The organism is Helicobacter saguini (assembly GCF_000762875.2).
GTDB classification, from domain to species: Bacteria; Campylobacterota; Campylobacteria; order Campylobacterales; family Helicobacteraceae; genus Helicobacter_A; species Helicobacter_A saguini.
In genome coordinates this window covers 173,015-258,210 of sequence record NZ_JRMP02000001.1, presented here as the reverse complement: position 1 = coordinate 258,210, position 85,196 = coordinate 173,015, and the positions used below count along the sequence as shown (strand labels likewise).

Annotated in this window: 67 protein-coding genes and 6 tRNA genes (1 of these 73 cut by a window edge); 36 read left to right on the top strand and 37 right to left on the bottom strand. The window is 36.6% G+C overall.

The features are described 5' to 3' along the window. Window positions 1-185: 185 nt before the first annotated feature. From LS64_RS01140 to ffh, 3 genes are all read right to left on the bottom strand, one after another. The gene (locus LS64_RS01140; RefSeq protein ID WP_034570418.1) at window positions 186-551 is read right to left on the bottom strand and encodes a methionine-R-sulfoxide reductase; all 366 of its coding nucleotides are present in this window, start codon (window positions 549-551) and stop codon (window positions 186-188) included. Between the two features lie 71 nt (window positions 552-622). Further along, on the bottom strand, window positions 623-4,108 hold the full coding sequence (gene polA, locus LS64_RS01135) for a DNA polymerase I (protein ID WP_052062348.1): 3,486 nt from the start codon (window positions 4,106-4,108) through the stop codon (window positions 623-625). 86 nt (window positions 4,109-4,194) lie between these two features. Next, window positions 4,195-5,526 carry a signal recognition particle protein gene (gene ffh, locus LS64_RS01130; protein ID WP_034570420.1) on the bottom strand — a complete coding sequence of 444 codons (1,332 nt, stop codon included), beginning with the start codon at window positions 5,524-5,526 and terminating at the stop codon, window positions 4,195-4,197. A gap of 138 nt (window positions 5,527-5,664) precedes the next feature. Between ffh and LS64_RS01125 the strand changes: the two genes are divergently transcribed. From LS64_RS01125 to LS64_RS01110, 4 genes are all read left to right on the top strand, one after another. Next, window positions 5,665-6,552, top strand: coding sequence for a DUF815 domain-containing protein (locus LS64_RS01125; RefSeq protein ID WP_052062349.1), 888 nt, complete (start codon window positions 5,665-5,667; stop codon window positions 6,550-6,552). An 18-nt stretch (window positions 6,553-6,570) separates the two neighbouring features. After that, window positions 6,571-9,294 (top strand): AAA family ATPase, encoded by a 2,724-nt coding sequence (locus LS64_RS01120; RefSeq protein WP_034570423.1) that lies wholly within the window; start codon window positions 6,571-6,573, stop codon window positions 9,292-9,294. A 75-nt stretch (window positions 9,295-9,369) separates the two neighbouring features. Further along, window positions 9,370-11,352, top strand: a complete 1,983-nt coding sequence (locus LS64_RS01115) for an AAA family ATPase (RefSeq protein WP_034570426.1) — start codon at window positions 9,370-9,372, stop codon at window positions 11,350-11,352. After that, on the top strand, window positions 11,346-12,227 hold the full coding sequence (locus tag LS64_RS01110; protein WP_052062350.1) for an ATP-binding protein: 882 nt from the start codon (window positions 11,346-11,348) through the stop codon (window positions 12,225-12,227). The genes LS64_RS01115 and LS64_RS01110 overlap by 7 nt, the downstream gene beginning before the upstream one ends. A 103-nt stretch (window positions 12,228-12,330) precedes the next feature. Here LS64_RS01110 and LS64_RS01105 read toward each other — a convergent pair whose 3' ends face one another. Next, window positions 12,331-12,543: a hypothetical protein gene (locus LS64_RS01105; RefSeq protein WP_138127224.1), complete on the bottom strand. Its 213-nt coding sequence runs from the start codon at window positions 12,541-12,543 to the stop codon at window positions 12,331-12,333. A gap of 142 nt (window positions 12,544-12,685) precedes the next feature. Between LS64_RS01105 and LS64_RS01100 the strand changes: the two genes are divergently transcribed. From LS64_RS01100 to LS64_RS01045, 12 genes are all read left to right on the top strand, one after another. Beyond that, window positions 12,686-12,761, top strand: a tRNA-Thr gene (locus LS64_RS01100). A 343-nt stretch (window positions 12,762-13,104) separates the two neighbouring features. Further along, window positions 13,105-13,189: transfer RNA gene (locus LS64_RS01095), tRNA-Tyr, on the top strand. Between the two features lie 22 nt (window positions 13,190-13,211). After that, a tRNA-Gly gene (locus LS64_RS01090) sits at window positions 13,212-13,288 on the top strand. 128 nt (window positions 13,289-13,416) lie between these two features. After that, a tRNA-Thr gene (locus LS64_RS01085) sits at window positions 13,417-13,491 on the top strand. Window positions 13,492-13,531: 40 nt separating this feature from the next. After that, window positions 13,532-14,731 carry an elongation factor Tu gene (gene tuf, locus LS64_RS01080; protein WP_034570428.1) on the top strand — a complete coding sequence of 400 codons (1,200 nt, stop codon included), beginning with the start codon at window positions 13,532-13,534 and terminating at the stop codon, window positions 14,729-14,731. A gap of 9 nt (window positions 14,732-14,740) precedes the next feature. Further along, window positions 14,741-14,914 carry a 50S ribosomal protein L33 gene (gene rpmG / locus LS64_RS01075; RefSeq protein ID WP_034570431.1) on the top strand — a complete coding sequence of 58 codons (174 nt, stop codon included), beginning with the start codon at window positions 14,741-14,743 and terminating at the stop codon, window positions 14,912-14,914. Between the two features lie 59 nt (window positions 14,915-14,973). Further along, window positions 14,974-15,050 (top strand) — tRNA-Trp (locus LS64_RS01070). 268 nt (window positions 15,051-15,318) lie between these two features. Then, entirely contained in the window at window positions 15,319-15,498 is a 180-nt protein-coding gene (gene secE, locus LS64_RS01065; protein ID WP_034570434.1) for a preprotein translocase subunit SecE, read from the top strand. A gap of 135 nt (window positions 15,499-15,633) precedes the next feature. Next, on the top strand, window positions 15,634-16,188 hold the full coding sequence (gene nusG / locus LS64_RS01060; protein ID WP_052062351.1) for a transcription termination/antitermination protein NusG: 555 nt from the start codon (window positions 15,634-15,636) through the stop codon (window positions 16,186-16,188). Between the two features lie 392 nt (window positions 16,189-16,580). Further along, complete coding sequence (gene rplK / locus LS64_RS01055; protein ID WP_034570437.1) at window positions 16,581-17,006, top strand: 50S ribosomal protein L11; 426 nt, start codon at window positions 16,581-16,583, stop codon at window positions 17,004-17,006. A 329-nt stretch (window positions 17,007-17,335) separates the two neighbouring features. After that, window positions 17,336-18,040 (top strand): 50S ribosomal protein L1, encoded by a 705-nt coding sequence (rplA, locus tag LS64_RS01050; protein ID WP_034570439.1) that lies wholly within the window; start codon window positions 17,336-17,338, stop codon window positions 18,038-18,040. Window positions 18,041-18,136: 96 nt separating this feature from the next. Further along, entirely contained in the window at window positions 18,137-18,673 is a 537-nt protein-coding gene (locus tag LS64_RS01045) for a TylF/MycF/NovP-related O-methyltransferase (RefSeq protein ID WP_237416206.1), read from the top strand. A gap of 153 nt (window positions 18,674-18,826) precedes the next feature. Here LS64_RS01045 and LS64_RS01040 read toward each other — a convergent pair whose 3' ends face one another. The 4 genes from LS64_RS01040 to LS64_RS01025 all read right to left on the bottom strand — a co-directional run bounded on the left by LS64_RS01040 (window position 18,827) and on the right by LS64_RS01025 (window position 21,370). After that, window positions 18,827-19,321 carry a ferritin gene (locus LS64_RS01040; RefSeq protein ID WP_118949016.1) on the bottom strand — a complete coding sequence of 165 codons (495 nt, stop codon included), beginning with the start codon at window positions 19,319-19,321 and terminating at the stop codon, window positions 18,827-18,829. 175 nt (window positions 19,322-19,496) lie between these two features. Then, window positions 19,497-19,697: an NAD(P)H-binding protein gene (locus LS64_RS13505; protein ID WP_052062284.1), complete on the bottom strand. Its 201-nt coding sequence runs from the start codon at window positions 19,695-19,697 to the stop codon at window positions 19,497-19,499. A 19-nt stretch (window positions 19,698-19,716) separates the two neighbouring features. Next, window positions 19,717-20,202 carry an NAD(P)H-binding protein gene (locus LS64_RS01030; protein WP_052062285.1) on the bottom strand — a complete coding sequence of 162 codons (486 nt, stop codon included), beginning with the start codon at window positions 20,200-20,202 and terminating at the stop codon, window positions 19,717-19,719. Between the two features lie 160 nt (window positions 20,203-20,362). Continuing rightward, on the bottom strand, window positions 20,363-21,370 hold the full coding sequence (locus LS64_RS01025) for a hypothetical protein (protein ID WP_034569327.1): 1,008 nt from the start codon (window positions 21,368-21,370) through the stop codon (window positions 20,363-20,365). A gap of 392 nt (window positions 21,371-21,762) precedes the next feature. Here LS64_RS01025 and LS64_RS01020 point away from each other — a divergent pair, with 392 nt between their 5' ends. Beyond that, on the top strand, window positions 21,763-22,095 hold the full coding sequence (locus LS64_RS01020; protein WP_034569383.1) for a DUF485 domain-containing protein: 333 nt from the start codon (window positions 21,763-21,765) through the stop codon (window positions 22,093-22,095). A 263-nt stretch (window positions 22,096-22,358) separates the two neighbouring features. Here the strand turns inward: LS64_RS01020 and LS64_RS01015 are convergent, their stop codons facing one another. After that, the gene (locus tag LS64_RS01015; protein ID WP_034569385.1) at window positions 22,359-24,287 is read right to left on the bottom strand and encodes a hypothetical protein; all 1,929 of its coding nucleotides are present in this window, start codon (window positions 24,285-24,287) and stop codon (window positions 22,359-22,361) included. Between the two features lie 421 nt (window positions 24,288-24,708). Between LS64_RS01015 and LS64_RS01010 the strand changes: the two genes are divergently transcribed. Beyond that, window positions 24,709-26,535, top strand: coding sequence for a cation acetate symporter (locus LS64_RS01010; protein ID WP_237416207.1), 1,827 nt, complete (start codon window positions 24,709-24,711; stop codon window positions 26,533-26,535). Window positions 26,536-26,616: 81 nt separating this feature from the next. Here LS64_RS01010 and LS64_RS01005 read toward each other — a convergent pair whose 3' ends face one another. Beyond that, window positions 26,617-28,152 carry a 2-isopropylmalate synthase gene (locus LS64_RS01005; RefSeq protein ID WP_034570798.1) on the bottom strand — a complete coding sequence of 512 codons (1,536 nt, stop codon included), beginning with the start codon at window positions 28,150-28,152 and terminating at the stop codon, window positions 26,617-26,619. A 205-nt stretch (window positions 28,153-28,357) separates the two neighbouring features. Between LS64_RS01005 and LS64_RS01000 the strand changes: the two genes are divergently transcribed. Continuing rightward, window positions 28,358-28,433: transfer RNA gene (locus LS64_RS01000), tRNA-Glu, on the top strand. A gap of 171 nt (window positions 28,434-28,604) precedes the next feature. Here the strand turns inward: LS64_RS01000 and LS64_RS00995 are convergent. Further along, window positions 28,605-29,255 carry an outer membrane beta-barrel protein gene (locus LS64_RS00995; protein ID WP_034570801.1) on the bottom strand — a complete coding sequence of 217 codons (651 nt, stop codon included), beginning with the start codon at window positions 29,253-29,255 and terminating at the stop codon, window positions 28,605-28,607. Between the two features lie 289 nt (window positions 29,256-29,544). Between LS64_RS00995 and lon the strand changes: the two genes are divergently transcribed. Beyond that, window positions 29,545-32,373: an endopeptidase La gene (gene lon, locus LS64_RS00990; RefSeq protein ID WP_034570803.1), complete on the top strand. Its 2,829-nt coding sequence runs from the start codon at window positions 29,545-29,547 to the stop codon at window positions 32,371-32,373. Window positions 32,374-32,577: 204 nt separating this feature from the next. Here lon and LS64_RS00985 read toward each other — a convergent pair whose 3' ends face one another. The 3 genes from LS64_RS00985 to mnmA all read right to left on the bottom strand — a co-directional run bounded on the left by LS64_RS00985 (window position 32,578) and on the right by mnmA (window position 35,149). Continuing rightward, the gene (locus tag LS64_RS00985) at window positions 32,578-33,228 is read right to left on the bottom strand and encodes an outer membrane beta-barrel protein (RefSeq protein WP_034570806.1); all 651 of its coding nucleotides are present in this window, start codon (window positions 33,226-33,228) and stop codon (window positions 32,578-32,580) included. A gap of 339 nt (window positions 33,229-33,567) precedes the next feature. Then, complete coding sequence (locus LS64_RS00980; protein WP_034570810.1) at window positions 33,568-34,044, bottom strand: hypothetical protein; 477 nt, start codon at window positions 34,042-34,044, stop codon at window positions 33,568-33,570. 58 nt (window positions 34,045-34,102) lie between these two features. Continuing rightward, on the bottom strand, window positions 34,103-35,149 hold the full coding sequence (mnmA, locus tag LS64_RS00975) for a tRNA 2-thiouridine(34) synthase MnmA (RefSeq protein WP_034570813.1): 1,047 nt from the start codon (window positions 35,147-35,149) through the stop codon (window positions 34,103-34,105). Window positions 35,150-35,734: 585 nt separating this feature from the next. On the opposite strand from mnmA, the gene LS64_RS00970 reads away from it, so the two are divergent. After that, window positions 35,735-44,392, top strand: a complete 8,658-nt coding sequence (locus LS64_RS00970; protein ID WP_034570816.1) for a DNA-directed RNA polymerase subunit beta/beta' — start codon at window positions 35,735-35,737, stop codon at window positions 44,390-44,392. A gap of 152 nt (window positions 44,393-44,544) precedes the next feature. Here LS64_RS00970 and LS64_RS00965 read toward each other — a convergent pair whose 3' ends face one another. Both LS64_RS00965 and LS64_RS00960 read right to left on the bottom strand, forming a co-directional pair. Continuing rightward, a complete protein-coding gene (locus LS64_RS00965) occupies window positions 44,545-45,216 on the bottom strand; it encodes a winged helix-turn-helix domain-containing protein (RefSeq protein WP_034570819.1) in 672 nt (223 codons plus the stop codon). 211 nt (window positions 45,217-45,427) lie between these two features. Then, window positions 45,428-46,096, bottom strand: coding sequence for a tetratricopeptide repeat protein (locus LS64_RS00960; RefSeq protein WP_052062378.1), 669 nt, complete (start codon window positions 46,094-46,096; stop codon window positions 45,428-45,430). 175 nt (window positions 46,097-46,271) lie between these two features. Here LS64_RS00960 and LS64_RS00955 point away from each other — a divergent pair, with 175 nt between their 5' ends. Together LS64_RS00955 and flgB are read left to right on the top strand one after the other, a co-directional pair. Then, window positions 46,272-47,369, top strand: a complete 1,098-nt coding sequence (locus LS64_RS00955) for an NAD(P)-dependent alcohol dehydrogenase (RefSeq protein ID WP_034570821.1) — start codon at window positions 46,272-46,274, stop codon at window positions 47,367-47,369. A gap of 159 nt (window positions 47,370-47,528) precedes the next feature. Beyond that, window positions 47,529-47,987 (top strand): flagellar basal body rod protein FlgB, encoded by a 459-nt coding sequence (gene flgB, locus LS64_RS00950; RefSeq protein WP_052062379.1) that lies wholly within the window; start codon window positions 47,529-47,531, stop codon window positions 47,985-47,987. Between the two features lie 173 nt (window positions 47,988-48,160). Here the strand turns inward: flgB and LS64_RS00945 are convergent, their stop codons facing one another. The 9 genes from LS64_RS00945 to LS64_RS00910 all read right to left on the bottom strand — a co-directional run bounded on the left by LS64_RS00945 (window position 48,161) and on the right by LS64_RS00910 (window position 56,207). After that, window positions 48,161-50,908, bottom strand: a complete 2,748-nt coding sequence (locus LS64_RS00945) for a beta strand repeat-containing protein (protein WP_118988421.1) — start codon at window positions 50,906-50,908, stop codon at window positions 48,161-48,163. 413 nt (window positions 50,909-51,321) lie between these two features. Then, on the bottom strand, window positions 51,322-51,477 hold the full coding sequence (locus LS64_RS12240) for a hypothetical protein (RefSeq protein ID WP_160662216.1): 156 nt from the start codon (window positions 51,475-51,477) through the stop codon (window positions 51,322-51,324). Window positions 51,478-51,578: 101 nt separating this feature from the next. After that, on the bottom strand, window positions 51,579-52,544 hold the full coding sequence (locus LS64_RS00940) for a metallophosphoesterase (protein WP_052062380.1): 966 nt from the start codon (window positions 52,542-52,544) through the stop codon (window positions 51,579-51,581). A gap of 282 nt (window positions 52,545-52,826) precedes the next feature. Beyond that, on the bottom strand, window positions 52,827-53,162 hold the full coding sequence (locus LS64_RS00935; RefSeq protein WP_034570827.1) for a hypothetical protein: 336 nt from the start codon (window positions 53,160-53,162) through the stop codon (window positions 52,827-52,829). A gap of 342 nt (window positions 53,163-53,504) precedes the next feature. Beyond that, window positions 53,505-53,894: a hypothetical protein gene (locus LS64_RS00930; RefSeq protein WP_034569734.1), complete on the bottom strand. Its 390-nt coding sequence runs from the start codon at window positions 53,892-53,894 to the stop codon at window positions 53,505-53,507. Between the two features lie 184 nt (window positions 53,895-54,078). Next, window positions 54,079-54,513 (bottom strand): hypothetical protein, encoded by a 435-nt coding sequence (locus LS64_RS00925; RefSeq protein ID WP_034570830.1) that lies wholly within the window; start codon window positions 54,511-54,513, stop codon window positions 54,079-54,081. Window positions 54,514-54,552: 39 nt separating this feature from the next. Continuing rightward, window positions 54,553-54,903 (bottom strand): TM2 domain-containing protein, encoded by a 351-nt coding sequence (locus LS64_RS00920; RefSeq protein ID WP_034570833.1) that lies wholly within the window; start codon window positions 54,901-54,903, stop codon window positions 54,553-54,555. Between the two features lie 10 nt (window positions 54,904-54,913). After that, the gene (locus LS64_RS12705) at window positions 54,914-55,369 is read right to left on the bottom strand and encodes a hypothetical protein (RefSeq protein ID WP_034570836.1); all 456 of its coding nucleotides are present in this window, start codon (window positions 55,367-55,369) and stop codon (window positions 54,914-54,916) included. A gap of 238 nt (window positions 55,370-55,607) precedes the next feature. After that, window positions 55,608-56,207 (bottom strand): hypothetical protein, encoded by a 600-nt coding sequence (locus LS64_RS00910; protein ID WP_034570852.1) that lies wholly within the window; start codon window positions 56,205-56,207, stop codon window positions 55,608-55,610. 620 nt (window positions 56,208-56,827) lie between these two features. On the opposite strand from LS64_RS00910, the gene LS64_RS00905 reads away from it, so the two are divergent. From LS64_RS00905 to LS64_RS00895, 3 genes are all read left to right on the top strand, one after another. Beyond that, window positions 56,828-57,088, top strand: coding sequence for a hypothetical protein (locus LS64_RS00905; RefSeq protein ID WP_034569269.1), 261 nt, complete (start codon window positions 56,828-56,830; stop codon window positions 57,086-57,088). Between the two features lie 104 nt (window positions 57,089-57,192). Then, on the top strand, window positions 57,193-57,483 hold the full coding sequence (locus LS64_RS00900; protein WP_034569267.1) for an SEL1-like repeat protein: 291 nt from the start codon (window positions 57,193-57,195) through the stop codon (window positions 57,481-57,483). A gap of 146 nt (window positions 57,484-57,629) precedes the next feature. Further along, window positions 57,630-58,292 (top strand): RipA family octameric membrane protein, encoded by a 663-nt coding sequence (locus tag LS64_RS00895; protein ID WP_034569264.1) that lies wholly within the window; start codon window positions 57,630-57,632, stop codon window positions 58,290-58,292. A 1,088-nt stretch (window positions 58,293-59,380) separates the two neighbouring features. Here LS64_RS00895 and LS64_RS00890 read toward each other — a convergent pair. Further along, on the bottom strand, window positions 59,381-60,931 hold the full coding sequence (locus LS64_RS00890) for a flagellin A (protein WP_118949020.1): 1,551 nt from the start codon (window positions 60,929-60,931) through the stop codon (window positions 59,381-59,383). 254 nt (window positions 60,932-61,185) lie between these two features. Between LS64_RS00890 and LS64_RS00885 the strand changes: the two genes are divergently transcribed. Both LS64_RS00885 and miaB read left to right on the top strand, forming a co-directional pair. Then, window positions 61,186-61,743 (top strand): methylated-DNA--[protein]-cysteine S-methyltransferase, encoded by a 558-nt coding sequence (locus LS64_RS00885; RefSeq protein WP_052062376.1) that lies wholly within the window; start codon window positions 61,186-61,188, stop codon window positions 61,741-61,743. Then, window positions 61,740-63,044 (top strand): tRNA (N6-isopentenyl adenosine(37)-C2)-methylthiotransferase MiaB, encoded by a 1,305-nt coding sequence (miaB, locus tag LS64_RS00880; protein ID WP_081948274.1) that lies wholly within the window; start codon window positions 61,740-61,742, stop codon window positions 63,042-63,044. The genes LS64_RS00885 and miaB overlap by 4 nt, the downstream gene beginning before the upstream one ends. A 3-nt stretch (window positions 63,045-63,047) precedes the next feature. Here the strand turns inward: miaB and LS64_RS00875 are convergent, their stop codons facing one another. The 5 genes from LS64_RS00875 to LS64_RS00855 all read right to left on the bottom strand — a co-directional run bounded on the left by LS64_RS00875 (window position 63,048) and on the right by LS64_RS00855 (window position 70,708). Then, window positions 63,048-65,582 (bottom strand): TonB-dependent receptor, encoded by a 2,535-nt coding sequence (locus LS64_RS00875; protein WP_238699458.1) that lies wholly within the window; start codon window positions 65,580-65,582, stop codon window positions 63,048-63,050. A 391-nt stretch (window positions 65,583-65,973) separates the two neighbouring features. Further along, the gene (locus LS64_RS00870; RefSeq protein WP_064773696.1) at window positions 65,974-68,823 is read right to left on the bottom strand and encodes a peptidoglycan D,D-transpeptidase FtsI family protein; all 2,850 of its coding nucleotides are present in this window, start codon (window positions 68,821-68,823) and stop codon (window positions 65,974-65,976) included. A gap of 149 nt (window positions 68,824-68,972) precedes the next feature. Further along, a complete protein-coding gene (gene fliE / locus LS64_RS00865; RefSeq protein WP_034570778.1) occupies window positions 68,973-69,299 on the bottom strand; it encodes a flagellar hook-basal body complex protein FliE in 327 nt (108 codons plus the stop codon). Window positions 69,300-69,368: 69 nt separating this feature from the next. Then, complete coding sequence (gene flgC, locus LS64_RS00860) at window positions 69,369-69,860, bottom strand: flagellar basal body rod protein FlgC (protein ID WP_034570776.1); 492 nt, start codon at window positions 69,858-69,860, stop codon at window positions 69,369-69,371. A 104-nt stretch (window positions 69,861-69,964) separates the two neighbouring features. Further along, window positions 69,965-70,708: a hypothetical protein gene (locus LS64_RS00855; protein ID WP_034570775.1), complete on the bottom strand. Its 744-nt coding sequence runs from the start codon at window positions 70,706-70,708 to the stop codon at window positions 69,965-69,967. Window positions 70,709-70,905: 197 nt separating this feature from the next. On the opposite strand from LS64_RS00855, the gene LS64_RS00850 reads away from it, so the two are divergent. From LS64_RS00850 to LS64_RS00835, 4 genes are all read left to right on the top strand, one after another. Continuing rightward, window positions 70,906-71,850, top strand: coding sequence for a chemotaxis protein (locus LS64_RS00850; RefSeq protein WP_034570773.1), 945 nt, complete (start codon window positions 70,906-70,908; stop codon window positions 71,848-71,850). A gap of 78 nt (window positions 71,851-71,928) precedes the next feature. After that, a complete protein-coding gene (locus LS64_RS00845) occupies window positions 71,929-74,439 on the top strand; it encodes a hybrid sensor histidine kinase/response regulator (RefSeq protein ID WP_034570771.1) in 2,511 nt (836 codons plus the stop codon). Further along, a complete protein-coding gene (locus tag LS64_RS00840; protein WP_034570768.1) occupies window positions 74,439-74,945 on the top strand; it encodes a chemotaxis protein CheW in 507 nt (168 codons plus the stop codon). Before LS64_RS00845 ends, LS64_RS00840 begins: the two co-directional genes overlap by 1 nt. A 5-nt stretch (window positions 74,946-74,950) precedes the next feature. Then, entirely contained in the window at window positions 74,951-76,252 is a 1,302-nt protein-coding gene (locus tag LS64_RS00835; RefSeq protein WP_034570764.1) for a hypothetical protein, read from the top strand. 35 nt (window positions 76,253-76,287) lie between these two features. On the opposite strand, the gene LS64_RS00830 is transcribed toward LS64_RS00835, so the two are convergent. From LS64_RS00830 to LS64_RS00810, 5 genes are all read right to left on the bottom strand, one after another. Beyond that, complete coding sequence (locus tag LS64_RS00830) at window positions 76,288-76,929, bottom strand: outer membrane protein assembly factor BamD (RefSeq protein WP_034570761.1); 642 nt, start codon at window positions 76,927-76,929, stop codon at window positions 76,288-76,290. A gap of 561 nt (window positions 76,930-77,490) precedes the next feature. Then, window positions 77,491-77,997, bottom strand: a complete 507-nt coding sequence (locus LS64_RS00825) for a hypothetical protein (RefSeq protein WP_034570758.1) — start codon at window positions 77,995-77,997, stop codon at window positions 77,491-77,493. A gap of 32 nt (window positions 77,998-78,029) precedes the next feature. Next, entirely contained in the window at window positions 78,030-78,443 is a 414-nt protein-coding gene (locus LS64_RS00820; protein ID WP_034570755.1) for a hypothetical protein, read from the bottom strand. 10 nt (window positions 78,444-78,453) lie between these two features. Then, complete coding sequence (locus tag LS64_RS00815) at window positions 78,454-78,798, bottom strand: hypothetical protein (RefSeq protein WP_034570752.1); 345 nt, start codon at window positions 78,796-78,798, stop codon at window positions 78,454-78,456. Between the two features lie 46 nt (window positions 78,799-78,844). Further along, window positions 78,845-79,144, bottom strand: a complete 300-nt coding sequence (locus LS64_RS00810) for a hypothetical protein (RefSeq protein ID WP_034570749.1) — start codon at window positions 79,142-79,144, stop codon at window positions 78,845-78,847. Between the two features lie 373 nt (window positions 79,145-79,517). Between LS64_RS00810 and LS64_RS00805 the strand changes: the two genes are divergently transcribed. After that, window positions 79,518-80,051 (top strand): hypothetical protein, encoded by a 534-nt coding sequence (locus LS64_RS00805; protein WP_034570747.1) that lies wholly within the window; start codon window positions 79,518-79,520, stop codon window positions 80,049-80,051. A 15-nt stretch (window positions 80,052-80,066) separates the two neighbouring features. Further along, the gene (locus LS64_RS00800; RefSeq protein ID WP_034570744.1) at window positions 80,067-80,618 is read left to right on the top strand and encodes a hypothetical protein; all 552 of its coding nucleotides are present in this window, start codon (window positions 80,067-80,069) and stop codon (window positions 80,616-80,618) included. A 33-nt stretch (window positions 80,619-80,651) separates the two neighbouring features. Here LS64_RS00800 and LS64_RS00795 read toward each other — a convergent pair whose 3' ends face one another. Next, window positions 80,652-82,433 (bottom strand): inorganic phosphate transporter, encoded by a 1,782-nt coding sequence (locus LS64_RS00795; RefSeq protein ID WP_034570741.1) that lies wholly within the window; start codon window positions 82,431-82,433, stop codon window positions 80,652-80,654. Between the two features lie 281 nt (window positions 82,434-82,714). Between LS64_RS00795 and LS64_RS00790 the strand changes: the two genes are divergently transcribed. Then, window positions 82,715-84,859: an acyl-CoA dehydratase activase gene (locus LS64_RS00790; protein WP_052062374.1), complete on the top strand. Its 2,145-nt coding sequence runs from the start codon at window positions 82,715-82,717 to the stop codon at window positions 84,857-84,859. Beyond that, window positions 84,835-85,196: the beginning of an acyl-CoA dehydratase activase-related protein gene (locus LS64_RS12890; protein WP_052062373.1), read on the top strand. The gene runs 718 nt beyond the window's last position; only the first 362 of its 1,080 coding nucleotides appear in the window; it begins with the start codon at window positions 84,835-84,837; its stop codon lies off the right edge, out of view. Before LS64_RS00790 ends, LS64_RS12890 begins: the two co-directional genes overlap by 25 nt.

Below are 85,196 nucleotides of genomic sequence, written 5' to 3'. Positions count from 1 at the left end.
GTAAAGATTCTAAACTCTCAGTAATACTAGCCTTTGTAATAATAAATTCTAAATTATCTATCTTTAGGGTAATAAATGAGTTCATGGGTTTTTCCTTTTTGGTGGTTTTGTGTGAAATTATAACTTGTTTTTTAAAGATACGATAGATTTTATTTATGAATTTTTTTAGCAATTTTGTTGTGTTATCACTCTTTCACAAACTTAATTGAGGCTGAATTAACACAATGCCTTGTATTTTTGGGCGTAAAACCCTCACCATAAAAAATATGCCCCAAATGCCCACCACAAGCCTCACACACAATCTCAGTTCTTACGCCATCTTTATCACGCTCTTTACGCACCGCACCCGCCACCTCACAATCAAAGCTAGGCCACCCACAATGGCTCTTAAACTTAGAATCTGAACTATAAAGCTTCGCCCCACAATTTTTACACACATAAATCCCGCTCTCAAAACAGCTCTCATACTCGCCACTAAAAGGCGTCTCCGTACCTTTATCAATCAAAATATGCTTTTCAAAATCACTCAAATTCTCATTTATTATTTTCATTTTTTACCTTTAGATTTTATAATTTTTCACTCAGATGGAATTTTATCTTAAAAAGTTAAAGTAAATGGCTTTTATTTTAGTGCTGCCCAGTTTGAAGCGATGGCGATGTTGCATATTAGTGGGACTTTTAGCTTGTAAGTAGATTCCATAATTTGCTTTATTTTTTGTGTGTAATTTTGTGCCAAATCTTGCTTTATTTCAAAGATTAGCTCGTCATGCACTTGCAAAAGGAGTTTTATTTTGTAGTCGCTATTTTCACTCTTAAAAGGGTGGTGGGTGGGCATTTGGTCTTTACAAATAGGGTGGTGGATGGGCGATAGGATTTCTTTAGAATCTTTAGAATTTAGGCTATTAGATTCTATAAAATCTTTAGAATCTATATTTGAAAAAAGCCCTTTAGATTCTATAGAATCTGTTTTATTAAAAGGGTGGTGGGCGGGCATTTGGCTTTTAGATTCTATAGAATCTATATTTGAAAAAAGTCCTTTAGATTCTATATTTTTAGAGTTTGTAGAATCTTGCAATGATAGCCCAAAAGTATCGCAAATCTCAATCATACTTTTTTTAATCAAATCCGCCGCAGAGCCTTGAAAAATCGTATTGACACCTTCGCGTAAAAAGCCCTGCCGCACGCCCTCATTTGCGATAGAAAAATCAAAATAACGCCGCCTTTTAAATAGCGTTTCAGCATAGCCTAAATTCTCAATCTCAACGCGTTTAGATTCTAAAAAATCGCGGATATGCGGGAGCTTTGCGAAATATTTATCGATATATTCTTTTGCTTTAAATTGCGTGATTTGCAGGGTTTGAGCGAGTTTGCGTGCGCCCATTCCATAGATTAAGCCAAAGTTTATCGACTTTGCGATGTTACGAAAAGTAGCAAAATCGCCGCTAGATTCTATATTTTCACCAAAAATCATCTTCGCAGTTTGCGCGTGGATATCCGCATTATTATGAAAGGCAGAAATAAGCGTTTTATCACCGCTAAAATGCGCTAAAAGCCGCAGCTCAATTTGTGAATAATCAAGGCTTGCTAGCACATAACCACTGCGCGCAATGAAGCCAGCGCGAATGCTTTTACCCAAATCGCTACGCACAGAGATATTTTGCAAATTTGGCGATTTAGAGCTAAGACGCCCTGTGGCAGTGCCTGTTTGCAAAAACTGCGTGTAGATTCTATTTTTAGATTCTATAGAATCTTTAGAATCTAAAGTGTTAAAAAGTCCCTTATTTTCGGCGTTTTCAGCCCCTTTTGTAAGTCGCAAAATCGGCTCAATATAACTTGAAAATAGCTTAAAAACTTCGCGATATTCAAGCAAAGTTTCCACCACCGGATGCTCACTTATAATAGCTTCTAAATATATTTCATTTGTGCTTTTTTTAGGATTACCTTTAGTAGATAATTTTAACTCATTAAATAAAACTTCACTTACTTGTTTAGGAGAATTAACATTAAATTTGGATTTATTTAATCCATGATAACCGCTTTGTGTATGAATTTTATTAGCAAGAGCATTTAGCATAATTTCAAATTTTGGTTTAAGTTTTATAAAATATTGTCTATCGACACAAATACCATTATTTTCCATATTTATAAGTATAGGAATTAGCGGAGTCTCAATATTTTTTAATTCCTGCTTTAAATCAATTCCCAGCATAGATTCTAACTTATGATACAAAACATAAGCAGCTATAGAGTCCAATGCACCATAATCCTTTGCTTGTTCTAAAGAAACAAAATCAAATGTAGGTTTTTGTGTTAGTTTTTTTTTAGGATATATTTTTTCCATAAGCTTATCAAAATCTTCTGTTTCATATTTGAAATATTTATATAGTAATTCCTTTAAACCTATTTTTGAACCGGGATTAAGTAGCCAAGCTAAAATCATAGAATCTTTTATATCATTTTGTGGATAAATTCCAAAGTTATGCAAAGCAACTTGTATATCAAATTTTATATTATGAGCAATTAATGGATGTGTAAAAATTTGTTGTAAAGCTAATTTTGCATCCGCTATAGAAATTTGTTTTACAGAATCTATTTTTGAATTTAATATTATAGATTCTATTTCTTTTTTAGATAGTTCATTGTAATTTGAAATAGGTGGTTTATGCAAAAACGGCACATAATAGCCATTAAATCCATCAAAGCAAAAGCTAAAACCTACCATTTTTTCACTGCGATAATCTAAGCCGGTTGTTTCGCAGTCAAAGGCGATTGTGGTATCTTTTGGGATAGAATCAAGGAGCGTGAAAAGCTTATCTTTATCATTAATCAAATGGGCTTTAAAGGTGAATTTATTAGAATCTTTTTTAGAATCTAGATTCTGCGAAACATTAGAATCTTTTTTAGAATCTTGTAAGTTTCCAAGATTAGATTCTATAAAATCTTTAGAATCTTCTTTAATATTTTGCGACTTAGATTCTATAAAATCTTGTGCGTTAGATTCTATATAATCGTGTGGAGTGGAAAGCCCCCCTCCCTTGTCGTTTGGCTCTTTATAGCCCCCCTCCCTTGCGGAGGGGGGTTGGGGGGTGGGTTTATTGTGCGTATTGTATGTTATAGAATTTGTATTATGAGATTCTATAGAATCTATTTGTGTAGTTTGGTGTTTTGGATTATCGGGGTTTTTTACCCACCCCCCAACCCCCCTCCGCAAGGGAGGGGGGCTTTCAAGTTGCAATCTATCCGCCCCGATAGTGCTTAGAATCTTCTGCATTTCTAGCTCTTTTAATTCAGGCGCGATTTTAAGCAAGGGCGAGTTTTCAAACTCATTTTTAGATTCTAAAAAATCATAATTTTCTAGCAAATGCGAATTTAGCGTCACTAACTCGCGGCTTAAAAACGCATTATCTTTACTAGCCAAAATCAAAGCCACAGCGCGTTTCCCAAGCAAAGACTCAACATTTGAAGTATCCGCCGTGATAGAATCATACAAACTTTCCAAAGACTTAAAATGCTCCAAAATCTTTACCGCACCCTTCGCCCCGATGCCCTTAATGCCAGGAATATTATCGCTACTATCGCCAACGATGCTTTGATATGTGATAAAATCACGCGGCGACACACCAAACTTCTCAACGCACTCCGCCGCGGTAATCACGCGTTTTTTCCCATAATCATAAATGATAACATTCTCATTTATAAGCTGATAAAGGTCTTTATCGTGGCTAATTATTCGCACTTGAAAGCCTTGAGCCTGCGCTAAATGCGATAAAGTCGCAATGCAGTCATCGGCTTCATACCCATTAATTTGCAAGGTTTTTAGCCCCATTTTTTGTAGCCACTCAACAGCCACAGGCAGCTGCAAAAGCAAGTCAGCAGGGGCTTCACTGCGATTTGCCTTATAATCTTTGTAGATTTCTTTTCGCTTGTTATCATGCCCTTCAAGCGTGAAAATTATGCAGCAGCCCTTATTTTTCTTAAAAATCTCAAAAATCAAATTCGCAAAGCCAGTCAAAAGCGAAGTAGGAAAGCCCTTTGAATTAAAAAGCGGCGGCAGGGCATAAAAACTACGAAAAAAAAACCCAAATGTATCAATCAAAATCACTTGCATTTCAAACCTTAACATAAATATAGAATCTAGATTCTAATAAAACATTTTAAAGTTTAGAATCACACAAATTTTTTAGGTGTTTTAAACTATCTAGGAATATTCTGCTGGCTCATCATCGCTAAAAAGTTTTGCATACCGCCTTTTTGGCTTAGTTTTTTGGCGATTTTACTTGCCTGGTCAAATTGCTTTAGGGCACGATTTATATCGCTAACTTGCAATCCAGCGCCATTTGCGATGCGTTTTCGTCGCGAACCATTCAATATATCAGGGTTTTCACGCTCCTTTTTTGTCATCGAATTTACCATCGCGCGAATGATTTTCACTTCCTCAGTGTTGTCAATATCCACGCCTTTGAGTGATTTCGCCATATTGCCAAGCCCTGGAATCATCGATAAAATCGAGCTTACAGAGCCCATTTTTTTCACATTTTCAATTTGATTTAAAAAGTCAATGAATGTAAAATTGCCCTTTTTTATTTTTTTATGGATGTCCTTTGCTTCCTTTGGATTTATCGCAGCAGCGGTCTTTTCAGCCAAGCTCTCCAAATCCCCAGCGCCCATAAGCCTTGAAATAATCCTATCAGGCATAAATAAATCAAGGTCGGCAATCTTTTCGCCCACGCCCATAAAACGCAGCGGAATGCCGAGCTGAAAAGCAATCGAGAGTGCAATCCCGCCCTTAGAATCACTATCAAACTTGCTTAAAATCACGCCGCTTACGCCGATTTGCTCATTAAAACTCGCCGCAGAGCGAATGCCATCTTGCCCACTTAACGCATCCGCGACATAGAAAGTATCGTGTGGCTGGACTATTTTTTTTATTTCTTTTAGCTCGTTCATTAACGCAGAATCTATTGCAAGTCGCCCCGCGCTATCAAAAATAATCACATCAAAATGCTCTTTTGTGCCGTATTCTAGGGCATCTTTTGCTACTTTTAAAGGGTCATTTGAGCTAGATTCAAACACAGGCACTTCAATTTGCGCGCCCAAAGTCTTTAATTGCGTTACAGCCGCAAGACGTTGCAAATCGCAAGGCACAAGCAGGACTTTTTTATTTTTTGTCTTTAGATAGTTTGCCAGCTTCGCACACGTCGTGGTTTTACCACTTCCTTGTAAGCCCACCATTAGCACATTTGTCGGCGGCTTATTCGCAAAGGTAAAGCCATAACTCCCGCTAGTGCTTAGAATCTCTTTTAGGCTTTCACTCAACGCATTTAAAAAATTATCGCGCCCAATGCCCTGCTTTAGCGTGATTTCCTTAGTTTTTGATAGAATCTCTTTTGTGGTTTTATGATAGACATCACTTTTCAAAAGCACTTTTTTTAGCTCATCTAATGCCTTATCTAACGCCTTAGAATCATCGCTAAAACGCAGTTTATTCATCGCAGATTTAAAGCCATTGCTTAGAGATTCAAACATTTTTGTGTCCTTATTTTATTCTAATTTAAAGATAGAATCTTAGCTTAGAATCTTTTAGATTCTGTAACCACGCATTTGTTTATATGGAATCTTTAAACTTTTAGTATAAAATCTGTTTAAAAAATACAGGATAAAACTATGCACAACTTTTCATTTTTTTGTAAGCATTTGGATAATACTTTTGTGAATGGGCATGAGATTGAGTGGGATAATCGCGATTCGCGCATTGATTGGGATACTGCTAAGGTAGCGATTTTCCGCAATATCGCGGGGTTTGTGTATTTTCACAAGGTTACAAATTTCAATTATGTTAAGGTTAATGAGCTGGTTGGGCTAAAAGAGCAAATAAAGCTTTTAGATTCTAACACTAAGGCGTTTTTGCAGGGCAAAGATGCGTCAAATGCGCTGCTTTGGGGGGCGCGTGGCTGTGGGAAAAGCTCTGTTATAAAGGCTGTTTTATCGCAGTATTTGTTTGAAAAGCACGGATTTTTACGCGTGATTGAAGTGGATACGAAAGATTTTAATTTTATGCCGCTTTTGTTTGATTATTTACGCGAGATTCCGCAGTATAAATTTGTGATTTTTAGTGATGATTTAAGCTTTGATAATGGGCGGTATAAAAGCCTTAAAAGCACGCTGGAAGGCTCATTTGAAGCGCATCCGCACAATGTGCTTTTATATGCGACTTCAAACCTGCGACATTTGGTGCAAGAAAGCAGCCAAGATAACGCCCTGCAAGCACAAGATAACATTAATGAAAGTATGGCATTTAGCGATAGATTCCCGCTTAGTATCGGCTTTTACTCACTAGGGCAGGATGAATATTTAGATGTGCTACGCGCGATTATAAAGCGGCATGTAGCGCACACGCACACACGCGGAGAGAGCGTAAATATCGATGTCAAGGCAAATGAGATTTTAGAATCTGTGAAATTAAAAGCGATAAATTTTGCCACAAAAATAGGGAATAGAAGCCCACGTAGTGCAAAGGATTTTTTTAATTTGTATTTAAATCATTCGATATAGTTTTTATTAGGTAGGAAAATGAGAAAAGTTTTTTTATTTTTTATATTGTTATTTGTGGGGATTTTAGATTCTGGGGAATCTAGTAGTGTGGATTTAAGTGGCAAGGAATTTTTGCAGTTTTTAAATAGTGAGAGTGCGGAAAATTTTGGCTTTGGCTATGGCGATTTTACGCAACGGCTGAATAATAAGGGCTTTCAAAAATATATAGAATCTAAGATTATTTTAAATCAAATGCAAGAAATTGTTTTTAGCAAACAGGATAAAAGCGACACTCAAACATATCAAAAACGCGATAAAAATTTGCTAGATTCTATGGAATCTAATAAGGATGTCATTTTGAGTGAAGCGAATCTAACTAAAAACAAAATAGATTCTATAGAATCTAACAGGGCAGATTCTAAAAATTCTAATAAAAATATAGAATCTAAAAGTAAAATAGATTCTATAGAATCTAGTAAAAATATAGAATCTAATTTGCAAGATTCTAAAATAGATTCTAAGAATTTGAATATAGAATCTAGTATAAAAGATTCTAAAAACCTATCGCCCACCCACCACCCTATTAATGAGATAGATTCTAAAAATTTTATTGAATCTAAAAGTAAAAAAGATTCTATAGAATCTAGTAAAAATATAGAATCTAATTTGCAAGATTTAAAAATAGATTCTAAAGATTCTATAAATTCTAAAAACCTAAACGCCGCTCACCGCCCTATTAATAATAAAGAAGATGACCATAATAAGATTTTATCTAATATCAAATCTAATAAGAAAAAACTTCAAGCATTGCAGGAAAAAGCCTTGATTTTGAGTAAGCAATCGTGTGATTTAGGCTTAAGTAATGGATGTGTGAATTTTGCTTTTATAATGGAAGAGCCGCCTGTGCCGCTTGATAAACAGACTATTGATAAAATAGAATCTAATTTGCAAGATTCCATAAATTCTAATAAAAATATAGAATCTAATTTGCAAGATTCTAAAATAGATTCTAAAGATTCTACAAATTCCAAAAACCTATCGCCCACCCACCACCCTATTAATGGAATAGATTCTAAAATCCAAAAGCCCACCCACCGCCCTATTAATGGAACAGATTCTAAAATCCAAAACGCCGCTCACCACCCTACTTTAAATGAAATGCCCGCCCAACGCCCTATTAATAACAGAAATCACAGATTTAAAACCCCCACCAAAAGCCATAAAAATAAGCAAGACACAGACCCCACAAAGCAAACTATCCGCGACATTATCACCGCTTTTTACCAAAAAAATCAGCAAAAAAATTATCTACCTTTTATCAACACGCTGCTTGATGGCTGCTTTACTAATCTAGCTGCTGCTTGCTATCGGCTATCGTTTTTAGTGTATTATGACACGATGAATTTAAATTTTAAAACACAAATCCCGCTACTTGATTCCACATTATATCTTGCCAAAAAAGCGTGTGCTTTAGGCAATTATCAAGGCTGTGATAAGGTTGGCTTAATCGCGCTTTTTAAGGCATGGGAGAGTAGGCAGCAGCAAGAACAACGCAAAAATAAGTTTTATTTGCGAGATTTAGAGTTTAAGCCTATTGATTTTTTGGCGTTATCGCCACAAGATTTGGCATTTGTGCGGTATGGGTGCTATCATCTTGGTGAATTTAAATCATGTGATACCTTGCTTTCGCTAAATCTTGCTAAAGAAAATGCGGAATCTGCGGCAATTTTGGCAAATTATCTAAGCTTAAATAATAAGTGCAATAAAACTTGCCAAAGTGCGACAAATAGCCTAAATATCGCACTACATTCGCTTAAAAAAGAGCCTATTTCGTATGCTTTTGCCTATAATACGAGTATGAGTTCTGCTAAGATTTCTAAGCAGCGTTCATACATACAACAGGCGCAAAATGCCTGCCTTAGCGGCGTGCGTTATGCGTGTGATGTTTTGGGTGGTATGTATGCGTTTGTGACGTGGTTTTCTTTGGATGCGGATTATAAAGACTATTTTGAAGTGCCGCAAAATGCGGATAATTCCTTTTATTTGGACGGGGCGAAGTATTTGGATTTTGGGTGTTTTGGGGATTTGGAGTCTTTAGATTCTAAAGGGGCTTTTAAGTCGCAAAATGCTATGGATTCTAAGTCGCAAGATTCTAAAGGGGGTTTTAAGTCGCAAGATTCTATAGAATCTAAAACATCTGTCATGTTGAGCGATAGCGAAACATCTACTTTTTTGATATTAGATTCTATGAAAGATTTGCAAAGCCCAAAGTCTTGCTTTTATCGTGGCGTTTTGGACTTGGAAGTGTTGCGTTTAAAAGCGAATGATTTGCTACCTTTAATTGATTTAAATGCGATGTTTAATGTGTATAAACAGGGCTGTTTTGTGGCTAATGGCAATGATTTTGATATATCTTTTATAGTGCAAAATTGCAGGAATTTGATAGATTTAGCGGAGTTTGTTGGCGTTTCTAATCTAGCAGATTCTATAGAATCTAATGGGTTTAAAGATTCTAAAAATTCGCAAGATTCTAAAATAGATTCTAAGCCGCAAGATTCTAACTCGCAAGATTCTATTTTAAAAGATTCTAATTTGCAAAGCAATAAAAACTCAACTTTCATTGATATTTTAGAATCTAGCAATATAGATTCTAAAACATTTAAACTAGATAAAAAACAAACGCAAATATTAGCCAAAAAAGCCGCCTTACACGCCTGCGACTTAGGCGACACACACTCCTGCCTTAAACTCTTAGCTAAATAGATTCTAAAATCTAGACAAGTTTTGTCCATTTTTATTAGTATAATTTTATTTGAAATTTGTTGTAAGGAGAAAGTTATGAGAAGGAATAGACACGCAAGAAATTATCATCGTAGCATAGATGAGGGTGAAAACTATATCACATTAGATTCTATAAAAAAAGCCTTAGAACAAGAAGCAATGAATGCGTCTAAGCAGAATCTAGATTCTACAAACACGCAGCTAAACCCCAACGCAGATTCTAATAATTTGCAGAATCCAAATTTAAACGCAGATTCTAATAAAACACAGAATCTAGATTCTATAAACGGCGTGGGAGATTTTCCAAACATAGAATCTAATAATTCACAGAATCTAAACGCAAATTCTAAAAATGACGTGAATGATTTTCCAAACGCAGATTCTATAAACGTGGCAAAAGATTCTAATAATTTACAGAATCTAAATAATACAGATTCTAATAATTTACAGAATCTAGATTCTATAAGTGGGGATGGAGATTTTCACAACATAGATTCTAAAAATACGCAGAATCTAAACGCAATTTCTATAAAAACACACAAGCCACCAAAGATTACCAAAGATAAAATCGCGCAAAAATTGCTAGATTCTAACATCGTTTTTGTGCCTAAAAATGAGCATTGGAAAAAGCATAATCAAAAGGTTTTAAGCATTGTGTATATGAATATTTTGGGCTTAAGCCATGTGCGGGAGCATAATTTTGAAGAGATTTTTGGCGCTAATTTTATTAAAAATTTTGAAAATATGTTCTCAAGTGAGAGCGTTGCAGCCTTAAGCAAACTTTATAGCGAGTATATTTTCCCGCCTTTTGTGGAGAAAAATTTTGCGATGCTGCAAAATATGCTTAAATTTAGCAAGGAAGAATGCTTTATTTTGCACTATTTTTACCTGCTAAGGAGTGATTGCATCGTATATCCTAATGAAATCGAGCTAGAAATGCACGCAAAAATTATCGCTAGCCAGCATAATCTAAGCACAAAAGCGGTGCAAAAAATCCTGCAAAATGATAGAAATAAGCTTATTACGAGCGGATTTATCGATGATGATTACTTGCTTGAATCGCGTTGGGAAGGCGCGTTTGAGCGGGATAAATCAGTCTTTTTTTTAAATCTTGTCACACAAAAGCGATTTTTTGAAAAATATGGCTACAAGCCAAAGCCAACAACGTTAAGCGTGGAAGATTTTAGCTATATGGGCGAGAAATTTAGCACGATAATGCATACCGCAAGTCGCCTAAAAAGCGGCAATATCCTGCTTTATGGAAGCCCGGGCGTGGGCAAAAATGAAATCGTAAATGTGATTGCAAAGGCGTTAAATAAAGAGATTATTTGCGTGGAAAATAAACGGCAAACGCGACATAATGACGAGGATTATAATAATAGAATCTTGGCTTTTCAAGCCTTGCAAAGTGCGGCAAGGAGCGAAAAACACATCATTTGCTTTGATGAGTGCGAAGACTCGCTATGCTACAATTCACTGCATCAAAAGGCGCGAATTAATTGTGCGTTAGAAAATACGCGTGTGTTAAACTTTTTCTTGTCAAATTCTAAGCAAATGGATGGCGCGTATTTGCGGCGATTTGACTTGGTAATGGAGATAAAAACGCCGCCTAAAAATAAAAAAATAAGTATGGTAAAAGCGGTTCTAGATTCTAAAATCTCGCTAGATTCTAAGCTTTTAGAGCAAGTCGCTTTGAATCCAAATCTAACGCAAGGAATAATTTTAAGTGCGGCAAAACTAGCTAGTATTTTCCCAAAATCTAAGGCACAAGCGATATTTTTAAAATATATAAATGAGAATCTAAGGGCGCGCGAGCTATCCCCCATTAGACTTTTAAAGGCAGATTCTAAGAAAAAAGAAAAAACACTGCCCTATGATATGAGCTTAATTGAGTGTGATGTGGATATTGTAGAGTATGCAAATAATATTAAAAAGCTGCTACCTTTGGCGAAAAAAACGGCTTTAGATTCTAAAGATTCAGATTCTAAAGATTCTAAAAAAGTGGTGATTTTGAGTTTGACCATGATTTTGAAATGCTAAAGGCGTATAAGAAAAATCCTAAGAAATTTAAGGGCTTTGGGTATGAAAGTGACGAGGAAGTTTTTTCTTTTTTTGGAAAATCACGTGGAGATTCTAATAAAGATTCTAATAAGTTTTTTGGGGAAATTGTGGGTGAAGATTCTGCTGAAGATTCTAAGATTGCTGTAAATTTGGATACCGAAATTGTGGAATCTAGCGACTTAGATTCTAATATGGATGATAGCTTTGGCATTAGAATCCTTTGCTATGGAATCTCTGGCAGTGGTAAAAGTGAGTTTGCTAAAGAAATCGCTCGTTTGACCGGGCGTAAGATTCTAAGTTACAAGGCAAGTGATATTTTAGGGATGTATGTGGGGCAAAGTGAGGCGCGGCTAGCGGCTGCTTTCAAAAATGCTAGCACACAAAAGGCGGTGCTGCATATCGATGAGGTCGATACATTTTTGTATAATCGTGAGAGCGCGGAGAAAAGCTGGGAAAAAAGCCTAGTAAATGAAATGCTAACGCAAATGGAGCATTTTAATGGAATTTTTATAGCCACTAGCAATCATTTGGATATGATGGACGCGGCTGTGCTACGCCGTTTTGATAGCAAAATCGAGTTTAAAGCCCTGTCATTTGCGAAGTTGCAAAAAGCATTTTTACTATACGCAAACTACTTGGGACTAATAGATTCTAAAGATTCTATAGAATCTAAACTAAGTAGCGACATAAAAAACCGCCTTAAAAAGCTAGAAATATGCTTTGGCGACTTTGCATTAATTACAAGACAATCAAGGCTAAACCCGATAAAAAGCCTAGATGAACTAATCACAAGATTAGAAAACGAAAGCAAACTAAAACGCAAAAACTCCACCAACACCCCCATCGGCTTTTAGATTCTATAGAATCTAAAAACAAAAATATTGCCGTAATTTATCTAACGCCAAATTTGTAGGTAAAATCATCACAGAAACTTTGGTAGTTTAAGGATGAATATTACTATACAAAAGACATAAACAACATACTTGATTTAATAAATAAAATCAATGATTTTCTAGCTAGTAGCGAACAAATCGCTAACTTAGCAAAAGACTTGGAAAACTTGTAATTCACTTTGCAGCAAGATTCTATAGAATCTAAACTAATTTTATCAACACGCAATCTCACGCTTAAATTCATATTTTCTAAGTGATAAAGACTTGAAGTGCACAATCCTGTTACTTGAAATTGCAACAAAAATTAAGCAAATTCATAATTTAGATTTTAAAAAAATCAAAAAAATGTTTTAGATTCTATAATTTTTGCGTAGTATTGACTTTATAAAGTTTTTTATATATAATTCTATCTTTTTTTTGCTGGTTTAGCTCAGTTGGTAGAGCAGCTGCCTTGTAAGCAGCAGGCCGGGGGTTCAAGTCCCTTAACCAGCTCCATTGTTTGAAATGTTGTAAAATGTTTTAAAACGATTTGAAAACTTAAATGTGGATTTTTAAATTATATCAAACTTTGAAATTTGTCTATTAAAGATTAGATTCTAAGTGTTTTATGAGTTTTTAAGATTCTAAAAAGATTCTAAAATTTAAAAGATTTTTAGAATCTAAAAGGGTTTTAGGGATTTTGTAACTTTGGATTGCTTCGCTTACGCTCGCAATGACGCATGTCAAAGCAAGGTTAGCGATGACAAAAGATTCTATAAATCCTTAAAAATTGTGTAGAATCTTAGAATCTAGTCTTAAAAAACTTTAGATTCAGTGTTTGACCAGTGTTTTTAGGCGTGGTGAGTTACTCAAGTGGCCAACGAGGGCAGACTGTAAATCTGCTGACTTTGTCTTCCGTGGTTCGAATCCACGACTCACCACCATTGTTGTGTGTGAAAATGATGTGCGGGAATAGCTCAGTTGGCTAGAGCATCAGCCTTCCAAGCTGAGGGTCGCGGGTTCGAGCCCCGTTTCCCGCTCCATCTTTTATGCTTTTTAGAATCTAGATTCTAAGAGATTCTATTTTCTAATATTTGGCGACTGGGAGCTGATAAAAGTTAGGAATTTTGCAATTCTTCATTTTTATCATCTCTATAATTTATAATTTTACGCCCATATAGCTCAGTGGCAGAGCACTTCCTTGGTAAGGAAGAGGTCGGCGGTTCAATCCCGCTTATGGGCTCCAGTTTTTCGTTTTTGTGTTAAATTAATTTAAGGAGAAAGCTATGGCTAAAGAGAAATTTAATAGAAACAAGCCACACGTAAATGTTGGCACAATAGGTCACGTAGACCACGGCAAGACTACTTTGAGTGCTGCGATTTCAGCAGTCCTTGCGACTAAGGGTTTGGCGGAACTTCGCGATTATGACAATATCGATAACGCCCCTGAGGAAAAAGAAAGAGGTATTACGATTGCGACTTCTCACATTGAGTATGAGACAGAAAATCGCCACTATGCGCACGTAGATTGCCCCGGACACGCTGACTATGTTAAGAATATGATTACAGGTGCGGCGCAAATGGATGGCGCGATTTTGGTCGTTTCAGCAAGTGATGGTCCTATGCCACAAACAAGAGAGCATATCTTGCTATCTCGTCAAGTAGGCGTGCCTTATATCGTTGTGTTTTTAAATAAGCAAGATATGCTTGATGACCCAGAATTGCTAGAGTTGGTTGAAATGGAAGTAAGAGACTTGCTAAATGAGTATGAGTTCCCAGGTGATGATACTCCTATTGTTGGCGGCTCAGCCCTAAAAGCCCTTGAAGAAGCTAAAGCTGGAAACGTGGGCGAATGGGGTCAAAAGATTCTAGACTTAATGGCAAAAGTAGATGAGTATATCCCTACTCCAAAAAGAGATGTGGAAAAAACTTTCCTTATGCCTGTAGAAGACGTCTTTTCAATCGCTGGTCGTGGAACGGTTGTAACAGGTAGAATTGAGCGTGGCGTGGTAAAAGTAGGCGATGAAGTAGAAATCGTAGGTATCCGCCCAACGCAAAAGACAACCGTTACAGGTGTAGAGATGTTTAGAAAGGAAATGGACCAAGGAGAAGCTGGCGATAATGTCGGCGTGCTATTGCGTGGGACTAAAAAAGAAGATGTTGAACGTGGTATGGTATTGTGTAAGCCCGGCTCAATTACTCCGCACAAGAAGTTTGAGGCTGAAATCTATGTATTGACAAAAGATGAGGGCGGTCGCCACACACCTTTCCATAACAACTATCGTCCGCAATTCTATGTGCGAACGACAGACGTGACAGGTGCGATACACTTGCCTGAAGGCACAGAGCTAGTAATGCCCGGCGATAATGTTAAAATCACGGTTGAGCTAATTAACCCTATTGCTTTGGAAGTAGGAACTCGCTTTGCGATTAGAGAGGGCGGGCGAACCGTTGGCGCTGGTGCGGTAACTAACATTATTGAGTAAGGTGCTAGAATGGCAAAAGGGAATGTAGTAAAAATAGGCTTAAAATGCACAGAATCTGGTGATATAAATTATAGCACCACGAAGAATGCGAAAACACACACAGAAAAACTGGAGCTTAAAAAGTTCTGCCCAAGACTAAATAAACACACTATCCATAAGGAAGTAAAGCTAAAAACTAGCTAAGTGTTTGGTAGTCACTAGAGTTTTTGGGATGTTAGATTCTATATTTATAGAATCTTTTTGGGTCAGTAGCTCCAATGGTTAGAGCATCGGTCTCCAAAACCGAGTGTTGAGGGTTCGAGTCCTTCCTGGCCTGCCATTATGAGCTATGATTAAAAGTGTTTTATAGAATCTTTATAGAATCTACCACTTATAAAGGGTGGTGGTTAGGTTAGGTTAAAGCGTAGCGAAATCCATTATCCATAAAGGGTGGTGGGTGGGCGTTTAGGAAATGAGCGAAGCGAAACATTTAATTTAAGTTACGCAAAAACGTAATATTTAAAAGAGTAGATGTTTCGTTTCACTCAATATGACGCAAATAACAAAAGATTCTATAAAGCAATTTAGCAAAGTTGTAAAGGTTAGAAATGAAATTTTTAGAATATTATAAAGAGTGCAAAAATGAGTTAGGCAAGGTCATTTTCCCTACAAAGCAGCAAATAAAAATCGCCTTTATTTCTGTGATTGTCGTAGTTAGCGTTGTGACGCTATTTTTGGCACTTGTGGATGTGTTTTTCCATTATAGTATTTCTAGCATTATAGGGTAAGGATAAAATATGAGTGAGAAAGATTTGCAAGATTCAGTCCCGCAAGATTCTAATGATGTAGATTCTATAGAATCTGTTGAGCCGCAGGGCGAAAATACAGAATCTAAAAACATAGAATCTAATATAGATTCCATTATCGCAGATTCTAAAAATAGTGATAAAAAATTTCAATGGTATGCGATACAAACATATTCAGGCAGTGAGCAAAGCGTAAAAAAGGCAATACAAAATCTAATCGACCAAAATAACGCAAAGGATAGACTAAAGGCGATTGTCGTCCCAACTGAAGATGTTTTTGAGATAAAAGATAAAAAGAAAAAAATGGTGCAAACTAGCCTTTATCCGGGCTATGTGTTTGTGCAAATTGATTTAGATACGCGGCTTTGGCACTTAATTCAATCACTGCCGCGCGTTGGTCGCTTTATCGGTGAGAGTAAGAAGCCTACGCCACTTAGTGATGCGGATATTAAAACGATACTTGATAAGGTGCAAAATCGCCCAGCCCCACGTCCTAAAGTTAGTTTCTCCGTTGGTGAAATCGTGCAAATTACCGATGGTCCATTTGCTAATTTCACAGGCGTAGTCGAGCATTATGATATGGCTAGTAAAAAGCTGAAATTGAATGTCTCAATCTTTGGTCGCAACACACCGGTTGAAATTAATGACGTGCAGGTGGAAAAAACGATGTAATGATAGAATCTAGATTCTATATATGAAATCAAAAAAAACGATTTTATTTATAGAATCTAGATTCTAAAAGTTCTTTAAAATCGCTATAAATAAAAAAAGCCCCGAAACCTTTGGCTAATGCTTTGGGGAGTAGGGGCTAGTTTGCTAAAAGGAGGCTACTATGAAAAAACATAGTAAAAAACCTTCCTTAGTATTATACATAAAATTTAGGCTTTTTGGCTATAAATTTAGTATCTTGCTAAAAAGGTAACTTCTTTTGGAGGGGGTCGGTTACCCTTTCCGTCTCCTTTTGGCTAAAAAGTAAAATCACAATATTTATAGAATCTAGATTCTGTAATTTTCAACAAAGATTATAGAATCTAGATTCTAAAATCTAAATTTAAGGAAAAAAAATGGCAAAGAAAATTGTTGGCGAATTAAAATTGCAAATCCCCGCTGGTAAGGCAAACCCTTCGCCCCCGGTGGGTCCCGCTCTAGGTCAGCGTGGCGTAAATATTATGGAATTTTGCAAGGCGTTTAATGAGAAAACAAAGGATATGGGCAACTTTAACATACCTGTGATAATCACCGTGTATCAGGACAAAAGCTTTACTTTTGTGACAAAAAAGCCGCCTGTGACGGATTTAATAAAAGCTACCGCGAAAATCCAAAAGGGCAGCGATAATCCGCTAAAAAACAAGGTCGCAAAGCTAACAAAGGCGCAAGTGCAAGAAATCGCAAAAACGAAATTAGAAGATTTAAACACGAGCGATATTGAAGAAGCGATGCGGATTGTGGCGGGTTCGGCACGCAGCATGGGCGTTGATGTCGTAGAATAAAGGTAAGATTCGTCTTCCGTTTGGATTTTGAATTTTCTTTTCCTTTGCTAGTTGCGACAACCGATGTGGTTAGTCTCACGTCGCAAAGGAAAAGGAAAATCCAAACTACACGCAAAATACTAGAATCTAGCTAAAACTTCGTTTTAGCGGACTCTAAAATTAGATTTTAGACAAATTATAGAATCTAGATTCTATATTTTATGTCATTGCGAGACTTGCCGCAAGGCAAGGCGTGGCAATCTACTTACGAAATGGATTGCTTCACTAGCGTTCGCAATGACAAGGAAGTATAGAATCTAGATTCTAAAAAATATTTAGGAGATTGAAGTATGAAAAAAAAGTTGTCGAAACGATTGCAGGGCTTATCAAAAAAGCTTGATTTTGAGAAAGTCTATGGTATGGAATCTGCCATTGACGCGGTGAAATCTTTGGCAAGTGCGAAGTTTGATGAAAGCGTGGAAGTGGCACTGCGTTTAGGCGTAGACCCACGTCACGCAGACCAAATGATACGAGGTGCGGTTGTATTGCCGCATGGCACAGGGAAAAAGGTTCGCGTAGCGGTGTTTGCTAAGGATTTGAAAGCTGATGAGGCTAGAAAAGCGGGTGCTGATGTGGTCGGCAGTGATGATTTGGTTGAAAGCATAAAGGGCGGGCAAATCGACTTTGACATCGTCATTGCCACGCCTGATATGATGCCGCTTGTGGGTAAAGTTGGGCGGATTTTAGGACCAAAAGGCATAATGCCAAACCCAAAAACAGGCACGGTTACAGCGGACATCTCAAAAGCGGTAAGCAACGCAAAAAGCGGTCAGGTCAATTTCCGCGTAGATAAAAAGGGCAACATCCACTCCGCCATAGGCAAGGCAAGCTTTGAATCTAGCAAGCTGCTTGATAACCTAGTCGAGTTTGTCAAAACCATAAACCGCCTTAAACCAAGTAGCGCCAAAGGCAAATACATCCGCTCTTCTAATTTGTCTCTAACAATGAGCCCCGCAGTAAAAGTCGACTCCCAAGAACTTATGGACGTAAAATAGATTCTATAAATAAACGCGAACTATCTAAAAAAGAATCTAAATGAGACTTTTTTGAATTATCCTTACGCGAACAATACATAATCTAAGGAAACAAAGATGAAAATAAATAATTTCGACACTGATAAAAGTTTCATGTATGAAAATGGATTCTATCTTAGTAGTAACGATAGACGCATAGGCAAGATGTTAGCACACTATGAGCTATATAAACGCATTACGCACTTACCGGGCGATATTGTGGAATGTGGTGTGTTTAAGGGGAATTCATTTTTTAGATTCGCTCATTTTCGTAATATTTTGGAATGCCAAGATTCAAGAAAAATCATAGGTTTTGACATATTTGGAAAATTCCCTAGCACTAATTTTGATGCGGACAAGGGTAAAAGACAAGCCTTTATAGACGAAGCGGGTGCGGAAAGCATTAGTATAGATTCTATGCATAAAGCCTTAAAATACAAAAATATTAGAAATTATGAGCTTGTGAAAGGTAATATTTTAGAATCTGTGCCAAAATATTGTGCTGAAAATCCGCAGTTAAAAATATCCCTTTTACACATTGATACTGATGTATATGAGCCTGCGGTATGTATCTTGGAAAATATGTATGACAAGGTTGTGGGGGGGGGGGGGTAATAGTCTTTGATGACTATGGGACATTCCCCGGAGAAACAAAAGCCGTAGATGACTTTTTTAAAGATAAAAACGTAGTAATACAAAAGCTCCCATTAGCACACATCCCCGCTTTTATAATCAAGGGATAGAATCTGCTTTTTAAACTTAGATACCCTACTTTCCGCTCAAACTTTTAATGTAAGAATCAGCCAAGAATAAGCCATTGCTCTCTTTGCCGATAAGCTTAATCTTATCAACAATGCCGCGGAACAACGCTTCCTCTTCGTGCTGCTCTGCCACATACCATTGCAAAAAGTTGAAAGTCGAATAATCCTTCTGCTTTAACATATAATCCACAAGCTCATTGATTGACTTTGTGATGTAAAGCTCATGCTCATAAGTTTGCTCAAACACATCTAGCAAGCCTTTAAAGTCATGCTTTGGCTTCTCAATGGCATCTAGCTCAAGCCGCGCATCCGTCTCGTTCAAATAAGTGATGAGTTTGCGCGCATGGTCGCTCTCCTGACTTGCATGCTCGAAAAGAAACTGCCCAGCGCCATCGTAGCGATTAGTGTAGCACCACGAACTCATACTCAAATACAAATTTGACGCATTCATTTCCTTAACAACCTGCTCACTCAACTTTTTAATAACCTCTTTTGTTAGCATTTTCTGCTCCTTTTTTGTGAAATATGTTTGTTAATTCTTATCTTTATCAAATTAACTTTATCATTATACTATACAAAATGATAATTTGTCAATAGATTTTATCAAAAATATATAAAAAATGAGAAAAACTTTTTAGCGTTATAGAATCTAAATGAGAAAATATAGAATCTAGATTCTATCTTAAGGGTTTATTTATCCCTAAGCTTTCGTGTTTGCCAAAGGTAGAATCAAAGCACAAAAGCATAATTAAATGTGCGATAGACTTACGCGAAATGTAGGCACTTGGATTCCTAAAAGGCTCACCCTTGTGCGTAATTTCATAATCGATTCTATTGTCACTACTAAACCACTGTGTGCGAATAATCGTGTAGTCCAAGTCGCTAGATTCTATAATCTTAACCGCCGATATGCGGGGGCAAATACGCCTTTATACGATTAATCTCGCTTTTTGGAATCTCATCATACACGCCAAATGAGCTAATCCAAATAAGTCGCTTTAGCCCACTCTCACGCATAGAATCTATAATCGCACTCGCCATAGTAGGCAAGTCGCCATCAAGGTTCGCATACGCGATATTTGCGCCTTTCATCGCCCTTGTTAGCGTGGCTTTGTCGCGTGCATCGCCTTCTATCAATTCCACTCGATTTGGATATTTGTTTTGCAAATTGCTTAAGCGACTCGCATTTCGCAAAAATAGCTTTAATTTCACATCGCTAGATTCTAAAAGTGCGTCTTCTAAAACCCTTGCCACGCTACCATTTGCACCGATGATTAAGATTGTGGTATTTGCTCCTTTGCCCTTAAACTCGCTAAAATCGCTCGCCCTTACAATGTTAGAATCTTTTGCATTTGTAACGTTTAAAACACCAAAAAATAACATTAGAAAAATAAACTTAGCTTTTTCATAACTTTTCTTCTTTAAATCTTAGAATCAAAATGCAATTATAAAAGATGATACTTACTCTAAGTCAAGACGTTTTGATAAAAATTTATAAAATCTAGATTCTATAAATCATCCTAACGCCTTTTTTAAATAGAATCTATCTTAATCTTTCCCACTCTCCATTTTCATAATACACACTTTTGTCAAATGGAAAGTATATTTTTTCTTGTTGCTCAAAGTAATATCCGCTGCCTTCATTGCCAAAGATTCCATACCGCACAAACTCATATATAAAATACACATTAATATTTATTATTTCAATCTCTCCATTTTCTTTTATCAAATAATATCCGCCAACCTTAGTTGCAAAATCCCGCACAAAATAGCCCAAAGCCTTATCTATAATCTTGCCTTTTGCATCCATTTCTTTAGCATATAAGGGCAGCTCATAGTTTGAGTGTCGCTTTAGCGTTTTTTCATCGCGATAGACCCACACATCGCTATATTTTTTGCCTTCAATCTCTTGTGGCAGGGCAGAATCTGTGTCTTTATACTGCGGATTTCGCTTTGCAATTTCTTTATTTACATAGTTTTCTAGTGCTTCACCATAAAAAATATGTATAAATTGAAAGGCTAATTCAATATCATCTAACATCGGTGAATCTTGCTCATTTAGCACATCATCCATTTGTTGCAAGGCGACTTTTATACCGACTTTTTTGGCGTATTGCGCGGCAGGTTCGGCGTAGTCGTATATGTAGTCAGGCGTTTCGTATTCTTTTATTAGCTCATTTAGGTAGATTTCGCGCACTTTGCTCCATTCTAGCCACTCTTTATCGCTAAATCGCGCCTTTCTTTTTTCCACATAATCATCACCGCCCTTTTCTTCCCAGCTATCGTAGTATTGTATGTGTTTTTGCAGGCTTTCTTTTTGCTCTTGCAGCATTTGTGTTTTAAGGGCGTTTTGCTGCGTGTAGTCGTGCCTTTGTTTTTCTTTTTCTAGGATTTTGGCGTAGTATTTTTCATTGAAAATGTAGTTGCCCTGATATATTTTTGCTAACGCAGCCTGTGTATAAAACTTAGGGTCAATCCACAAAAATGAGCAGCCACCAACCATAAATAATACCCACGCACAAAGCAATGCTAAGAATATTTTTCGCTTCATTTTGTCTTTTCTTTTATGTAGTTTTAGAATCTTATTATAATGTTTTTTTTCTAAAAGGGGGTTAGAATCTAGATTCTATATTCTTTTTAAAATAGGGCTGTGGGCGAGTATCTTTATAATGAGCGATAGGATAAAATTTAGAATCTAGATTCTATATTTTCTTAGAATCTTATTTTAGATTCTATATTTTTAACCTAACGCCGCTTATCATCCTGTTTTTTAAAAACATAGATTTTTACAAAAAGTTACATTTTTTGTGGTTTTTGTAAGAAATTGTAATTAAATATCAATTTTGTGTGCGAAATGGTAATAATTTTGTTACATTAAATAAAGGTTTTGATTTAGCCTTAATATTTTATGTAACTTTTCGTTACTTTTATAAAGGAGTTTTTATGCACGCGACACCGACAAAAGAGCAGGTTAAGGCTAGATTCTATAAATTCGTTTCGTTTCGTAACAAGTTTTGCTTATGGCTTTCCATCATTATTTTTGTGGCTTATTATGGATTTATCGCTGGGATTGGCTTTTTCCCGCAGGTTTTGGGTCTTAGGCTTGGCGATAGCGCGATAAGCCTTGGCATTCTTATGGGCGTCTCAATTATTGCGTTATGTATCGTTAGCACGGGCGTTTATACGCTTTTTGCGAATAAATATTTTGACAAAGAGCAGGGCGAAATCTTAGAAGAAATGGAAGATTTAAAAATGATAGAAGAGATGCAAAAATAAAAAAGCATTGAATTTCAGGTGATTTTATAGAAGTTAGATTCTATAAATATTTTTCTACCTTAAGGGTGGCAAGGGCGAGAATAGATAAAAAGAAAAATATTGTTAATTTAGATTCTATAAAGTGATGGGGCTTTAGGTTTTAAATATTTTTAGAATCCTATCGCCCATCCACCGCCCTGTTAAAAAAGTGAATAGAATTTAGATTCTATATTTTGCTTCGCAAATTGCTTAGTCGCCCACCCACCACCCTTTATTCTAAAAACCTAACGTAATTTTGAATTGCTTGTCATATTGAATCTTATAGCAAAAGTAGATTCTATGACAAGGTTTAGAATCTGCTCCATTAAATATGCGTCTTTTTCGTGTGGATTTAGCCTGTATGGGTCGCCAAAGCTATCAAAGATTATCTTATGGAATTTTTTAGGCTCTATGCAGCTTTCAAGTAGCATTAATATTATATTGTCATCAAGGTTGTATTTATCGCGCTTTTCTTTATTAAAATGCGTTAGATAGCGGATAAAAAAATGCCTATATTCATGCGCTAAAATCATAAACATTTCATGTGAAGAACACATATTAGAACAAATCCTTGAAATGTATATCGCATTTATATCACCATAATATGTCCCACCGATATTTTTATTCAAGTCTGCAATTTCTATGCTTGGCTGAAAGGCATAAATCTCAAAAATATCATTTAAAGATTCTATAAATTCTCTCATTAATTTTAGTTTAGAATCTTCGCTAACTTGCGGCTTAAATGTAATGCTAAAAGGCGTAAGATATTTATTCATATACAAATTTACAATTTTATTTACAAAATCATATTGTAAAGATTCTAAATATATATTTCCATGTTCTTTTACATTTTCGCCAAATTTGCTCTTTATATCACGCAAAAAATCCTTATTAAAAGTGTCAAAAATGTGATAAATATAGCCTATTTTGCCTGTTAGCTGAGGGTAGATTCTAAGGGTATTAAAATCATTATTTAGCACAAATCTACATAATACTATAAACCACACTGCTTCGTGCAAGTTTTCAATATTATCATATTCATTAAATATTTTAATTTCGTCATTCATATTAGATAGCTTTGTAATGGTGCTATGCGTTGGGATGCTGGTTTTTAATGTAGGCTTTGATGTTTGGGGTTTAACATTCTTGCTAAAAGAGTTATAAATGGACTTTTGGGGGTTAGAATCTTGCGTGTTTTTAGAATCTATTTGATTTTCTTTTATACCTAGATAAAAGCTCGTGTCAATCACTATGTATTTATCATTTATATTTGGCATATTTTGCGATTTATTAAAGGCGAAAACGATGGTGTAGGTTTTTTCTTTATTAGATTCTATGTTAGATTCAGTGTTTTCTTTAGAATCTTGCTTAGATTCTATATCATTTATTTCTAGCTCGATATAAGTGCCGGGCGCAAAAGGGTATTTAAGTGGGAAATTTATAGAATCTGGATTTATTTCAATGGGGCGGTTGGTAGGCGTTTGGATTCTATCAAAAGTAGGGCGGTGGATAGGAGTTTGGTTTTTAGAATCTGTTTTCTCACTAATAGGGTGGTGAGCGGCGTTTTGGTTTTTAGATTCTATAGAATCTGTTTTATCTATTCTCACCCTACCAGCCCTTAAGGAATTAGATTCTATAGATTCTGTGTTTTTTATAGAATCTTTCGTGGTGTTTTTTATAGAATCTAAATCATAGCAAACTAGATTATCAAGCTCCTTTAAAGGCAAGTGAAAGCCGATTTTATCAAACATATTATTTTTTACAAAAAAGTTACTTTTATCACTCAAATTTTTATAAATCACTTTATTATTTATAGCACGTTTTTTTAGAGTCTGCGTAATAGAATCTAGGGCAGATTCTATAAGTTTATGGCTTAGATGTTGCGTTGTCTTAAAGGCGATATACGCCCATTTTATTTGCGAATTAGATTCTATAGATTTAGATTCTATTTTTTGGCTTATGGTTTCTTTGGAATGTTGCTTAGATTCTATGTTGTTTTTAGAATCTTGTTTATTTTCTTGCTTAGATTCTATATTGTCTTTAAAATCTTGCTTAGATTCTAAAATATATTTTATCTTAAGTGGCTCTTTTATAGCGACAGGTTCGCCATTTTCAAGCTCCCAAAGGATAGATTCTATAAATCTTATACCCTTTATATCCATCATTTTTTCCATTGCAAAATCCATTAAATTTATTGCAAAAGTATAATGCTTTTTTCTAAATCTTTGATAGAATCTAGATTCTATCTTTTTTAAAATAGCGTGGTATGTGGGCGACTAGGCTTTTGCAAAGCAAAATATAGAATCTAAAATAAGATTCTAAGAAAATATAGAATCTATCCTATCGCCCACTCGCAACCTACTAGAAATATACTTATTCTCTCCAGCCTTTTTTATGAGTAAAAATCATACAACGTCATATTTTTAAAAACATAGATTTTTACAAAAAGTTACATTTTTTATTAGTTTTGTAAGAATTTATAATTAATTGTCAATTTTGTGTGCGAAATGGTAATATTTTTGTTACATTAAATAAAGGTTTTGATTTAGCCTTAATATTTTATGTAACTTTTTGTTACATTTCAAAGGAGTTTTTATGCACACGAGAGCGACAAAAAAGCAGGTTAAGGCTAGATTCTATAAAAAAGATTCTATAAAAATACAGAATCTAGATTCTAAGATTTTGCAAGATTCTAACAAATCCATAGAATCTAAAAGCACAAAAGATTCTAAAGGAATCATAGAATCTAAAACGCAAGATTCTAAAATAAAACTATTCACCGCTGTCCTAGCAATACTAAGCACATCACAACTAGCAATAGCAGCAGGGCTTGACCTAGAAAACGTGCAACAAGCGCCCATAAACTACACCGCCATTGCTATGTTTATGTTTTTCGTCCTTGCGACTTTGGGCATCACTTGGTATTCAGGCAAAAAATCAACGACCGCGCAAGGCTTCTACACCGCCGGGGGCAACATCACAGGTATGCAAAATGGCATTGCAATCGCTGGGGATTTTATGAGTGCGGCAAGCTTCCTTGGCATTGTAGGGCTAGTCTTTGTCAATGGCTTTGATGGGCTAATTTACTCTATCGGCTTTTTAGTTGGGTGGCCTATCGTTTTGTTTCTAATCGCTGAAAAGTTTCGCAATTTAGGCAAATACACATTCGCTGACATCATCGCCTATCGTTTAGAATCTAAGAAAGTGCGGACTATCTCGGCAATTTCGGCGTTGTGCGTTATCACATTTTATCTAATCGCGCAAATGGTCGGCGCTGGCGGGCTAATTCAAGTTTTGTTTGGTTTGCCCTACGACACCGCCGTTATCATCGTTGGAATCTTAATGATTTGCTATGTCACATTCGGCGGAATGCACGCGACCACTTGGGTGCAAATCATCAAGGCGTGTTTGTTACTTGCCGGGGCTAGTTTTATGGCGATTATGATTTTGTATTTGAGCGGCTTTGACCTTGCGTATTACTTTGGTCGCGCGATAGAAAATCACGCAAAAGGCGATGCGATAATGTCGCCCGGGACATTCTTGCCAGACCCTATATCAGCGATTTCGCTAGGACTAGCGTTGATGTTTGGCACGGCAGGATTGCCACATGTTTTAATGCGATTTTTCACGGTCAAAAACGCAAAAGAAGCCAGAAAGTCCGTATTTTACGCCACAGGGCTAATCGGCTATTTTTACATTTTAACATTTGTCATAGGCTTTGGGGCAATCGCATTTTTGCTTGGCAATCCGGAATTTTTAGACGCGAATGGTAACTTTAATGTAATGCCAAATATGGAAGCGATAGCCTTATCCAAAGTCTTGGGCGGAAATTTGCTCTATGGCTTTATGTCGGCAGTGGCATTTGCTACGATTTTAGCGGTCGTGGCAGGCTTGGCAATCTCTGGGGCTAGTGCGATAAGCCATGATTTATTTGTCAATGTGTGTAAAGATGGCGTGTGTGACGCTAAGTTAGAAATGCGAGTGACAAAGGGCGCGACTATTGCTCTAGGCGTGCTGGCAATCATTTTAGGCATTTTATTTAAAGGGCAGAATGTGGCTTTTACCGTTGGCTTGGCATTTGCAATCGCTGCTAGTGTGAATTTTCCTATAATTTTAATGTGCATTTACTGGAAAAATCTTACTACAAATGGCGTGTTATACGGCGGTTTAATCGGCTTAGTATCTGTAATGGTTTTGGTTTTATTAAGCCCTAGCGTTTGGGTAGATGTGCTAGGCTTTGAATCGGCTATTTTCCCATATAAGCACCCTGCGATATTTAGTATGCCTTTGTGCTTTTTTGCGATATATATTATTTCAAAGCTAGATTCTAGCAATCGCGCTAAAATTGATAAAAAAGGCTTTAACGCACAAGATTTCCGCGCCCAAAGCGGCATCGGCATTAGCGACGCCATCGCCCATTAAGATGGTTTAGATTCTAAATAATTATTTTTATCTTAGATATTTTTATAAAATCTAGGATTCCAAAACTAGAGTTTATAGAATCTACCCCAAAAATTTCTCCATTCTAAGATAGCTATTTAGTGCGTTGATATAAGCCTTTGCAGTGGCTAGAAGCGTGTCTAAATCCTTGCCATGACCGATTACAGCACGCGAGTCATTAAAGCTAACTTTTAGCACGACATTTGCCATCGCATCTTTCCCACGACTAACCGACTCGACCTTATAATCAAGCAGCCGCCCGCTAATCTCACACACACGCTCAATCGCTTTTAGTATGCTATCCACCGAGCCATTGCCTATAGCGCAATCACTCCGCACTTCGCCATCACGCGCCACGCTTAACGCGGCGACATTTAGCCCATTGCTAGTGCTACTACACTGACAGCTAATAAGCGAAAAAACTTGCGGCACGCTCGCATTAGATTCAGTAATTAACGCCAAAATATCCTCGTCATACACGACCTTTTTGCTATCACATAGAATCTTAAATCGCTCAAAAACGTTATCAAGCGTGTTAGAATCTAGCTCATAACCAAGTGAAGTAATCTTATCGCGAAACGCCGCACGTCCGCTATGTTTGCCAAGGACAAGATTCTCATTATTGACTAATCCTATATCGCTAGGCTGCATAATCTCATAAGTCTCGCGATGCTTTAAGATTCCATCTTGATGGATACCGCTCTCATGGCTAAAGGCGTTTTTACCCACAATCGCCTTATTTGGCTGCGGGCGAATGCCTGTGACTTCGGCGACTAGCTTACTTGCCTTGTAAATCTCACGCGTGTTAATCTTAGAATCTAGCCCGCCATATTTGTCAAAAACATCCTTTCGCGTTTTTAGAATCATTACGACTTCTTCTAACGCACAATTGCCCGCGCGCTCGCCCAAGCCATTGATTGTGCATTCTACCTGTCGTGCGCCATTTATCACACCATAAATCGAGTTTGCCACCGCCAAGCCTAAATCGTTGTGACAATGCACGGAAATTACCGCTTTATCCTTGATAAAATCGCTTAGCTCTTTAATTATTTCGCCTATTTCATGCGGCAAACGATAGCCAACGGTATCAGGCATATTTAGCGTTTTTGCGCCCGCTTCAATCGCGGCGTGGGCTACTTCTTTTAGAAATGAAATCTCGCTACGACAGGCATCCTCACAGCTAAATTGAATATCATCAAAAAACTCTCTAGCTCTTTGAATACTTTGCTGGGCAAGTTCCAGCACTTGCGTAGGAGTTTTTTTTAATTTATACTCCATGTGAATGGGCGAAGTGGCTAGAAATAAATGCAGCCGCTTTTTGTGGGCGTCTTTTAAGGCGTTGTGCGCTGCCAAAATATCGCTCTCAACGCAACGCGAAAGCGAACAAATACTAGAATTGCGAACATTTTTTGCGATTTCTTTAATGGACTCAAAATCGCCCTTGCTACTTGCGGCAAACCCTGCTTCAATCACATCGACATTTAGGCGTTCAAGTTGCAAAGCCACCGCGATTTTTTCCTCGATATTCATTGAAGCACCCGGACTTTGCTCCCCATCACGCAGGGTCGTATCAAATATTGTTATGGTGTTTTTGGTCATTTTGTGTTCTCCTAAAATATTATAAATTATAGAATCTAAGAATCTTACAAAAATAATTAGGATTTTGGGAATATTTATAGGGGGTTTGTTGAATATTTTTTATATATTGTTTTGGTTAATTTCATAAAATAGTGATAGAATTATGGTTTTTGAATATAGATTTCAAATCTAGATTCTACAAAATTTAATTCCCATTCTATCACAAGACCCTTTCATCTAGAGGCCAAGGATACCGCCCTTTCACGGCGGAAACGGAAGTTCAAATCTTTCAAGGGTCGCCATCACGTTGTTAATTTACTATTTAAACGATACTTACAAGATTGATAAATACAAGCTTCAAATGAATTCTAAAGAATTATCACAACAAAAGAAGTTTACAAAAGCCCCCTCCATAGGTTAAAAGGAGACTTAAAGTAATGAAAAATGAAAAGGAAACAATAAATGGGTAAATACTATAGTTTAATAGTATAAGTAGCGTGTCCTAGTACAACTGCACTAACAGCATTGTCTCTAACAGAACCTCTAGCAAAGAAACCAAATCCAGCTTTTACACCAAATTCAATTTGATGTCTGTCATTAATAGATGTTCTAAGACCAGCATTTACAGCCAAAGACGCACCAGCACTCATAGCAGGTGCGGATGCTGCCCAAGTAAAGTTACCCACAGGTATAGTAAATATAGCACCACCACCAAATCCTACATAGAATCCAGCATCAACGCCCATAGTACTCCAGTTGTATAGATAATCAGCATTTAAATCCAATAACATGTTTAATCTATGAGACACAGGGTTTTCAGGGGTAGTACTTGCAGAATCAGGATACTGAGCGTAACCTAAAAAGTCAGATACATAAAATCTAAATCCATTAGCTTCATCAACAAACATTTGATAACCAAGTCTAGCACCTAAAAATACAGCAGTATTAGAAGTCCCAACAGAGTTAGCACCAGCCAAACCACCAGTACCACCAGCACCAACACCAGCCACATTAAGTGCAGCACCACCACCTAGACCTAGACCTAGAATAAATCCACTTGACTCTGCATAAGCACTACCACTTAAAGCACCAGCCAAAGCAACACTAAACAAAAACTTTTTCATACGAAATCTCCTAAAATTCAAAATACAAAATCATAAAAATGATATTGAGTGAATTTTAACATCTTTTTTTTTTTCTTTGTCAAGTGTTTTTAAGCATTTTTATATTTTTTTTGTGATTTCTATAGATTTTTCTAGCTTAATAGTCAATGTTTAGAATCTAATTTCTCATAATTGATAGATAATAATAAAATAATTTTACAATTCTATGTAGCCACGATTTATTCTAAACATTATATAGTTATAATATCATTTTTAAAATTTCTACATTCACGTTCCAAAAAGGACTCCTATGCAAAAAGAAAAGCAGCTTAAGTTACCCGTGATAGTCGAGGATGAAATGTTTGTATTTCCATTCATTATCACGCCGATATTTATTAGTGATAAGGCGAATATGGCGGCAGTGGCGAATGCCAAAGAGGGCGATGAGGTCTTTGTCGTGTGTGCGAAAAATAACGCGGCAAAGGATGATATGCCCTTTTATGATGTCGGCGTGGTAGGCAAGGTTATGCGGCATGTAAGCCTGCCTGATGGGCGTATCAAAATCCTGTTTCAAGGCATTTCTAAGGGTCGCATAAATGAGATTCTAAACCTTGAGCCACTAGAGGCTAGTGTGAATATTATCACATATAAAGAATCTAATCCTAGAGCCTTGCAAGCCCTGCTAGCCGTCTTTTTAGAAAAGGTAAATGCCTTAGCGCACCTTAGCCAAAATATCTCAAGCGAACTACTAAATAATATCGAAGGCACGGATAATCCAAATAAGGCGATTGACTTAATCACCCCAGCACTCCGCCTAAAAAAAGAGCAAAGCTACAAGCTTTTTAGCAGCGATGATACTGAAGAGCGTCTAATGCTAGCCACACAAATGGTGCTAGAAGAAATTGAAACGCAAAAGCTCCAAAAAGATATAAAATCAAAAGTGCATACAAAAATGGACCAAATTAATAGAGAATTTTTCCTAAAAGAGCAGCTAAAACAAATCCAAAAAGAGCTAGGAATCGACAAACAGCGAGATGAGGAAATCACGCAATACTACGCAAAGCTAGAAGAGCTAAAGCCCGGAATGAGCGAAGATGCCTACAAAGAAATAAAAAAGCAAATCGACCGACTTTCGCGTTCGCACCCTGATAGCTCGGATGCAAATATGGTGCAAAACTATGTGGAATGGGTGCTTGAGATTCCATTTACTAGCATTTCGCATAAAGCCTTGTCAATTAAAAATGTGGCAAGCCAGCTAAATAGCGACCATTATAGCCTAGAAGAACCTAAAGAGCGGATAATTGAATACTTTGGTGTAAAGGAATTATTAGCAAAACGACTAAAAGAAGATTCTAAAAAGGACACGAAAAAAGATTCTAAAAAAAGTGCGAATGAAGATGCGAAGTTGATTGAGCTAAATAAAAAACTTGCAAGTATTCGTAGTAAAAAGGGCTTAGAATCTCCTTTGCCAGAATCTAGCGAAAAGGTAGAAGATTCTAAAGAAATAGCGATAAATGATAAGCATAAGGGGACAATTCTTTGCTTTTATGGACCGCCGGGCGTGGGTAAAACAAGTCTTGCAAATAGTATCGCTTTGGCACTAAATCGACCGCTTGTGCGTATCGCTTTGGGCGGGTTAGAAGATGTAAATGAATTGCGTGGGCATCGGCGCACTTACTTAGGTAGTATGCCCGGACGCATCGTGCAGGGCTTAATAGATTCTAAAAAGATGAATCCTGTGATGGTTTTAGATGAGATTGACAAAATCACGCGGGGCGTTCGCGGTGACCCGACTTCTGTGTTGCTAGAGATTTTAGACCCAGAGCAAAATGTTAGTTTCCGCGATTATTATACAAATTTTAGCATTGATTTATCACAAGTGGTTTTTATCGCCACTGCGAATGATATATCTATGATACCAGCGCCCTTGCGTGATAGGATGGAGTTTATCGAGATTTCTAGCTACACGCCACAAGAAAAGTATGAAATCGCTAAGAAATATCTAATACCGCAGGAGGCAAAAAATCATGGCTTACGTGATAATGAGGTAAAAATTAGCAAAGAGGCAATCGAGCTAATGATACATAATTATACACGCGAGGCGGGTGTGCGAAATTTGCGTAGGAAAATAGCGCAGATTATGAGAAAATGCGCGGTGGAGATTCTAAGTGATTCTACATCTAAGGTTAGTTCCCCCACCCTTGCGGGGAAAAACCATTCTGTTCCCCCCACCCTTGCGGGGGTGGCTAGGGGGGGGGTAAAATCCACCACCAAAACCAAAAAAGATTCTAAAGATTCTATAGAATCTAAACCCATAAACATAACCGCAAAAGACTTACCAAAATATTTGAAAAAAATCGTATTTGAAATCGACAAGGCAGATAGAGAGCCGCGAAAAGGCGTGGTAAATGGCTTGGCTTGGACGGCGGTAGGTGGCGATGTGCTGAAAGTTGAGGCGATAAGTTTGCTTGGCAAGGGCAATTTGAAACTTACAGGACAGCTAGGCGATGTGATGAAAGAGTCGGCATATATCGCATATTCGGTGGTAAAAAATCGCCTTGATAATGAGCTATTATCGTCATTGCGAGACTTTTCTCAAGAAAAGGCAAAGCAATCCACAAAAGATTCTAAAAATATAGAATCTAAAACCACAAAAGCCAACCACTCTTCCCCCACCCTTGCGGGGGACGCCACATTTAATTCCCCCACCCTTGCGGGGGGGGTAAAATCCACCACCAAAACCAAAAAAGATTCTAAAGATTCAGAATCTAAAGACGACTTCAAAAGCCCAACCGAAAAGCTAGACATCCACTTGCACGTCCCAGAGGGTGCTACGCCTAAAGATGGACCGAGTGCTGGTATCACAATGGCGTGTGCTATCGCTTCAATCCTTTTTGATAAGCAAGTGAAACAAGACGTGGCAATGACAGGCGAGCTAAATCTTAGTGGTGAAGTATTGCCCATCGGCGGCTTAAAAGAAAAGCTAATCGCAGCCTACAAAGCCGAAATCAAACGCGCCCTAATCCCACTAAAAAACTACAAACGCGACCTAGATGACATCCCAGATGAAGTAAAAAAACACTTACAAATAATCCCAGTAAAAACCATAGACGAAGTCTTTTCAAACGTCCTAATATAGAATCTAGATTCTATAAACTCACACAAAAAAGGCAGTTGTGAGCATTTGAGTAAAAAATTATAGAATCTAAAATGTAAATATTTTTATTTCCTAATCTATTCCACCATGCCACTCTTAAGGTTTTAAAAACAATTTACAGAATCTAGATTCTATAAATTTATGTTTTTAGAATCTTATAGAATCTAAAAACAGATTCTATAATCTTTAGAATCTATAAACATATCTAAGATTTAGAGCGAAAAGTTCGCGTGTAAATCGTTGTTGGAATACTTCGCCATCCATATAATTTTCATAAGTTTTAGATTCAATAAATGGAATCTTCCCAAAGATTTCTACCACGTGATTATCCAAGCTCCAACGCACACCGATATTTGCCGCCATATCAAAGCCCCAATTTCTACCATTATTACTAGCAATGCCAACCCAGCTACCGCTAAAATACACGCCCATTGCCTGAAAGCCGCCAAAGATTCCAAGATTTCCACCGCCGACATTCATAAAATTCCAAATCACATCCGCGCCACCGCCAAACTGCATAATACTCGCATAGCCCATAAGCGTGTAATTCGCATACAAACGCAGACCCAAATAATCCATAAACCACAGCTCATAACCGCCCAAGATTCCGTAATTTGCATACGTGTAATTATATGAGTTTTCCGCACTTACCCTAACTTGATTTACCGTATCAAATCCCCAGCCAACATGTCGTATCCTAAACCACGAACTCCCAGCCTGCACGCCAAAAAATGCACGAGATTTTTCCTCTACTACCTCCGCATTTACCACATTAAGAATGCTACAAAAAGCCACAACACTGCCTATTCCTAAAAGTTTCAGTTTATTAAAAACCATATTTTTCCTTTTCAAAATAAAATAAGAAAAGGCAGGATACAAAAAAAAAAAAACAGATAGTAAATGAAAAGTAAATTTCTTAAATTTTTTGAGAAAAATTTATTTTTGGACTTTTTATCGATAATTTTTGCAAGATTATAGAATCTAAATCACATTCTTACTTACAATAAAACTCCTTGACTTTTTGGTGTTAAACTTGCTAAGATTCCGTTTGCCTTTGATTAGAATGAGATTTAAAATAATTTAAGTCGAGTCAGGGGTAGGCTCTCTGTGGTAGGCACTTTTAAAGTTAGCGGGTCGCTAAAGCGATAGGTGCTACCGAAGCTAACGACATTCTAATCACTCTATATATACTAATTCGTGATTCATTATATTTTTTACTTTTGTATTTGAACTCTCATAAGTCGTTCTATATTCTAACTTTCCATTACTATCAATGCTAATGCTAATCACATCTTTAAACTCATTATTTATAACAAAAGGCTTGTAAAAATATAGCGTTCCTTGCGTATCTTTTGTAACAAAGGCTGGTTTATCTAAAATTAGATTCAATACTCCTGTTAAATCTTGTCTATTTTCTTTGCCATTACCAAATTTCCCATTTTTTGCAAAATGTCCGTAAGCATAAGGGATATAAATTTGCACTTGCCCCACTTTTGTTTGATAAATTATTTTATTTTTATTAATTTGTTTAATGCAATTTGGACTATTTAATAGCGAATTTCTAAAATCATTAAACTTTTTAGGCTTTGGTAATTCTTGCAAATCCTTAAACTTAGAATAATCAATGTTTCCATTAGAAACTTTATTTAGCAAATTTGTAACCTTTTATAGAATCTAGATTCTATAATCCCAGAATCTGTTTTTATAGAATCTACCCCACAATCACCCCGCCGCCAAGCACCACGTCTCCTTGATACACAACCAAAGCCTGACCCTTAGCCACGCCAAAAACAGGCTCATCTAACGAAGCGATAATCTTATCATCCACGATGTCGATTTTTGCATCCGTTGGCGTGCTGCGATAGCGCACTTTTGCCTTAAATTTCCCGCCATTAAAACTCTGCGGAAGCGACTTATTTATCGCACTCACCTTGAAAGTCTTTAGCTCATCTTTTTTGCCGACCACGATTTCATTAGAATCTGGATTAATTTTCAGCACGAAATGCGGCTCATGCGCACCCTTCACGCTAAAGCCACGCCGCTTGCCGATTGTGTATTGCATATAGCCCTTATGCTCGCCCACGATATTGCCCGCGCTGTCGCGCACCACGCCCTTTTGCTCGACATTCGTGTATTTTCTCAAAATGTCGATATAATCAGTCTCAACAAAGCATATTTCTTGCGACTCTTTATAAGATTCCAAACTGCCTAGCACGGGCAGTGCGGCAAACGCAAGGGGTTTCACATCTTCTTTTAACATATCACCAAGCGGGAAAATAAGCCGATTTATCGCATCCTGTGAGATAGCATACAAAAAGTAACTCTGGTCTTTTGTCTTATCACGCGCCTCTTGAATGCGTTTTATGCCATCCACTTCCACAATTCGCGCATAATGCCCCGTTGCGATAAACTCGCAGCCCTGCTCTTTTGCGATATTTAGCGCAAGTCCAAACTTCATAAGCGGATTGCAAATCGCACACGGATTAGGCGTCTCGCCGCGTTTGTAAGATTCTATAAACTCGTCATACACGACTTTTTTAAACTCGCTTTTTGCATCCACGACCTTAAATTCGATACCCAAAAATGCGCTAACTTTCTCACAATTTCGAATGAAAACTTCGTGCTTTTTCTCCTTATCGTGCAGTTTCAAATACATTCCTAAAACTTCATATCCTTGCTGTTGCAATAAATACGCAGAATACGAACTATCCACGCCGCCACTCATTAATAATGCAACTTTTTTCTTATTTTGTTTCATATTTCATAACCTTTAATCAAACTAAAATTACATTTAAAAGTAACATTATAACAAAAAAATTTATAGAATCTTAAAAATATTTAACGCAAATTTAGAAAATTAGTGTAGAATAATAGATTCTAAAATTAAGCGAAAAATTATTATTATTTAAAAAGTATTTTTATAGAATCTTCTAAGGGGTGGTCAAGTGATAAAAAATAATATTTTATAGAATTTGTGTTGTGTTGGGCGGATTAAATACCTTTAAAATTTAAAGTAGATTTGAAATCTTTAAATAAATTTAAGCAAGGTTTAGAATCTTTAGAATTTAAATAGCTTTAGAATCTTTAAATAAAAAGCAAGATTTAAAGTCTTTAAAATTTAATGTAGATTTAGAATCTTAAATAAATTTAAACTAAGGTTTAGAATCTTTAAAAGTGATTTAGTTTTGCTCAAAATGGCTAAGGATATAGAATCTAGATTCTATAACATCGTTTTATAGATTGCTTTTTGACGTTTATAGGGCGTTTGAAATGATAAGGTTATAGAATCTAGTTACAAAAACGGCGTTATTTGAAATGAGATTAAGCAATGAAAGGGTAGTGTATGTCAAAGCAAGAATTGAGAAATGCAAGGATTAGGGCGAATTTTTCTAAACGTGATAGGGATTTGGAAGTTCCACATTTATTGATGTTGCAAAAGGCTAGTTATGATTCTTTCCTTTATTCTGTGGATGGTAAGGAGAGTGGGATTGAGCGGGTGTTAAAGTCGATTTTCCCTATACAAGATTCTGCTGGGCGCGTTACTTTAGAGTATGTAAGCTGTGAGTTTGGTAAGCAAAAATATACTATTAGTGAAACGATGGTGCGTGGGCTTACCTATGCGATACCTTTGAAAATAAAAGTGCGGCTAGTGCTATGGGATAGAGATGATAAGGGAGAGCAAGTTGGCGTAAAAGATATAAAAGAGCAGCACGTATTTGTGCGTGAGATTCCATTAATGACTGATAGGGTTAGCTTTATTATTAATGGCGTGGAGCGCGTTGTGGTGAATCAATTACATAGAAGCCCGGGCGTGATTTTTAAAGAAGAAGAATCTAATACTTCGGCAAATAAATTGATTTATACCGGACAAATTATCCCAAATATGGGTGCGTGGCTATATTTTGAGTATGATTCTAAAGATATAATGTATGTTAGAATCAATAAAAGACGTAAAATGCCTGTAACGATTCTTTTTAGAGCGTTAGGATATAGCAAACAGCAAATTATCCAAATGTTTTATCCTATTTTAGATGTAAATATTAAAAATGGAAAGTTTTTTGTGCCTTTTAATCCTAGCGATTTAGAAGGAAGCCTTGAGTATGACTTAGTCAATGATAAAGGGCAAGTGATTTTACCTAGCGGAAAAAGATTCAATAATAAAAGAATACGTGATTTAAAAGAGCAAGGGATAAGCTATGATAAGGTTGAATATCCAAGTGGGAATCTAAGTAGCTGTTATCTAGCTGAAGCAGTGACTAATAAAAAGGGCGAAGTAATTGTAGATATTTTAAGCCCACTAAATGAATCTAGCCTAAAAAAGATTCAAGAAAATGGCATAACTGATTTCAAAATCATAAATGATACCGCGCCAGGCTATGATAATAGCATTATTAATTCATTCTTAGCAGATATGGAATCTTTAAAGGCAATTAGGCAAACTGAAAAGATAGATGATGAAAATGACCTAGCTGCTATTAGAATCTATCGCGTTATGCGACCAGCTGAGCCTGTGACACGTGAAGTGGCAAAAAAGTTTATTGATACGCTATTCTTTGACCCAAGTCGCTATGACTTAACAGGTGTAGGGCGTATGAAAATGAATCATAAATTGAACTTGAATGTGCCAGAATATGTAACAGTGCTAACTTATAGCGATATAATTGAGACCGTGAAATATCTAATGCAAGTTAGAAATGGTAAAGGACGAATAGATGATAGAGACCATTTAGGTAATCGTAGGATTAGAGCTATCGGCGAATTATTAGCAAATGAATTGCACGCTGGATTAGTAAAAATGCAAAAGTCAATTAAGGATAAATTGACACAGCAAACATCATTTGAAAATGTAATGCCACATGACTTAATTAGCTCTAAGATGATAACTAGCACGATTATGGAATTTTTCGCAAGTGGGCAGTTATCGCAATTTATGGACCAAACTAATCCTTTGAGTGAAATTACGCATAAAAGGCGTTTATCTGCGTTAGGTGAGGGTGGTCTAGTAAAAGAGCGAGTAGGCTTTGAAGCGCGTGATGTGCATCCAACGCACTATGGCAGAATCTGTCCTATTGAAACACCTGAAGGGCAAAATATCGGTCTAATCAACACACTTTCAACATTTACACGTGTAAATGAGCTAGGCTTTATTGAAGCGCCATATAGAAAGGTTGTGAATAATAAAGTAACTGATGAAATAATATATCTAACCGCAACGCAAGAAGATGGTAAGGTAATAGCGCCCGCTAGCACGAAAGTAGATTCTAATGGAGTGATTGTTGAGAATCTAATTGAAACTCGTTGCGGTGGGGAAATATCGCTGCGTAAAAGAGAAGATGTGGAATTAATTGATTTAAGCCCTAGAATGTTACCGGGAATCGCTGCGGCATTAATTCCATTCTTAGAACACGATGATGCTAACAGGGCTTTGATGGGTTCAAATATGCAACGACAAGCAGTGCCATTATTGAAACCTGATGCGCCTATTGTTGGGACAGGTATTGAAAAAATTATAGCTAGAGATAGCTGGGAAGCAATCAAGGCTAAACAAAATGGAATTGTCGAAAAAGTCGATGGTAAAAATATCTATATTTTGGGTGAAAATGAGCATGGCGCATATATTGATAGCTATTCATTGCAAAAAAATATGCGGACAAATCAAAATACTAGCTTTACTCAACGCCCTATTGTAAAGGTTGGCGATAAGGTTAAAGAGGGACAAATAATCGCTGATGGTCCATCTATGGATAAAGGTGAGTTAGCACTTGGTAAAAATATAAGAGTTGCGTTTATGTCGTGGAATGGATATAACTTTGAAGATGCAATTGTAGTAAGTGAAAAATTGATAAAAGAAGACGCCTTTACAAGCGTTCATGTGTATGAAAAAGAAATCGAAGCTAGAGAATTGAAACATGGCGTAGAAGAAATTACTGCTGATATTCCAAATGTTAGAGAAGAAGAAATCGCGCATTTAGATGAAAGCGGCATTGTAAAAATAGGAACTTATGTTCATGGCGGTATGATTCTAGTGGGTAAAGTTACACCAAAAGGTGATGTGAAACCAAGCCCTGAAGAGCGACTACTTCGTGCTATCTTTGGTGAAAAAGCAGGACACGTGGTAAATAAATCGCTATATTGCCCACAAAGTATGGAAGGCTATGTGGTGGATGTAAAAATATTCACTAAAAAAGGGCAAGAAAAAGACGCACGGGCTAAAAAGGCGTATGATGATGAAAAGGCTAGTTTAGATATAGCTAACTATGAACGTTTAACTATGCTAAATAAAGAAGAAATGCTTAGAATCTCTTTTATGCTTTCAAAAGAAAAGCTAGTAGCGGATGCTAAAATCGGTGAGAAAAGCTATAAAAAAGGAAGCATTATTTCTAAAGAAGATTTAGAAAATATAAATCGCTTTGCATTTAATTCACTTATTAAAAGCTATCCAAAAGAGATTCAAAACAAATATGAGCAAATTAAGGCGAATTTCTTAGAGCAAAAAAGGATTTTAGGAGTTGAGCATGAAGAAAAACTATCTATCTTAGAAAAAGATGATATTTTGCCAAATGGTGTTGTGAAATTAGTCAAAATCTATATTGCTACAAAACGCAAACTTAAAGTTGGCGATAAAATGGCAGGACGACATGGGAATAAAGGTATTGTAAGCACGATTGTCCCAGCGGTTGATATGCCTTATACCCCTGATGGTGAGCCTGTGGATATTGTGCTAAATCCGCTAGGTGTGCCAAGTCGTATGAATATAGGGCAGATTCTAGAAGTGCATTTAGGCTTAGTTGGTAAGAATCTAGGGAAGCAATTAGAATCTATTTTGCAAAAACAGCAAGGGAAATATAGCAAAGATTTAAAACAAAAGCTAATTGACATTGCTAAAATTATCAATGAAGACCAAGATGTAATTAAGATTCTAGAATCTAGTAGTGAAGAAGAGATTCTAAACTATGCTAAAGACTGGGCTAAGGGCGTGAAATTTGCTATTCCTGTATTTGAATCTATATCTCAAGAAAAATTTGATAATTTATTTAAACTTGCTGGAATTGACTTAGATGGCAAAACTGAATTATACGATGGCAGAACAGGTGAAAAGATAAAAGAGAAAGTAAATGTCGGCTATATGTATATGCTAAAACTGCACCACTTAGTAGATGAAAAAGTGCATGCAAGAAGCACAGGACCTTACTCTCTTGTTACACAGCAGCCTGTTGGTGGTAAAGCACTATTTGGTGGGCAGCGATTTGGAGAAATGGAAGTATGGGCGTTAGAAGCTTACGGGGCAGCGCACACGCTAAAAGAAATGCTAACTATTAAAAGTGATGATGTAAATGGTCGCCGTGAAGCGTATGAAGCAATTACAAAAGGCTATCCTATAGGAGATTCTGCAATACCTGAAACTTTTTATGTTTTAACAAAAGAGTTGCAATCTTTAGCACTTGATGTAAATGTGTATGATGATAAGGATGATATTGAGCCTTTAAAAATTAGTGAAAATGAAAAGGAGAGACCAAAAGACTTTAACGCATTTCAAATCGTAGTCGCAAGTCCAGAGAAAATCCGCTCATGGAGTAGGGGAGAAGTTAAAAAGCCAGAGACAATTAACTATCGCACACTAAAACCTGAACGCGATGGATTATTTTGCACCAAAATCTTTGGACCTGTGAGAGATTATGAATGTCAATGTGGTAAGTATAAAAAGGGTCGCTATAAAGACGTGGTATGTGAAAAGTGTGGCGTAGAAGTAACCACTGCTAAAGTGCGACGTGTGCGAATGGGGCATATTGAATTAGTTACCCCTGTGGCACATATTTGGTATGTTAGTAGTTTGCCAAGTCGTATCGGCACACTTTTAGGCGTTAAAATGAAAGATTTAGAACGCGTATTATATTATGAAGCATATATCGTAAAAGAAGCAGGGGATGCGTATTATGATAATGAAATGACTAAAAAGGTTATGAAATATGACGTGCTAAATGAAGAGCAATATAATAATATCAATAGCAGATTCGAACTAGCCGGATTTAAAGCGCAAATGGGCGGTGAAGCGGTAAAAGATTTACTAGAAGAGCTAGATTTAGTTAGTTTATTGGAGAATCTAAAAGCTGATATTGCCCTAACTAATAGCGAAGCTAAGAAAAAGACTCTAATTAAACGTCTAAAAGTAGTAGAAGCCTTTTTAAATAGTGGTAATAAACCTGAATGGACTATGCTAACGGTGCTACCTGTATTGCCACCAGACTTGCGACCTTTAGTTGCCTTAGATGGTGGTAAGTTTGCTGTAAGTGATGTAAATGACTTATATCGCCGCGTTATTAATAGAAATCAACGTCTTAAAAGATTGCTTGAACTTGACGCGCCAGAAATTATTGTGCGAAATGAAAAGCGAATGTTGCAAGAAGCAGTCGATGCGTTATTTGATAATGGACGAAATTCAAATGCGGTTAAGGGAGCTAATAAACGTCCGCTTAAATCACTAAGTGAAATCATTAAAGGTAAGCAAGGACGATTTAGACAGAATCTACTTGGTAAAAGAGTTGATTTTAGCGGACGAAGCGTAATTGTCGTTGGACCAAATTTAAAAATGGACCAGTGCGGATTGCCTAAAAGTATGGCTATTGAGCTATTCAAACCACACTTATTAGCCAAACTAGAAGAAAAAGGCTATGCAAAAACCATTAAACAAGCCAAAAAAATGATAGACCAAAAGTCAAATGAAGTTTGGGAATGTTTGCAAGAAGTAATTGAAGGCTATCCTATTATGCTAAATCGTGCGCCAACGTTGCATAAGCAATCAATACAAGCTTTCCATCCAAAACTAATTGATGGCAAGGCGATACAACTTCATCCGCTTGTGTGTTCGGCATTTAACGCTGACTTTGATGGCGACCAAATGGCTGTGCATATTCCTTTGACTAAAGAAGCGATTGCTGAGTGTAAGATTCTAATGCTAAGCTCTATGAATATCCTTTTGCCAGCTAGTGGTAAGCCTGTAGCAGTGCCTAGCCAAGATATGGTTTTAGGGCTTTATTATCTAAGTTTAGAAAAGCAAGGCTCAAAAGGAGAGCATAAACTTTTCTCAAACTTTAATGAAATAGCGATGGCTATGGAGTTTGGCACATTAGATATAAATGCAAGTATTCGCGTTGTAGTGGATAAACACATCATTACGACTACTGCGGGGCGAATGGTGTTAAAGTCAATCTTGCCTGATTTTGTCCCTACGCATTTGTGGAATCGCGTTATGAAAAAGAAAGATATTTCAAATCTAATTGATTGCGTTTATAAAGAAGGTGGCGTTGGAATCTCCGCGTCTTTCTTAGATGATTTAAAAAATCTAGGCTTTAAATACGCTACAAAAGCAGGTGTATCAATTTCAGCCGCGGATATTATCATACCTAAATCTAAGGCAAAAATGATAGAAGAGGCTAAAGAAAAGGTTCGCGAGATTCAAATGCAAGCGGAAAATGGTGCATTAACAATGCAAGAGAGATACAATAAAATCATTGATATTTGGACTGAAGTAAATAATAATATGGCAAAAGAGATGATGGAAATTGTAGAGAAAGACAAAGGCGGATTTAATAGCATTTATATGATGGCAGATTCTGGAGCGCGTGGTAGTGCGACACAAATTAGGCAGTTAGCTGCAATGCGTGGGTTGATGGCTAAGCCAGATGGTAGCATTATTGAAACGCCCATTATTTCTAACTTTAAAGAGGGCTTAAATGTGCTAGAATACTTTACATCTACACATGGTGCACGTAAAGGTTTAGCGGATACTGCGTTAAAAACTGCAAACGCTGGTTATCTAACTAGAAAACTAATAGATGTTAGTCAAAATGTGAAAATCACAATGGAAGACTGCGGCACACACGAGGGCGTAGAAATCACTGATATATCTGTTGGTAATGAAATGATAGAGCCATTAGCTGAACGCGTAGTAGGACGAGTTACTGCAGCTGAAGTCTATGACCCTATCACACGTGAAGTGCTAGTGCATGAGGGCAAACTAATAAATGAAGAGATAGCAGAGCAGATAAAAAGTGCAGGTGTGCGAAGTGTTAGCATAAGAACGCCTGTAACATGCAAAGCATTAAAAGGAATCTGTGCTAAATGCTATGGACTAAATCTAGGCGAGGGTAAAATGAGCGTAGCAGGTGATGCTGTAGGTGTAATTGCCGCACAAAGTATCGGTGAGCCAGGAACGCAGCTTACACTAAGAACTTTCCACGTAGGTGGGACAGCAAGTCGTAGCCAAGAGGAAAATCAAGTCATTGCAAATAAAGAAGGCTTTATTAGATATTACAACGTGCATACATACAAAAATCGCGAGGGTAAAAATATCATTTCAAACCGCCGCAATGCCTCAGTATTGCTAGTTGAGCCTAAGATAAAAGCGCCATTTGATGGGACATTAGAAGTGGTTACAACGCATGATAAGATTATCCTAAAATTAAAGGGAGCAGATTCTAAAAACTTTAAAGAATATGAAGTAAATAAGAGCGACATTGCTACGCAAAGAGAACTTGCCGGCGTGATAGGGAAAATCGAAGGGAAATTATACATCCCACATACAACAGGCTACAAGGTCAAAAATGGCGGTAGCATTGTTGATATGATAAAAGAGGGGTGGAATATCCCAAATAGGATTCCTTATGCGAGTGAATTGCACATTAATGATAATGAGCCTGTTAGCCAAGACATTCACGCAAATGCCGATGGTATCGTAAAATACTATCGCCTTGTAAGCGATGAGCTAGAGCGTTACAAAGATGTAAGCAAGGGAATGGTTGTTAAGGAAAAAGGCTTATTTGCGGTCATTGCAGATTCTGATGATAGGGAAGCAGCAAGGCATTATATAGCGCGTGGCAGTAAGATTGAGATTAAAGATAATGAAAAGGTTACAAAAACTAGCAAGTTAGCAAGTAAAGGCAGTAGCAAAGATACCCTTGTAGCTAGCTGGGATGCCTATAACACGCTAGTGATAGCCGACATCGCAGGTAAGGTAAGCTATAAAGATATAATCGCAGGGACAACCGTGATAGAAAAAGAAGATGACAAAACGCATATAAAATCGCTAAGTGTGCAAGAGTATATCCCAGCCGGATATAAACCAGCATTGATAATTACAGAATCTAATGGCAAAGAGCATACATATAACCTTGAGCCAAAGAGCGTGATTTTGGTTAGCGATGGTGAAAAAGTCGAACTTGCCGATGTTTTAGCCAAAGTGCCAAAGGCTACGATTAAGTCAAAAGATATTACAGGTGGTCTGCCAAGAGTTAGTGAGCTATTCGAAGCAAGAAAGCCAAAAGATAGGGCAATCTTGGCTGAAATCGATGGCTATGTTAGCTTTGGCAAGGCTATTCGTGGTAAGGAGCGAATTATCATTACCGCTGATGATGGGCGAAGTAGTGAATACTTAGTCGATAAGAGTAAGCAGATTCTAGTGCGTGATGGCGAGTTTGTCCATGCGGGTGAAATGCTAAGTGATGGCGTGATGGGTAGCGATGATATATTGCGTATCAATGGGGAAAAGGAATTGCATAAATTTATCGTTAGCGAAGTCCAGCAGGTTTATCGCCGACAAGGTGTTAGCATCGCTGATAAGCATATTGAGATTATCGTGTCTCAAATGTTGCGTCAAGTTAGAATCTTAGATAGCGGCGATACGAAGTTTATACAAGGCGACTTAGTTAGCAAACGCCATTTTAGAGAAGAAAATGAGAAAATGCTTCGCACTGGTCGCGCCCCAGCGATTGCCGAGCCTGTATTGCTAGGTATCACAAGAGCTGCTATTAGTAGTGATTCTATAATCTCAGCGGCTAGTTTCCAAGAGACTACAAAAGTATTGACCGAAGCTAGTATATCTGCGAAAAAAGATTACCTAGAAGACCTAAAAGAAAATGTGGTATTAGGGCGTATGATACCTGTTGGCACAGGCTTATACAAAAACAAAAAGATTCTAATCCGCCACAACAAAGACGCCATATAGAATCCACCCCAGATTCTATAAAACTTTAAGGATTCTGTAAATAAATATAGAATCTAAAATTAATTTTTAGCTATTTTCCTTTTTATCTATTCTTACCCTTACAACCCTTAAAGGTCGAAAAATATGTTTAGAATCTAGATTCTATAAAGTTTCTACTCCGCGACCTTGTATCCCACGCCGCGAATAGTTTTAATATATTTGCCCGTATCGCCTAGCTTCGTTCTTAGTGTGTTGATATGCACATCCACGGTTCGCGTTTGAAACTCACTACCCCAGATAGAATCAAGCAGCTGCTCGCGCGTAAAAACAAGATTTGGCTTTGATAAAAATAGCTCGAGCAACTCAAACTCCTTAAAAGTAAGGCTAACAGGCTCATTTGCGACACTTACCGTGTGCGTTTTAGGATTTAGCACGACTTCCTTGAAACTATACTCATCCGCAGCCAGCGCGTTATTTCGCCGCAGCACTGCATTCACACGCGCCAAGAGTTCCAGCACGCCAAAGGGCTTTGTGATATAGTCATCCGCGCCGCCATCAAGCCCATTGACCTTGTCAATCTCGCTATTTTTCGCGGTAAGCATAATGACAGGAATGTCGCGTGTGTGGGACTTTTGCTTTAGCTTTTTAAGCGTGTCAATGCCACTAATTTGCGGCAGCCCAACATCAAGCAGGATAAGCTTTGGCAAGTCCTTGCTATCAAGCTTATTTAGCTCATTTAGCATCTCTAGCGGATTGTCAAAACCCTTACTAGCAAGGTCTTTGGTGCTAAGCGTGTATTGAATCAGCTCTCTTAAGTCATTCTCATCATCGACTACAAATATCATAACTTTCCCCTTTAAAACTTAGGATTTATAGAATCTAATAAATCTATGTGTTATATATTTAAGATTCTATAACTTTGTCATAAATGACTAGATTCTATCTTACATTGCCCTAACACTCGACTAATAAATGTAATCTTTATGTCATAAATCACAATCATTAAGTTTTTTTTAAGGTTTGTGTGATTTAAGATAAAATATAGAATCTAAAATACTAAAAGCTTTTTATATATAACCCACGTTGTTTTTGCAAAGATGGCATTTGTATATTTGTAAAATCTTTAAGAGCATTACACCCAGCATTTAAACCCAAATCACAAGCTTTATCAAAGTAATATTTTGCTTTGCTTTTGTTACTATTTTGTGTATTTTTAGCATATAAAACGGCGAGATTATAACAAGATTTCGAGTAAAATAAATCACAGGAAATCTTAAAACTTTGCATTGCAAGATTCTCATTATCAAGTTTTTTAGCATACAAAAGCCCTAAATTATGACAAGATAAAACATCATTAAATTTACATCCATCATTGTAGTAAGCCTTAGCATTATTTATATTGTTAAGATTTTCAAAGGCAATACCTAAATTTTTACACGCACTTAAAACACGCGATAGACACGCTTTTTTAAGATATTCAATAGCTAATTCATCTTTATTTGTGGCAATTAACACTTCACCAATCAAAGCACACTCATGGATTTCACATTCATTGACACTTCTAACTCCAGCATTTAAAAGTTTTTCACAAGCTTTACTATCATTATTCACACAATTTCTTAACTCACTAAAAGCATTAATAGATTCTATATGTATAGAATCTTTACTGACATTTTTGGCAAACAAAATATTACACAACAACATTAAAATTATAATATTACGCAAATCAATTCCTTTTATTTATAGTGTCACAAATTCTACTTTAATCTAGCTATATTATCGTAATTTCTATAATTTATAGAATCTAGATTCTATATTTTCCTAAAATTTTATTCAACCCCATTGACTTATAGTTGCTCTAATGATTTATAATTACAAAATCAAAATCTAAGGAGACAATATGCTACTAAGTGAGAATCTAAACGAAGCAAAAAGCGGGAAACGCATTAGCGCGAAGGGCTTTGCGGTGCAAAATAAGGACGATACTTTTAAGCCATTTAGCTTTAGCCGACACGCGATGGGCGAACGCGATGTGCTAATTGAGATTATGTATGCTGGGATTTGCCATAGCGACATTCACTCGGCGCGTAGTGAGTGGCATCCGGGCATTTATCCTATGGTGCCTGGGCATGAAATCGCTGGACGTGTGGTTGCTGTGGGTGATAAAGTTAGCAAGTTTAAAGTGGGCGACTACGCAGGGGTCGGCTGTATGGTAAATAGCTGTGGTGAGTGCCGTGCGTGCCGCGAAAGTATGGAGCAGTTTTGCGAAAATGGGAAGCTTGTTTTTACCTATGACTGCAAGGACTGCTTTCACAATGATGAGCCAACCTACGGCGGTTATAGTAATAATATCGTGGTAAATGAGCATTTTGCCCTAAAAGTCCCGCAAAATGCGCCGATGGAAAAGGTCGCGCCGCTGCTTTGCGCTGGGATTACGACTTATTCGCCTTTGAAATTTAGCAAGGTTAGCAAGGGGATGAATGTTGGCATTGCGGGATTTGGCGGGCTTGGCGTTATGGCGTTAAAGTATGCGAAGCTTTTTGGCGCGGAAGCAAGCGTCTTTGCGCGTAATCGCAATAAGGAAAAGGACGCTTTGGCGTTGGGTGCGAAAAATCTTTATACGATTGACAAGTTAGATTCTATAAAAGAGCGGTTTGACTTTATCATTAGCACGATTCCTACGCGATATGACCCGATGCGGTATGTGAATTTGCTGCGGTATGGCGGGGATTTGGCGATTGTTGGATTGCCCCCGGAGAACGCTACGATAAAAACTGATATGACGCGTCTAGTCTTTAGTGCGAATCGCCGTGTGTATGGGAGTTTGATAGGTGGCATTAAGGAGACGCAAGAAATGCTTGACTTTAGTTTGCAACATGGAATCTATCCAGAGATTGAGATGATAAGCCCTAATGATATAAATATGGCGTATTCAAATCTAACCGATGGCAAAGCAAAATTCCGCTATGTGGTGGATATGAGTAAGCTGGAGATATAGAATCTAGATTTAGAAATGTCATTATAAGAATTTGCTTTAATGATTATGTGGTAGTTTATTGATGTTATTGTGTAGCTTAAAAATCTTTTGATAGAATCTAAATTTTTAGCGGAACTATATTTGCTTTTAAATCGTTATGAAAGTATTAAGGAGAATACGATGGAGAGTTTTGCAAAGGCGTTAGGCACATCATTTGAGACATCTAAGGCGCATAAGCTTGTGTATGAGGCGCTCGATTATCGCTCGTTGCGTCAAGATTTGATTTCTAGCAATATGGCGAATGTCGATACGCCGCAGTATCGCCCTAAGGATGTGCATTTTGAGGATATGCTAGCGGAGAAAACCGCGCAGGTGTTTGAGAATAAAAATAAAAGCAAGGTGTTGAAACTAGCTCAAGTTAAACCGCAGCATTTGCCAGGCTTAATCCCTGATAGGCTCACTGGCTCGATATTTTTCCGTGATGGGCATTTGGCTAGGAATGACGGCAATAGCGTGGATTTGGATGTGGAAACTAGCGAAATGGGTAAAAACTCTGTGATGTATCAAGCCCTAACTTCCGCCCTTAAAAAGCACAAAGGCATTTTCGCCTACGCCTTAGAATCTGGTAAGAATCTATAATTTAGATTCTATGATATATTAAATTTTTTTAGCTTATATATTACTTATTATAGAATTTAAGATTCTATCTCTTTATTTCTTGACAATTAAAATGTGTGGATTTTACACGAGAATTGCTGACAACAACAGCTTATTTGATGAGCTAAGTAGATTATAGTATAGAATCTAAGATTCTAAAACTGCATACCCGCCCCCAAATTTATATTATGTGTTTGAATGGTAGCACTAAATTCCCCTAAATAGCTTAGATTAATAGAAGCATTCCCAGCTATTTTAACCCCCACACCAGCACTTGCTATCCCAACTAGACTATCAAGTGTGGTTGTAGCACGGAAGGTGTCATTTACTACTCTATCAGGCAGCGTTATTGTATTAGTAAAGCTATTACCTGCTAGTGCGTATCTCACGCCTCCCTTAATTGTTGGATAGATTCCTATATTTCCTATGCCAATCTCTTTTGTGTATCGTAGTTGAGCTAGTAGATATAGCGGAGTTACATTTGTTGGTTTTATCACTTGATTATTACTTGCTTGTTCAAAATTTAAATAAGACAATTCAGGCATTGCAAGGAATTGCTGCATAAGACCTAGCTCAGGTGTAAAATATCCAAAGTTAGTAGGCATATCAACCCCCGCTAATACGCTACCACTAAAACCACCAACCAAGCCATTAGCCTCTCTTGTAACATCTCCTATAGGCGTTAGCGAATAGCTATTAAACGACACCATACCATTAAGCTGAACTTTTACAAATGGCACTATAGCAAGAGCACCCATATTAAATTGCGCAAAAGGTATCTTAGTATAACCACCTACCATTATACTAGCACCTTGTGCTCGCATTTGCTCTCCTTGCTTGCCACTTGCTTGGGATTCTACAGCTAAATGTAAGCCTAGTAAGACACCATTACTAAAATTCTTAGCAGCTCCGCCAATAAAGCCATAAGATAAAGCGTTAGTGGCATTAAATCCACTAGGGCTAATGCTAGATGTAGAAAAATATGGAGTTACAAATCCTAGCCATGATTTATTTCGCATATTGTGCATTGCCATAGAATCTAATGTGCTATTATTAACATCACTTCTAGCTTCTAGATTCTCTAATGTGCGTAATTGTGCTAATTTTATTTCTTTTTTGTATGACATTCCATAGTAATTTTCTCTAGGATATGGGACATTACCCATTTCACCTGTAGCAATAGAATCAAATACACCATCAATAATACTTTGTGTTCTTACTATTTGTGTATTCATACTAGCAGCACTTTGTATTACACCTAATGAACTCATAGATTTATTAGCAGCCACGGTAACACGCATTAGTATTTCATTATTAGATGTGTAGAAATTTAAATCATATATGTTTTGTGAAGTGGTTATATGATTTCCATTTAAAGTAGTTGTTGTCCCATCATAATTTTGCAGTTTTGCACCATTTGTTCCAGCTCCACTTATAAAATTAGCTAATTTATAATCTGTATCTACTGCTACATTGCTACCCATATTTAGTAAAAATGCGTTGTTAGAAGCGATTTGTATAGTAGCATTACTTTTAGTTCCGGTTATTCCTAGTAAGCCATTCGTGTCATAGTCACTTAGAGAGCCTAAGGTAACCGCATAGTTTTGACCTAGCTTGGCAGTGCTTGCTGCTGTAAAGTTTAAAGATTTTATAATACCAGAGTTTGCAATATCTACTACTGCAGATGCCGTGCCAAATTTTATCTCATTTATACTGCCATTACTATAATTTGTTATAGCATTTCCATTTTTTACTTCCACTACACTATTTATATTTCCACTATTAATAAGAGTTAACTTATTATCACCAGCTGTAATATTAGTGGATATATTTCCATTATTTGTGATATTTAATAAACCAGCACCACCTGTTATAGCACCTGTTATACTCCCATTATTTATAATAGTTATATTACCACTATTGCCTACAATATTATTAGATATACTACCAAAATTTTCAATTTTTAGTGCAGAAGTATTACCATTTATTGCTCCTTGTATATTTCCTGTATTATTAATTGTAGTGGTTTTAGTAGCACCGGTGCTAGCATTTATGGCTTGAGTTATATTCCCAGCGTTTGTTATGGTTAGATTCCCACCAGCACCTGTAATAGTAGTATTTATATTACCACCATTATTGTTTGTAATGCTTACATCCCCAGCTGCAGCTGTAATGGCTGCACTGAGCGTTCCTGAGTTTATAATGTTTAGTTTAGAATCTTTTCCTGTGATAGTTCCGCTTATTGTGCCTGTGTTATTAATTGTGGTGGTTTTAGTAGCACCACCAGTGCTAGCATTTATGGCTTGAGTTATATTCCCAGCGTTTGTTATGGTTAGATTCCCACCAGCACCTGTAATAGTAGTATTTATATTACCACCATTATTGTTTGTAATGCTTACATCCCCAGCTGCAGCAGTAATAGCTGCACTTAGCGTTCCTGAGTTTATAATGTTTAGTTTAGAATCTTTTCCTGTGATAGTTCCGTTTATTGTGCCTGTGTTTTCTATTGTGGTGGTAGATGTACTCCCAGTTGATGCTTCGATAGCATTTTTTATTTCAGCTGTCGGGGCATTTGCCGTTGTCGCTGTGATATTTTTAATAGTTAGGTTTCCACTTCCACCTACGATTTTTTTACTAGTTCCACTTATTGTATTAGAGTTTGTTATACTTAGACTCCCAGTGCCACCTTGTATGTCTTCGCTTATTGTGCCTTCATTTGTTATAGTCATATTGCCAGCTAAGCCTGTGATTTTACCGCTTAAGGTTCCACCTGTATAATTTGTAATCTCAGTAGCATTTTGTGTGCTACCATCAATAGCTCCAAGTGTCCCGGTATTATATACACGTAAGGTGCCAGTTCCACCTGTTATCTTTCCACTTATAGTCGCTTTGGTAGCATTCATTATAGTGAGAGCACCACTTTTAGCTGTGATAGTTCCAATTATGGTTGAGTTTTCACCATTAGTAATAGACATATTCCCAGCAGCAGCTTCTATATTACCACCGATTTTAGCAGTATTAGCAGTATCAGTTGTTATATTATTAATGATTGTTGAAGTGGTATTAGTATTACTTTGAAACTTTATGCCACCCGAAAAATCTTTATTGTTGTTTGTGATAGTAGCTTGTGTTACACTATTTTGTATTGTAATGTTTTTATTTTGGATTAAACCACCAGAGCCAGATTCTATAGTAAGATTTGCATTTGGGGAGTGACTTAGAGTTACATCTCCTATTTTTCCGCCTGTTGTAACATTATTAGATTCATCAGTTAAATCTTTAGTGTTAGTACTTACATCTGTACTTATTGTTTCAGCTAGGAGAGTATTACCCCCCCCCCCGCAATCATTAGACTAGCAATAAAGCTAATGTTTGCTAAGGTCTTTTTTGTTAAAAAGTAGCATTTTGTCTGTCCGCTTGTCTCTTGTCTGTCCTTAGCATTTAGCCCTGTTGTTGTATGTGGATTTACCATATATTCTCCTTAAAATTAGTATCGACATTATATCATAAAAAAAAAAAAACAAAAAAATATTTATAGAATCTTGTTTGTCATAGAATCTATAAATATTGATATTACAAAAGTTGTAATATTTCGCAGTTTTGCAGAGTGAAATATTTTTTGTGGAAATATTGAGAAGATAAGGAATTATAGTGGATTGTAATTGTTTTTTTAGAATCTTTTTTAAAATCTTTTTTAAAATCTTTTTTAAAATCTTGGCTTTGGTTTTTATTTGAGTCTTTGTTTGAATCTTGGTTTGGGTTTTTGTTTAAATCTTGCGAGCTAGATTCTATATTTTGTTGTGAATTATTAGAATCTAGCGTAATTGTTTGGCTTAGATTTTGCCCTAAGTGAAAATGTCCTTCGATAATGCAAAAGTTTATGCTTTCTTTAGAATCTATCTGCGTTTTTAGAATCTTTTCAATAATAAAAGTTCTATATTTACTAATTCTATCCTGCATAAAGTTAGTAAAATCATTTCTAAAATATGAAAATTCTTTAACTTTTCGCTTTGAGATTCTATGTGAAAAACGCCTGTAAAATTTACCAAAAGTTATAGAATCTAAAACTTTATAGCAAAAAAGTAAGATTTTAGAATCTAAAAACAACCGATAAAAATCATACATCGGGCTAATCCATTTATCGCCATGAGCCAAAATACAAATATTATTTTGATAATCACGCAAGATGATAGGCTGCTTTTTATAGCTAAAAATTCTAATATTTGAAACTTTTTGTGAATTAGATTCTATAAAATTCATAAATGCCGCAGTTAAGCCAAAATCATGATTTCCCTCCACATAAATAATCTCATTTGTAAAACTCATTTTATAAAGCAAATCTAAAAGCTCAAAATTTTCATTTACGCTAGATTTCACACTACCCACAAGCAGATGAAAAATATCGCCCATAAGGAAAATCTGCACTCCCTTTGGAATCTTTTTTAAAAATTCTAAAAGACTAGAATCTCCCCGTCTAAAATGCGCATCCGCCACAAAAATCGCCCCCTTTTTAATAATTAAATCATTGAGAATAGTCATCTAAAATCTTTTCATAAAAACTTGAGAATAAAATCTAGATTCTACAACATAAATATAAAAATATTTTAGCATTTGGCTAGATAATTTATACTAGATAATCTTTAATAGTTTTTTAGGAATCTCTCCTTAGATTCCCATTTTAGAATTTAAAATCCTAAACATAGTTTAAGTGTAGATTCTATTCAAAGACCCATACTAACGCAAGGGAGAAGGGGAAGAAAAGGTTAAAGCCTTGCCTAAGATTCCATAAAATATAGAATCTGTATGGTTAGATTCTAAGATTTAATGCAGGATTTCCACATAGACCATATTGTCGCTTGTGTGCTGGGCGGTGTAATCAATAAATTCTTTATTTGTTTCCTTGCCATCGGTTACTTTTACTTCGACTTTGCAGGTTATTTTTTGTGCCTTTTCATCGCTTGAGTTTGTCATAAAGCCGCTGTAAGAAACACTTATCTTATCTGCAAATTCTTGTCCATGCCATGTCTTTGCCTCATCTTTTATCATTTTTGTTAGCAGCTGCTTTACCTCATCATCATCACAACTAGGCATAGAGCTACACCCTACAAACGCCGCCACGCACGCACTTAATATAACGCCTTTAAACCACTTTACCATAAATTATCCTTTAAAATTTTAGTAGTAAATATAAATATTTACCCTTAGAAATCTTTTAATGGAATCTAAAAGACTTTTAAGGATAAAGATTTTATCCATCACTCAAAAAGGGTGGTGAGCGGCGTTAGGCAATTTACAAAACAAAATATAGAATCTAAACACACTTTTTTAACAAAACTTAGAATCTAAGATTCTATAAATTCGTTTTGAACATAACCTAACGCCTATCCACCACCCTTTTTGAGTGACATATAGAATCTAGATTCTATACTTTTCCTAACGCCCACGCACCCCTTTTTAATGAATAATAACACCCTTTAAGGTTGAAAAATATTTTAAAATCTAGCGGTCTATTTGCTCTATTTCTATCTTACCATCGCTTAATTTTGACGCACCAAATTTCACATTAAGTGAAATCCCACCGCCACCATACATTTTTTGCATTTCAGCATCATTACCTATGTATCCCATCGTAATTTTTACTTGACAAATGTTTTTATCACTTTCACTTGATAATGTCTTATAATTTGAAAAATTAAGCGTTATATCATCGAATTTCTTATCATTACTCATTTTTTTCATATTTTCTTGATACTTTTGAGTGTGTTGTGTCTCAAATGTCTTTTTTACCTCCGCATCATCACAGGCAATAGGCTCACCACCGCCGCTACACCCTACAAATGCCACCACGCACGCACTTAACACCACGCCTTTAACAACCAACTTAATCATACTTTTCCTTTATATTTGAGTGGTGAAATATTCACCCTTAGAAATCTTTTATAGAATCTAAAAGACTTTTAAGGATAAAGATTTTATCCATCACTCAAAAAGGGTGGTGGGTGGGCAATTAGGCAATTTGCAAAGCAAAATATAGAATCTAGATTCTATAATCCCTGCAAAAAAGCAAAACAATTTATTGCTGTATCACTTCTATATGCACACCGCCATCATCTGTGCGATACGCAAAAAATTGTGATGTAACATTTACAAAACCATAATTAAGCTCCTTAAACCACGGATGATTTCCTGTGTATTCCATCCTTACCCTGCATTTACATTTTACTTTTTTGCCATTATCATCTTTAGATTCTGTAATAAAGTTATCAAATATAAATTGCACTTTATCAAACTCATCATTCATCCATCCCCAGCCTTGCCTTTCTACTTCGCGTTTTTGTGCTTCTAAGCCTTGTTTCATACCTTCTTTAATATGCAAGTTTAAAGCATCTTTTACTTCTTGGCTATTACACTCAAGGCTTTTTACGCTCACTTTCTCACTATCGCTTTTATTCTCACCACAGCCAACTAAAAAAGCCAAAAGCAAAGAGATTAACAAACATTTTTTCATGCAATTCCTTTAAGTTATAGAATCTAGATTCTAAAGCCACTATTTCAAACACTGAATGCTTTGCATTATCTTATTTAAATTATCCTTTTTTATCCCTTTCCACACTAAGAAAAAGTCTATAAAGCACCACACGCCCAAAGTTAGCCAACTCAAACAAAGCTTTGCAATGCCCAAGCCTATATCGCCTTTATAGAATCTATCCACACCAAAAATGCCCCATAAAAGCCCAAAGACAAGCCCTAAAATCGGGCTTTTTAATGGAATGGCACTTAGACTTGCTATTTTATCATCGCTAATATTTTCTAAGCTTTGCTGCAGCGTTAAAACGCTCTCACTAGGCACTTTATCCTGCCACACATTCATTAAAACCGCTATATTTCCACTTTCCATAACTTTCTCCTTATTTCACACTTGTGATTATTTCTTGCACTTTTTGCAAGTTTATATTGCGTAGCTTTTTACCCACTAAGAATAAATCCGCTACCCACCATATAAACACAGCCAACCCAAACACAATAGCTAGCACAGAAGCTCCAAGCATAGCATGAGCGTCATCTTGATAAGCTTCCACCGCACCACCAAGCAACACATAAATAATAAGCAGTGCAAGTCGCACACCACCTATAATATTATCACCTATCATAAAGCGACCTACGCCTAGATTCCCAAATAAAAAGCTGCCTAGCCAAAAAACTTTTGTAGGACTTTTTAGATTAGCAATAGTGATTTTTTGCATAACTTCGCTTAGTTGCTTATCATTTAAGGCTTTTAGCTCGTTATTTAGCGTTTGCATTATTAGCGGATTATCTTTTGGGAGCTTATCATTTAGCATCATTAATATAGCACTTGAATCCATTTAATACCTTTAATTTGAAATTGAAAATTAAAAGTATAATGATATATATATATATATATATATAAGCTTAAAGTTAGCTAAAAGTTAGCTTAAATTTATAAAAAGTGACAGAATCTTGTGGAATATTGATTTATTTTTCAATCTTTTTGGGAATTTTGTGTAATTTATTTTAACTTATTGCGGTGCTTTGAATCTCTAAAATCAAAGTTTTGGTTAGGTTTGTGAGATTCTATGTTTTTTAGATTCTATCATTTGCCCTTTGTGCGAATATATAGATTGCGTTGTGGATAAAGTCTAGGATTTTATAAATGCTAAGGATTATGTTTGTGAATTTTGGTTTTAGGATATTTTCGTAGTGGAAGATTCTGTTGCGAAAAAGGCGTATGTGGTTTAATCTTGTCCAAATTATTTTACGATTAATTAATATAGTAGTTTTGGGTGGCAAGTTTGGAAAAATTTCTTTTATTAAGCTAAAACGCATAATTTGTTTGTATGATTCGCTAAATAGCGAAGTCCAAAAGCCAAAGGTTAGCTCGGCTATAAGTTTGTCTTTGGTTAAAATTTCTTTTCTTGATAGAATCTTTTCTTTTGCTTTTTTGATACGCATAATTTGAATATTATCTAAAAAGTCAATTTCATCAAAAAGCCAGTCTTTGCCATTTTTATTAAAATGCTTGGAAAATACCATATCTATCGAGTTTCTAAGCGAGACTTCAAGCAAGGCTAGTGGAATGTAGCAGCTTTTGCTAACTTGCAGATTTTCATTATAAGATTCTATATTTTTAAAAGTAGCAAAACGCGCGTTACTTAGGTATTGTGTGATTATTTCTTGCTGCAAAATATTGCCTTTTTGTTTAAAATGATTTAAGATTCTATCATATTTTGTGTTATAATTTCTCTGTGATATCTCATAAGCCCTTATGCTAGACATAAGGCTGAGATGGTAGGATTTAGATTTAGAATCTAGCCTACAAATGATACTTACGGATACTTTTAATCTTTCAAATTTTATAATCTTTTTTATGTGGAACTTCGTAGTTGTAGTGAATAACTTATTTTAACTTATTGCGATGTTTTGATTCTAATCTCTAACTCCGTCCATAGATTAGATAGGAATCTCTCCTTAGATTCCCATTTTAGAATTTAAAATCCTAAATATAGTTTAAGCGTAGATTCTATAATCTATGAAATCTTTATGATTTTATAAAAGATTCTATATTTTTACCACTGCAAGAATTAGTAAAATGTTACTTTTTGTTATATTTTTTCAAAAAATATATGAAATTTGCAAAAACCCCCTTGACAAAGCTTTTTTTTTTTTTTGTATGCTTGAAAAATATTAAATCTCAAAGGAGAAAAGATGAAAAGGTTAGTTTTAGGAATGGCGGTGAGTTTTGGGTTAATAAGTGGCTTAGGCGCGTTAAATGCTGCTGAGTTAAAATGTAATATAAGGAAGCGGTGTTTGCGCTTGCATTAGAGTATTTTTATGGACTTGATGGTGCTCCAGAAACATTCATAAATAAACTTAAACAAAAAGGTAAGGTTATGAGTGGCGGAGGAAACGTTGAACCTGAGTTGAGTGATGACTATATAAGTCTTGATGGTGGCGCAGAAGAGTTATATAACTTTAAACTGATAAAACATGATAAAAAAATAATAGTGCAATTTGCGAGGCTGTATATAGCATTGCAGCAGGTGAAACTCCTAATAAGAAAGTGAAATTTTCTATACAAAAAGATTCTAAGGGAAATTTGACTGCTAGAGTCTTAAAATAGATTCTATATTTTTTCTGCTTTAAAATGTTAGTTTTCAAAGGATGTAAAATGTTTAGTAATGTTGGTTTAGATTCTAAGATTTATAGAATCTTTTTTGTGGTTTTTTGTTTTATGGGCTTTGCGGGTGTGCTAAATGCGATAGACCCAGTTACTGAAAGGTTTATTGCAAAATATGATAGAGAATGCAATGAGAAAAAAGCTGAAAGCTGTGCTACTCTTGGTCAGTTATATACTTATGGTGATGAAAAAGCTGGTATTAAGCCAAGTGAGCAAAAGATGGTATTATATTATACTAAGGCTTGTGATATGGTAATATTTATGAGATTTGTGCTGAATTAGGGAATTTTATTATTATGTTATAATTGTAGGGCAAGATAAAGATAAAGGAAAGAGCATTTTAACAAAATTGTGTGATGAAAAAGTAGGCTCTGCGAGTTTTACGATTCGCATGATTAGAATCTAATTTTAAATTTTAAGGGTGGAAAATGAGCGATAATAAAGACACAAAAGATTCTAACAATATATTAAAAGTAAAGTGTGATTCTGCAGATTATGAATTAGAAGTGTGGAAGCGGCTTTGGGCTAGTAGAGATTTTGAACTTCAGCATTTTTGGCAACGTTCTATATTTTTAACTGCGTTTTTAGTGCTTGGTTTTACTGCGTATGGTAGTTTTCAGGGCGTTTTTCTTGGTAAGTTTTTTGAAAATAAAATAGTTTTAGATTCTAAAGAATTTGTAATTTGTAATCTTATTTCTATATTTTTGTGTTGTGTTAATGCTGTTTTATCTATGTTATGGATAATGATGACAAAGGGCAGCAAAAATGCGTATGAAGTTTATGAGAATGCTTTAGAATCTATTCTTATACCTTATGCGTTGAAAAGAGCAAATGTGAAATTAAATTCTAGTAATGTATCTAAAAGTCCTTGCATTCTTAAACTAAACGCATATAGATATTCTGTTAGTAAAATCAATATATTTTTAGGAGTTTTTAGTTTATTTATTTTTAGTTTGTTGGGCGGTTTTCATTTTGTTTTAATGCTTGAATGTAGTGTTAATAGCATTGCAATTGCCGCAGTTGTTGTATTTATTGTTGATTTTATATTATTTTGTTTTTTAAAGGAAAAATTAACAGGTGGTAAAAATTAAAAATTACATTTTTAGAATCTAATTTAAAAAATATTTAAACTTATATTTTGAAATTTATAAAACTATGTGGGATTATTTTAACTTATTGCGATGTTTTGATTCTAATCTCTAACTCCGTCCATAGATTAGATAGGAATCTCTCCTTAGATTCCCATTTTAGAATCAAAACCCTAAAAGCAATAAAAGGAGAAAAGACAAACATAAAACTAAACCTGTTTTTAAGTGCGTTGATTCTATGTTGTCATTGCGAGTGTAACGAAGCAATCCACTTTATAAGGATAGATTGCCACACTGCGTTCGCAATGACAAAGATGTTGCTCACCCCAAGATGTTAAAAGATGTATTCAAATTCTTCGTAAAAATTACAAAGATAGAATCTAACACTTAAAATAAAAAGAACATTTCGCTTTAATATAAAATCTTTGTAACAAGATTCTATAAAAGCTCCCCCGCAACTTAGAATCTACGTCATTGCAAGTGTAACGAAGCAATCCATTTTTAAGGATAGATTGCCACACTGCGTTCGCAATGACAAATCAAAAAGATTCTAAAGGCAGAATAAATATTTCTATCTATTCTAAGCCCTGCCACCCCTTAAGGTGAGAATCTAAGATTCTAAGAAAACATAGAATCTAAATCCTAAAAAAGATTAGATTCTAAAAAGGCGAAAAGATTCTATAAATCCTAATCGCCCACCCACCACCCTTTTTTGAGTAGTAGGACGCCCACCACCCTTTTGAGTAGTGGAAAGCCCACCGCTCCATTTAGAGAAGTGGATAAAATATAGAATCTAAAAAAAGATTCTATAAAAGGATGGGAAAACCCTTTATAATCTAAAAAGATTCTAAAAGGTTATAGAATCTAGATTCTAAAAATCTAAGATTCTAAGAAAACATAGAATCTAAAAAAGATTCTATAAAGCGAAAAGATTCTATAAATCCTATCGCCCACCCACCACCCTTTTTTGAGTAGTGGAAAGCCCATTACCCTTTTAAAAGTAATGGATAGAATCTAAAAAGATTCTAATGGCAGGATAAATATTTCTATCTATTCCCACCCGACCACCCTTAAGGTGATACTACATTAGACTACTGAAGTAGTCTAATAATATGTTGTTGCACCGCATTTGCTTGGCTCATCGCAAAGCTACCACTTTGAGCTAGTATGTTTAGCTTGTTAAAGTTAGCAGACTCTTGAGCGAAATCCACTTCTCTAATTTGACTTTCAGCCGCTTTAACATTCACTTGTGTTACAGAGATGTTATTAACGGTTGAAATCATTTGACCTTGCACCGAACCTAAGTCAGCGCGGATTCTATCTAGAATCTTAGTAGCACTCTCAGCTATATCCATAACAACCATCGCACCGCGAAGCGTCATAACACCAGCGCCCAAGTCCGCACCACCACTAGCGACAACCGCATTGAAGTTCGCACCAACAGATGATTTAACATCTTTATTAAACGCACCCATAGTATCCCGCAAATTCACAACGGTTTTAGCCACTTGGTCGTTTGTAAAGCCTAGCTCTTTATACAAGCCCTTAGCATTACTTGCAGACATTACCACGATGTCTCTAGAATCTAGTCGCACAAGGCTCAAGCGTCCATAGTTTTCACTACCTTTACCTTCTAGCTTTTGTCCGCCATTTAAAGATTCTACCGCCATTTTTGGCACTTTACCATTTTGCCCTTTTTCGTTTTTGCCGACAGATATTTTGATACCGCGACCATCGACACTTCGCAAGTTCAAGCGACCTTTTTCATCAGTAAAGGCTTCAACACCTGTTTGGTTTTGCACAGCGTTGAATGCTTGCACCAACCTACCATCGCTATCACCAGCCTTAATATCGTTAATATCACCCAAAGTCAAGCCATTAATAACGACATTAGATAAAGTCCCACTAGCTACCATTTTATCACTTGTAGAGATAACATTTGCTACCGCACGGATACCAGATTTATCAGAGCTTTTGTTGATAACTTCTGCTAAAACCCCGATACCTGTTCCTACCGTAGTAGAAATCTTAACGCTTTGCAATTGCACATCGTTAATACCATCCACATTTTTAAATGTGATTCTAACGGTATTAGACGCAGTTATCAAACCACCTGTTGATACGCGCACTTGACCGATTTTATCACTTGTAGTAGCACCGATTGACGCCTTAATTGATTCGTTTGAATACGCACCAACTTGGAATTCTTTATTAGTAAAAGCACCACTTAATAGTTTTTGACCGTTAAATGATGTAGTGTTACCTATCATATCCAAACCTTGAATAAGTCGCACAATGTCGCTTTGAATAGCGCGTCTTGATTCGCTTGTTTGCCCATCTTGTGCTGCTTGAACCGCTTTCACTTTAATAGTGTCAAGGATTTTTAGCTGCTCATCCATCGCTTTATCCGCGATTTGAATGATACCCATCGCATCGTTAGTGTTAGCAATCGCTTGTCCTAACGCACTCGCTTGACTTCTTAAACTATCCGCGATAATCATACCAGAAGCATCATCTGCTGCCTTATTGATTCTCAAACCTGAACTAAGTTTCTCCAAAGAATCTTTGATATTCCTTTGAGTAACAACCGCATTGACATGTGCGTTTAACGCATTTATGTTAGTATTTGCTTGGAAAGCCATTTTAATCTCCTTAAATTTACCTCTAAGTTTCTTGTCTTGTTGAAAACTAAATCGGCACTTTTGGAAATTGTTGAATAAATTTATATAAAATTTCTTTTATGTTATAGAATCTGCTTTTATATATTAATGTATAGAAATAATTTATTTTTTTGTATTTAATAACTAGATACAAGACTATGTTTTATAAAAAACTTTGCTAAAATATTCTAGTGAATTTAAATATACTTTATTTATTGTGTAACAAAAGGATTAAAATGCAATATTTTGGTGGTGTGTATCGGCATGATATTGGGAATTTTGGCATTATAAATGATATGTTTTCGCTACTTGAGCTGCGGTTTTTGGGTGCAGATTCTATCCTTAAAAGTCGCTTTATAAACGCGCAAAATCTAAAAGAAAACGACATTACAAAAATGGTGATTGAAAATCTGCACAACTATCTAAATGGCGAAACTCCAAAGTATGATGTGCCTTTGAAGCCCTGTGGCGCGGACTTTTTTAAACGCGTGTGGGTGAGCGTGCAAGGCATTCCTTACGGGCAGACGCGAAGTTATAAGGACATCGCAAAGTCCATTAGCTATCCTAAGGCTTCTCGTGCGGTTGGCGTGGCAAATCACAAAAATCCCATTTTGATTTTTATCCCTTGCCATCGCGTAATCGGTAGTAATAATAAGCTAACAGGCTATGCGTGCGGCTTGGAGCTAAAGACAAAACTGCTAGAAATTGAGGGCGTGAAAGTGGATAAAAAAAATTTGAGTGTAGAATCTATAGAATCTAACTTGCCAAAACTCGCCTTTAAAGGAATTAAATGAAACTATATATCGAAACTTTAGGTTGTGCTATGAATGTGCGTGATAGCGAGCATATCATAGCCGAGCTGCAAAAAAAAGAAAACTATACCCTTACTAGCGAGATTAGCGATGCGGATTTAATACTAATCAACACCTGCTCTGTGCGTGAAAAGCCAGAATCTAAGCTTTTTAGCGAGATAGGGCAGTTTGCAAAAAATAAAAAGAAAGGGGCTAAAATAGGCGTTTGTGGCTGCACGGCGAGCGCTCTTGGTGAGCAGATTCTAAAAAAATCTCCGCATGTTGATTTTGTGCTTGGCGCGCGAAATATCTCAAAAATCACTGAGATTATCCACAAGCCAAAGACTGCGTGGGTTGGCATTGACTATGATGATAGCACTTATGTGTTTGCAAATTCGGCAAAAAGTAGCTTTAAGGCATTGCTGAATATTTCCATAGGCTGTGATAAAAAGTGCGCGTATTGCATTGTGCCTTTTACGCGTGGGCGCGAGATTTCGATACCTTTGGAGCTGATTTTAAAGGAAGCTAGACGCCTTGTGGATGGCGGCACAAAGGAGATTTTATTGCTAGGGCAGAATGTGAATAATTATGGTGTGCGGTTTTCTACGCCGCATGAAAAGATTGATTTTACCGGGCTACTTCGCCGTTTGAGTGAAATCGATGGCTTGGAGCGTATCCGCTTTACAAGTCCGCATCCGCTGCATATGAATGACGCTTTTTTGGATGAGTTTGCAAGCAATCCTAAGATTTGCAAAAGCATTCATATACCGCTGCAAAGTGGCTCAAATGCGATTTTAAAGGCGATGAAACGTGGCTACACGCAGGAGTGGTATCTAAATCGCATTGAATATTTGCGTGCGAAAGTGGGCGATGTTGGCATTAGCACGGATATTATTGTGGGTTTTCCAGGGGAAAGTGATGCGGATTTTGAGGAGACGATGAAGGTTTTGGAGTTGGTAAAATTTGAGACGATGTATAGCTTTATTTACTCGCCACGTCCTAATACGTTGTCGTATTCTTGGGGGTCGCGTGGGGCTGTGGAGAAAGAAGTGGCAAAGGAGCGTTTGTCTCGTTTGCAGTCTAGGCATAAAGAGATTTTACGTGAAATTAGCCAAAATGAGCTAGGCAAGATTCACAAAGTGCTAATTGAAAATAATAAATCAAGTGTGGGTGAGACCTTTAGTGAAGGGCGAAGCGATACAAATCGCCTTATTCGCATCCCCGCATTTATCGATATGGGAAGTTTCGTAAATGTGAAAATAGATTCTATAAATGGCTCAAGCCTTTTTGGCAAGGTGGTGTAGAATCTAAAATCTATATCCCACTTCAAGCCAAAATGACCTGCCGACTTCATAGGTTGGGATAGCAGTAGCACTAGCAGAGCTGCTAAAAGCACTAAGATTTAAAATCGAAATATTTTTAGAATCTAAAATGTTAAAAATATCTAGATTCACAAATACATTATTATTTTTAAATACATCAATTTCAAAACCAAAACGCATATCCCATGTAAAGCTACTTGGCACTTTAAAGATTCTAAAAGTAGGCACTTTTGCTCCATTATAGCTATCTTGCAAATCCTCTTCCACTGCTACCATCGCATCATAGCTACTCCTAAATCTAAAAAAGTTGTTTATTAAAATTTTAGTTTTCCAAATATTAAAGCTATGCGTAGTTGTGATTCTAAACGTATAAGGGCGAAAAAAGTTTTCCGCTGGTCTATCAATATATCGTATGAATTGTCCGTTGTAGCTTATGATTTGATTATTCATAGCGTTAGTAAAAATATTTGAATAGCTATTAAAATTTCGCTTTAAATGTGTGAAATCAAAGCCAAAAGTTATAAAATTTGAAATATTAAAAATCTCTAAAGGCTTATCATTATTTATAAAAATGCTAATAATATCGCTATCGCTCCTGCCTTCATTAGCCCACGCATATCTTGTGTTGCCTTGTGCGTCTTGTCCTATATTTTTCGTATTTACTTGGTCTCTGCCAAATCTATGTATATATTTCACATTTAGCTTAAATGCTAGAATCTGCTGTATAAATCCTATCATTAGCTCATCATCATAAGGCACTCTAAGCCCTAAAAAGTTCGTATCCACACCGCCATTTTCAATAACATAGCCTTGTGTATATGGAGTAGATTCTGAAATATTATCATTTGGGTCAAATGTATTTAGATTCATTTTCCAATATTGTACATCTAATTTTGCTTGTCCATCCATAAGACGATAAGCAAAAATATTTCTACCATAATATCGATTATAACCAAAAGTAATTTGTGATGCAAAATCTTTTATAGAATTTTTTGTATTCCACGGGGCTTCATAAGTAATGGCAAGACGTGGGGCAATCGGGGCTTTATTCATATATAATTCATAATCTAGTCTTAAACCAAAACGCACATCTAAAACACCATTAGAATCTCCTAAATTAAACGACATAGAATCTTCTAAAAAAGTGCTAAAAGTAAAATTATGCAAAGAAATTTCCCCTGCTTTTAAATAATTCAAATAGCCAAAGTAATATCCATTGCTTAAGTCATTACCAAAGAAATCAGTTAATGTAGTATCACTAGGAGCGATGTTTGTGCACCAATTATAATCTACGCAAGTTTGCCCTTGTGGCATTGCTATAATTGTCCCATTATTAGAGATTCTAACATCATTATGCCTTTTAAAATACGAATATCCATATCCTAGCTCAAGCCCAGCTAAAAAGCGATTTTGCCAGAATCTAAAAAAGTTTAATGGTTCAAAATCTTGTGTTAATCTAAACTCACTACTTATTTGCTTATTATCTACATTACCATAGCCACCTTCTTCTACACCTAAGGAATTATTACTCCAATTTTTTTCACTACTATAAAGCCACACTTTGTAGTCATTAGCACTCTTTGTCCTAGAATCTTCTAGGTAGCTAAAATTTATTTGTGCGTTTAAATTGCCAAGTGCATTGTTCCATATTGATTTTACACCTAAATTATGTCCGCCGCTATCATAGAAAAAGTCGCTATCTTTAGCGTTTATAATAAAATATTTATTAAATTCAGGTGCGTAAGTGTAACTAGATTCTATACTAAAGCTTTCATTTATATCATAATAGCCTTTTATAAAAACATTATAGTTTTGTCGGCTTTGCGTTTTTTCTACTATATCTAATACATTTGTAGAATCTCCATCATAGCCCCTTAATGGAATAAAACTTTGCGTTGTGGTAAAACTAGCGATAATTCCTGCGTTATCATTAAACTTAGATTCAAAACTTGAGCGAAAAATATGCTTAATAAAGCGAGGCTGATTAGTAGAATAGCTTGAGTTTATAAAATCATTTAAGTTTCCATATACATGGTAATTTGTTAAACTTATATGATTAGCCCTTGCATCGCCCTGACTTATTTGATAGCTAATTTTAGCTCCAAATTTTTTAGTAGCCTTTCTTGTATTTGCCTGTATAAGCCCGCCTGTGAATTTCCCATAACTAGCTGAGATATTGCTATCTTGCACAATTATAGAATCTAGCAAGCTTGTATCAATAGCTAAACCTTGAGAGCGTCCTATGCTTCTACCATACATACTTTTTGATGTTTCCATATTTTGCGTATTAGCTAGACTTGCTGCGGGGTCTAAGTCATTATTCATATTAAAGCCATCTAGTTGAAAATTATTTTGATAAAAAAGTCCCCCACTAATGCTTATATTAGCTGGGCTTATTTCACCTGGGGTATTACTACTTAGTTGATTATTATCATATTGAATATTTGGTAAGATTCTAAGTAGGCTAGTAATATCGCCATTTCCACTAGGATTAGATTCTATCATTTGTCTATTTATCACGCCATTGCTACTTTGGAATTTATTTAAATTATCACCACTAAAAGCTGTAATTGCATTTAACTTATAGATTTTATTTGTATGATTAAAATCTTGTATGCTTTGAGCGGCGTTAGAATCTTTTTCTTCAATAGTGGCTTTAGATTCTATATTTTCTTTAGAATCTAATATATTAAAACTAAAAAATATCGTTATATATATATATATATATATATCTAAAAGCTATCATATCTTATCCTTTAATCTTAAAAATAAAAAGCAGTGAAATAATATCATAAATTTTAAGAATAAATACTAAGTTTATAAATATGAATGATTAGTATACTATAAATAAAATTCATAGAATCTAGATTCTATAAAAGATTATTGTTTTTTTTGATGAGAATCTTAGAATCTAATGCTTCGCTGTTAAATAGCCTTCGGTGGCTAGCAAAGTGGCGAGGCGCGCGAATATAGGTGCGGCGGTCTGTCCGCCGTAGTAGTCTTCATTTGCCTGTGAGCCATAGGCTACTACGCCGATTGTGTAGGTTGTCTTGCCATCGCTTGCATAGCCAAAAAATGAGCCATTATAGATTGTTACTTCGCGTGTGATTTCACGCGCTGTGCCTGTTTTGCCCCCGACTATTAAGCCTTGAACGTCAGCTCTTTTTGCAGTGCCCTCTTTGACTACACGATTAAGTAATTTTTGCATATATTCCGCACTTTGCTTACTTATGATTTGCTTTGGAGATTCTAGGGCTGGATAAAAGATTTTCCCTTCCGGAGATTCTAGAATCTTAGTCACATGCGGATTTACCAAATATCCACCATTATTAAACACCGCATAGCCACGCAAAAGCTGGATAAAAGTCATCCGCAGTCCATAGCCATAACTTGCCGTGCCTTTTTCCACTTCTTTATTTAGCTTATTTACACTAGGCAGCAGTCCATTTGCTTCATTTGCAATGTCAATGCCTGTATTTTCGCCCACGCCAAAGGTTTTAAAAAGCTCTTGCATTTGCGTTCCGCTCAAGTTCTTAGTCAATTTTGTCATACCGATATTACTTGATTTTATTAGAATCTGCTCTGGTTTTGCCGACTTCAAAGGCGTAGAATCTCTTATCGTAAAGGTTCGCAGATTATAGATTCCATTATGCAAATCAATTTCTTCACTATAATTTATCCACTTTTTATTAGCTAGATATGAAAAAATTAGCGGTTTTATCGTGCTGCCTGGCTCAAAGCTACGCTCCACTCCTAGCACTCTCATGCGTGATGTTATATCGCTATCTCGCTGCCCCACATTTGGATTAAAACTATGCGAACTAGCCAACGCCAAAATCTCGCCTGTGTGTGGATTCATAATGCCGGCTATGATTTGCTCTGCGTGGTATTGCTTGCTAGCAGATTCTAGAATCTCTTGCACTTTTGCTTGAAGATTCAAAGGGATACTCAAAGTGATATTAAAGCCATCTTCTTTTGCAATCTCTCGACTATGCTTATCAAAAATGATATTGCCACCCCTATCAGCTCTCCCGGCTATTCGTCCATCATGTTTAGCCGACAAGATTCCATCGCGGTATTTCTCCACGCCACTTTGTGCGACAAATTTTAGCTTATCATCATACAAATTCTCATTAATCTTTTTCTTACTATAATTTGTAAAGCCTAAAATGGGCTGCATAAGGTTATTAAAAGGATACTCACGCTCAATGCTAGATACCGAAATATCTAAGCCCCGCTCCACACGCGTGCTAGCGTTATCTTTCACATTCTCATTATAGGCGAAAATGGGCGTGTAGCACTCTTTGCTTAAGTCAATCTGGCGATTTTTATACTCAACTAAGGCTTGATTTAGAATCTGCAGGGCTTTAGATTCTGTAATTTGCTCTTTTTGCAAATCTTGCAAGGTTTTTAGAATCTGTCTATCAAGCGAAGTCGCCCTGCCCTTATCGCTGGTAATTTCGGCGTGGGCTATCATTTCTTTAAACTCGCTATCTTCCAAGCTATCTTTATTAATGTAGGTAAAAGTGCATTTTTTATACGCGCCAAGACGTGCTAGTTTTGCATTTAGCTGACGAAGATTTATCGCATCAATGCTACTAGCACTCTCACTAATTATTGCGTTTCCACCTTTATTTAATGCGGTTTGTATAGAATCTTTATTGAGATTTGCGTAGATATTTAGGAGATTTATCACCACATCTTTTTTTTCTTCTTGAATGGATGGGACATAGATTCCAACCTTATATAACTTTTTGCTACTTGCAAGGATATAATTATCACCACTTAGAATCTGTCCGCGAAGCCCTAAGTCAATATCCACTTTATTAGACCAAGGATAATCGCGGGAGTATTTATTATAAGGGTCCATATTTGGCGGCTTTGTAATGATTTTAGCATACACAGCAAGGATGAAAATGACAAAACATGTCGCAAATGTTCCTAGCAAAAGGAAAAGTCGCCACGCTCTAAAGTTTTTTTGCTCTTCAAACTCGCGTAAATTCTTTTGCTCTTTGTAATATGCGATTAGCTCTTGCTTTTTTTGCTTTTCTAGCTCTTTTTTTCGTCTTTCAAGTTTGGAGTAGGGCTTTATTGTAAAGTTGCTAAAAAGGATGCTTTCATTTGCATTATCTAGCATTATGGAATCTATGTCTTGGTTTTCTATACTTTGGGTGGTGGATTCTGTCGCGATTTTTTCAGTAGGGTTGTGGGTGGGATTGTTCCCCCCTCCCTTGCGGAGGGGGGTTAGGGGGGTGGGTTTTGTTAGCTTAGATTCTATAGAATCTTTTTTAGAATCTTGTGGAGCAGATTCTATATTTTCTTTAGTAGGGCGATGGGCGGACGATAGGGAATTTATAGAATCTGTGAGATTAGATTCTATGTGTTGGTTAGAATCTTGTGTGGGGTTGTTCCCCCCTCCCTTGCGGAGGGGGGCTAGGGGGGTGGGTTCTATGGATTGTTTAGAATCTAGATTCTGTAAATTTTTAGAATCTTGATTATTAGATTCTATAGAATCTTTTTTTATGTTTTGGTTTTGTTGGTTATCGTGGTTTTCTACCCACCCCCCAACCCCCCTCCGCAAGGGAGGGGGGCTAGAGTGGCTGCCCTCCGCAAGGGAGAGAGAGTGTGTCTCCTTATTTTCCACATTTGAAAAAAGATTAGATTCTATAGAATCTTTAGAATCTAGATTCTGTAATTTATTAGAATCTTGCCCCTTAAGTCGTAATTTCGATAGTATAGAATCTTCAGTAGAATCTTGCATTAACAATCTTTAAATAAAAATAGCTATAAAATAAAAAAGTCGCTTTAAAATCTTACTAAAAAGTAAAACTCTAAAACGACTTACATTTAAAGGTGTAAAAAACAAACGCCTTTGCCAAAGCGATAACAATAGCAAAAGCAACACAGAATCTAAATCTGCGTTCTCAAAATTTCTTTATACGCACTAATAGCCTTATTGCGAACTTCTAGCATAAGCTTCATACTTGTCTCTGCCTTGCCTATTGTAATAGCGGCTTGGTGCAAATCTTTCACCGTGCCATTTGCCATATCAGCTAACGCTCTATCAGAATCTTCTTGCGAAGCATTCAACTCCGCCAAAGACTGCTTTAACAATGATGAAAAATCACCATTTCTAACCTGTGAATCTGCTAGAGAAATATCGCTCGCACTATTAACATTCGACAAACCATTCGCAGTGGCTAAGCCAGGTGCTGATATATGAGTTAGATGTGCCATAACTATTCCTCCTTCTCCTAAAATAAAATTCTATCATTATACTAGAAAAAAGTAAATAAAGCAATAAATTTATGCTTGAAACATAGTAATTGCATTATTTGCCATATTCTTAGCACTTTGAAACGCAGCGACATTTGCCTGATACGCTCTTGTCGCTTCTACTAAATCGGCCATTTCCACAACGGGATTAACATTTGGATACGCCACATAACCTTGCGCATTCGCATCTGGATGCGTTGGGTCATATTTCATTAGCGGCTTATTATCATCACGCACGATTTTATCGATATACACGCCCATTATCGGTGGGACAGGCTTTTTACCATATTGTCCCTCGCCTAGTGGGTCGGTGTATTCGGTTAGGTTATTATTTTTTGCTAACTTTTTATTTAGCTCCTTATTAAAATCAAATGCGCGAAACACGACCTCTTGTCTCCTGTAAGGTCCGCCCTCATCGGTGCGAGTGGTATTTGCGTTTGCGATGTTTGCCGAGACGACATTCACACGCACTCTTTGGGCTGACAATCCATATCCGCTAATATCAAATGTGCTAAGAAACATTTTAAATCCTTTTTTATTGCTTTCTTTGCTTTTAATTTGGCTTTCAAATTGCTTATTTCTTGCAAAAAGTATTCCAAAAATAAGCTTTTTTATATTTATGGAATCTATTTTTTACCAGCATTTTTAATTTTGTTTAATTTCTCTAAGGTATATTCAGGATTGCCCTGATATTTTGGATGTAAAGGCATATTTGATAGATAATCATATAGCTTATTTGCCCTAGCCCAAACCTGAAAATCCTTATCATCTTTCCTATCATCTGCTAACTCAAAAATACATTCATCATATCTATTTTGGAAAGTTTTATCTATCCAGCCACCAACATCGCCGACTATATAGTAGTAACAATTTGAGCCTTTTGGCACAAAATGCCCATATAGTTTTTGCAATCTTTTATCCGCTACATTCATTGTTAAGTCAAGGAAATAAAGCATTTTCATAATCCAATCTTTTTGCTTTTGCGGCGTATCACTTGGCAACTCATATACCGCACCAACTAAGCTAAAAGATGAATCGCCCAAAAATGCACCCCTACTTACTTCCACAGGCATAACCTTATACTTCGAGCCTTCTAGCTCTTTATACAGCTTTTCAAAATGCTCATCTTTTGCCTTTTCTTGCGCCTTTTTCTCATTTTCTACATCTGCTAGGGATTTGCCCTTTTGGCTAGATTCAGTGGTTTTAGAATCTGTCTTGTTAGATTCTGTACTTGATTGTTTTGTGTTATCTGCTACTTTACTTTCCACGCCCTCGTTATCCAATCTTGGATTAGAAAATATTTTGCTAATATCAGGGCATCCACTAAATACAAATGCAACACTACACACCGCTATAATTTTTTTTATCATAATTTCTCCTTTGGAATTCATATCGCTAAATAATAATTATTTGCAATTTAAAAATCGTAAGTTTAGCTTTTGTTTTTTTGTTTGTCAATAGTTTATGTAAATAAACATCCCCACTTTATATAACTTTTAACACAAAAGCTAAAAATAAACAAAAATATAAGGTAAAATTACACAAGTTTTTAGCAGAGAGCATAAATATGAACAAACAAGAAAAATACAAGACTAAGATTAGCTCTAATGAGATTGAGTTGGTCGATTTCCGCATTAATGAAGAGGTCAATGGAGTGCTTTATGAGGGCATTTATGGAATCAATGTCGCTAAGGTGCAAGAGATTATCCAAATGCCTGAGACATTTGATTTGCCTGCTAGTCCTGATTATGTCGTGGGCGTGTTTGATTTGCGTGGCGTGATTATTCCGCTTATTGACTTGGCTGTGTGGCTTAAGATTAAGGACAGGGAGGCTAAGATTCCATTAGATAAGAAACGCGTGATTATTGCGGAGTTTAATAATCTTAAAATAGGCTTCCTAGTGCATGAGGCAAAGCTAATCCGCCGCATAGGCTGGGATAAAGTCCAAGCAGCGCAATTTAGCTCTAACTCGCACAATTTAGAGCGTGGGAAAATCACAGGGACTACGCAGATTGAGGATGGTAAAACATTGCTGATTCTAGATTTAGAGGGCATTACTGATGATTTAGACTTTTATAGTGATAAGAAAGAGAAAAAAGAGCTTAGCAATGTTGAAAAGACATTTAGCGGTAATGTTTTGATTGTTGATGATAGCACGATAGCACGTTCACTTTTAAAGAAATCTTTAAGAAAAATGGGCTTTACGGTTATTGAAGCTCATGATGGCGAAATGGCGTTAAACACGTTAAATGAGCTATATAAAGAGCATCCTGATATGGTAAATTACCTGCGATTTATTGTTAGTGATATTGAAATGCCTAAAATGGATGGCTTTCACTTTGCTAAAGTCGTTAAAAATGATGAAAGATTCCAAGCTATACCGCTTATTTTTAACTCATCTATTTGTGATAAGTTTAGCGAGCAAAAGGGCAAGGACATCGGTGCTGACGCATATTTGGTAAAATTTGATGCGCAAACTTTTTATAATGAAATATCAAAAATCCTTGAGTAAATACTTTGATAGCTATAAATTTAAGTTTTTTGTGTTATAATTTGTGATTTTAAACAAGGCAATGAATTGAGGTGTTAAATGAATGACGATATGCAAGAGATAATGGAGGACTTTCTAATCGAAGCCTTTGAAATGGTCGAGCAGCTTGACCAAGACTTAGTTGAGTTAGAGACAAATCCTGATGATTTAGACTTACTTAATAGAATCTTTAGGGTGGCACACACGATTAAGGGTTCTAGCTCGTTTTTGAATTTTGATGTTTTAACGCATTTAACGCACAATATGGAGGACGTCCTTAATAAAGCGCGACGTGGTGAGCTAAAAATCACGCCTGATATTATGGATGTAATCTTAGAATCTGTTGATTTAATGAAAGCCCTTTTGAATGTAATCCGCGATAATGGCACGGACGCAAATAGCGGCATTGATGTAGAAGACTGCGTTAAAAAACTGCAAGTAATTTCTACCGGAAAAGCCGGTGGAGACGCTGCAAGTGAAACGCCAACTCCGGGAGCTGATGCAGACGCCCCAGCTGCCGCCGCACCTACGCCAGAACCAGCCCCAGCCGCCCCAGCTACTCCAGCCCCTGAAGCCCCAGCCGCCGCTGCCGCTCCGGCTACTGAATCTAAACCTGCTGAACCGGCTCAAGCAACAACGCCAAGTGGCGACCCAGACTACTCAAATATGAGCCCAGAGCAAGTGGAAGCTGAAATCGCGCGTCTTCTAGCACAACGACAAGAAGAAGATAAAAAACGTAGAGCTGAAAAGAAAAAAGAGGAAGCAGAAGCCGCCGCACACGCAGCCGCCGCTCCAGCAGCACCTACACCAGCCCCTGAAGCCCCAGCAGCTGCCGCCGCTGCAAAACCAGCCGCTGCAGCCAAACCAGCAGCCGCCGCACCAAAAGCCGCACCAAAACCAGCAGGCGAGGGCGGAGCGCAAAAAGCGCCATCAGTTGCAGTTGAGCCAACCGTTCGCGTGGATGTAAAACGACTTGACCACTTAATGAATCTTATCGGCGAGCTTGTGCTTGGTAAAAATAGGCTTATTAGAATCTATGGCGATGTTGAGGAACGTTATGATGGTGAGAAGTTCTTAGAAGAGCTAAATCAGGTTGTTAGTAGCGTTAGCACGGTTACGACTGATTTGCAACTTGCCGTTATGAAAACGCGTATGTTACCTGTGGGTAAAGTCTTTTCAAAATTTCCGCGAATGGTGCGTGACTTAAGCCGTGAGCTAGGGAAAAATATCGAGCTAATTATAAGTGGGGAGGAAACTGAGCTTGATAAATCAATCGTTGAAGAAATCGGCGACCCGCTTATCCATATTATTAGAAACTCTTGCGACCATGGGATTGAAACGCCTGATGTGCGAAAGGCTGAGGGCAAAAGTGAGCAAGGGCATGTCGAATTGAAAGCTTACAACGAAGGAAACCACATCGTTATTGAGATTAAAGATGATGGTAAAGGCTTAGACCCTGACTTCTTAAAGAAAAAGGCTATTGAAAAGGGCTTAATTAGCGAGCGAGACGCGGAGCAAATGAGTGAAAAAGAAGCCTTTGGAATCATATTTAAACCGGGCTTTTCAACTGCAGCACACATTACAAATGTTAGCGGTCGTGGCGTGGGAATGGACGTTGTTAAAACAAATGTTGAGAAGCTAAATGGTATCATTGAAATAGATTCTGAAAAAGGCGTAGGGACAACGCAAAAGCTTAAGATTCCATTAACTTTGGCGATTATGCAAGCCTTGCTTGTGGGTGTGCAAGAAGAGTATTATGCGATACCTTTAAGCTCAGTTGTAGAAACCGTGCGTGTAAGTCAAGAAGAGATTTACACTGTGGATGGCAAAAGCGTGTTGCGTTTGCGTAACGAAGTCTTAAGCCTTGTGCGATTAGCGGATATTTTCAAAGTAGATTCTGTATTAGAATCTTTAAGCGAAGTCTATGTCGTAGTTATCGGCTTGGCAGAGCAAAAAATCGGCGTAATTGTAGATTATCTAATAGGACAAGAAGAAGTCGTTATCAAATCACTAGGCTACTATCTAAAAGGCACAGAGGGCATCGCAGGGGCAACCGTGCGAGGCGATGGTAAAATCACTTTGATTGCCGATGTAGCCGCAATGATGGATATGGCAAAAGAAGTGAAAGTGAGTGTGAATAATCTAATAAGCCAAAACACCGCTGCAAAGGCAAAACATAGCCCAAGTGACTATGTAGTCCTAGCAATTGATGATAGCACGACTGATAGGGCGATTATGAAAAAGTGCCTAAAACCGCTAGGTGTAACCGTGCTTGAAGCAAGTAATGGCTTAGAGGGCTTAGATATTGTAAAAAGTGGCGACCACGACTTAGACGCGGTGCTTGTGGATATTGAAATGCCTAGAATGGATGGCTACACATTTGCTAGTGAAGTGCGAAAGTATAACCGCTTTAAAAATCTGCCTTTGATAGCAGTAACAAGCAGGACTAGCAAAACAGATAGAATGCGCGGCGTAGAATCTGGCATGACAGAATACATCACAAAGCCCTACACGCCAGAGTATCTACTAAATGTCGTCAAGCGAAATATTAATATGCAAGGAGGAGAATAATGGATAATAGCACTTTAAAAGATGTATTTGCAAAGCAGCAAAAGCAGGCAAATGGCGGCAGTGAGCTACATAGCGATAGTGAAAATATCGTGCAGCTTATTGGCTTTGTCGTTGGGACTGAAGAGTTTGCTGTGCCGATTTTAAATGTTAAAGAGATTATTAAGCCTATTGATTACACGCGTGTGCCTGGCACGCCAAATTATGTAATGGGCGTGTTTAACTTGCGTGGAAATGTTTATCCGCTTATAAACTTGCGAATGAAATTTAACATACCGCCGACAAAGCAGGATAAGGACACGCGATACTTAGTTGTCAATCATAATGATGAAATCGCAGGATTTGTGATTGATAAACTAACCGAAGCAATTCGCATTGATGAAAGCCTAGTAGACCCCATCCCAGATACATTTAATGAGCAAGATAACCTATTACACGGCATTGCAAAACAAGGCGACCGCCTAACCACAATTTTACGCGTAGATAATCTCCTAAAACGCACGTTTTAGAATCTATGTTTCAAGCTGCACTCTTAAAGCTGTCATATTTAAGGCAAAAACTTGACTCTTATAGAATCTACAACTATAAAGACTTTAGATTCTATAATGATAAAACCTTAGAATCTTTTGAAAACTATCAAGCAAAACTACACGCTTTTAGAGAAAATCCGCAAAATATACTACATTTTAATACAACTACAAATACTTTTTCTTGCAAAGATTCTATAGAATCTAATAGCATAAAACCGCTAATATTTGAGCCAAATAAAATAACGCAAGATACAAAATCTACCACACTTTTTAAAGATTATGAAGCAAAAGTGCAAGGCGAAATTGATAATATGCCAAAAGATTCTAAGAAATTTATAGAATCTAAGGAGATTTTAAAACTAGATTCTATAAGTATAAACCCTAACGTCACAACGAATTTACAAAAGCTTTTTTCGTGCAAAATTTTTAGCAAGGATATTTGCGTTATCTCGCCAGATTTTTTATTTTCTAATATTTCTAAGATTGCAAAAAATGAGACAAAAATCCCACGTTTTAGAGAATCTTCTTGCCTTTTAAACGCCCAAATCCCCGCAGATTCACAAACAACATTTTACTTGCAAAATATGGACAAAGAAACTCTAACTTTCCAGCTTTTTAGTATCCAAAATGAGATTTTAAACACACTTAGCACGAAAACAAAAAAGCCTTTAATTTTCCTAAATCCACTTGAGATTTTTTCCACACTTTATAGTTTTTATCCCAGCCTTAGCCATTATACGCTTATTTTGCAAGGGCAAAGTCGCCACGCACTTTGTCATTATTACAAGGGCTTTTTGTGCTTTGCTATTGTGTGTGAAAAGGCTCAGGTTTTGCAGGATTTTTACAAGGATATTGAGAATCTAGGCGAGATTTTCTACTGCGATTATAGCGGGGAGAGAGTTTTTGTCGATGATTTTAAAAATATAGAATCTTGTTTTGAGCTGCCACTAAATGATTGTCTTAAGATTCTAGCCTTTAAGTATTTGCGTGAAAAGGGCTTAGATTCTATCTTTATGGCAAGTGGCTTTCTACGTTTAAGGGCATTTTTAAAGCTAACGATTTGTAGTTCCATCGTGTTAATTTTGTGCCTTTTTTTGAATCTAAGCTATGAGCATTACACACACCACGACAACAAAAGCACGCAAACAAACCTTTACAACCAAGACTTGCAAGAAAAAGCACAACGCAAAAAAGCCTACACCCCAATGTATAATAGAATCTACACACACCTAAAAGACAAAAAAAGCCTAAATTTTAGATTTAATGATAAAAAGGAAGCAAAATAATAGCTAATGAGATTTTTGATGTTATTTATTAGTTTCTACCAACTAAGTATCACAAGATACCACGGGATTTTGGAGGGCTTTGGATTTGTGGCTTTTTCCAAATCTGTGTCGATTCTATCCATATACATCTGCTCGGCGTCTTTATATTTATTCTTGCGATAGACATTTGCAATGGACTTATTTAGCTCATTTTGCCCTAGCACGAAGCGCACTTCCATATCACGCACAAGCGGCAGATAGCGCGAATTAGGGTATTTCTCAATAAAATCTTGTATCAAAATGATAGAATCTGTCATAAACTGCTGGTCTTTGCTAGAGTTTTTAAAGGCAAAAAGGTGCGATTTTAGCCGCAAAAAGCTTATATAATCGATGTTTGAAGCATTCCCATATCGCTTCAAATACTCCTTAAAATAAAAATCCGCCAAAATATACTCTTCATTACTCAAATGCGCCTGCCCTAACGCAAGCATCGCCTCAGGCAAAAGCGGCGAGTTTATATGCTCGCTTTGCAGGGATGAAAAAAAGCTATCCGCCGTCTCTAAATTCCCAAGCCGAATGTTTTTAAAGATTCCATCATACCAAAAAGTCGCAGGCTGGTTATACACCACTTCCTTACTTTTCTTACTACACGCGACAAACGCCGCACACACGCATAAACTTAGTAAAATATATCGCAAAATTTTCTCCGTTTTTAGATTCTATCAAAGGATATTTAGTTTTAAACATCCAAGATTCTAAAAAGATTCTAACATTTTATTTTTAATTCTATCGCCACTGCAATTATATAGAATCTAGATTCTAAAATATTTGGTTAAGAAGAGAAAAAATACATCTTAAGAAATAGGCAAGTGCGAAACCTGCCTACCCTAATTATCCCTTGTGATTAAACAGAATGTAGAAATTAATACATAAAGTTAATCAAAAGTAAGCAAATTAATGCTACAATAACGATGTATTTAGTCATTGACTTAGTCTCCTTTCCGCGAGACTATTCCTCTGTGAAGCTTACGACCTTCACAGAAGGTTATTTGCCTCACAAACAAAATTATAACTTCACATTTTGAATTTTGACTTAATGATAGACTTATGATTATAGAATCTAATTTCTTTAACTTCATTTTTGCCATGTTAGTTTTTAAGATTGAAGGAATGTTTTTATAGAATCTTAGATTCTAAAAAATCATAGAATCTGTTTGCAATATTCTAACTTTTATATATAGATTCTAACCTTAAAGAATCTATTTTGTGGAATCTAGCTCTTTTAGCATTGCTTCATAGACTTCTTTTAGGGTGTAATCAAAGGTTGCTTTTTCTATATGCTCTACATAAAAACCATAATTATCTTTTATGCTAACTTTTTCCTCACCAACACAGCCCATTTTAAAGGCTGTTGTTCGCATTTTTTGATACCTATCTTTTAGAATCTTTTTAATTTCATCATTTTTAGAATCTAGTTTCTGCACGATTTCTTTTGCGATTTTAAATTCATCAAATAATTCATCTTGTTTTAGATTATCTAAATCTAATTGAGTTTGAGTGCGACTATTTTCCCAACCACTTGTGGATAATTTCACTTCATTTTCACCATTTAAAATAGGCTCTAAATGTTTATAGCAAATAAAGTTTTTATCTTTATTGCGAAAGTCAAACAATGCCTTTTTATCACTAATCTCCACCTGCGTAGCCATAGCAAAACTTCCAAATATCACAACACAGCTTAGAATCTTACTTACAAATTTCCTCATTTTTTTCTCCTTAAAATTAGTATTTTTAGAATCTATTTTAGAATCTTTGCTTTATAATTTTTATCTATAACAAATTTTATTTTTTCACCCTTATCAGTCTTTGCTATGTTGCCATTATCATCGTATTCCTCCACATTCGCACTAGTCACTTCGCACGTGATAGTATCACTAGCCACTGAAATTTGCTTAAAATCTTTAAACACCACATCAGTATCGCCAAATTTCCCCTGTATAAAATGCAGGGTATTTCCTATGATTTTCACATCGCTATACGCACCATAACTCGCCGCATTTTCCGCCATTAACGCCTTTTTTGCCTCGTTGTCAAACTCCTCGCTATCATAAGCGGCAAAAAATTCAATCAACGCCTTTTTACTATCACATTTCAACTCATTCGCATTAAGGCTTACAAGCCCTAACACACACAATAAAATTAGCTTTTTCATCGTCACGCTCCTACTTTTGCTCTTTTAGAATCTTTATTGCATCTTCTAGCACATCTTTATTCACACTGCTAGTCTTACGCAACGTCTCTAAAAACTTTATACTCAAATGAATGGGTATCATAAACCACACATCTTGCTTCTTACTATTGAATGGAAATGAGATTGTGTCGCCCGAATTTGTGTATTTATAATTTTTCCAACGCAGCCCAACGCTATATTTATTACGATTTCTCGTATTTTTCCCAAAGCCTACCAAAAAATCGCTACCCTCATAAAGCAAAATCACCTCATCAAAAGGAAAGACCGCTTCTTTCTTAGAAAATAGCGAAAAAATATTACTCAAAAATCCCGTCATATTAATCCTTTTTATCAAAATATTAGAATCTAGATTCTAAAAATCCCTAATTTTGCTCTTTTAATAGCTTTATAGCATTATCCAAAGCGTCCTTTTTGCTATATTTATTCCCCTTTAGCGTCTCTAAAAACGCCGCACTCAAATGAATAGGTATCATAAACCACACGCCTTTTTTACTGCTATCATAAGGGAAGCCTGTGTTATCACTGCCATCGTATTTGTAGCTTTTCCACCGCAGCCCAACGCTATATTTATTGCGATTGCGCGTATTTTTCCCAAAGCCTACCAAAAACTCACTGCCCTCATACACCAACGTAACCTTGTCAAATGGAAATACTGCATCCATATTCAACTCCTTAAATTTAAATATGCAAGCATTATACAGGAAACAAAAAAAAAAAAAAACAGGCAGAATTAGTCATTTTTATAAAAAATTTGCAAATTTTAGAATCTAGCGTTACTTTTCTACTCACATTTTAGCTTTGATTCTTATTGTATGGAGATAAATGATAGAGTTTTTAGAATCTAGATTCTATATACGTTTTTAAAAAAGGATGGTGGGCTGACGATTAGGTTAAAAATATTTTTAAAACAGAATCTAGATTCTATAAACCACAAAAATTTCACCAAAATTAAGTATTTTAAGCTAGAATCTTAATTTTTGGAACGATTTATGTAAGTAATATAGAATCTAATAGAATCTAAAACGAGGAAGCAAGATGACATATAGTTTTACAAAGCCTGTTAGTAAGCACGTCCTAAAGCCTGCGACTAAGATTTGGGCGTTTTATTTTGTCTTGGCGTTTGCTATTTTGTTTTATTTTCGCATACATTTGATTGAGCAAACCGATGAGAGCAAGGCGTTGCAAGATTCTATGAAAGCCCAGCAGGATAAAATCGTCAAAAGCACGAATGATGTGGTAGAGGAGAGCAAGCGGCTGTATTACGAGCTAGGCGTGACGACTAAGGTTAAAGAGCGCGATTTAAAGCTGCGGCTGCAGATTGAAAATATACTAGCGATGATACCTGATAATGTCGTGGTAGAGGAGATTCGCTTTACAAATAATAGCCTTTATATGAAAGGGCAAACTATAAGCCAAGAGCTATTTGAGACATCGATGCAAGGGCAGTTACGCGCAATTTATTCAAGTAGCAATGCAAGCTTTTACCAACTCCCAAGCGGCTGGTATAACTTTGAATCTATAAGCAAAACCACCGATGGCTTAGAAGATAGGGTTGATACTATAAATTAGGGATAAAGGAAAAATATGGCACTTTTAAAGAACGTCGAGCCAGACATCATTTTTCGGCATTTTATCTTGAGCGTGATTTTCATCGGTAGCGTGGCGTATTACATCAACGACTACATTTTGCCGATTGTGGATAGCTACAAGGAGCAGCAGCGATTTACGCGCACAACGCAGACCGTGCTAGAGCAGACAAAGGCGATAAATGCGGATGCAAAGCAGAAAATTTCGTCATTTTCTAGTGCGAATTTTAAGCAGCTAGAGGTTTTTAGCGGCAAGATTAACGAGGCTGTGATACAAAAAAATCTGCCAAAAGGGCTAATCGGCGTGAAAATTAAGAAATTGAACGAAGAATTTATCCCAGAAGAGCAGCTAAAACAAACGCACTACACGATTAATGGCGAGGTTGGACCAAATGGGCTAAATACGATACTTAGCATTGTACCGACTTTGCAGGAGAAAAATATTAGCGCGACTTTTGAGCTGCCATTTACTTTGAAAAAAACGCAAAAGGGCAACCTTGCCTTTTCTATGGGCATCGCAATCACGCAAAGCACGTATAAGAGAATGTGATTTTGTTATATTTGTCGTTGTTTTAAATTATGGTTATGTTAAAGCAATATTCAGGCGGGTGATAAGGAAGTAGGTTACAGCGCCGAAGATGGCGGAGAGTGGGACTGTTATAATCCAGCTAGCCACAATGCGATTTATGGCACTTCGGCGCACTAGCTCTTGTTTGTAGGCTTTTTTAAGCGATTTTATATCTTTCTTTTTTAAAGCCGGCAATTCGCTATCCACGCCAGAATCTTTTAAAACAGCTTTAGAATCTTTTAAAACGCCACTTTTAGAATCTTTCCCTAGAATCTTAGATTCTATCTTAGTAGCGACTTTAGAATCTTTAGAATCTTTTTTCGCCTTTTTCGCGCTAGAATCTTTAGAATCCTTAGACTTCGCGACAGAATCCTTAGAATCCTTAGAATCTTTTTTTGGCGCAATCCTAACCAAACTCTGCAACATCTCCTGCTTCCTTTTAATACTAGCGCGATGAAACTTATCTAAAAAGCGTTTTACCACTTCCTCATCACGCCCTTTATGCGCTTCAATAATTCGCTGCTGCATATCAAAATATCGCTTTTTAAGATACTCACGCAAAAAGCCCACGCCAAAAATCGCACCGATAGCAATGTGCGTGCTGCTTACAGGCAGTCCCATTTGCGAAGCAATAAGCACCGTGATAGCCGCTGATAACGCCACGCAAAAGGCGCGCATCTTGTCTAAATCAGTGATTTCACTCCCCACCGTGCGAATTAAACGCGGTCCATATAACGCCAAACCTAGCGAGATTCCAAGTCCGCCAACTAGCAAAATCCAAAAAGGCACAATGGTTTTCCCATCAGCTGTGTGCAAGTCAATCTCACTTATTACGTCATAAATCCCAGCCAAAGGACCTATGGCATTAGCCACATCATTTGCGCCGTGAGCGAAGCTAAGTAGGGCAGCCGAGCAAATCAGCGGAATGGTAAAAAGCTCATTTATGTCCTCTTTTGTATTTTGTAATTTATCCGCCTTTTTTTGTATCAGCGGACGAGAAATAAAAAAAACAACTATGGCTATGATTAGCCCCGCGATGATTGCATTTGTCAAACTAATATTTATTACACCCGTTTTTTGCACGATATAAATGCTAAAGCACCATGTCATAATGAAAATCAAAATAGGCACGACACGTTTTGCCGCTTGAACCTTGTCGCTTTGATATGTAATGCTTTTTTTGATAATCCAAAGGAAACTCACCGCGATTACACCGCCTAGACAGGGCGAGACTACCCAGCTAAGTGCTATTTCGCCCATTACGCCCCAGTTTGCAACGCCTAAGCCACCAGCCATTACCCCAGCGCCCAAGACACCGCCTACAAGCGAGTGCGTAGTGCTTACAGGCGCACCTAGCATAGTAGCGACATGTAGCCAAATCGCTCCAGATGTTAAAGCTGCAATCATTACATATATAAAAGTGGTAGAATCTTTTAGCGAGTCAGCTGAAATAATGCCTGATTTTATCGTATCAACGACATCTTTACCAGCGATAATTGCGCCACTTGCTTCGGCAATGCTAGCAATAATTATCGCACCAACTAGTGTGATAGCTTGAGAGCCAACTGCTGGTCCTACATTATTTGCGACATCGTTTGCACCGATATTTAGAGCCATATACGCACCCACAACCGTGGCAAATATAAGGATAGCAGGCGAACTAACAGGATAGCCAAAAATGATAGCAATCACAGATACCGCGATGAAAAACAACAGCACAATGCCGACTTTTATGACATCTTTTTGCCCAAAACGCACCGCATTTTCAAGCTTTTCTATCTTTTTTATGTCATCCATTGACTATCCTTTGTAATTTTAATGTGTAATAAATTACATTATATCTAATTGCGTAGGCTTTAAATTAGATTTATTTCACGTTTTGTCATTTTTATGTAATAAATGTTGGTAATGTTGTAATTTTGGAATGTTACAAGTAAAATAAGAGATATTATAGAATCTATTTTGAGAATCTAAATAAGACTATAAATCTTAAATATCTTTTTAAAAATATTGAATATTGAAAATTTTTTAGTTAAAATTTCGGTTTTAAAATTAAGGAGAATGAAAAAGGAAGGGAAATGAGTGAAAATAAGGGGTTTGGGATAGAATCTAACAATGTGCTAAGTTTGGGGATTGACATAGGTAGCACCACGGCGAAAGTGGCGTTAATGGATGGGGATAGCATTATCTTTCGGCATTATGAAAGGCATTACTCAAAAGTTCGCCAAAAAAGCGTTGAGATTGTAAAAAAGCTAAAAGACATCATCGGCGAAAAAAAATTAAAGGTAAGCATTTCTGGCTCGGCTGGATTTGGAATCTGCAAGGCAAGTGGCATTGACTTTGTGCAAGAAGTTTTCGCTACGGCTGAAGCGGTAAAGTTTTTAGAGCCAACTACTGATGTAGTAATCGAGCTAGGGGGAGAAGATGCTAAGATTCTATTCCTTAGCGGTGGGACTGAGGAGAGAATGAATGGGTCTTGTGCGGGCGGCACGGGCGCGTTTATCGACCAAATGGTTACACTTCTTGCAATATCCGCCGATGAATTTGACAAGATTTCTTTAGAATCTAAAAAGATTTATCCTGTGGCGTCTCGTTGCGGCGTCTTTGCTAAAACTGACGTGCAACCCCTACTAAATCAAGGCGTAAATAAAGAAGACATTACCGCTAGCATTTTCCAAGCGGTGTGCGACCAAACTATTAGCGGGTTAGCGCAAGGGCGAAAGATTAAGGGCAAGGTAATGTTTTTAGGCGGTCCTTTATTTTTCTATAAAGGATTGCAAAAAAGATTCAAAGATAGCTTGAAACTAGATGACGACCACGCCCTTTTCCCTGAATATGCGCAATATAGCGTGGCTATCGGCGTTTCACTTTGTGCGCGTGAAAACACACAGATTTTTACCTGTGATAGCTTGATAGAAAAGTTAGAATCTAGTGCGAATGCTCCTACTACAAATAAGTATTTAGAGCCTTTGTTTGCGGATAAGAGCGAATATGAGAGCTTTTTAAAACGTCATCACGATGCTAGTGTAAGTGAGATTAGCATTGAAAAGGCGTTCGAGCAAAATGGCTTTAAAAAGATTCCGTGTTTTATCGGCATTGACTGCGGTAGCACGACTACAAAACTTGTGATAATTGATAGCTATAATAGAATCTTATATCAGTTTTATAACTCAAATATGGGAAATCCAGCGAGTGTAATTTACTCTCAACTTAGCCATATTTATGAGAATTTTGGTGATAAGATTCTAATAAAGGGAAGTGCTGTTACAGGCTATGGTGAGGAGCTTATAAAGGCTGGGTTTAACCTTGATAGTGGCTTGGTTGAGACGATGGCGCATTTAAAGGCAGCGCAACATTTTAATCCGCAAGTAGATTTTATAATTGACATCGGCGGACAGGATATGAAGTGCTTTTATATCAAAAATAAGACCATAGATTCTATAATGCTAAATGAGGCGTGTTCTAGTGGTTGTGGTAGTTTCATCGAAACATTTGCGCGTTCTATGGGCTATGATGTAGCAAGTTTCAGCAAACTAGGATTAGAATCTAAAAGCCCGGTTGAACTAGGAAGTCGCTGCACGGTTTTTATGAATAGCTCGGTAAAAGAAGCGCAAAAAGAGGGTGCAAATATACAAGATATAAGTGCTGGGCTATCAATGAGTGTAGTAAAAAATGCGATATACAAAGTCATTCGCGCAAAAGATGCCGATGATTTAGGTAAGCAAATCGTAGTGCAAGGTGGCACGTTTTTAAATGATGCGGTGTTGCGTAGTTTTGAAAAAGAAATCGGGCGAAATGTCATTCGCCCTAAAATTAGCGGCATTATGGGTGCGTTTGGCGCGGCTTTATACGCACAAAGTTTGAATCTTGAAAAATCTAACATACTAGATTCAGAGTCGCTTAAAGAATTTAGCCACACTGCCACGGCTACCACTTGTAAAATTTGTGGGAATAATTGCAATCTTACAATTAATCGCTTTGGTAACACCGCTGGGAGCAAAAAATTTATATCTGGTAATCGCTGCGATAAACCGCTAGGCTTTAAAAAGAGTGTAGATTTACCAAATATGTTTGAGTTTAAGTTGAATAAATTGCGTGATTTATTTGCGTATAAAGACTTTGATAAGGATAAATCGGTTGTAAAGTTTGGCAGTCGCGGTAAAATCGGCATTCCGCTAGGGCTTAATATGTATGAAACTTGCCCTTTTGGCACACGCTTTTAAGTGAGCTAGGTTACGAAGTGGTCGTTAGCGATATGACTACGCGTAAGACTTTTTCTAAAGGGCAGTATAGCATTCCTAGCGACACCGTTTGCTATCCAGCGAAATTGCAGCACGGACATATTGAGAATCTGCTTGATAAAGGCGTAGATAAGATTTTCTATCCGTGTATGAGCTATAATTTTGAATCTGATTCTAAACATAAGGACACTAGCACAAATAATTATAACTGCCCTGTGGTAGCGTATTATCCAGAGTTATTAAATGCAAATGTGGATAGGTTGCGTGAAGTGCGTTTCCTTTATCCTTACTTTGGGCTACATAAAAAAGATGAGTTTTT

Coding starts and splice junctions, on each gene's coding strand:
- rpmG (WP_034570431.1), top strand. CDS start 14,741: ATGGCAAAAGGGAATGTAGTAAAAATAGGCTTAAAATGCACAGAATCT.
- rplK (WP_034570437.1), top strand. CDS start 16,581: ATGGCAAAGAAAATTGTTGGCGAATTAAAATTGCAAATCCCCGCTGGT.
- LS64_RS01120 (WP_034570423.1), top strand. CDS start 6,571: ATGAGAAAAGTTTTTTTATTTTTTATATTGTTATTTGTGGGGATTTTA.
- LS64_RS00920 (WP_034570833.1), bottom strand. CDS start 54,903: ATGGAAAGTGGAAATATAGCGGTTTTAATGAATGTGTGGCAGGATAAA.
- LS64_RS00995 (WP_034570801.1), bottom strand. CDS start 29,255: ATGAAAAAGTTTTTGTTTAGTGTTGCTTTGGCTGGTGCTTTAAGTGGT.
- LS64_RS00805 (WP_034570747.1), top strand. CDS start 79,518: ATGACATATAGTTTTACAAAGCCTGTTAGTAAGCACGTCCTAAAGCCT.
- LS64_RS01045 (WP_237416206.1), top strand. CDS start 18,137: ATGAAAATAAATAATTTCGACACTGATAAAAGTTTCATGTATGAAAAT.
- LS64_RS00970 (WP_034570816.1), top strand. CDS start 35,735: ATGTCAAAGCAAGAATTGAGAAATGCAAGGATTAGGGCGAATTTTTCT.
- mnmA (WP_034570813.1), bottom strand. CDS start 35,149: ATGAAACAAAATAAGAAAAAAGTTGCATTATTAATGAGTGGCGGCGTG.
- LS64_RS01110 (WP_052062350.1), top strand. CDS start 11,346: ATGCTAAAGGCGTATAAGAAAAATCCTAAGAAATTTAAGGGCTTTGGG.
- LS64_RS01010 (WP_237416207.1), top strand. CDS start 24,709: ATGCACACGAGAGCGACAAAAAAGCAGGTTAAGGCTAGATTCTATAAA.
- LS64_RS00985 (WP_034570806.1), bottom strand. CDS start 33,228: ATGGTTTTTAATAAACTGAAACTTTTAGGAATAGGCAGTGTTGTGGCT.
- LS64_RS01115 (WP_034570426.1), top strand. CDS start 9,370: ATGAGAAGGAATAGACACGCAAGAAATTATCATCGTAGCATAGATGAG.
- LS64_RS00890 (WP_118949020.1), bottom strand. CDS start 60,931: ATGGCTTTCCAAGCAAATACTAACATAAATGCGTTAAACGCACATGTC.
- ffh (WP_034570420.1), bottom strand. CDS start 5,526: ATGTTTGAATCTCTAAGCAATGGCTTTAAATCTGCGATGAATAAACTG.
- flgB (WP_052062379.1), top strand. CDS start 47,529: ATGGAGAGTTTTGCAAAGGCGTTAGGCACATCATTTGAGACATCTAAG.
- LS64_RS00955 (WP_034570821.1), top strand. CDS start 46,272: ATGCTACTAAGTGAGAATCTAAACGAAGCAAAAAGCGGGAAACGCATT.
- LS64_RS00940 (WP_052062380.1), bottom strand. CDS start 52,544: ATGACTATTCTCAATGATTTAATTATTAAAAAGGGGGCGATTTTTGTG.
- LS64_RS00930 (WP_034569734.1), bottom strand. CDS start 53,894: ATGATTAAGTTGGTTGTTAAAGGCGTGGTGTTAAGTGCGTGCGTGGTG.
- LS64_RS00885 (WP_052062376.1), top strand. CDS start 61,186: ATGCAATATTTTGGTGGTGTGTATCGGCATGATATTGGGAATTTTGGC.
- LS64_RS00895 (WP_034569264.1), top strand. CDS start 57,630: ATGAGCGATAATAAAGACACAAAAGATTCTAACAATATATTAAAAGTA.
- LS64_RS00845 (WP_034570771.1), top strand. CDS start 71,929: ATGAATGACGATATGCAAGAGATAATGGAGGACTTTCTAATCGAAGCC.
- LS64_RS01015 (WP_034569385.1), bottom strand. CDS start 24,287: ATGGAAAAAATGATGGATATAAAGGGTATAAGATTTATAGAATCTATC.
- LS64_RS01140 (WP_034570418.1), bottom strand. CDS start 551: ATGAAAATAATAAATGAGAATTTGAGTGATTTTGAAAAGCATATTTTG.
- LS64_RS00790 (WP_052062374.1), top strand. CDS start 82,715: ATGAGTGAAAATAAGGGGTTTGGGATAGAATCTAACAATGTGCTAAGT.
- LS64_RS00925 (WP_034570830.1), bottom strand. CDS start 54,513: ATGAAAAAATGTTTGTTAATCTCTTTGCTTTTGGCTTTTTTAGTTGGC.
- LS64_RS01030 (WP_052062285.1), bottom strand. CDS start 20,202: ATGTTATTTTTTGGTGTTTTAAACGTTACAAATGCAAAAGATTCTAAC.
- LS64_RS00850 (WP_034570773.1), top strand. CDS start 70,906: ATGAACAAACAAGAAAAATACAAGACTAAGATTAGCTCTAATGAGATT.
- flgC (WP_034570776.1), bottom strand. CDS start 69,860: ATGTTTCTTAGCACATTTGATATTAGCGGATATGGATTGTCAGCCCAA.
- LS64_RS00810 (WP_034570749.1), bottom strand. CDS start 79,144: ATGGATGCAGTATTTCCATTTGACAAGGTTACGTTGGTGTATGAGGGC.
- lon (WP_034570803.1), top strand. CDS start 29,545: ATGCAAAAAGAAAAGCAGCTTAAGTTACCCGTGATAGTCGAGGATGAA.
- LS64_RS00825 (WP_034570758.1), bottom strand. CDS start 77,997: ATGAGGAAATTTGTAAGTAAGATTCTAAGCTGTGTTGTGATATTTGGA.
- LS64_RS00945 (WP_118988421.1), bottom strand. CDS start 50,908: ATGAATGCTACCAAAGCGACTATAAGTGGAAAGATAACAGGTGGAACT.
- LS64_RS00815 (WP_034570752.1), bottom strand. CDS start 78,798: ATGACGGGATTTTTGAGTAATATTTTTTCGCTATTTTCTAAGAAAGAA.
- LS64_RS00965 (WP_034570819.1), bottom strand. CDS start 45,216: ATGATATTTGTAGTCGATGATGAGAATGACTTAAGAGAGCTGATTCAA.
- LS64_RS00835 (WP_034570764.1), top strand. CDS start 74,951: ATGTTTCAAGCTGCACTCTTAAAGCTGTCATATTTAAGGCAAAAACTT.
- LS64_RS00800 (WP_034570744.1), top strand. CDS start 80,067: ATGGCACTTTTAAAGAACGTCGAGCCAGACATCATTTTTCGGCATTTT.
- LS64_RS00935 (WP_034570827.1), bottom strand. CDS start 53,162: ATGGTAAAGTGGTTTAAAGGCGTTATATTAAGTGCGTGCGTGGCGGCG.
- LS64_RS00820 (WP_034570755.1), bottom strand. CDS start 78,443: ATGAAAAAGCTAATTTTATTGTGTGTGTTAGGGCTTGTAAGCCTTAAT.
- LS64_RS00840 (WP_034570768.1), top strand. CDS start 74,439: ATGGATAATAGCACTTTAAAAGATGTATTTGCAAAGCAGCAAAAGCAG.
- LS64_RS00870 (WP_064773696.1), bottom strand. CDS start 68,823: ATGCAAGATTCTACTGAAGATTCTATACTATCGAAATTACGACTTAAG.
- polA (WP_052062348.1), bottom strand. CDS start 4,108: ATGCAAGTGATTTTGATTGATACATTTGGGTTTTTTTTTCGTAGTTTT.
- LS64_RS00855 (WP_034570775.1), bottom strand. CDS start 70,708: ATGATAAAAAAAATTATAGCGGTGTGTAGTGTTGCATTTGTATTTAGT.
- tuf (WP_034570428.1), top strand. CDS start 13,532: ATGGCTAAAGAGAAATTTAATAGAAACAAGCCACACGTAAATGTTGGC.
- LS64_RS01125 (WP_052062349.1), top strand. CDS start 5,665: ATGCACAACTTTTCATTTTTTTGTAAGCATTTGGATAATACTTTTGTG.
- LS64_RS01005 (WP_034570798.1), bottom strand. CDS start 28,152: ATGACCAAAAACACCATAACAATATTTGATACGACCCTGCGTGATGGG.
- LS64_RS00795 (WP_034570741.1), bottom strand. CDS start 82,433: ATGGATGACATAAAAAAGATAGAAAAGCTTGAAAATGCGGTGCGTTTT.
- LS64_RS01040 (WP_118949016.1), bottom strand. CDS start 19,321: ATGCTAACAAAAGAGGTTATTAAAAAGTTGAGTGAGCAGGTTGTTAAG.
- fliE (WP_034570778.1), bottom strand. CDS start 69,299: ATGGCACATCTAACTCATATATCAGCACCTGGCTTAGCCACTGCGAAT.
- LS64_RS00900 (WP_034569267.1), top strand. CDS start 57,193: ATGTTTAGTAATGTTGGTTTAGATTCTAAGATTTATAGAATCTTTTTT.
- LS64_RS12240 (WP_160662216.1), bottom strand. CDS start 51,477: ATGGTAAATCCACATACAACAACAGGGCTAAATGCTAAGGACAGACAA.
- miaB (WP_081948274.1), top strand. CDS start 61,740: ATGAAACTATATATCGAAACTTTAGGTTGTGCTATGAATGTGCGTGAT.
- rplA (WP_034570439.1), top strand. CDS start 17,336: ATGAAAAAAAAGTTGTCGAAACGATTGCAGGGCTTATCAAAAAAGCTT.
- LS64_RS12705 (WP_034570836.1), bottom strand. CDS start 55,369: ATGGATTCAAGTGCTATATTAATGATGCTAAATGATAAGCTCCCAAAA.
- secE (WP_034570434.1), top strand. CDS start 15,319: ATGAAATTTTTAGAATATTATAAAGAGTGCAAAAATGAGTTAGGCAAG.
- LS64_RS01020 (WP_034569383.1), top strand. CDS start 21,763: ATGCACGCGACACCGACAAAAGAGCAGGTTAAGGCTAGATTCTATAAA.
- LS64_RS01025 (WP_034569327.1), bottom strand. CDS start 21,370: ATGAAGCGAAAAATATTCTTAGCATTGCTTTGTGCGTGGGTATTATTT.